This window comes from Paenibacillus sp. PsM32, from assembly GCF_030433815.1.
GTDB lineage: Bacteria > Bacillota > Bacilli > Paenibacillales > Paenibacillaceae > Saccharibacillus > Saccharibacillus kyungheensis.
The window spans coordinates 57672-173014 of the sequence record NZ_JARUWY010000008.1; the positions used below are offsets into that span (position 1 = coordinate 57672).

The window sequence follows — 115343 nt, forward strand, 5'->3', positions numbered from 1 at the left end:
CTTAAGCTTTAGAGGAGGATGGGACATGACCGAATCATTACAATTGGAAATGGGTATTATCAAAATTGCCGATGACGTCGTAGCAAAAGTAGCGGGCATGGCCGCTTTAGAAACGCCAGGTATTGCTGCTATGTCTGGAGGATTATCCGATGGATTTGCCAAACGTCTAAGTGGTAAAAATGTACAAAAAGGAGTTACGGTAGAAGTCGGACAATTGGAAGCTGCAATTGATCTACGTATTATCGTGCTGTATGAAACTCCAATTCATGAAGTATGCCGCATGCTTCAACAAAATGTACGTGAAGCTGTAGAAAATCTAACCGGGCTTAAAGTGGTTGAAGTCAACGTAAAAGTAGAAGGCGTTGCTTTTAAAGACGATATTTTGTAGACATTTTGATCATAAACATACAAAAAGACGACAGAAGTAATCTCTGTCGTCTTTTTTATACTATCGTTTTATTATTTCATTCGCATCGAGATCGATTGACGATTACCGATACGTGAATTGGTTGTTTGTGATTTCTCACTAGCTACACGATTAGTTTCACGAGAAATACTTAACATGATTCCCATACTGGTCATCATCATAATCAATGATGTACCACCATAACTAATAAATGGTAGTGTAACCCCTGTAATTGGAATCGTATTCGTAACACCGCCGATATTAATAAATGCTTGAATCGCAATCAAGCTCATAATACCAACACCGACCAGTGTGCCAAAGATATCAGGGCAACGTAATGCGATAAACAAACCTCGCCAGATAAAATACCCGTACAGTAGTAGAAATAAGCTTGTTCCTATAAATCCGAATTCCTCACCGATTACTGCAAAAATAAAGTCATTGTAAGGGTTAGGAAGGTAATGAAGCTTCTGAATACTTTGTCCAAAACCTGAACCTGTAAATCCACCAACTCCAATAGCAGTTAACGATTGAACAAGGTTGTAAGAACTTCCTTTTTCATCAGCCATCGGATCAAGGAAAGCTTCAATCCGACCTGCTTTGTAGCTACTTTCTGTACCAGTGTTATCATCATGATTAAAAAGAGCACCTATACCTAATACAAGTGACGCTCCAAGAACGAGTAAAAGCACAGAAGCCATAATGTGTTTTACACTAGCACCACCTGCAAAAATAATTAGACCCGCTGTTGCGACCAAAATCATACAAGAACCCAAGTCATTTTGTAAAAAGATCAAGCCAGCGATTAAGCCGACTACGACCATGACTGGAATATAGCCACTACGTAAATCTCTTAATTTGTCTCCTTTTTTGGAGATCAAAGCTGCTAGATACAAAATAACAGCTAATTTAGCAAATTCAGAAGGCTGAAGTGAAAATCCAAAAATATTCAACCAGCTTCGAGCACCATTGAGCTCTTTACCTACCATTAGAACGATAACCAGTAAGGCTAAAGTAATTAGAAAAAAGGGCGCAAACCATTTTTTATATTTACTATAGTGAGCTTTCATAGCGAAAAACATACCTACAAGACCGATAACCGCATATAAAATATGCTTTTTCGTAAAATACAAGGAGTCAAAGTTATAGTTTTTGTTCGTCCATGCAATGCTTGAACTTGCACTAAAGACCATAATAATACCAAAACAGACTAAAATGACGGTCATGATTAACAATTGAAAATCAGGAGCACCTTTTTTAGTGATTTTCTGTGCAGGTTGCTGTATATTACGCACATTAGAACTGGAAGAAGGATTCGCGTTCCGATAGCGATTAGCTGTTGTCTGGTTGTTTAGTGTTCGTGGCGAAGTATGTCTGATTTTATTCATAACGAGTCTCCAAGGATAGAACGGATATGTACAGATCAGAAGTATTCAAGGCAGTTAACCAACTGCTAATTTTCATGCACAAATCCTCCTTTTGTAATAAAAAAATGTATCTATTTTTTGTTTCATATCAAATTATGGTTAAGTTCACTTTTCATGATAGTACGTTTTGTAGGTAGGTGCAAGCTTTACCCATCAGTTTGAACATAGATATTACCATGAATATACTATAATGAAACAGAATCTAGTCATATAAACTATTATTTAACCACCTGAGCAGTATTGAAACGTATAATTATGTGTATAATGAAATAATGAGAATAGCATTGAAAGGATGAAGAGCAGATGGGGAATTACAATTGGGAAGCTTTATTTCCAGATATGGTAGAATGGCGCAGGCATCTTCATCGTCATCCTGAATTATCTTATCAAGAACATCATACAATGAAGTTTATTGCTGATCTATTAATGTCTTTTGGAATTGAGACAACGTCCGGTGTCGGCGATACAGGAGTCATTGGTGTTATCAAAGGAGATTTACCTGGCAAAACAGTTGCGTTACGTGCTGATATTGACGCTTTACCTATTCAAGATGAAAAAGAATGTGAATATGCTTCACAGGTAGATGGTGTTATGCATGCTTGTGGACATGATGGTCATACCGCAGGTTTATTAGCAGTCGCTCGTTATTTTAGTGAACACCGAGCAACGTTAAAAGGTGAAATTCGTCTTATTTTCCAACCGGGTGAAGAAGTATGTCCGGGTGGCGCTCTGAAAATGATTGCCGCAGGTGCTCTTGAAGGTGTAGATGTTATCTATGGTGTGCATTTATGGTCGCCTTTGCCTGTCGGAATATTAGCTAGTGCCGCAGGTCCAATTATGGCTTCTGTTGATGACTTTGTGATTGATATTACAGGAAAAGGTGGTCATGGGGGGATTCCTCATGTGACTGTCGATAGTGTACTTACCGGAGCGCAATTGGTGGTGCAATTACAATCAATTGTGAGTCGTAATGTAAATCCTTTGCAACCTGCTGTGTTGACGATCGGAACTATCAATAGTGGAACAGCTAAAAATGTAATTGCTGAAACTTGCCGAATAACGGGAACAGTACGTACATTTGATGAAGAAACTAGGGCAGTTATCCGTAAACGGTTTGACGAAGTAACCCGTCATGTATGTGCGATGAATGGGGCAGAAGTAGAGATTGATTATATGATGGGTTATCCACCACTGGTGAATCATGCGAGCGAAACAGAACGCTTTTTCGAAGTGGCTACTGAAGTCTTTGGAGCAGATCATGTTGAAGTGACTCCACCGATGATGCCAGCAGAAGATTTTGCTTATTATGTACAAGAAGTGCCAGGATGTTTTATTTTTGTTGGAGTTGGCAATGAAGATAAAGGGATTACGTATCCGCATCATCATCCAAAATTCGATATGGATGAAGCAGGAATGTTAAATGCCGCCAAAATATTAACAGCACTCGCTGAAAATTATTTGCAACAATCTGCGGTAGAAACGTAATCTATTTTGTAACACTGAGTTGTGGGATTATTTGTAATGATGTGAAAAGTATTCAATAAACTATACTTTATAAAAAATTAGGCAACCAAAAAGATTCAGAACGGGTGAACAATACACCCCATTCTGAATCTTTTTTGCTACCAGCTGTTCCTATTTATCTATCATGTTATCACGATCACTCAAGTATCTGTAGAATTCATAATATTCAGATCGATTTTGAGTTGTGCTCCTGAAGCGAATTCAAGCTGTAAGCCTGACTTGCCAACTGCTCGCGATGTTAGAAAACTTTGTGTTAGCGTATACGTATCTCCATTAACTGTATAATCTTTGCCTTCGGTTAGACTACTTAATACATTTCCTTCTGTTCCGATATAACGAATCGTGGATAACGTATCTCCATTCAGATAGACATCCCATGTTACTTGATTCGCAGGATCATTTTGTTTGGACGGATTCAGATCATATGTTGCTGAAGTGATCGAGGTTGTCGGTTGTTGCGGATTTTCAGTACTGTTGTTATTGTATACCTGAATTTCAGTGAGTGTAGGCGTTCCAGTTGCACCAGATTTGACGCTATCAATTAGCAAGCGAAGCTGACTACTTGTAATATGACCAAAATCTTTTAACGAGACATTGGTTCCCAAACCGTTAGTCTGCTTTTCAAAAGTAGTCCATGTATCTGTAGTTTCATCATATTGTTGCAATTCATATTCAAGAATACGTGGATCGGTTCCGCTATCGACATATTCGTCTAAATAGACTTCATCAAAAGCAATAGGTTTACCAAAATTGATGGTAATCTCGATTGGATAGGTGACTTCGTCCGGGCTTGCCCAGCGTGTCGTTGTTTTGCCATCTACCAGATTAGTAGCTTCTAAGCCTTTATTTGGATGAGTATAATTAGCTGAAATCTGCTGATGAAGCGCTAGATTTTCACGTGGTGCAGGTTGCTCATTTTCGATAGGATTGGTATCCACAGGTGATTCAACTTTGGTTCCTATTGGACTTTCTTGAATTCCGATATCGATATTGTCGCCATAGTATAGATGATTGTTAAAGAAATCGGCTTGTCCTGCATGTACATTATAGCGACCAGTATCAATTAATGGTGAAGTTGGTTTGACTTTGAAATTAGCGGCTGAATCAACAATGTTAGCAACGCCATTACCACGTTTGTAATCCGCAGGATCAGCTACAAATTGCGGATCTGCTAGTACAGTATGCGCATCGGCTGGTTGTTGTGCAGACTGTACGCCACCAGCTTCATAGTACGCATTGTTCGAGAAGACAGCTTTATTCAATGCTCCTTCTTTGCGGTACCATTTAGTAGGCGTAGTTGTTGATGTGTTGTAAAATACATTATTTAAGAAATAAACGGTATCTTTAAATACTTCATCATGGAACCAATCCATTTTGGAAGCATCATAGACAAATACATTATTCAGGAAATACGTAGGTGAGTAGTTGGTAGATAGCATATTTTTAACAATAACTCCGTTATCATTTACACTTAAATTGTAGCGTGCAATCGAATTAGAGCTATTCCCCATATAAGCCATCCAACCTGCTGCATTATCATGAGAATAATTATATTGATAGGTCACATTAAAATTGGTAAATTCCAAATCCCACGGGGTACCATCATATTCTCCATACGGCCCGCCATAGACTTCGTTATATTGCATAACTGTATCTGCCCCTGCCCATAAGTACAACCCACAAGAAACGGCATTATAGCGTTGCAAATAGCCATTCACTTCATTGTATTCGACAGTCATATCTTTGGTATTTGCTAGCTGAATCGCGCCTTGACCAATATCTTCAGCATAGTTATGACCGATATACACATCACGACTATACAAATCTCTGTTTTTCACCCATAGCTGTTCCCAACCTTCATGAAATTTACCTGTTTCATCATATTCACCAGAACTAGCATCGCGATCATAAAACCAGTTAAAAGCAAATTCAATCGCATGTAGTTCTGTTTGGTAGAAACGGTTATTTTCGATACGCACATCTTGGAAATAATAAGCACCTTCATCGTAAGATTTATAACTTTTTTCTCCAAATACTTGAAAAACGATGCCACCATAATGAATTTTTTGCCAGTCTGTAGGCCCATCAATATTGTGAATATAATTATCACTGATTCGGAAGTAATCCATAATTTTATCGTTTTCTTCTAGTAAATCAGCATTAATGGAAATAGATATACCATCTCGAACGACTGACTTGGTTTTGGCAGAGACATTAATATCGGTATTGAAATCATCATCGTTGGATAATTCAAGATTATGAATTTCCCAGTATTGCTGATTGCGTAGAACGACAGCACCGGTCAAGCCGACTTTATTTTTATCTTTGACAAAATCTCCATTTATATATTGAAGAGGATTATCCACTTTGCCGTTGGTAGCAATATAAGGTTTGCCCAGTGCTTCATCACCATAACGATCGATCACAATCGGTTTACCGGCTGTTCCCGATCCTTTGGGCCAGAGTTGCTGATTCTGCCAGCTCTCACCAGATTTAAGCAAAATGCGATCTCCTGGCTGAAATGTAGTATTGTTTGCTTTTTGTAACGTTTGCCATGCAGTATCGACAGATTTACCGTCATTGGTATCTTTTCCGTTGGTTGCATCAAGATAATAATCGGTTCCGCCGTATGGATTAGGAGCATTGCCGCTAAGTGCATTTTTAGGTGAGTCTACAGAAGTATTAGCATTCGCAGAGTAAGTAGGGAATAGAGTAAATAATAACGTAAACAATACCAAGCCAATACAAGCTTTTTTAATGTTAGGCATTATAGACCTCCAATTGAATTTACTTTTCCAAACTACAGAATAAGTCAACACAGAATGCTACAACATCATGAATGAAGAAGTGGCTAATACGGTACTGATTTTTGGTTGATCTACTGTAACCGGAAGGGATTGTTGAACGTGTTTTAAATACGTATTCAGTCGATCTTCTAGCAATGTTTGTGTAATCTGCGCTTGATACTGTTTGAAAGCTTCTTCTTTATTGATAGCGGTGTGTTCTAATTGATACAAATCAAAACCTTGCTTTGTCTCGATAAGGATTGGTTTTGAAGCATCATCAGTATTTCTGAGCTTCATAATCAGTTCATTTTGATACGAATTTTGCGAAGTATTGCTATCAGGTGTAATAGTCTCTGCTATTTTTTGAGGTAGTTTGTATTTGTTTTGAATCATAGTAAGACTCATATTTTGTTGTAGGTCTTGTGTGATTTGTTGCAAAGTAGTTGCTTTCTGTTGCTGAGTAGAAGGGATATGAAGCTTAGTTATTTCGTACGTAGTCGCATTAACCGTCCAATCTGCTTGATGAGCATTAAAGTAGGCATAAGCGTCTTTGTTATCAATATAAAGAGGGTCATTTGGAGATTGGCTTAATTTCTTTTTCAGTTCTGTTCGGAGAGAGGTTAGCAAGTGAGAATAATACGATTGTGGTGTAAAAGAAGTTAATCCATATACAATTTCTCCACGTGATATCGCCTCGGTACGACTTTTGTTTTCGGTATTCATTGCTTGAATAATATCTGCATAATCGATATGTTCGATTAAATGCTGCTGTTTGCCAACAATTAATAATGTTTTGTCTTTTACAATTTGAGCTAATGCTTGTTGCTGTAACTGATCCATAGGTGTTGTTCCGTCAACTTTTTTGTACCAATCTTCTTTGCTAAGTGGACGTTGGTATTTGGTTTGAAATTCATTTTGTATTTTAGGACGTAATTGTTGCATATAAAAGGTTAATTCTTGTTGACTGATAGCATGTTCATCGATTGTGGCAACTTCATCATTGGAGTTAAACATATACAGCATAACGGTTAGAAGTGTACCCCCTACGATAAATAAACCTGTGATTAATAACAAAAACGATTTGGTGTTTACTGCTTTTTTGCTCATCATTTATCCCTCCTTTAGTGTTACAAAATGAATGTATGAATAAGTTTATTATACGTTTGCAGTTTAGATTAGAATTTATCTTTATTGCTATGTATTTTAGATTTATTGCTTTAAAATAAATAATATGACTAAATAGTGTGAACATTGGGTTCATAGGATGTAAAGAATTGTTTATAAAGGTGGATGATTTTAGAATGAAGAGGTGATAATGATGAATAGTGGAGGACATTTGTCTACGATCGATGTTCATTCGTATGTCAATGCGGAGTTAATTTATATTAACAAATCGGATACGGATGGAGAAAATTGGGTCACGATGAAGCATTCACACCATTTTGTTGAATTTTTTTATGTGACGAGTGGAAGAGGCGAATTTTTAGTAGAGGATAAGAGATTTGCTATCAAAAAAAATGATGTAATCGTTATTAATCCCAATGTCGAACATACGGAAATTTCAGATACGCATCAGTTGCTTGAATATATTGTTATTGGAATTCATGGCATTTCACTAGTAAATGAAGAAAATCCTTTTTCTTATCTTAAAATAGATGATGTGAACAACAGTATTTTATTTTATGTGCATCAACTCTTTGAAGAATACAATGCCAGACAGTATGCTTATGAAGAAATAGGCAGACATCTGATCCGTATTTTGCTTTATCTTATTTTACGTAAAAAGTCTGTATCATTGCATGTAGAACCTTCCCAAAAAGTAAATCGTGAGATCGCTCTTGTACGCAATTTTATCGATATTCATTTCAAAAAAGATATTACGCTAGATGTATTAGCCAGTGAAGCACATATTAATAAATATTATCTATCTCATGCTTTTAAAAAAACATACGATATATCGCCGCTTAAATATTTGTCTACGGTTAGAATCAATACAGCTAAATTTTTGCTAGAATCTACGAATTATTCGATTTTGGATATCTCCGAAATTGTAGGATTTAAATCGCAATCGTATTTTTCCCAACTATTTAAAAAAGAAATAGGTCTATCTCCGATGGATTATCGCAAAGAATGTTCACCTTTGTTGTAAGGTATTTAGCCGAAAAATCGTTGTTTTATCGCTAAATATAGTGAACTTTATGTATTAAAGATACCATTTTTGGAAAAGCACTTCTAATCTGTTCTCGGCTTATGCTATGATAATAAAGACAACTAAGTTAGAGGGTTGTCCACTTTATATACAGAAACGAGATGAATTTCATGAGCGTAACCGAGATTAGGACGGTCGATATGGCCGAAGTCTTGACAAGCGCCTATGAATTAGGCGATATGATCAACAATTCTATCGAAGTCGCGAATTACCTATATTGGGAAGAGCGTATGCTGGCTCACCCGGAAGTTATAAGCTTGATGCACAAGCTCAACAGCAAAAAAGAATTATTTGAAGAAACACAACGGTTTGGACATTTTCATCCAAACTTCCATGAAGCCAAAGAACAGGTAGAAGCTGTTCAACGAGAAATGGAACAGATAGAAGCGGTATGGCGCTTTAAAGATGCTGAGGAAAAATTGGATCAAATGTTATACGAAATGTCAGAGTTGATAGCACATTCGGTCTCTGAAAGTATTAAAGTTCCAAGTAATAACCCTTTACCGAAAGGAGGCGGATGTGGTAGTGGAGGATCATGTGGATGCAGTTGAGAACGAACAACAAGAAAATGTAACACAGCAACCAGAAGAACAAGAATTAGCATTGCCTTCACGTATGGGCTACATTATCTGGGTTAATGATGTTAAAGCAGCACGTAATCTTGAAAAATATGGCTGTGTTCATTATATTTCACGTCGCATGCATTATGTAGTTATGTATTTGTACACTGAAAAAGCAGAAGAAACACTCAAAAATATCCGTCGTCTTTCTTACGTGCGCAAAGTTGAACGATCTTATCGAAATGAGATCAAAACGGAATATACTAAAGCGGTACCTGATCAGACTCAATTTTACGGTATTTAATCAAGTATTTTGAAATGAGCAGTTCTGACTACCATTTATCAGCGACCTTTAATGGTCGCTTTTTTATATTTTATTGTAGGAAACGGTTTCATTTAACAGCGTTTAAAGGTATGTACTAAGTATTATTTATGATAATTTTGAAGATTTATCATTTATGGGTTAAAGAAACGTTACTCCCTGTCGATATAATATTTAGTGGGACTACAGAACTGTAAGGTTGCAAAGACAAATATTGAATTTAAATCAATTTACTTTAAAAATTAAAGAAATTTAGTGAAATGAGTTAAAAAATGGTAGCTTTTTCGTCTTGTGTAGGGCGAACGATGTATATATCTTAATAGGTATAAATACTTAGACGGAAAGACCCATACAGAATGGGGAGTGAATAGTTAATGAGAGATAAAGTAATGGAACGTTGGAGCACATATGAACCTTTTCACGTAGAACTTGGCGAGAAAAAAGTTGCAGATATCGTAATTACGAATCATGCTATTAGTCGTTATAACGACCGTATCGCTAAGGCTCAGACTAAACCTGAAGAAATTGCTTCATTTATGTGGGAAACGCTTAAACAAAATCGTATTGTATCGTATTATCGCAAAGAAGAAGATGTATATCTAATTGATGAAGACCTTGTTGTTGTTGCTGAATTTGCTGATCTACCAGGTGAATACGATCTTACAGGTAACCCACTGCACAAAATGATTATCGTTACATTTTTGGGTAAAATGTCGGAAACGATTGAGCTTCGCGATCTTAAATCTTACTATTCATGGTTAAGACACTCTCGTCGGATGACTTTGATCAAAAACAGTCGTAAACGCAAATAAGCTTTGTATATCGACAGCAGATGTGCCTAATAGAAAAGAAGACATAGCGTTGTATTAGGAGTTTGCGTAAACATGCAATATTCATAAAACGACTCACATATCTAATCATAATACTTTTGAAAAGAAGCGGCTGTTAAAGCGAGCTTCTTTTTTGTATGCTGATTTGAAAATGGTACAATATATACATAGCAAGGAGGGGGAACGGTAGTGGCATTTAATTTTCATCAATTACACATTTTTTATACAGTTGCCGAGCGTGGCAGTTTCTCAGCGGCGGCGCAAGCTCTTCATATGACGCAACCGGCAGTCACGATGCAAGTGCAGTCTTTAGAAGATCATTTTGGCACCAAATTGTTCAATCGGACGACCAAGCGCATTGAGTTGTCTGAAGCAGGTCATGCGTTAATGCCGTTCGCTTCGCAAGGGATTCATCTGATGCGGGAAACCGATGCAGTCATGTCCAGATTTACCGATAGTCTAGCAGGGCGATTAGTGTTAGGTGCAAGTAATACGATTGGTGAGTACGTATTACCTCGTCTGCTCGGTCCACTGGGTCAGCAATATCCACATATGAAAGTCATGCTCAAAGTGATGAATACCACTCAAATCTTAGATGAAATTAGTCGTAATCAGCTAGATTTTGGATTGATCGAAGCGCCTGTTGAACATCCCGATATGACGATTAAGCCTGTGATGCAAGATGAACTCAAACTCATTGTACCCGGCAACCATCCTCTGGCTGATCAAGAGATTGTGCAATTAACAGATGTGTTGAAGTATCCATTTGTGTTACGTGAAAAAGGCTCTGGAACTCGCCAAGTGATGGAAGAAGAACTAATTAGACATCAAGTCGATCTTTCTCAAATTCAGACAGTGATGGAATTAGGCAGTACAGGAGCAGTAAAATCTGCTGTAGAAGCTGGATTAGGTATTACGATTTTATCACCATCATCGGTTAAGCATGAAGTCACTTTAGGATTACTGAAAGTATTAACTATTGAAAATGTTTCGTTTCAACGGCAATTTTATTCGATTCATCTTAAATCTACATTATTGACTATTCCGGCAGTCACTTTTTTACAATTTGTACAAGAGTATGAGTGGGTGTAAATATAGAAGTGTAATAGATAGGTAGAAGCAATAACATAGGAGTGATTAGATAATGGATAATTCTCAAGAAGAACGTTATGCAGATTTGCATACTCATAGTCAGGCATCAGATGGTATGAATACACCAACGCAAAATATAAAGTTAGCAGTAGAAGCAGGTCTGGGCGCGATCGCTGTAACCGATCATGATACGGTGGCTGGTGTAGCCGAAGCGATAGAAGCAGGCAAGCAGTATGATATTGAAGTGATTGCTGGTGTAGAAATTAGCACTAGAGAAGATAATAAAGATATTCATATTCTCGGTTATTACCTTAATACAGAAGATCCTCAATTACTAGAACGTCTGCAAGGACTACGTGAAGTTCGAGACAATCGTAACGTACAAATTTTGCAAAAGTTACGTGATCTGGGCGTAGAGATTACGATGGATGAAGTCATCCAGCAATTAGGCAGAGAATTAATGCCTGATGAAAGTATCGGTCGTCCGCATATGGCTGATGTGTTGGTAGCGAAAGGATATGCTGTTGATCTAAAAGATGCTTTTAACAAGTATCTAGCCGAAGGAGCGGCTGCATATGTCTCTCCACCACGTATTACAGCTTCTGATGCAGCGGTATGGATTCGTGAAGCCAATGGAGTTCCGGTGATGGCTCATCCGGGTATTTATGGTGATGATGCATTAGTAGAGCGTATTCTGGATAACAGTTCTATAGCAGGCTTAGAAGTGTATCATTCCGATCATTCTCCTGAAGATGAGCAACGATATCTGGAAATAGCCCAACGCCGGGATCTAATAGTTACCGGTGGCTCTGATTATCATGGAGAGCGTCAAGGAAAAGTATTTCATGGCCCATTAGGTGGCAAAAATGTACCGATGTCTACCTTAACTCAATTGCGCCAATTACAGACAGCCATCGAGACAGGGATTACAGCAGAATAATCATCATACAGTAATCACAGTGGAATGATAGCAAAAACATTTGATATAGTTATAAGAAAAACGGCTGGATAATCACCTGTAATAGGTGTGGTCCAGCCGTTCTTTGTTTGATTTCAACATAGGAGCTTATTTAAAGCATACTTTATTGAAGCATACCTATCCTATAGTCAGACGAGCATTACGATCTGATCGTGCTTTCCAAGCTTTTAACTACCTCTTCTTCAGGAGTGATAAACAGCGTAGTCTGTTGTTCGTAAATCACAAATCCCGGCTTGGCTCCACTTGGCTTACGTACATGACGAATAAGAGTGTAATCTACAGGCACACTACTAGACTCTTTAGCCTGACTAAAATAAGCGGCAAGCTGAGCGGCTTCTGCTAATGTAGCTTCGCCAAATTGTTGACTACGGATAACTACATGAGAACCCGGAATATCTTTGGTGTGTAACCATGTATCATTCGAATGAGCTAATTTATTCGTAATGTAATCATTTTGCAAATTATTTTTCCCTACATACATTTCGATACCTTCACTGGAAGTGTAGACATGAAGAGTAGGGCGATTGTCTTTGCGTTTCTTTTTGGCACGTTTATTACGATTACGTACATACCCCTGTTCAGCTAATTCTTCACGAATCTCATCAATATCTTGTAGTGAAGCACTACCTAGCTGTTGGAGTAACGAATCTAAATATTGAATTTCAGCATGTGTTTTGATTAATTGTTGATCAATTACAGCGAGACTATTTTTATATTTGTTATAACGTTTGAAATAGCGCTGTGCATTATCAGACGGTGTTAATTGTGGATCAAGAGTAATCGTTATTGGACGCTGTTCTTCATCATAGAAGTTAATCAATTCGATCTGCTTATCACCACGTTTTAGTTCATGGAGAGAAGCAAATAATAGTTCTCCTTGAATACGGAACTTTTCAGCGCCTTCAGCTTCTTTAATATCTTTTTGCAAGTTATCCAATTTTTTAATATTTTTGCTACGTTCATTTTGGAGAAAACGCAACAGGTCGCTTGTTTTTTGCTTAACCGTATCGCGTTCAGCTTTGTCACCATAATAAGCTTCGATACATTGACTGATCGAATCATAGTGCTTTTCTTCTTCTTGAATCAATGTTAAAGGAACTGCTGAAAACACAATTTTGCCTTGTGCATTGAGACCGCTCACCGGAGCAAATTCCCCTTTGGATACTTGCTCCATTAAGCTGGAAAATGCTTGCCAGATATACGGTACATCTGGATAAAGATTTTCATTTTCTCCATTAGCGCTAATATCAGCTTGTTGAGCACGATAGACAATTTCTTCGGCAATCAATGGGCTTAGACCGCTAAATGTATTCAATAGAAAACGAGCAGGAGGATCGATATTTTCACGATGCTTCTCCATAAATTGTTGTTCACTGGTTTCTAAAGGATTTAATTTGTGCTGATCTGGTGGTTCTACATAGCTAAATCCAGGCATAATCACGCGATAGCTACTGATTGCTGGCGTAATATGATGAATGCCGTCCAGTATCGTATTGGTTGCAGGATCGATCACAATCATATTACTATGACGACCCATAATTTCAATAATCAATCGTTTGAAAGAAACATCGCCTAATTCATCTCGCTGACGTACATTGAAATGAATTACACGTTCCATACCTACCTGTTCAATCGATTCAATAATAGCACCTTCACAATGCTTGCGAAGCAACATACAGAACATAGGTGCTTCTTGTGGATTCATAAAGGATTGCTCGGTAAATTGAACACGTGGATAGGTAGGATTAACGCTTAGAATTAATTTGCGATTCCCGCGCTGTGCACGAATCTGAAAAACAATATCATTACCTGTCGGTTGGTGAATTTTATTAATACGTGCGCCTTGCAGAGATTGAAGCTCATGAACAATCGCACGGGTAACAATGCCATCTAATGCCATATCGAGTATTCTCCTATTCTTACTATCATAATCATCTTCTATCATGCCACAAAGCCATAGCAATTTATAGTGCCATCATGTATGCTTACCCAATAGAACGTGTTTTTCGGAGGAGAGAATCAATATGGAATTTACAAAAATGAATGGTCTGGGCAATGATTTTATCATCGTCTATGGAGAGCCATCCTTACCAGCAAATGTAGCAGAATTAGCGATTAAGCATTGCAATCGTTACTTTGGTATCGGTGCAGATGGATTGGTTTATATTTTGCCGTCTGCGAATGCAGATTTTATGATGAGAATTATTAATTCAGATGGATCAGAAGCAGAACAATGTGGGAATGCAATTCGTTGTGTTGCCAAATATGTGTATGATCGTGGGTTAACGCCTCATACTGAAATCACTATAGAAACGATGGGTGCAGGAGTTCAATCGGTTACTGTGCAAGCTGAAGACGGAATAGCCCATACAGTTCGTGTCGATATGGGAGAGCCTATTTTGGATAGTACGTTAATTCCTGTAGCGATCGAAGGCAATCCAGTAATCAATCAAGAGATAGAAGTGGAAGGTCAGATTTTCCATTTTACAGCGGTATCTATGGGTAATCCTCACTGCGTTATTTATGTAGAAGATGCTGTGAATATCGATCTGAATAAATGGGGACCACTACTTGAAAATCATCCATTATTCCCGCGTAAAGTCAATGTAGAATTTACAACGGTGCAAAGTCGTGATCGAATGGACATGCGTGTATGGGAACGAGGAGCAGGACCGACACTTGCTTGTGGAACAGGAGCTTGTGCGACATTGGTTTCTTCTGTACTGAATGGATATTCTGATCGTACTGGGTATGTCTCGCTTAAAGGTGGAGACTTATATATTGAATGGGATGAGTCCAGTAACAAAGTATATATGACCGGCCCTGCGGCTACTGTATACACTGGAGAAACAACCGAATAATATGCTTGTTACGCGTCTGGTTATATAATTTAACTATACCACCGTTCAGACGTCTTATAGATCGTTTTTATATGATACATTAGAACGTAAATGACATACAGTGGGGTGGACTATACAATGAAGCCAGATTTGCGTTCCAAATGGACAGATCATGTAATTATAGGCGATGGAGCAATGGGAACCTATTTGTACCAATTAGGATTTCCTGTAGGTATTTCTTATGAAGAATTGAATTTGATTCGTCCACATATTATAGAAGATGTACATCGTCAATATGTAGCTGCTGGTGCTCAAATGATCGAAACGAATACATTTTCTGCTAATTATGACCGATTATCTAAATATGGGCTTGAACATAAAGTAGATGAAATTAATCGCGCAGGTGTACGGATCGCCCGGGCAGCAGCTGGTGATCAAGCTTATGTTGTCGGTTCAGTAGGTGCGATTCGCAATGGTAAACGAACCAATATTCCGCGGTCTGAATTACGTCAGCATTTTAGACAACAAGTATCGTCTTTGTTAGAAGAAGGCGTAGACGGAATTTTGTTGGAAACGTTTTTTGAAGTAGAAGAGCTGGCGATTGCTTTACGGCAAGTACGCAAACTGACTGATATTCCGGTGATGTGTCAATTAACGGTAGAAGATGCGATTCGGACGCTGGATGGGTTTGCTTTGCCAGATGCGTTTGCTTTACTGACTGATGCGGGTGCAGATATGGTAGGACTGAATTGTCGTGTAGGCCCTAACGGAACACTTCATGCACTAGAGGCAGTTCAAGGTAAAGTATCTTTGCCATTATCAGTCTACCCTGATGCAGGAGTAGCGGATTATGTAGATGGTGAGTATCGCTATGGAGCAAGTCCGGCTTATTTCGGTCAGCGTAGTATTCGATTTGCCGAATTAGGAGCACGAGTGATCGGCGGATGCTGTGGAACAACACCTGAACATATCGCCGCTATTGCCAGAGCGCTAGAAGGATATGTACCGGAGAAGTTAGACTTTTCCAATGTCCAGACACCGACTCCTCAAATTAGTGTAACGATTGAGAACGCCATTATGGATGAAAGCGATCGTAACGGAGAAGATGTACCGCCGACACTGGTAGACCTGGTGCGTGAACGTCCAACAGTGATTGTAGAACTTGATCCACCTCGTGATCTTGATATTACACGCTTTCTCAAAGGGGCAGCCGCACTTAAAGAAGCTGGAGTAGATGCGCTAACTCTAGCAGATAATTCGCTTGCGGTGACTCGTATGAGTAATATGGCGCTCGGACATATTGTGCAACGTGAAGCAGGGATTCGTCCGTTGATTCATATCGCTTGTCGTGATCGTAATATGATTGGTAGTCAATCTCATATGATGGGATTCGATGCTCTCGGTATTGATCATGTACTGGCTGTGACCGGCGATCCGTCTAAATTTGGTGATTTGCCTGGAGCAAGTTCTGTCTACGATATGACTTCATTTGATATGATCAAAATGATTAAGCAATTGAATGAAGGTATCGCATTCTCAGGCAAACCGCTCAAACAACGTGCCAAATTTGTAGTAGGCGCCGCTTTTAACCCGAATGTCAAACATCTGGATAAAGCAGTTGTTCGTCTGGAAAAGAAAATTGCGGCTGGTGCTGATTATATTATGACTCAGCCTGTCTATAATGTGCAGTTGATCGCTGATATTCGGGAAGCAACCAAGCATTTAGATATTCCTATTTTTATAGGTATTATGCCTCTCGCTAGTGGACGTAATGCAGAATATCTTCATAATGAAGTACCTGGTATTCAATTATCCGATGAAGTACGCGGACGGATGGCAGGGCTGGAAGGCGAAGAAGGCAGAGCCACAGGCGTAATCATCGCCAAAGAATTGCTGGATGTTGCTATGGAACATTTTAACGGAATTTATATTATGACTCCGTTTATGTTTTATGATATGAGTGTACAGCTAACTGAATATATATGGGCAAAAGCAAAGCGCCGTCCAAACCCCTTGTTTCACAATAGATAATCAATTACAATAGGATAACGGATGTGATGCCGATGTCATTCAGTATGACCGGATACGGTCAGTCCGCCGTGCAATTTGGCGGCTACAAAGTCCAGATTGAAGTCAAATCCGTCAACCATCGTTATTGCGAAATTATGATGCGTTTACCACGTGAATGGGGTCAAATGGAGGACAGTCTCAAAAGGCTGATTCAAGATGCGATCAAGCGTGGACGGATAGATGTATTTATGAACAAAGAGCAAGATACAGGGCAAGTTCCGTCTTTGAAGCTCAACCATGCTAACGTTCAGTCTTACTTACAAGCCGGTCAAGAGCTTACAGAGCGTTATGGTGTGAATGGAAATTTGGATATCAATCAATTGCTTGCATTACCAGGAGTCATGACTACCGAGCAACCTTCGGAATTGGCAGATGAAGAAGAACAAGCACAGTGGCAACAGATTCTTGGACAAGGACTACAAGAAGCACTTCAAAATTTACTGCAAATGCGTGCACGAGAAGGGATTCATTTAGCTAACGATTTGCGGGAGCGGCTGAATCTGCTAGAGCAGTATTATCGCAGTATGTGTGAATTGGCGCCTACTGTAGTAGAAGAACATCGCATACGTCTAAAACAGCGATTATCTGAACTTCAGGATGGAAGTTATCATTGGGACGATTCCAGAATTAGCATGGAGATAGCTGTATTTGCAGATCGTTCTAATATTGACGAAGAATTGACGCGTTTGAATAGTCATTTTCAGCAGTGCAAATTATTGCTAGAAAGTAATGATGCAATCGGGCGTAGGCTTGATTTTTTGATTCAAGAAATGAATAGAGAAGTGAATACGATTGGTTCCAAAGCGAATCATCTGGCTCTCGTGAATCATGTCGTCGAGATGAAAGCGGAACTGGAAAAGATCCGTGAACAAGCCGCAAATTTGGAATGAATGCAAGTCAGCGACCTCATTTCGGCGTAAATGAGTCAAATGTATAGGGGGAAAAACCTGAAGATGGCCATCAAACTTATCAATATTGGCTTCGGAAATATTGTATCCGCGAATCGGATTATTTCTATAGTAAGCCCTGAGTCTGCACCAATCAAAAGAATTATTCAGGAAGCACGCGATCGTCATATGCTCATTGATGCCACATATGGTCGTCGTACCCGTGCTGTTATCATTACAGATAGCGATCATGTGATTCTTTCCGCAGTGCAACCGGAAACTGTAGCACATCGCTTATCGACTAAAGATGATGATCACGACGAATAAACAAAAAGAGGCTGTTGATCAATCCACTATGCACCGGACGACGCAACAGCCTAAAATGGAGTGTACCATGTCTAAAGGATTATTATTTGTGTTATCCGGCCCTTCCGGTGTCGGTAAAGGAACGGTATGCAGTGCTCTTCGGACGCGTATGCCTGAATTGATCTATTCTGTATCTGCAACCACACGCCAGCCTCGTGCAGGTGAAGTGGATGGAGTGAACTACTTTTTCAAAAGCCATGAGCAATTTCAAGAAATGATCTTAAACGATCGTTTGTTAGAACATGCAGAATATGTAGGCAACTTTTATGGAACACCACGTGATTTTGTAGAAGATACGCTGAATGCGGGTAACGATATTTTCCTTGAAATCGAAGTGCAAGGTGCTTTGAAAGTCATGGAGAAGTTTCCAGAAGGCGTATTTATATTTTTGACTCCACCTTCGTTTGAAGAATTGGAACAACGTCTGCATGGACGGGGAACCGAAACCGTAGATACGATTATGAATCGAATGACGGTAGCTGCTGACGAGTTGGAATTAATGAAGCATTATGATTACTCTGTAGTCAATGATGAAATTGATCTAGCGTGTATGCGAATCCAGAGTATTATTGTCGCAGAACATTGTAAGATTACAAAATAAGTCCTGTGAAATAAATTTCGCAGAACACGAAGAGGTGTGTGTATCTAATGTTATATCCTTCTATTGATGAAATGATGACTAAAGTCGACAGTAAGTACTCGCTTGTTGTTGCAGCTTCCCGTCGTGCTAGACAACTACGTGAAGGTAGTGTTAGTGAATTGAAAGATGCTCATGCGAGCAAATATGTAGGGATTGCATTAGAAGAAATCTATAACGATATTCTTCGTATCGAACGCAGAACTGAAACAGAGTATGACGACGAAAAATAAGTAACAGGCTACGGTAAAGGGGCCCGCTATAGAAGCTTAATTAAATACGGACCCCTGTGCCACTTGCTAACAACCGAAAGGTTGTTATTTTTTTTGAAAATATACTAAAACGATGGAATAGATTCCCCTTTTACGATAAAAAGCGGTATAATAAAGGGATGAATAATTGCAAAAATTAAACGAAAGCGGGGAAATAGAGATGCTGCAAGGTAAAAAGATTGTGCTGGGGATTACTGGCGGAATCGCTGCTTACAAAGCGGCAGCGTTGTGTAGCGGATTGGTAAAACAAGGGGCAGATGTGCATGTCATTATGACACGTTCTGCTTCCAAATTTATTACCGAACTTACATTACAGACGCTCTCTCGTAACCCGGTTCATATAGATACATTTGACGAACGTGATCCAGAAGTAGTCACCCATATTAACTTGGCTGATCTAGCTGATCTGGTATTAATTGCTCCAGCCACTGCCAATACAATTGCTAAAATGGCACATGGATTAGCAGATGATATGCTGTCTTCCACATTGCTTGCCACAACAGCTCCAATTATGGTCGCACCGGCAATGAATGTGCATATGTATCAGCATCCAGCAGTTGTACAAAATATGAATACACTGGTCAGTCGTGGTGTATTGATGATTGAGCCAGGAAGTGGCATGTTGGCTTGTGGTTATGTCGGCAAAGGGCGTTTGGAAGAACCGGAGACGATTATTAAAGTAGTACAAGATTTTTTTCAAGCTCAAGCACATCGCAATCAGTTACGTCAGATGTTAGCAGGTAAAAAAGTGACCGTTACCGCAGGTGCAACAGTAGAACGGATCGATCCTGTTCGTTTTATTACCAATGATTCCTCTGGCAAAATGGGAATTGCGATTGCCAAAGCTGCTCGCGATATGGGGGCATCGGTACGATTGATTGCAGGAACAGTACAAGTACCTTTACCTGAAGGCATAGAAACAGTGCGTGTTCAATCTGCTCAAGACATGTATGAAGCGGTATTAGGCGAATGGAATCATACTGATATTATGATTCAAACAGCAGCGGTAGCCGATTATCGTCCGCGAACTGTGTACGAGACCAAAATGAAGAAAAAAGACGAAGGACTTACACTAGAATTAGAAAAAACAGTCGATATTCTGGAAAGTCTAGGTCAACGTAAACAGGGGCAATTTTTGATTGGCTTTGCCGCAGAAACGAATGATGTCGCTGAACATGCTATGGGCAAATTAAAACGTAAAAACTGTGATCTATTAGTCGCTAATGATGTCACTGCAGTTGGAGCTGGATTTGGCACAGATACGAATCTTGTTCAGATTTATGATGCACAGGGATTAGTAGTGGATCTGCCGTTAATGAGCAAAGACGAAGTCGCAATCCAATTGCTAGGTATTGTAGCCAAACGGTTGAATGGAGTGTCTACCTTATGACTCTTATTGCTCAGGTGATTGTTGATGTACCTAGCCGGGGCACAGATCGTCCATTTGATTATATAGTGCCAGAATCGATGCGAGGATGGTTAGAAGTAGGAAGTCGTGTAGGTGTTCCTTTTGGCCCGCGTACATTGCAAGGATTCGTGATTGGATTAAGTGGAACATCTGAGACACCAGCAAATAAGCTCAAATCATTACAAGAATTACTGGATCTTGTACCTCCATTGTCCGAAGAATTGGTTGAATTGTCTGAATGGATGAGCGCCAAATATGCGTGTCACCGGATTACTGCACTTCAATCTATGTTACCTGCGGCTTTGAAAGGAAAAGCAGAACGGTATATTCGAGTCGCTGAACGTGAATCTTGGGTGGGAGAAGATTCTCTTTTTGATGCTACAGAGTCATTATTAACCGACGAAGAAGAACAGATTGTCTCTCATATTCAAAAGCAACAAGAAGTGCGGATGGAATTGTTAAGTCGTCGGTTTGGCGAACAAGCGCATATTATCAAATCGTTATTGCAACGTGGCATTTTATTAGAAAGCCGTAGCATACGCGATAAAGTGCAAAAGAAAACAGTCCGAACTGTTTCTTTGCATTTGCCAGAAGATGAGATTCGTACTATTATCGAAGAATTTCCAGCCAAAGCCAAGCGTCAGCAAGAAGTACTGACTTATATTGCAGATACCGGTGGCGATGTACCACTCAAAGAAATTATGACAGTGCTTGGCGTCACAGCCAGTACAGTGAAAGCTCTAGCAGACAAAGGATATATCGCTATTATAGATATGGAAGTGTATCGTGATCCTTATCAAGATCGCAACTTTACACCGAGTACACCATTTACGCTCACAGATGAACAACAGCAAGTATATAACTCGATTATCAGCCGTATTAATAAACGTGAACAAGGCGAATATTTAATTCATGGGATTACAGGTAGTGGGAAAACAGAAGTCTATTTGCAATGTATTCAGCGTGTGATCGAACAAGATCGACAAGCGATTATGCTTGTACCTGAAATTGCACTGACTCCGCAGATGGTTGAGCGTTTTAAAGGTCGTTTTGGTGATCGTGTAGCTGTAATGCATAGCCGATTGTCTAGTGGTGAACGTTATGATGAATGGCGCAAAATTCGTGAAGGTAAATCTCAAGTCGCGATTGGTGCGCGTTCAGCGATCTTTGCTCCTTTTTCCAATCTAGGCTTAATTATTATGGATGAAGAGCATGAGACGTCATATAAGCAAGAAGAAAGTCCCAAGTATCATGCGCGTGATGTAGCGATTCATCGTGCTCACCAGCATAATGCTGTTGTCATTCTAGGTTCAGCTACCCCTTCACTGGAAAGTTATTATGCAGCTCGATCGCAAGCGAATGATGAATTTATGCCAACATTATTGGAAATTCATGGACGGGCACTTGGAAGCGAACTTCCAGCCGTAGAGATTATTGATATGCGTGAAGAGTTAAAAGAAGGCAATCGCTCGATGTTCAGTCGACCTCTTCATCAAGCGATAGAAGATCGGCTGGAGAAAAAGCAACAGATTGTTTTACTGCTTAATCGGCGTGGACATTCTACATTTGTGATGTGTCGTACGTGCGGTTATGTCGCGGAATGTCCGAATTGTGATATCTCGCTCACCTATCATCAGCGTTCTAATAGTCTGCGTTGTCATTATTGTGGTCATGCTGAACCTGCTCCGCAAATATGTCCGGAATGTGGTAGTGAACATATTCGTTATTTTGGCACAGGAACACAGCGTGTCGAAGAAGAATTGGCGAAATTATTTCCCGGTATTCGAGTAGTGCGAATGGATGTTGATACAACCACGCAAAAAGGATCACATGAGAAATTATTAAATCAATTTCGTGATAAAAAAGCAGATTTACTGTTAGGTACGCAAATGGTAGCCAAAGGATTGGATTTTCCAGATGTTACGTTAGTAGGTGTCATTGCAGCCGATTCAGCGCTACATTTACCTGATTTTCGCGCAGCTGAGAAAACGTTCCAACTACTGACTCAAGTAGCAGGACGAGCAGGTCGTCATCATTTACCAGGTGAAGTGATTGTACAGACGTATAATCCAGAGCATTATTCAGTAATTCATGCGAGCCGTCACGATTACGGGTCTTTTGTGCGTGAAGAATTGAAGCATCGTCAGACACTCGGGTATCCACCCTATTGTCGCTTAGCATTGATTACTTTTTCACATGAAAAATTAGCCTTATTAGTACGTATCGCTGAAAATTATACACAGATGATTAAAGATCAAGCTTCTAAATTAGGTTGGTTAGGTAGTCTAGAACGATTTTCAAATGAAGCATTAGATGTATTAGGTCCTGTCGCTTCGCCAATACCACGCTTAAAAAATAGATACCGATTCCAATGTATGATAAAATGGCGTGGAGATATGGACGTTGCCAAGCTTGCTGAGCATGTGGCAGAACAATTGCAAGATAGTGTACGTGATAAAGAGTTATTAATCAGTATTGATGTAGATCCACAAGTATTAATGTAACAAGATCGAATGTACATGTAGAGAGATAATATAAAGGACGGGATAAAGAATGGCTATACGTATTATTGTAACGGAACCGGATGAAGTGCTTCACAAAAAAGCAAAAGAAGTGACCAAAATTACACCGAATGTACAGAAGTTGTTAACCGATATGGCAGACACAATGTACGATGCAGACGGGGTAGGTCTTGCTGCGCCACAAGTCGGTATTTTGAAACGCTTGATCGTAGTAGATGTAGGCGATGATAACGGATTAATCGAACTTATTAATCCTGAAATTATAGAAAGTAACGGCGAGCAACTAGGTTCAGAAGGTTGTCTTAGTATTCCCGGTCTTAACGGTCAAGTTCGTCGTGCTTTGGAAGTGACGGTCAAAGGATTAGATCGCAATGGTGAAGAAGTGACAATTACAGGTCGTGATCTATTAGCACGTGCTTTTCAGCATGAGATCGATCACTTAAACGGTGTACTATTTACCGATATTGCAGAACGTGTCTATGACCGTAAGCTAGACGAGGAAGGGGAATAAGTCTATCGTGAATATTGCATTTATGGGAACACCCGATTTTGCTGTGCATAGCTTAAATGTTCTGATTGAAGAAGGCATGAATGTAGTCTGTGTCGTGACTCAACCGGATCGTCCTCAAGGTCGTAAAAAAGTATTAACACCTACTCCTGTCAAAGCAGCAGCCGTAGAACATGGTATTCCAGTACTTCAACCGCAACGGATGAGAAATCCTGAATCTATCGCTGAACTTGCAGCATATAAGCCAGATTTGATCGTTACGGCGGCTTTTGGTCAGATTTTACCGAAAGCTGTATTAGATCTACCACGCTTAGGTTGTGTAAATATTCATGGATCATTGTTGCCTAAATATCGCGGAGGTGCACCGATTCAGCGTTGTATTATCAATGGTGAAACGGTAACAGGCATTACGCTGATGTATATGGCAGAGGGTTTAGACACAGGAGATATGATCTCGAAGATCGAAGTACCGATTACAGATGAAGATACATCCGGTACTTTATTTGCCAAAATGAGTGAAGCAGGAGCAACGATTCTGCGTCGAGAATTGCCACGACTGCTAGAAGGTAAAGTAGAAGCAGAACCGCAAAATGATGAAGAATCCACCTATGCTCCGAATTTGACTCGTGAAGATGAACAATTGGATTGGTCGAAAACCAGTCGTGAATTATATAATCAAGTTCGTGGTCTTGTGCCGTTCTCCGGTGGATTTACATTATGGAATGGCGAAGTATTCAAAGTATGGAAAATAAGCAAGCCTACGACGGATGCAACGTTAAAAGGGGCAGCACTAGAAGCTGTACCGGGTACAGTTCTGGAATTATTGCCAGAAGGTATTGTTGTTCGTACAGGCGATAGCACAGTTACATTGACAGAGATTCAACCTGCGGGCAAAAAAGCACTACAAGCGTCTGACTTTGTACGTGGCACGTCAATGACTAAAGGTACGGTGCTCGGGTGAATAATCAAAATAATAGTCATAACAACAAATTCAAACGTCAACCGAATGCAGATAGCCCGTTAGCGAATAACACTAAGACCAAGTCTGATCCGAAAAGCAAATCGGTTCGTCCAACTACTGCTCGTGAAGTTGCGCTCGAAGTATTAACAGCAGTGGAAGAAGAGGGTTCTTATAGTAATCTTGTATTGAATCAAATGCTCAATCGTATTCGTCTAGAACGTGCAGATATTGGACTGGCTACAGAGTTAGTTTATGGTACCATTTCACGTCTGAATACGATTGATTATTTTCTTGGTCAATTTGTGGCAAAAGGCTTAAATAAGCTTCAACCGTGGGTACGTAATTTGTTACGGTTTAGCTTTTATCAAATTTATTATCTTGATCGTATTCCTGCTCATGCGGCGGTAAACGAAGCGGTTAATATCGCGAAACGTCGTGGACATCAAGGCATATCAGGTATGGTCAATGGCGTATTACGTAATGTAATTCGTCGCCGGGAAGAATTAGTGATTCCTCAAGATTTGCCACCTGCGAAAAGAATAGCATTGCAACACTCATTCCCTGAATGGATGGTAACACGCTGGATCAAGCAATATGATGAAGCAATCGCTGAACAAATCTGTATTTCAAATAACGAAGCACCATCGGTAAGTATTCGTGTAAATACGCATCGTACTTCTCGTACAGCGATGTTGGAATTGCTGCAAGGTGAAGGATATGATGTAGAAATTTCTCCGTTATCTCCAGATGGTATTCTGGTGCATGGTGGCGGGAATATGGCATTAACATCATGGTATCAAGACGGATTAATTTCAGTACAAGATGAAAGTTCGATGTTAGTCGCAGAAGCAGTACAAGCGAAGTCTGGTATGAATGTACTCGATTGTTGCGCGGCTCCTGGTGGAAAAAGTGTTCATTTGGCAGAGAAAATGAATAACAGTGGTCATATTGTGGCTAACGATATTCATGAACATAAGCGTCAATTGATCGATGATCAAGCAGAACGTCTACAACTCTCTATTATCGAAACGACAGTTGGGGATGCATTAACATTAACAGAGCGCTATCCTGCCGAGTCTTTTGACCGAATATTATTAGATGCTCCATGTTCAGGTCTAGGGGTTATTCGTCGTAAACCTGATCTCAAATGGAATAAAAGTATGGCGGACATCAAAGAAATCGTACAGTTACAACAACAACTGTTGCAGAATATCTCTACGCTACTCAAGCCAGATGGCATTATGGTGTACAGTACATGTACGATTGAACGTAGTGAAAATGAAGCGATTGTAGAATCTTTTTTACATCAAAATAAACAGTTTGAATTGGCTCCGTTTGCACCTGTAAATACGAATCATGCTCAAACAGGGATTCAAATTTTACCGCAAGATTTCCATTCAGATGGATTCTATATTGCTGCACTACGTAAAATCAGTATGTAATCTAGTTTATTCTGATCTTCTAAATAGACACGATAAAAGTGGCTTGTTACTTATGGAGAGTATAGTTATCCTGAGTAAAGCCACTTTTGCTGTGTTTAGGAATAAATGCTAATCTATAATCAACCGATATAAAAAATATAGTAACAAATAGTAACGATATCTTAATGAACAGACCCTTTAGGGTTTGATTGTTTTATGCTAGAATAGTAAGGATGAAATTCAATGTTGACCGTCATATGATCCGTTGTATCAAAAAAATGAAAAGAATTTGAGAATAGGTGTGATAATTGTAATGAAACCTTTTATATATGATTATGCTTTGGAAGATCTACAGAACTGGGCAAAGGAAAATAATGAGCCTGCTTTCCGCGCAGGACAAATTTTTGACTGGCTGTATGTGAAGCGTGTGACTTCGTTTGAGGAAATGACTAACCTTTCCAAGGAACTTCGCGCTAAACTAAACGACCAGTTTTCTTTTGTTATGTTAGATGAGATTACTAAAATGCAATCTAAAGATGGTACGGTTAAATTTTTGTTTGGTCTGCATGATGCTCATGCGATCGAGACCGTTATTATGCGTCACAACTACGGAAATAGTATCTGTGTAACTACACAGGTAGGTTGCCGTATCGGTTGTACATTCTGTGCGTCCACATTGGGTGGCTTGAAACGTAACCTTACAGCAGGTGAGATTGTGGCTCAGGTTGTTCAAGCACAGAAGATTTTGGATGAAACGAATGAGCGTGTAAGCAGTATTGTAATCATGGGTTCAGGTGAGCCGTTTGAAAATTATGAAGCAACAATGACTTTTTTACGGATTATGATTCATGAAAAAGGATTGAATATCGGACAACGTCATATCACTGTTTCTACAAGTGGAATCGTGCCGAATATTTATAAATTTGCAGATGAAGATACACAGATTAACCTAGCGATTTCTATTCATGCACCGAACGATAAATTGCGTTCTAAATTGATGCCGGTTAACCGTCGTTTTCCTTTTGATGATGTGATGGAATCTCTTCGTTATTATTTGAACAAAACCGGTCGCCGGATTACGTTTGAATATGCGTTGATTGGTGGCGTTAATGATCAGCCTGAACATGCAGAAGAATTAGCAGATGTTCTCAAAACTATGATGTGTCATGTCAATTTGATTCCTGTTAACTATGTTCCAGAACGTGATTATGTGCGTACCCCGCGCAAAGATATTTTTGAATTCCAGCGTATTTTATCTGACAAAGGTGTGAATGTAACGATTCGTCGTGAGCAAGGACACGATATCGCTGCTGCTTGTGGACAGTTACGAGCGAAACACATGGAGTCGACTGCGAGGTGATCACATTTGATTAGAACAGCGCAACATAGTGATAGGGGACACGTTCGACAAGTGAATGAAGATTCAGTATGGATCGGTTCTATTCAACAGGAATATACACTAGGTATAGTCGCAGATGGGATGGGTGGACATCGTGCAGGCGATACAGCAAGTCAACTGGCTGTGCAGACCATTATCGGTGATCTGCAAGGGCTAGAAGCTGGCTTATCGCTGGAAGCTTGTCGTGCTGCTTTACATGATGCGATTTTACATGCGAATAATGTTGTTTTTCATACTGCTCAAATGGACGACAGTTACCACAATATGGGAACGACTGTTGTAGCTGTATTGCTACGCGGTGATAGCGGCATTATCGGTCATATCGGTGATAGCCGCGCTTATTTGGTAGGCGAAGAAGAATTACGTCTATTAACGCAAGATCATACACTGGTCAATGAATTGCTCAAAAATCATCAGATTACTCAAGAAGAAGCAGCTGTGCATCCTCGTCGCAATGTGTTAACACGTGCACTGGGTACAGATGCAGAAGTCGTTGTAGAAATAGACGATATTCAGCTTAAAATCGGTGAAGTGCTTTTGCTATGTAGTGATGGATTAACGAATATGATTGGTAATCAACAGATCGAAACGGTTGCTCTGGCAGGTATTGCACTTGAAGAACGTGCGAAGCATCTAGTAGCTCTAGCACTTGAAGCTGGTGGCGAAGATAATATTACTGTTGCCCTATTCGAAATGGATGACTCTACGGTAGAGTTGAGCACGAAGGGGTGGGAACAATGATCGGACATACGCTAGGCGGCCGTTATGAAGTCATCGAGGAAATCGGTGGCGGCGGTATGGCGCTTGTATACAATGCGCGTGATGTGCTGCTTAATCGTCATGTTGCCATCAAAGTTTTGCGCCAGCAATTTGTATATGATGAAGAATTTATTCGCCGTTTTCGTCGGGAAGCTCAATCAGCGGCGTCCTTATCACATCCTAATGTGGTTAGCATCTATGATGTTGGACAAGAAGGCGATATTCACTATATCGTGATGGAATATGTACAAGGTTACAATTTGAATGAAGTGATCAAAGAACGTGCTCCTTTGCCTGTGGATGAAGCGATCCGAATTGCTTCTCAGATTTGCGATGCACTTGATCATGCACATCATAATCAGATTATTCATCGTGATATCAAGCCACATAATATTTTGATCGGTCGTAATGGACGGGTGAAAGTAACTGATTTTGGTATTGCGCGTGCTGTGACTTCTACCACGATTACACAGACAGGTTCTGTTGTCGGTTCAGTGCATTATTTTTCACCTGAACATGCTAAAGGTGTAGCTACTGGTGAAAAGTCTGATCTGTATTCGCTTGGTATTGTGTTGTATCAAATGCTGACTGGGCGACTTCCTTTTCTCGGTGAAAGCCCGATTAGTGTAGCGCTTAAGCATTTACAAGATGAATTCGAAGAACCGCGGTTAATCAATCCGTTGATTCCGCAAAGTGTAGAAAATATCATTTTGAAGTCGATGCGTAAAAGCCCTTCAGAACGATACAATTCTGCTCATGAAATGTTACAAGATCTAGATACGTGTCTGTTACCAGAACGTCGTAGTGAAACGAAAGTATATTTCCCAACAGTAGATGATGAAGAGCAGACACGCGTCATATCAGCGATTCGTCCGACTTCGATTCCTGTAGGAGATGATGATCGTAAGTCAGATCGTGAAATGTCACGATCTTCTGCTCCTGCGAAGCAACAGCGTAAATGGGTAAAACCAACCATCTGGATATCGGCGGTTGTGATTCTGTTGGTATTGATGGGTCTTGCAACAATGTATGTACGTTCTACTCTTGATGTAGCCGAGGTGGCTGTACCCAATATAGTTAACCAAACGCAAGCTAGCGCTGAAAGTATGCTAGAGGCGCAAGGATTAGTTAGAGGTCAAGTAACAAGTGAATACAAAGAAGGACAGCCTGCTGGTATCGTTATCGCCCAGAGTAAAGACGCAGGAACGATGGTCAAACAAGGAGCTTCTATTGATATTACAGTCACCGCTGAAAAAGAATTATCCAAAATGCCTGATCTGAATGCCAAAACGTATGAAGATGCACGTAAATTGTTGCTAGCAGAAGGATTTAAAGAAGATCAGATTACACGTGTCGATGAAAATAACGATAGTGTCGATAGTGGAACTGTATTTGATCAGACACCTGGAGCGAATGCAGATGTGGATCCTGCAACAACAACCGTTACTGTAACTGTAAGTAAAGGAACAGCGACGGCTTCTGTACCGGATCTCACAGGAATGAGTCAGTCTGATGCTCAAGCTAAATTATCTTCAAGTGGATTTACTGTAGGAGATGTAGGACAAGAGACAAGTTATACCGTAGCTAGCGGTAAAGTAACTCGTCAAAATCCGGCTTCTGGTAATTCATTAAGTAAAGGAAGTAAAGTATCGTTCTGGGTGAGTTCTGGATATCCACCGGAAGCATTTGACTTTACGTATTCTGTATCTATTCCACCAGCAACAGCAGGCAAATCTAGTAAAATCAATATTAAATACACCGATGCTACTGGTGAAAATAAAGATTGGGGAACCAAAACAATCAGTTCACGTCAATCTTTAAAAGTGAATATGGTGTTAGGACCTAATCGTGATGGTGCAGTATCGATCTATCGTGATGGCGAATTTATCGATACGTATGCGATTGGATACAATGAAGCGAAGCAAGGCAGTGTACAGGAAACAGTTATCGAACCAGACGCTCCTGTTGAAGTTCCACCGGTTGATAACAGTGGAAATACGGGCACAGGAACAGGAACTGATGATCCTGCTGTAGATCCACCAACAGACGGTCAAGGAACTACACCAACAGATCCAGCGACAGATGGAACTACTCCGACAGATCCGACAACAGAAGAAGGATCAACAGATGGTGGAACGACCAGTACACCGTAATGTAGTGATCATTTATAAAAAAATAACAATTAATGAACAAACAAAAGAAATAAGCTTTATCCATGAGGGGACGGAATCACATGCTACAAGGCTTAATCGTCAAAGCTTTAAGCGGCTATTATTATGTGCAACAACAAGTCGATGATATAGCCTCGGGCGGGGATCACCGGAAAACAGTTCAGTGTCGTGGACGCGGTATTCTTAAGAAAAAAGGAATTGCGCCATTAGTTGGCGATCAAGTACTGTATTCGTTAACAGAAAATGGAGAAGGCACAGTAGAAGAAATATTGCCTAGAAAAACAGAGTTGATTCGTCCACCTGTAGCTAATATTGAGCAAGCTGTGCTCCTTTTTTCGGTCAAAGAACCTGATTTGAGTCTGCATTTATTAGATAAATTTCTTGTTCATGTAGAAGATGCGAATCTAGAACCTTTGATTTGTTTTAGCAAAATGGATCTAATTGATCCAGAAGATACGCAAACGTTGACAGAAGTAGAGCAAGCACGTCAACTATATGAGCAAATTGGTTATAAAGTAATTTTGACCAGTGCTGAAGATGGCTCCGGTACCGCAGCAATTCGTGCCGAATTATCAAATCGACTGAGTATGTTTGCAGGACAATCCGGTGTGGGTAAATCTTCTTTACTGAATGCTATTATTCCGGGAAGTACAATCAATACAAGCGAGATTAGTATGCGTCTAGGACGTGGACGGCATACGACACGCCATGTCGAGCTCATTGAGCTTGATGGTGGCGGTTATGTAGCAGATACTCCGGGATTCAGTCAAATGAACTTTACACAGCTCGGTGTGGACTTAGAAGACTTAGGGTCATGTTTCCGTGAGTTCAATGAATACTCGGATGGTTGTAAGTTCCGTGGATGTACTCATTTGCATGAACCGGGCTGTAAAGTAACCGAAGCTTTGGCTAACGGTGAAATTGCAGAAAGTCGCTATAAGCACTATCAATTATTTTATCAAGAAATGAAAGATGAAAAACGGAGGTATTGAACTATGAATTCTATCAAAATCGCGCCTTCGATCTTGTCAGCTGACTTTGCCAAATTAGGTGCCGAAATCGCAGAAATCGAACGCAGTGGAGCAGACTGGTTACATGTTGATGTTATGGATGGACACTTTGTACCTAACATTACATTTGGTGCTCCTGTATTACAGGCTGTTGCTCCACATACAGGATTATTTGTAGATGTTCATCTTATGATCGAAAATCCAGAGAATTATATCGCTGATTTTGTAAAAGCAGGCGCACATATGATTACGGTGCATGCAGAAGCATGTGTACATTTACATCGTGTCATTCATTTAATCAAAGAACATGGTGTAAAAGCAGGGGTAGCTTTGAATCCTGCAACTCCAGTCTCTGCGATTGCAGAAGTATTGGATGATTTGGATATGGTGCTTGTTATGACAGTGAACCCTGGATTCGGGGGACAAGCGTTTATCCCGCGTATGGTGGATAAAGTAAAACAACTACGTGACTGGGCTAATGCAAAAGGTCATACTGCTTTTCATATCGAAGTGGATGGAGGCATCTCGGCAACAACTGCCAAATTAGTAGTTGATGCAGGTGCAGACGTATTGGTAGCAGGAAGCGCGATATTCGGAGCTCCTGATCGTGCCAAAGCGATTCAAAGTATTCGAGATAGCTTGAATTAAATCATTTGCATTTATCATTAAGATCGATATTGATCTGATACTAAAAAAACCAGTAATCCGTATCGTATAGATATGAATTACTGGTTTTTTGTATCTATAAAGTTAATCTTGTATTGTGATAGTAAAAAGACAAAGAAAACCGAGACATCAAAAAAAGACATCAAAAAAACACCCCTATCGCTAGAGATGCTTTTCATCATTACATATAATACTTAATGTATTAGCCGTAAATTATACGCGAGTCACTTTACCGGATTTCAAAGCACGGGTGCTGACATATACGCGTTTTGGTTTACCGTCTACCAAGATGCGAACTTTTTGAACGTTCACGCCCCAAGTACGACGATTGCGGTTATTAGCGTGAGAAACAGTATTACCACTACCAGGTTTTTTACCTGTTACATAACATTTGCGAGCCATAGTTACACCTCCTATTTCCAAAAAAACTGCATGAAAACAACACTTCTACCATATTAGCATAACGATTTGGCTATAGTCAACAGTGTCAAATACTTTATTTATTTCTATGGTAGGTTATAGTACAATGTAAAATAGTTCGACGTGTATCTTTTTGTCGGCTATTAAAGGGAATGAACTTGATGATTTCAGAAGGCTTGAGAAGAAATCGTCTATTCTTTATACCCTCTCGCCTATTTTTGGTACTTGGTACAAGGACAAGGTTCTAATTTATAGGTATGGTGGTAATGGATAGAGTGGCATCTGTAGAGGCTAGTCTGTTATAGTCCATATGAAATACAAATATTGCTTTTCGACAAACTTAACTACAAATAAAAATGAATATCCTGACCGAAATATGAACCGGCAGGATGTATAGGTATGATGAGGAAGGGGAATTTTCATTGAGTAAGCGTTTTTTAAATGGGACTGATTTCACCGCTATGGTGCTTGCTGGAGCAGAGCGATTGCAACAACATGCAGAACACGTCAATTCCCTCAATGTGTTTCCGGTACCTGATGGAGACACAGGAACGAATATGAATTTGACTATGACTGCGGGTGTAACTGAATTAAAACGTAATCATTCAGCAGTAATAGGCTCCACTGCAACTGTATTATCGAAAGGGTTATTAATGGGCGCACGCGGTAATTCTGGCGTTATATTATCACAATTATTCCGCGGATTTAGTCGTTCTGTAGCTTCTTATGAAGAATTAAATGCTAATCAATTTGCCGCAGCACTTCAAAGCGGAGTAGAATCTGCGTACAAAGCGGTAGTCAAGCCAGTAGAAGGAACAATCTTAACTGTTGCCAAAGAAGCAGCCAAGCATGCGTTATATTATTCACGTCGCACGACTGATATTACCGAGTTGATGGGCGAAGTACTTAAACGTGCTCAAGAAACATTAGCACAGACGCAAGAAATGTTACCAATCCTGAAGCAAGTAGGCGTTGTCGATTCAGGTGGACAAGGATTAGTCTACATCTATGAAGGATTCTACAATTATTTGCAAAACGGTTATGAAGTTAATCAAGATCAAGCAGATATCTATGCAAATATCGGAGAAAGTGTGCCTATACATGGTTCGAGTGTCGCTTTGGATAAAGCAAAAGGATTAGCAACCACTACAGATGCACATCTATCCACTCACGATCATTCTGCTCAATCACGCATCGAAACTGAAGATATCGAGTTTTTGTACGATATGGAGTTTTTTATCAATCGTCAGATCGGTGATATCAAAAATGCTCCTTTTCATGAAGAAGCATTCCGTCAGGAACTTTCAATCAATGGAGATTCGATTATTGTGATTGCAGATGATGAAGTGGTCAAAGTACATGTGCATTCCAAAGCGCCTGGTGAAGTATTGAATCTAGCATTACGTTATGGTGAAATTACACAGATTCATATTTTGAATATGCGTGAGCAACATCGTGATCTATTGTCAGCAGGGTTAGATATTGCTCCATCTCCAGATGTATTTGCGGAAATGCCAACCCAACCTTTAACTGCACAAGAAACAGCGACACCGCCTGCGGAAGAAGTAGCACCTTATGGATTTATAGCGGTATCATCAGGTGATGGTATTTCTGATATTTTCAAAAGTCTAGGTGTAGATGTTATCTTATCCGGTGGACAGACGATGAATCCAAGTACAGAAGACTTTGTGAAAGCGGTCGAAAGTATGTCCGCAGATCATATCTTTATTTTGCCGAATAACTCTAATATTGTACTGGCGGCTCAACAAGCTAAAGACTTATTAGAAGAAACGCATCAGATCACGGTTATTCCAAGTAAAAGTATTCCACAAGGTATAGCGGCTGCGTTTGCTTTTCAAGAAGATGAAGATGTCAGTGTGAATCAGAGCAATATGAATGAAGCTTTGCAACATGTGAAGTCTGGTCAGGTAACCAATGCTGTACGTGATACAGTGATTGAAGATATGAATATCAAAGAAGGACAATATATCGGAATTTATAATTCCAAAATTGTAGCTGCTAGTGATCTGATGCTTACGACCTGTCAGCAACTATTGTCCAAAATGATTGAAGAAGGACAAGAAGTAGTTACTGTACTGGTTGGTAACGATGCAGATGATCAAGACACGACTGCTCTGATGAGCTGGCTTGAAGAGACCTATCCTGATGCAGAGATTGAGATGCATGAAGGTGGTCAACCGGTTTACCATTATTTATTCTCGGTGGAATCTTGAGAATAGGAACGATAGGAGGGAGAAACGATGGCACATACGATAATCGTGACTGATAGTACAGCAGATATTCCAGCTGCTCTAGCAGAACAGTATGGTATACGGATTATCCCGTTAAGTTTGTTTTTCGGTGAAGAAACGTTTGAAGATGGTGTAGATATTCAGGCAAATGAATTTTACCGTCGTCTGGTGTCTGTATCTGTCTTGCCGACTACATCACAACCGGCTCCTGCCAAATTTGCAGAAGCGTACCAATCTATTCATGAGCAGTATCCTGATGCTTCGATCGTATCTATTCATTTATCATCAGGACTTAGCGGTACGTATCAGTCAGCATTAATCGGCAAATCGATGATCGATCAAGATGATCATATTACGATACTGGATTCCAAGTCGGCTTCGTACGGGTTTGGAATGGCTGTAGTGCATGCAGCTAGACTAGCTCAGCAAGGAAAAACAGTCGATGAGATTATAGACGGTGTAGAACATATTTTGAAAAGTCGTTCATTGTACTTTATCGTAGATGATCTGGAAAATCTGCGTAAAGGCGGACGGATTGGACGAGCATCAGCAGTTCTCGGAACATTGCTCAATGTAAAACCGATCTTATCGATCGATGAACAAGGACAAATCTATGCGGTTGAAAAAGTAAGAGGTCAGAAAAAAGCAATGGCACGTATCGTAGAAATGATGCGTCAAGAATTAAAAGTAGATAAAATCAATCTAGCTTTGGGACATACAGCTGATCCACAGTCTACCGAGCCACTGTTAGCGTTGTTCAAAGAACATTATGAGATTGGTGAGCTGGTGCTACCAGACATCGGATCTGTAGTGGGAAGCCATACAGGAGCACGTACACTTGGAATCTTCGCGTGGCCGGATCAGCCATAAACGAGGGATGAACATGAATATCAGTCTAGAACAGATTACAGTTCGGCAAGTGAACGGCGTGAGTGCTCTCAAAGAAGGAGAGCTTCACGCCTTTGGCGTCTATACGATACTTGATTTACTGGAGTATTTTCCTTTTCGATATGAAGATTACCGTCTGCGGTCACTGATAGAAGTGAAAGATGGAGAAAAAATTACGGTACAAGCCAAAATTGTAGGTCTACCTGTATTACAACGATATGGCAAAAAGTCACGTCTAACCTGTAAAATGATGGTCGATGATTGGATGGTAACAGCGACATGGTTTAACCGTCATTATTTAAAAGAACAATTAACATCAGGTCGTGAAATTATACTCACTGGAAAATGGGATCAACGTCGTTCACAGATGACTGTACTTGATTCCGAATTTCCCGATAAAGGTACACAGCGTAGTGGTAGTCTTCAACCGGTCTATTCGGTAGGAGGCAATATTACACAGGGCTGGATGCGCAAAACGATAGGCAAAGCACTCGATCAATATGGCGAAATGATTCCTGAGATTTTGCCACAAGAGATTATGCAACGTTATAAGCTTGTATCACGCAAACAAGCGATTCGTCATTTGCATCAACCGGGTGATACCGATGAAGGTAAGCAAGCACGTCGCCGGATGGTTTATGAAGAGTTATTTCTATTTCAATTAAAATTACAAGCGTATCGCAATATTAACCGTAAGCGAAATGGTGGGATTGTGCATACGACAGATAACGCAACGATTCGGGAATTTGTTCGTAGCTTGCCTTTTGAATTAACCGATGCACAGAAACAGGTTGAATTGGAAATTCTGAAAGATATGCGTGCGCCGTATAGTATGAATCGTCTGCTTCAAGGCGACGTAGGTTCAGGTAAAACCGTCATTGCTGCAATTGCTTTATTTGCAACCGTACGTTCTGGTCATCAAGGCGCATTAATGGTTCCGACCGAGATCCTTGCAGAACAGCATATGCGTTCGCTCCAGCGTATGTTTGAGCCATTTGGGATAACTGTAGGGATGTTAACCAGTAGTGTCACTGGACGCAAGCGGAAGGATCTGCTGGCTTCACTGCAAATGGGGATGATCGATATTTTGGTCGGTACTCATGCTTTGATTCAAGATGAAGTGTATTTTCGCAGTCTAGGGGTGGTTGTCACCGATGAGCAGCATCGCTTTGGTGTTAATCAGCGAAGTATTTTAAGACGTAAAGGTTTTGATCCTGATGTACTAACGATGACAGCTACACCTATTCCGCGGACACTGGCAATTACTGCTTTCGGAGATATGGATGTGTCGACGATTGCCGAACGTCCTAAAGGGCGCAAGCCGATCAATACGTACTGGGTAAAACATAATATGATGGATCGTGTCAAAGGATTTATCGCTCGTGAAATTGATCAAGGACGACAAGCTTATCTAATCTGTCCACTGATTGAAGAATCCGATAAATTGGATGTGCAGAATGCGATTGATCTATATATACAGATGGATCAAGATTTTCCGAATTACAAAGTAGGACTGTTACACGGACGTATGAGTGCAGCAGAAAAAGAAGAAACGATGCGTCATTTCTACAGTAATGATATTCAATTGTTAGTGTCTACAACAGTTGTAGAAGTAGGTGTCGATGTTCCGAATGCGACACTGATGATTATTATGGATGCAGATCGTTTTGGATTATCACAACTTCATCAGCTACGTGGACGTGTCGGTCGGGGAGAACATGCTTCGTTCTGCATATTAATAGCCGATCCCAAATCGGAAACTGGACAAGAACGAATGCGTGCCATGACTGAGACTGAAGATGGATTTGAAGTTTCCCGGCGCGATCTAGAAATTCGAGGACCTGGTGAGTTTTTCGGGACCAAGCAAAGTGGACTGCCAGAGTTCAAAGTAGCGGATATGATGAGCGATTACGAAGTCTTAGAGATTGCTCGTGTAGATGCTGTAAAATTAGTGAGTAATGAATTTTTCTGGACTTCACCAGAATATGCTGCTTTACGGGATTATCTTGAAAAACAGCAAGTTTTTCAAGGCGAGTTAATGGATTAAATCTAGATCATAGCAAAACATCACAAACAAAAGGAGAGTACGATTATCGTGCTCTCCTTTTGAGTATACGTTATAACATACATATGAAAAAAGTGGATAAACAAGCGCTTTGGTAGCAAATTATTTTTTTACACATGTATATCTAATTATAGATTGACTTCCCATAGTCCAGCGCTTTAATATAGATTCAATATACATTTTCCCTATCACTTATATTCTTACATAGCACTGTTAATGATCCTCTGTGCTTGATTTTCAGCCTCTACCATATATTGTTCATATTGAGATTGTGTAATTTGACCAGCAGCTCGTTGTTGCTGCCAGATGATACTTATGTTAGTGATCAACACATCAGCAATTTTCGTTTGTTCCATACCTTGATGCTCGGCGATTTGAGCAATCGTATCTCCATCCTGCAAATGTTGCTTCAGTTCATGATTTGTCATTCCAAGTAGACTGGCTATTTCATCGAATAAGTTGCCCATACTCCATAATGAATGAGTAGATAGCAGACTATTTGGAGCCGATGAAGTGATCGAAATCGATGGTTTATATTGTTCTTGAATAAGCTGTTGCATATCACGCTTTGGAGTCTGATTATCGGATAACGGAGTAGCAATAGTACGTTCCAGTCGACTAGGAATGATTTTGCTAATCGTTGATGCATGAGCTTGTGGACTAATGATTACTGTTCCACTGATAGCTAGCGCCATCGCTATCGAACTGGTCGCTACGATTTTTTTCATATCCATTCAGGCTCTCCACCTTTCTCAATTGATGCTTTACGTTGAGGATACCGACTTAGCATAATCGATGTAGATGAGAATACTCTTAAAAGTAAATTAAAATACGCTAAGAATATTTCACCGAATGTGAAGTATAAAAAGATTCCTTTTTTTATACTCTTACTTTCATTAAGTAAAGTTGCAACGCATTCAAACGGCATTGTAGTTTGAATGATGCAGTTCAGTTTACTGAACATATACAGCTTAAGACTAGAGATGAGAGGGGTTACACGTCAATGAATTTGAAGCAGAAATGGATTTTACCTCTAAGTATGGTAATGATAATGTTGACAGCAGTAGGGTGTAGCAGTAATGCAAATGAAGGTGCTTCTTCAGGAGATGCAGGTAGCACAGATAGCAAATCGTACAAAATTGGTATCTCGCAAATTGTAGAGCATCCGTCTTTGGATGAGACACGTGAAGGATTTCTAGCAGCTTTAAAAGATGCAGGGATAGTAGAAGGTCAAAATTTAACAGTTGATTATAAAAATGCACAAGGTGATTCTACCAATAACTTATCTATTGCACAGACATTATCGCAAAGTGACAATGATCTGGTATTGGCGATTGCTACTCCTTCAGCGCAAGCAGTAGTAAGTCAGGTGAAAGATACACCGGTTTTATTTGCAGCAGTTACTGATCCATTAAGCGCCAAAATCGTAAGTGATCTACAAAAGCCGGGTGGAAATGTATCTGGAGCATCGGATACCAACCCAGAAGCGATCACAGAATTAGCTGACTTTATCGGTACAGAATTGCCTGATATCAAAACAATTGGTCTGGTCATCAATGAAGGTGAACCGAATGCTGTTATTATGGCACAGCGTGCAGAAGAAGCTTTCAAAAAACATGGTATTACATTAATTAAAGCAGCAGTAACAAACACGTCTGAAGTTCAACAAGCAGCACAATCGTTAGTCGGTCGTGCAGATGCTTTTTATATTACGCTGGATAATTCAGTCGTAAGTGCTGTTGATACAATTATTCAATTAGCGAATGAGAACAAAATGCCTTTCTTTTCAAGTGATCGGGATACTGTAGAAAAAGGCGCTTTTGCTACAGTAGGCTTTAAATATTATGATCATGGTTATCAAGTAGGGCAAATGGCTGTCGATGTATTGAAAAATGGCAAAAATGTAGGTGACTTACCTGTAGCGATGCAAGAAAAATTAGATTTGATCTTAAATCTCAAAGCCGCAGAAGCTCAAGGAATCAAAGTGACCGATGAAATGAAAGCCAAAGTGAAAGATCCAGAGAATAATTTGATTCAATAAAAAGATAAAACAGTGATATTAGATGCTAACACAATAAAATAAAGCTATAAGATCACATCGTATGGCCCTATTGCACCAGTCGTCAAAAGCAAATAAGATCATGCAAAATGGGATGAGCTTCTTTGGAGTTCATCCTATTTTGGTACATGATGTTGGATAAGATAAGCGTAACCAACAGCGATTAGCAATAGGCAGCATGAAGAAGAAAGGGGCGAGCTTATTTTATGGACTTAGTTTTGAAAATAGGCGAGGGATCGCTACAACTAGGGTTGTTGTATGCGTTGCTCGCATTAGGAGTATATATTACATTTCGTATTTTGGATTTTCCTGATTTGACGGTAGATGGAAGTTTTACAACAGGTAGTGCAATTACAGCTGTTATGATTGTGCATGGATATTCCCCATGGCTTGCCTGTTTGGGTGCTTTTGCAGGAGGGCTGGCAGCAGGAGCATGTACAGGCTTACTGCATACGAAAGGCAAAATTAATGGATTGTTATCCGGAATTTTAATGATGATTGCATTGTATTCGATTAACTTGCGGATTTTGGGAAGTCCTAACGTATCTATTTTTGGGAATGCAATGGTATTTGATCATATTTCTCCGATTGCACTAATGTTGATAATTGTGATCGTATGCAAATTGTTATTAGATGCTTTTTTGCGTACCGATATGGGATTAGCATTGCGAGCGACTGGCGACAATAAGCAGATGATTCGTAGTCTGGGAGCGAATACAGACACTACTACTATTATTGGTGTGAGTCTGTCCAATGGTCTGGTTGCTTTATCAGGTGCTTTTGTTGCTCAGACGTCTACCTTTGCAGATGCAACTTCAGGAATCGGGATGATTGTGATCGGACTTGCTTCTGTTATTATAGGCGAAGCGATATTCGGTGCCAAAACAGTATTTAGAGCTACTTTAGCTGTTATTTTAGGTTCGATTGTGTACCGGATTGTGGTTACAGCCGCTCTACGAATTGAATGGTTTGAAGCATCTGATCTCAAATTAATCACTGCGGTTATCGTTATTATTGCGCTTGTATTCCCGGCTATTCGCAGTAAAGTGAAGCAAAAAGGATTAGCTAAAAAGCGTTCTGCAGAATTACTAAGCAATATCCAGACCACTCCTTATTCCAAACCAACCGGAGGTGAACAGTAATGCTACATATCGAAAATGTATCTAAATTGTTCAACCCTGGTACAGTCGATGAAAAAATTGCTTTAATAGGAATTCAGCTTCATTTGAACCCTGGGGATTTTGTAACGGTCATTGGTAGTAATGGTGCTGGTAAATCAACTCTGATGAATATTATTTCCGGGGTAATAAAACCAGATACAGGTCTGGTGAAGATCGAAGGGCAATCTGTAGGGCATTTAGCAGAATATCAGCGTAGTCGCTGGATCGGACGTGTCTTTCAAGATCCTATGGCTGGAACCGCTCCTCATATGTCGATTGAAGAAAATCTAGCAATGGCTTATCGTCGTGGCAAAAATCGTGGCTTTGCTTTTGGAGTGACTTCTGCAAGACGTAATCTATTTAAGCAGGAATTATCACGTCTGGGGATTGGACTGGAAAATCGATTACGCGCCAAAGTAGGGATGTTATCCGGTGGAGAACGTCAGGCGCTCAGTCTATTGATGGCAACATTTACCCGTCCACAGATTCTGCTACTTGATGAACATACAGCAGCGCTTGATCCTGCACGTGCAGATTTGATTACTTCACTTACCAAAGAAATTGTACGTGATATGAATCTAACCACACTGATGGTGACTCATAATATGGAGCAAGCTATCCGTCTTGGTAATCGTCTGATTATGATGGATAAAGGTAAAATTATTTTGGATATTGATGAAGAACGCAAAAAGGATCTTACGATCGAACGACTAATGTCTGAATTCGAACAGATTAGCGGAACTAAAATGGCAGATGATCGTGTTGTGCTTGGTTAACTGTACTCTCTAATATATTTCAATCTAAACCCAATGATTCTGTGATTAGCAGAGTGATTGGGTTTATTTTGAAAGGTGTCACAATCCATAGTCAAAAAATAGTGTACACTAGAAAAGATGTAGTAAATGAACATATGATCTAGCTTATACTTTGTGAAATTGATATTGGAGGAACAGATGCTTACCCATAACGTGACTGTGATTATTTTATTACAACTGTTTGAACGAGCAGCTTTGCTGTTGATCTGTTTATACTTTTTGACGCGTTTATCTCATTTTAGACAGATTTTCCAGAAAGATATTTTATTTAAAAAAGATTTATTGATTATTTCGATTATTTTTAGCGGTTTTGCTGTATTTGGAACTTATACTGGTATTAATGTCGAAGGATCACTGGTCAATGTACGTATTATCGCTGTAATGGCAGGTGGTATCCTTTTTGGTTGGCCTGTAGGTATCGTGACCGGGGTAGTGTCAGGGCTTCATCGTTATTTGATCGATATTGATGGAGTGACTTCGTTACCCTGCCTTATTACCAGTATTATTGCTGGGATTGTCTCAGGTTATATTCACAAAAAAATAAAACGCAATCGACGCTGGATTGTCGGAATTATCGCAGGTATGTTTTGTGAAGCGTTAACCATGTTTTTGATTCTAGTGATGGCAGAACCTGCTCAATTGGGTAGAGAAATTGTATCGATTATTGCTTTGCCGATGATCCTTGGTCAGGTGAGTGTAGGGTTAATTGTGTTATTTGTACAAGGAGTCGAAGGGGAAAAGGAAAATATAGCAGCAAGGCAAGCCAAATTAGCACTTGATATTGCGAACAAAACGCTTCCTTATTTCCGATCGATAAACAGTGAATCTTTACGCAAAATATGCGGTATTATCAAAGAAGATATTCAAGCAGATGCGGTAGCTATAACCGATACGAAGCTGATCTTAGCTTATGTAGGGCTTGGTGAAGATCATTATAATATTGGGCATGAAATTATAACCGATGCGACCAAGCAGACGATTCGCAGTGGTGAGATTATGATCAGTAACAACGATGCAGAAGGTAAAGTGCCTAATATCCAATCGTTAATTATTATTCCTTTAACCGAAAAAGGAGTCGTCACCGGTGCGCTCAAAATCTATTATCGTAAAGCTCATAAAATCACGTATTCTTTACAAACTTTAGCTGTCGGTCTGTCACAGATTATTTCAACATTGATGGAAGTATCCCGAATTGAACAGATGAAAGAAATGGCAAATAAAGCAGAGATTAAAGCGTTACAGACCAGTATTAATCCTCATTTTCTGTTTAATGCGCTAAATGCGATTGCTTCCTCTATTCGTATTGATCCGAATTATGCACGCGAGATGATTATTAACCTTTCCGGTTATCTTCGTCATAGTTTGGAATGGAGTGACCAATTAATCGATATTAACAAAGAACTGGGTCAAGTAGTGAATTATGTAGAGATCGAAAAAGCACGATTCGGTAATAAATTGACTGTAATCTATGACGTGGATGAAGAAGTAGAAGTGAAAATTCCTAGTCTTATTATTCAGCCATTAGTTGAAAATGCGATAGTTCATGGCATTTTGAAAGGGAAAGGTTCCGGTACAGTGACCTTATCTGTAAAAGATCATGGTGATCAAGTGCTGATTAGTGTTGAAGATACAGGAGCAGGTATCGATCAAGAAATTATTCAAAATGTCTATAATGGTAAAATGCCTGAAAATCGAATCGGATTGTCTAATGTACATCAACGGGTTAAATTAATCTATGGTGAAGGATTACAGATTCAGCGTCTGGAACGAGGCACACGTATTCAGTTTAAAGTGAAAAAGGAGCTATCATGAAAGCAATCGTAGTGGAAGATGAATTTCTGGCAAGACAAGAATTAGAATATTATATTCGCACGTATAGTCAGATCGAGATTGTAGGTAGTTTTGACGATGGAATGGATGTATTGAAATATGTACAGGATCATGAAGTCGATGCTATTTTTTTAGATATTAATATCCCTTCGTTAGACGGGGTGTTTTTGGCACATACGATTAGCAAATTTTCACGTAAGCCTTATATTATTTTTATTACAGCATACAAAGAACATGCGGCAGAAGCTTTTGAAATTGAAGCTTTTGATTATATTTTGAAGCCGTATAGTGAATCACGTATGACTTCGATGCTACGCAAGTTAGAAAGTACGTATGAACGTGATCATGGTGCACAGCCGATATTTTCACAGCCGATCGACAAAGAACCAGCTGATCATTCTTCAGAAGATTATGATGCGCATAAAGCACAACCATTGTTGGGACAATCAACAACAGCAAGTACCACTCATGTGCCGCATCATTCTCATGTGCTTCAAGGCAAAATCAGCTTATGGAAAAATGATAAAATTCAGGTAATCCCTGTAGATGATGTCTATTATGCATCTGCTAGTGAGAAAGTAACGAATGTATTTACCAAGCGAGCTGAATATACAGTGACATCTAGCATTTCAGAATTTCAAAATACGTTGCCAGACGAATATTTTTTCCGTTGTCATCGTTCATATATCGTTAATATTACCAAAATCCGTGAAATTGTACCGTGGTTTAATAACACTTATTTACTGCGTTTACATGATCTGGATTATGAAGTTCCTGTGAGCCGAAGTAAGGTCAAAGAGTTCAGGCAGATCATGAGTATCTAAAGGCATTTCATTCCGTATATACTGCATTTCATTCCTTTTTTGGAATGTGACATTAAAGGTAGGGTTATAATTTGGTCATAGGAAACAGAGAATTCTCCGAACCATATAACACTACAATTTGCGGTCCTTACGGAAAGGAACATCAATCATGAAAAACGTATCCAATCAAGCAGGCACAACTAACTTACAATCTACCAAACCTCCAGTCAATCGTTGGTTGATTGCACTCGGTACAATTATTGTACAAATGGGTCTGGGGACGATTTATACATGGAGTCTTTTTAACCAGCCTCTTGTTGATAAATTCGGTTGGGGTCTAAGTTCAGTAGCGATTACATTTTCGATTACCAGTTTTGCATTAGCATTTTCCACTTTATTTGCTGGGAAATTACAAGAAAAATGGGGTATCCGTCGTTTGATCGGTATAGCAGGTATTGTACTTGGTCTAGGCTTAATGCTTAGTTCGCAAGTTTCCTCTTTACCTTTACTGTATATGTTAGCAGGGGTGATCGTCGGATTTGCTGATGGTACAGCATATATCACTTCACTTTCTAATTTGATCAAATGGTTCCCGGAACGTAAAGGATTGATCTCGGGGATATCTGTCGGCGCATATGGAACAGGAAGTCTTATTTTCAAATACATTAATGGTGCATTTATCGGTTCTGTCGGTGTATCAGCAACGTTCTTATACTGGGGCATTATCGTATTGTTAATGATTGTGATCGGTTCTCGTCTGATTCGTGAAGCGAATGTATATGGTGCAACTGCTCCACAAGCTAAAGGTGCAGAACAACGTGTAGGGAATAGTCAGCCATCCGCAATCAAACCAACAACAGTTGTTGCTCATGATTACACAGTAAAAGAAATGCTCAAAACAAAACAAGTATACTTACTATTTATTATGTTCTTTACAGCTTGTATGAGTGGGTTATACTTAATCGGCATTGTCAAAGATATCGGTGTACAATTAGCAGGCTTGGATCTAGCTACAGCCGCAAATGCCGTTGCTATGATCGCTATTTTCAACACAGCAGGACGTATTATTTTGGGAGCTTTGTCTGATAAAGTAGGACGTATGAAAGTCATCTGCGGTACATTTATCGTAACAGCCGCTGCGGTTGCAGTCCTTAGCTTTATCCCGCTAACCTATAGTATTTTCTTTGCCGCAGTAGCTGCGATTGCTTTCTGCTTCGGTGGTAATATCACTGTATTCCCTGCAATTGTTAGTGATTTCTTTGGACTCAAAAACCACAGTAAAAACTATGGTATCGTATATCAAGGTTTCGGTATTGGTGCTTTGGCAGGTTCGTTTATCGCCGCTTGGATGGGTGGATTCAAACCTACATTTATCGTTATCGGTATGTTGTGTATCGTGTCCTTCTTGATTGCACTATGGATCAAACCTCCAGTAGCTGGTGCAAGCGAAGAAAAACAAACAGCAGACGAGAAAAAATGGACTGCCAAACCTCATACAGCACGTAGTTAATTATTCTAAAAGCGAATACGTACAAAGTTCATTCATAATCTAACTATATTATAAAAATCAACAGCTTCTCTTACACACTAAGGGAAGCTGTTTCTATATTACTTTTTCTTACATTTTTTAGCAAAATGATTCGTTTGTAGGTGGATATCGTTATACTTTAAGTAAGACTAACTCTATCCCATGATGTAAAGGAGGAGGTATTCGTATGAAAGATATTCGTTTATGTACCAAACCTAATCTACTTTTTCTTCATATATTGGAAGCGTTATCAAATTTACCGTATATAGCTAAGCTAGACATCAAACAAGATACCAATGAATATGCGACAGCAGAATATTTTACATTTGTGATGGAAGACCAGTCGACACTTGTTCATTTAATTAACGATCAATCTACCAGCATTCCATATTTGTTGATTTCAGGACCTGCTTGCCAACAATTAGCTTATGATTTATATCAAAGTGGACTTGTATATTCAAGTAAAGATATTGTATATCGCTGTCTGCATGATCAACATGTCGATCAGAAAATTGATGCGATTTGTCGTCTTGGTATTGCTTCTTACGGAGAATCGTCTGCTGAAGTATTGCACATTTTTGAATTATATCTTCGTGATCCGGATGTACGTGTACGTCAATCGGCTGTATTTGCTACCAGCTTTATCGGATGGCAAGAGTTCGAGAAGATGTTAGTCTATACGGCTAGTCATGACCCTGATTCGCGAGTTGCTGAAATTGCAGAAAGTGCTATTCAGATTATGCGTGATAGTGATTGGCTATCTGAACGTGCGTAGCCGATGTAAGATGAAGCTTAATTTGGGTATGCTGGAGTAACGTTGATAACGTTTATAAAATGGGAGATACTATAAATAAATGTTGATATTAGTCAGCAAAACAGCAAATATTCTGGGATTATGCAAAAAAACCAGAGTATTTGCTGAAATAAGTGAAATTTGTCAGAGAAATTGCTCACATTTGTTAAGTTTCATGCTAAAATGTCTGTGTAGACAGCCATATCTATGACTGTTATCCATATTCTTCACCGGCAGGGCGCATACATGGGGGAACCGCTATGCTGTGGGAAGGTGCGAAGGGGTGTAGAATGAATAAAATAATAGTCAATCCGGCCCTTGCCCGAAACCATACACTTGCGAATACATATCAGATTCGCAGGACATTATCGGTTAGTGAACTATCTATCGTCTATGTAGCAAGGCATATCGAGCAGGGTACACTTCATGTGGTAAAAGAATTTTTTCCAAGTGCAGTGGTACAACGTAAAAGAGATCGTCGAAATATTGATTGTCATGAACCAGGTCTGGGTTCTAAATATAGAGAAATGCTGGAAACGTTTCGATCTGAAGCTGAGATTCTAAGTCAGATTGATCATCAAGGGATTGTGCGTTATGTGCAGTATTTTGAAGAAAATGGTACGGCTTATTTAGTGACAGAGTATTGCAAAGGTATGACATTGGATCAATTTATTGAAGAACATCCTACAGAAATCACTAACGACTTTTTGTTAGAACGGCTTGGTCTGGTTATTCGTGCTTTGGAATACATACACAGTCTCGGTTATATTCATCGTGATATTCGCCCAAGTAATATTTTGATTGGGGAAGATGGACAGACCAAGCTGCTTGATTTTGGTTCGGCTGTACGTTATCAAGAAAAGACGCATACGATCCTTACGACAGCAGGATACTCACCGATTGAATTTTATTCGGGTCGTTCGGTGCAAGGCCCTGTATCTGATATTTATAGTTTAGCGGCTACGATGTATTTTTGCTGTCAGGGCAAAGCACCTATCGATGTGCCGAAGCGTTTGTTCCATGATACGTTAGAACCTTTGCGTGACATGACCAAAGTTTCTCCTATTTTAACAAGAGTGATTCATTGGGGACTCGCTGTATCCGCAGACAAACGTTGTGCTTCTCTCAAATGGTTCAAAGTCGCAATGCGTGCTGAACGTCTATGGGAGCGCAAATTCATTTTAATGAATGGTAAAAAGAAGCTGGCTAATCACCAGAAGCCAACTATTAAAAAGTAAAAATGTGTAAAGCCTGCATATGTATATGATGCAGGCTTTTTTGTATATTGGTATAACCAATGTAATAAAAAGTGAAAATCTATTTTAGTCTAGTTCTTATATAATAATAACCAATCCAAAGAGAACCAGTATACAAGATTGTTAAACTAACGATTTAACCGAGAAGAGTACAATCTATTGAAAATGATAAACAATTTAAAATACAGTTGGAAATGTAGATTCGATTTGAAGTTGAACGTAAGCATTAAATATTAGAATTATAGAACAAGATAAGGTGAGCCTATAGCTGTCTATATCATTACTCACTTTTAAAATGAATAATTTAAATCACCAAAAAATTCAAAATATGGAGTGTGCTTTATTCGGATATTGAACATTTTTAGTAAACAATCATCTATAGAACAAGTGAATAGAACCAAAAGTAAAAGAAAGGTAAATGGAAATACTCTGCTTTTCCTAGATACATACTAGATACATATACAAAGAAATATATCAAAAATATCCTTATTATTCTTTATATAACAACACAAACTATACACTTTTAATTATCATTATATGATGTATATTAGACATATGAAATACAACCACATGAAACTATTTCAAATGGTTGTATTTATAAGATAGTGCAGTATTGCTTGCAATAAAATATTGTATACCACCTATTTTTTCATTTCAGCAATAATAACCGATGTTATGTAGTGCTTAATATATAAGGAAATAACATAATCTATCATTGGCAAATGAAAAAATAATTTTTGATGAGTATTATGTGAAATTAATCACAAGGAGAGTGTGGATCATGTCAAAAGTAATAACAGCAGCTCAAGCAGCAGCATTGATCAAAGATGGAGATACCGTAGCAGCAAGTGGTTTTGGATTATCTTGTTGGGCAGAAGAGATAGGGATTGCTATTAAAGATCGTTTTAATGAAACAGGAGCACCACGTAATTTAACTATTATGCATGCAAGTGCTGTCGGCAACCGTAAAGAAAAAGGAATGAGTCATTTAGGCATCGAGGGATTAATTAAACGTTGGATCGGTGGTATAGCTATCGCGTCTCCTCAAATGGCGAAATTAATCGAAGATAATAAATGTGAAGCTTATAATTTGCCACAAGGCGTGATTACTCAACTGTACCGAGAAATTGCAGCCAAACGTCCAGGAGTCATTACCAAAATTGGGCTAGGTACCTTTGTTGATCCACGGATCGAAGGGGCTAAAATGTCTGCTTGTACAACAGAAGATATTGTTAAAGTCATTGAATTTGAAGGCGAAGAATGGTTATTTTACAAAACGTTTCCGATTCAAATAGCGTTGATCCGCGGGACAGTAGCTGATGAACGTGGCAACTTAACGATGGAAAAAGAAGGTCTATTGATGGAAGTGTTACCTATTGCTCAAGCTGTACGAAATTCAGGCGGGATTGTTATTGCCCAAGTAGAAAGTCTAGCCAAAACAGGAACACTCAATCCCAAGCATGTCAAAGTACCGGGTATTCTTATCGATCATATTGTGATTGCTAAACCTGAAAACCATTTTCAGACAGAAGTCACACAATATAATCCTGGTTTCTCTGGTGAATTGAAAGTACCTTTGCAATCTGTTGATCCTCTACCACTAGATGAACGTAAAATTATTGCTAGACGTTGTGCAATGGAACTACAACCGAATACGATTTTGAATTTGGGTGTAGGTATTCCAGCGAATGTAGCTACTGTGGCTTTGGAAGAAGCAGTGAATGATCAACTTACGTTGACTACAGAAGCAGGTTCAATCGGTGGTGTACCGGGATCAGGTGGTAATTTCGGTCATGCTTATAACAGTGAAGCAATTATTGATCATCATGCACAGTTCGATTTTTATGATGGTGGTGGGATTGATCTATCTGTATTAGGTCTTGCTCAATCGGATGAGCAGGGCAATGTGAATGTGAGCAAATTTGGTACACGTGTCGCCGGTTGTGGTGGATTTATTAATATTTCTCAGTCGGCCAAAAACTTAATCTTTTGCGGTAGTTTTACAGCGGGGGGTCTACAGATCAGCGTCGCAAATGGTCAGTTAAATATTGTTCAAGAAGGCAAAGCTCAAAAATTTATTAAACAAGTTCAACAAATTACGTTCAGCGGTCAATATGCATCCACTACAGAGCAAAACGTTTTATATGTTACTGAACGTGCAGTTTTTCAATTGATTAAAGGCAAAATGACATTAATTGAAATTGCGCCTGGTATTGATTTGCAACGTGATGTATTAGACCAAATGGGATTCAAACCAGATATTTCTGCTCAATTAAAATTAATGGATACAGGTCTTTTTCAAGAAACATGGGGCGAACTGAAAGAAATTATTGCGACAAAAGAAAAAGCAAAACAATTAGAAGCAGTAGAAGTTTAAACGATTACTATAACTGAAGATTGAAAGGAAGCTGAATATATGGATCTTACATTAAATCGGTGGCGAATCTTAATCTTATCTACACTAATTAATTTATGTGTAGGTGCTATCTATGCGTTTAGTGTATTTGCTGGACCTTTGCAAGAAGCTCACGGATGGTCAAGAGCAGTCGTAATGATGGCTTTTACAATTAATGGTGCTATTTCTCCTATTCCTATGATTCTTGGAGGAAAGTTAGTCGATCGTGGTGGAGCTAAGCTAGCGATTTTATTAGGTGGATCGATGTTTGGCATCGGATTTTTCTTAACAGGATTGAGTAATACTCCCTGGATGTTATACCTTTCATATGGTGTCCTGACAGGGCTTGGTCAAGGGATTGCTTACTCCGGTACTATAGGTAACACGATTAAGTTATTTCCAGACAAAAAAGGGCTTGCCGCCGGAATTGTCACCGCAGGGTATGGAGGCGGAACTATTATTGCTGCACCAATCGCAGGTTATTTGATTCAAAGTAGTGGTGTAGCATCTGCATTTAATACGATGGGTCTTGTCTATTTAATTATTATTATAGGTTGCGGATTATTTATTAAAGTAGCTCCGGCTGGTTATCAACCTGTCGGTTGGACACCACCATCAACTATCCATAATACACCGAATAGTGGTCAAAGTCTGAGATGGACAGAGATGGTTCGTCAACCTAAATTCTATATTATTGCGGTATTATTTATGATCGGAGCACTATCCGGTATGATGGTGGCTTCGAATGCTTCGGCTATCGGTCAAAGTATGTTTAGCTTGACTGCTGTTGCCGCCGCGTATTATGTAAGTCTATATTCATTAAGTAATTGTCTTGGACGGGTATTCTGGGGCGCTGTATCAGATCGCTTAGGACGTTATAATGCACTGATCTGTATCTATGGTGTTATTGCTGCCATGCTTTTATTGATTGCAATGACAACGTCGACTGTCGGATTTGCTGTTGCTCTTATCGGTATCGGTCTTTGCTTTGGAGGAACGATGGGAGTATTTCCTTCCCTTGTTGCTGAGAAGTTCGGTATGAAATATTATGGCATTAATTATGGAATCACATTTATCGGGTATTCTATGGCAGCTTTTTTTGGACCAAGAATTGCGGCTCAAGTAGCAGATACGCATAACGGTGATTTTACACAAGCTTTTTATATCGCTTTGGCGATTAGCTTGTTCGGTATTTTACTAGCCTTATTCTTTAAATGGTATGAAAATCGAAATCGTACCGTTACTCTTAAAAATAAAGCTGCTTAATCGAGTGTATTCAAAATCATTTATTACGATATAAGGAGGAGTTAGACATGAGTATTACAACATTACTAGGTATCCAATATCCTATTTTTCAAGGTGCTATGGCACAGATTGCATTAGCTCCATTAGCAGCAGCAGTATCGAACGCAGGGGGATTAGGCATTTTAGCTTCAGGTGGATTTACAGCTGAACGATTACGTGAAGAAATTCACAAATGTAAACAGCTAACAAACAAACCGTTCGGTGTAAATATTATGCTAATGGCAGAAAATCGGGATGAATTAGCACAAGTTATTATTGATGAGAAGATTAAAGTAGTGACTACAGGTGCTGGTTCACCTAAAAATTATATTCCTATGTGGAAAGCAGCAGGAATTATCGTCATTCCAGTGGTACCTTCAGTAGCAATTGCTCGTAAAATGCAAGAGCTTGGTGCAGATGCTATTGTGGCAGAAGGCACCGAAGCAGGGGGACATGTAGGGGAAACGACTACAATGTCCTTGATCCCACAAGTGGTTGATAGTGTAACAATCCCTGTGATTGCCGCAGGTGGCATTGCGGATGGACGTGGTGTGGCGGCAGCTTTTGCACTTGGAGCACAAGGTGTGCAAGTAGGTACTCGCTTCTTAGCGACTACAGAATGCCCAACCCATGAGAATTTCAAATTAGCTGTTGTTCATGCTAAAGATACCGATACATTAGTGACAGGACGTACGCAAGGTGCACCTGTACGTAGCATCAAAAACAAAATGACATTAGAATATATTAAATTAGAACAAGAACATGCTTCACGAGATCAATTAGAAGAATTAGCATTAGGCTCGCTACGCAAAGCAGTACTGGAAGGCGATACTGAAAATGGATCAGTTATGGCAGGACAAATTGCAGGATTGGTTAAAGAGATCACGAGTGTAGAGCAAGTTGTTCATTCGATGTTTGCTGAAGCCAAATTAGCTTGTGATTGTATAGCAGCAAGTTCATTAGCTGTAGCTATTCCTGTTGAAGCTTAACTACTATTTTATATTCGAAAAAAAGGTCTTATAGCTCTAGCTATAAGGTCTTTTTTTGCATTTTAAAAAAAGCTTCACTATAATCGATAAGAGATACACAAGAAAATGAAAAATGAACTTTAAAGTGATTTGCATCTAGTCATATATTCTGAACTTTAAGGGAGACAACATAGAGGATGGCACAGTCTATAGGATTTTTTATTAGTAATATTGGCCGTAAATTCAGACAAACAGCTACCAACCGATTTGAAGAATTTGAAATTACAGCAGAGCAATCAGCAGTATTGAATCAATTAACAGAAAAACAAGGTATTAATCAAAAAGAGTTAGCAAGTCTGCTTGATAAACCTTCTGCAAATGTAACTCGTTTAATTGATCAATTGGAAAAGAAACATCTAGTGGAGCGAAAAGAAAGCCCTACCGATCGAAGAGCTTATTTTACATATATCACAGAACAGGGAAAAGAAATGCAACAAAATCTTAAACCTGTGAACGAATCGCTTCATGCTGATATTTTGTCAGGAGTTACCGAAGAAGAACTAGCCTCTTTCCGAAAAGTGTTAAATATTATTAACGAAAACATTAATAAATCACCTTGGAACCATTTTTAACGTACATTATACAATACTTCTTTATATTTTACACAAGCAAGCTGTTTAGCATTGCTGTTCCTGTGGTATAATTAATTTAGCTTTAGAATCTATTAACGAAAGGATCAGGATACCATGGGTCCCCGAAGGATACTTCCCCAAAGGACGGTTTGGAAACGTTATGATCTCTCTTATACTTAGCTCTTCCGTAGAGAACAAGTCACTATAGACCAACTCGAACGGAAGAGGGAATCATGTATGCGAAGGACAAAGTCCTCCAAGTTTGCCTCACGTAAGAGTCGGTCGATATCGATCAAACTTACGAGAAATAGAGGGAGCTTGTATGAGGAGAAAACAAATGGATAAAACAGTATTAATGCAGATTGCCATAATACTGCTTGGAACTTTGATTTTAGCGTTTGCTTATTATCACATTAATGTTCAGAATCAATTATCAGAAGGCGGATTTGTAGGATTAGCCTTATTAGGAAAATATGCATTTGGATGGTCGCCGGCTTGGACAGCTTTACTGCTGGATATACCAGTGATATTACTTGCATGGCGGTTAAAAGGCCGCCGATTTATGTTATTTACACTGATTGGAGCACTATCGTTTTCACTATTTTACTCATTATTTGAGCAATTATCGTTGTTTGTGGTGGACCTGCACGGTAACCTGCTAGCAGCCGCTGTATTATCTGGGTTGTTAACCGGTCTAGGAGCAGGAATCGTTCTACGATATGGTGGGGCGACCGGAGGCGATGATGTGTTGTCCAAATTGATCAGTGATTGGAGCGGTTGGAAAATCGGTAATGTATTTTTTGCAAGTGATGCGATTGTATTGTTAATCTGTCTGTTCTATTTACCGCTTAAAGAAACCATATATACCGTTTTGGCGGTATGGATTGCAGGTAAAGTGATCACATGGACGATGACAACAACATGGCAAGTACGTCACTTATTGCCGATCAAACGTACATCTACATTAGCTGTATCTGTAAGTAAAGTAGCTGTCAAACCAATAACATCTACTCCGCAATCACTACAAATCAATCATAAAAGTATCAAAGTATAAAATAAAAGCCGTCAGGTAGATCATTAAGATCAACCGAACGGCTTTTTTTGTTATATCGTTTTGGTGCTAGCTCTTTTTTCAACAAGATAATAACTAAGAATCGATCCTAAAATGCCAACTACAGCTACAGCACCACCGATCAGCGGTACATAAGGTAATCCAAGATGTGTAATCACTACACCACCGAGAAAAGCACCACCTGCATTGCCCAAATTCAGTGCAGAGTGACTGGAAGTCGCTGCAAGTCTTGGCGCTTCATGAGCCAGATTCATAATGCGAATCTGGATACCGGGCATAATCCCGAATGCGGCTGCACCCCAGAGAAAAACAAATACTAACGTTAAAATCTGATTGTGAAGTACGCTTGATAGAATAACCAATAAGATCACAAGAATAGTAAACGTTGCAATCAGAGAAGGCATTAGCTTCCAATCTGCTAACCTACCGCCTATAATATTACCTAACGTTACACCTACACCGAACATCACCAGAATCCATGTTACACTATGTTCTTGAAATCCGCTCACATCTGTGAGTAAAGGGGTAATGTATGTAAAGACAGTAAACATACTACCACAGCCAAAAGCACCGGTAAATAAAATAAGTAGCACTTGTGGATTGATTAGACTACGGAATTCTTTGGCAAGACTCGAAGGTCCAGACTGCTCAATCTTCGGAATTAAGAAAAAGATACCGATTAGTGAGATCATACCCATAATCGTAATCGCACCGAATGAAGAACGCCAGCCCAAATATTGTCCGATAAATGTTCCAAAAGGAACCCCGATAATGTTGGCGATCGTAAGCCCGGCAAGAACCATAGAGACGGCACTAGCTCTTTTCTCCGGTCGTACCAGTCTAGCCGCTATAAGTGAGCTTGCTCCCAAAAAAGTACCATGTGCTAGAGCAGTCACTAGTCTTGAAGCCATTAATAATCCATAGTTAGGAGCAATCACAGCTAGTGCATTACCCAGTATAAAAATAATCATTAACAAACATAGTAATTGCTTCTGCGGAATACGATGGGTTAATACAGTTAAGACAGGTGCTCCTACAGCTACGCCAAGTGCATAGCTCGTAATCAATTGCCCTGCTTGTGGAATCGTGACATGAAGGTCGTTAGCTACATTAGGTAGCAGTCCCATAATGACGAATTCAGTCATACCAATAGCAAAAGCACCAGCAGTCAGGCAGAACAGAGCTGCTGGAAAGCGGTCATTTTGAGGTGAAACTTGTTCTTTTGTTACAGATGGTTGCATACATGATCTCCTATTTTCTGAAATGAACTATTTTTCTCTAAAATGCTTGTACAATTTTCTGTATGTACATAGTAACATTTAAAATTCAAAGTGAGTATACACTTACTCAAAATTCATACTAAAGGAGCTTGGCGATGTTAACATCCAAACAAGAAGTACAATTAAGTAAATATATGAGTCTGATTTTGCGTCATACGCCTGAAGAATATGGAATCCTGTTAGATGCTCGTGATGGTTCGTGTACATTGGAAGAGTTAGTCCATGTGTTACGCGAGCAAAAAGGATGGAGCGAGATTACAGAAGATGATATTCGTCAGGTAGTCGCACAATCTGACAAGCAACGCTTTGAAATCAATGAAGATCGTATCAAAGCTAGATATGGTCATAGTCATACTCAGGTGCAATATGAACAAGGTACACCGCCTGAAATCTTATATCATGGTACACATGAGAAAGCATTACCACTCATATTAGAGCAAGGGCTTCTGTCTATGAATCGCCAGTATGTGCATTTATCAGCGAGTACACATTTTGCCGAATTAGCAGGTAAGCGTAGAGGCAAATTAGTCCTTTTACAAGTCGATACTGTGCGCGCGATAGAAGCAGGGGTGACTTTTTATTTTGCAGGGCATGAAGTCTGGTTGTCCGATCATATTCCTGCTCATTGTTTAACTCAGGTATAAAGATGCACCTATAATAGATATAGTCAGCATATGAACAAAGATATAACTCTTATCAATCATGGGTACAACACATATGCATATGACACGCAAATCAAAGAGGAGCGATAATGAGTCGCTCCCTTGTTGGTTTTTTTACTTTTAGCAAATACAGATCCATTATACAGATAAGTACTTAATTATGAGTCTGACAGCTATCAATAACTTATCAATGTACTTTCAATAGATAAGATTATGGTCAAATTACATAGCATATCAGAGTACAATTGACGAACATCAATGATTTAAGCTTGAAGATCAAAAGTTTCTGCTAACAAACGATACGATTTCAAGCGAGCTTCGGTATTATGAATAGCAGAGACCACAAGTAATTCATCTGTCTGATAGTCTTTAGCAAACTGTAGCATTTTTTCTTTGACCTGATCAGGTGTACCGACAACACGGAAGCGGCGTGTATCTTGAATATGTGCTTTTTCTGAATCGGTATAAGGGTATTGTGCTGCTGTTTTGGCAGATGGTAAATAAGGCATTGGATTGTTCTGACGTAGCATTAAGAAATACAGATCATTGCTACGCATATGGTATTCTGCTTCTTCCTCTGTGTCTGCACAAGAAACAGTAATCGCTGCAAGTGATTTTGGAGTGTTAGACATCAGTGAAGGTTTGAAGTTCTCTTTATAATGAGCAACTGCATCTTCACCACCGGCTGTCCCGAAAAATTGAGCAAATGCATACGAAGCGCCTGTCATTGCAGCCAGATCAGCAGTTCCACCACTCGAACCGAGTAACCACAATTCAGGAGCTGTCTCGATACTAGGTTCAGCTATCAATCCGGGGAACCGATGATCCGCAGGTAGAGCATCATTCATATAAGCAATGAGATCAACAATTTGTTGTGGATAGCGATCAGATGCATGCATCGATGGAAGTTTACCTTCTTGAAGTGCGCGTGTAGCCAGTGGCATACCACCAGGTGCACGACCAACACCGAGATCGATACGGTTAGGATAAAGTGCTTCTAATAGACGGAAATTTTCTGCTACTTTGTAAGCACTATAGTGAGGTAGCATAATACCGCCTGAACCGACACGAATTCGTGATGTCAATGCGGCTACATGAGCGATTAATACTTCAGGGCTGGAATGAGCCAGACTTGGAGAAGCATGATGTTCTGACATCCAGAATCTGGAGAAGCCTAATCGATCTGCTTCTTGCGCTAATTTTAATGTATTGGCCAAAGCATCTTTGGCATCTTCGCCTTCGTTAATATGGGATTGATCCAGTACGCCTAATTTCAACATATATAGTCACCTCTGTTTGGGATAAAATGTGATCATCGTAACTTTTCGATACTATGTTACTTTAATAGTGTAACCTAAATCATTCATCTTGTCCCATTACACACAAAAAATCCACAAAAGGAGGGGAATCCTTCTGTGGATATTGAATGCTATTTATTTAGAAATTAATCTACTCTAAATTAGCGTGATTGGTAAACATAGCTGCTGAATCTCCGCCACGATGTTCCATTAAGCGAAGCATCAATCCATCGAAAAATAATAATACAGTCTGTTCGAACAATGAACCCATCGGTTGAACAGTCTCATATTGATTATGATCGGCTGGATCTTTAGGAGAACCCGGCAATTTGACAGTTAGAGCAGACTTCTGACCGATTGTTGATTCAGGAAAAATGGTAACCGCAGCAATAGTCACTTCCGCTTTTTGCGCTTTTTCAGCCATTAGGACAAGACCTTGTGTTTCTCCAGAACCGGAAGCGATGATTAACAAATCACCTTTTCCAGCACGTGGAGTAACGGTCTCACCGACAACATACGCATCAAGACCCAATTGCATCAAGCGCATAGCGAATGCTTTTGCCATTAGACCGGAACGTCCAGCACCAGCTACAAAGATTTGACGTGCTGTCAAAATCTGTTGTACCAATGCTTCTGCTTCGACTTCAGGAATTGCTGCAAGTGTACGTTCTAATTCTTGAATAATACGATCAAAATGTGTAGAGATTCCTGCTTGGTTACTCATCAAATTAACCTTTAGTGATCAAGTCGCGAATTTGAGAAGCTACGCCAGCTTTATCGTCTTGACCAGTAATTCCGCCACCAACGATGATTAGATCAGGGTTAGCTTTGATTGCTTCTGGCAATGTTTCTAATTTGATACCGCCAGCGATTGCTGTTTTAGAGTTTTTAACTACACTTTTGATAGTCGCTAAATCTTCAAACGGATTTTGACCTGCTGCTTGACCGTCATAACCTGTGTGTACACAGATATAGTCTACGCCTAGCTCGTCCAATTCTTTAGCACGAGTTGCGATATCTTTGACATTGATCATATCTACCAATACTTTGCTACCTTGTTTTTTAGCTTCGTCTACGCACCCTTTGATAGTTAGGTCATTACTTGCACCTAGAACAGTTACGATATCTGCACCAGCTTCAGAAGCCTTCATCACTTCATAACCACCAGCATCCATGATTTTAAGGTCAGCAAGTACTTTCAAGTTAGGGAAAGCATCTTTCATTGCTTTTACAGCATGAAGACCTTCGTTAATTACGATTGGTGTACCAATTTCTACGATATCGATAAAAGGTTCTACTTCTTTTACAAGTGCAATCCCATCAGGGATGTTAACCAAGTCTAATGCTAATTGAAGTTCCATAATATATAATTCCTCCTAGTTGTATGTTTCGTTCGGTATAATGACTCGTTCGATGATTACTATCATGCTACATAGCGTAGACAGCTATCATCGACGTATTGCTAGTATAAAGTAAAAGGTGCTCTTTATGTAAGTACGCACTTTTTATTTACATAGTGTCTAAAAGTATACTGTGAACCTTTTTTCAGTTATAATGAAGGTAACGTAAAAAGGTAAATCCGTATAAAAAACAATCCTTTAGCATATGTTATTAGCCGAATTGGAGGAATCTCAATCATGCGTGAACGTATATTTAATTGTGAAAAAGAATTAACTTTATCTGTGATCGGTGGTAAATGGAAAATGTTAATTTTGTGGCATCTGGGTAAAAGCGGAACAAAACGGTTTGGTGAACTTAAAGCATTGATCCCCGGCATTACACAACGGATGTTAGTCAGTCAATTACGTGAACTGGAAGAAGATCTTATTGTGCATCGTGAAGTCTATCCAGTCGTTCCACCCAAAGTGGAATATTCATTAACCGAAATGGGCGAAACTTTAATGCCTATTCTGGATGCGATGTATAACTGGGGCAAACACTATATGGATGTGGCTGAGATCAAGCCTGTCGAGATCAAGCCAGCTTCTTGGAATTAAATTTATATCAAAAACATTTGGGCGAGCATGAATTCGTAAATAATGACGATGAATGCTCGCTTTTTTGACGTATAGTCATTGTTTTTTCTAATCAGAAACTAAAGATTCAATTACAATTTGAACACATACAGAATAAATAGTATGTAATTGGGGTATACATAGTAAAGACCGAATCTTTTTTTGCCTATAGGAGGATACTAAAATGAATATCGCAATTATTGGAGCTAATGGACAGATTGGTAAAATCTTAACTACTCAATTAGCAGCAAATCAACATAAAGTCAGTGCCGTTATCCGCAAACCGGAACAAGCGGAAGCATTAGAAAAAGTAGGTGCTCAAGCTGTACTTGCAGACTTGGAAGGATCAGTAGAAGATCTAACCAAAGTGCTTCAAGGAGCAGATGCAGTTGTTTTTGCAGCAGGTTCTGGTGGTAGCACAGGTGCAGACAAAACGTTATTGATTGATCTAGATGGAGCAGTCAAAAGTATGGAAGCTGCTGAGAAAGCAGGCATTTCACGCTTTGTGCTAGTGAGCGCATTGTATGCAGAAGATCGTACGCAATGGCCAGACGATATGAAAACTTATTATGTCGCTAAACATTATGCGGATAAAATGCTAGAAGCCAGTTCACTTGATTATACAATTATCCGTCCGGGTGGATTGTTGAACGATAGTGGTACAGGTAAAGTGAAATTGGTTGAACATTTAGGAGAAAAAGGCAGTATCCCACGCGAAGATGTCGCTTCAGTGATCGCATCCATTTTAGATCAATCCAGTACGTATCGTCGTTCATTCGATCTTGTGTCTGGTGATGATGCTATTGAAGAAGCGATTCAGTCTGTATAGACATTGATTGAATATGGAATAAGTATTGAAGCTATTTTATAAATGAATGAAAAAGAGGCACAGACGATGTATTAGTCTGTGCCTCTTTTCTTGTGATTTCGTTGTTGTTCATCAATGTATATTTTGAAAATTGGTTATGCAGAAGATACTATTTGTCTGACTTAGGATGATCTTTATCCCATTCTTCTGCTTTGGCAGTTGCAATCGCGATTGCTCGACCTTCTTCATAACCTTCATCTAGTAAAGCATTCGCGATTTCAATCGCTTTATGACGTACACGAGTATCTAAATTTTTCATAGATGGGGGATAATCTCCGTTAGTCCACGGCATTATAAACACTCCTTATCAGTAAAATAGAATAAAAGACAACGATTACTAATTATTCAACCACCTAAAAGGATGAATAAGAAGGATTCCATGTAGTTCATTTACCCGTCTATGCTTAGACGAAACGGTAGCCGGGCATAATAAAAGGCTCTCACCTTAGCGGTAAGAGCCTTAATTGATGAATCTAGTATTATTATGCTTCTTGGAACATTGCTTTGTACTCGCTGTATCCTTCAGCTTCTAGATCTTCTTTAGGAACAAAGCGTAGAGCAGCCGAGTTAATGCAATAACGCAATCCATTAGGACCCGGGCCATCATCGAACAAGTGACCTAGATGAGAGTCTGCTTCACGACTACGTACTTCAGTACGAACCATAAAGTGGCTCAAATCCATATTTTCTTTCACTTGATAATCTCGAATTGGACGGGTAAAGCTTGGCCATCCGCAACCGGAATCATATTTGTCGAGTGAGCTGAATAATGGCTCGCCAGAAACGATATCGACATAGATACCTTCCCCATGATGATCCCAGAACTCATTTTTAAAAGCAGGTTCTGTACCATTTTTTTGAGTAACATGGTATTGGATTTCGGATAGTTTGTTTTTTAGATCACTTTTATCAAGTTTGGTAGACCAGTGTTCGTTGATAAAAGCGTCCCGACCAGAACCTTTACGATAGCGTTTGTAATGTCCTGTATTTTTTTTGTGATAATCTTGGTGATATTCTTCTGCTTCATAAAAAGTCTGAGCAGGCTCGATCGGTGTTACGATCGGTTTGTCAAAGCGTCCACTAGCAGCTACTTCTTGTTTGGAGATTTCTGCTAACTCACGTTGCTCATCTGTATGATAATAGATCGTTGTGCGGTAAGAAGAACCACGATCGTAGAACTGTCCACCTGCATCAGTAGGATCTATTTGTTGCCAGTATAATTCTAACAATTTAGTATAAGGAAAGATTTCTGGATCATATACGATTTGTACAGCTTCTGCATGTCCTGTTGTTTCGGTACATACTTCTTTGTACGTCGGATTCTCTGTATGTCCACCTGTATATCCGGAGCGAATACTGATGATGCCTGGTAGTTCTTCAAAAGGGGATACCATGCACCAGAAACATCCGCCTGCAAAAGTAGCCTTTTCATATTGTGAGTTGCTCATTTATCGTTCACTCCATTTCTTTGAATAAATAATTAAAATTTAAATGATACATAATATATCTTACACTATATAAAACCCAAAAAAACAGTGTATTCAAACATTAGATACGTATAAACTGTTCATTTGGATGACATCTATTTATAAATAAAGGGACAAAAACCGCTGACATGTTGGCATGTGAGCGGTCTATAATCATATTTTGGTTTTTATAAGATATCCGGTTGGCCGATCAGATGGATCAATCTTATTTTTGTGGAATAGTCAATTGGTATCCAGCAGGTAAAAGATTGTTAGCAGCAATCAATTCATCTACAGTTACACCGTATTGAGCAGCGATTTCAGTCAAGCTAGCACCTTGTGGAACAATAACAGTTGTTGCATTTTTAGTTGGTGTTACTGCTGGAGTTGTTGGTTCAGTTGGTGTTTCTTTAGCTGTTCCAAACATAGCTTCTACTTGTTGAGATACTGCTGTTTGGTAAGCTAGGTTATCTGCACGTTGTTCTGCTTTGTCTTTTGCTTTTTGGTGATTACTTGTATCAGCAGCAGCCGATACTTGGCTTGCTCCCATAGGTGCAACAAGAGCAACAGCTCCCAGGCTAGTAGCTAAAGCAGTAGACAATAAGACTTTTTTAAATGTTGTGTTCATGATATTTTCTCCTCTGTAATTACATAATTTTTTATAACTTACTTTCATTTAGTAACTTTATGATATAAATATACCACCATGATTCGACAATTGCAATAGATGATGTATATTTTTTTGACGTTATTTTTAAAATATTTGTTCTGTCATGTTGTATACTCTTATTATAAGCTTTGCGATTAAATTCACATGAGTTATAGCTTAAAACCATATGAAATTTCAAAATAAATACAAAAAAAGATAAAATTTAAAAATCGCTTTTATCTTTTTGATATTGCTTCTATAGTAGAAGTAGTGCTGAGATAGATACATATACTTGTGATCGAAGGAGATTAGATGATGACAGAACACGAGAATAAACATATAAAACGCAAACGGATCGCTTTGATCGGGATAGGGGATATTGCTCGTAAAGTGTATTTACCATTGCTGATAAATCGTGTAGATATAGAAGTCGTAGGAATTATCAGTCATTCAGAGCAGACTGTACGCCAGACGATGGATACATTTCGACTGACAAAAGGAAGTACTGACATTGAAGATATTCAAAAGTGGAAACTGGATGCGGTATTTGTACATAGCCCAACTTCGACGCATTATGATATTGTAATGAAATGTCTGCAATATGGATTGCCTGTATATGTGGATAAACCGTTATCTTATAATATAGAAGAAGCACGCCAGATGACCTCAACAGCAGAGCAAAAAGATTTGTTGCTTGCGGTTGGATTTAATCGTCGTTTTGCTCCATTATATATGAATGCTTATGCCTGGCTAGCTGAAGCAGGCGGGTTTGAATTGTGCGAAGTGGTCAAACATCGTACCCGTTTACAAAGTGTACCTGCTAAAGAAACGGTATATGATGATCTGATCCACATGTTGGATTTATTAATGTGGTTGGGTAATGACACGTATACGGTTATGGCACATCAGCTTCGTCAGCAAGGAAATGGCAACGGTCCGATGCTTCATGCTTCTGGCATGTTGTCGTTAGGTAATGGACGATACGGAAGCTATACGATGGCTCGCAGTGCAGGAATAGATATGGAAAGATTAATTTTGCATGGTGGCGGACGTTCTGCCGAAGTGATGAATATGGATAGTGCTTATTTATATGAAAAAGATATGTTACCTCAACAGCAACAATTTGGTAGCTGGGAGACGATATGGGAACGGCGCGGATTTATGGGAGTGGTTGATCATTTTCTAGATCGTTTATCAACGCCTGAACAATGCAGTATACGCGCAGATCTGGTATTGGAATCACATATTTTAGCAGATCGATTAACGTCTGATTTATAAACAAAAGAAATAGTTCACCTCGAAAGGATGCAATATGATGGATGATTATGATTACGACAACCTAACAAGCAAAGAGCAACAGAAATTAAGAGAAGAGCAGATTGTACAAAGCTATCGTCAAGATGAAGATATGATGATTTTGGTATTTGCTCAGTGGTGTGTAAATCGTGGATTTGATGCTAAAGAATTGTACCAGACCGCTTATCCAGATCAGGTAGATAATCCACGTCTACAACAAGGCATTAATTTGACAGTGCCCAAAGAAGAAGCAGGCGATATTCCTGATGACACATTATTCGGTGTATTGTCGATGTATGGAAATGAAGATCTTGCTCTGGTTATTAGCGAAGCGATAGATACAAGAGCAGCTACAGAGCGTCGATTGGCTTCACAAGAAGGCGAAGAAGAGTAGAATAACCATGTATACAAAGCTTTTGTTATTTCCTGAAAATTAAAGGAAATGACAGAAGCTTTTATTTATTTTTGCAAATTTGAAAATTTTAACTTGGCATATTACACTGAATATGATTTAATAATAACTATTACGATTTGAAAAAAATGTAGAAAATTGTAGAATGATATATAATAGTGTCATATAGGGGTTATACTAGTATATAATTGGAGGAGAAATAACATGATGAAAGCAACTGGTATTGTAAGAAAAGTAGACGAATTAGGACGGGTCGTTATTCCAATCGAATTGCGCCGTGTAATGAATATTGATGTAAAAGATGGTTTAGAGATTTTTGTCGATAGCGATCGTATTATTTTGAAAAAATATGAGCCTTCTTGCATTTTCACAGGCGATTCAGAAGACCTTATCTATTTTAAAGGTAAAATGATTAGCCGTAGTGCTATTGAAGAATTGATGGAAGCTTACCGTACTCAACGTTAAGATTCAATATTCACTGTAACACAGTCATAATAAATGATAAAAAACCTGAGGCGGTACACCAGCATAACGTTGGTTCGCCTCAGGTTTCTTTTTGATAGTTAGGATGAGATAGTGTAAGTCACTTGCATAATAGAATGTTCATTTGCTTGAACTTGCTGAGGTTCAGCAGGTTGAATCAGCTGAATATGTTCGATACCATCGGGCACAATAACAGGTGTGATTACAGAGAGATTAGAAGATTGGATCATAGCGATATCAAATTCAATCAACAATTGCCCTGCTTGAATAGAATCACCTGATTTTACATGTAAAGTAAATGCTTGTCCTTTCAAAGACACTGTATCCAATCCAATATGAATCAATAATTGTACACCACTAGCATGTTCAACAATAATAGCATGTTTACTTTTATCCATCACATGCGCCACCGTTCCATCGAAAGGCGCGTATAATTTACCTTCGTTCGGTTCAATCGCTATACCTTCACCCATATGCTTACCGGCAAAAGCAGGATCAGGCACATGTTCTAACGGAACCAGTGTTCCACTAATCGGAGCTATAATATTCAATACAGCGGTATCAGTCGGAACGTCACTAACTGCATTAGAACTAGCAGAAGCAGAAGTTGTATTATTGATAGCAGATGAGCTTGATTCAATAGAAGAAGTGGATGGTTCTGCATAATCAATAGAATCAACAACAACGGAATCTGTAGCGGTGATCACTACTTTATCTTTGTATCCGAACAACCATGTGAGTGTAAATGCGATCGCAATCGCTACTACGTTACATAAGATATACAGTGGAAGTTGACTGTTCAAGTAAAGCAAAGTTCCTGGAATAACAGTAATCGCCATTCCTGATCCTGCTAAATGGAACAAAGAAGCCATAAAACCACCAATACCGCCACCGATTAATCCCATAATAAATGGCTTCATATAACGTAAGTTAACTCCAAAAATAGCCGGTTCAGTAATCCCTAGAAAAGCAGATAAAGAAGAAGGAAGCGCTAATGCTTTGAGCTTATTGTCTTTAGTTTTGAGACCTACCGCTAGACATGCGCCACCTTGAGCGGCCATCGCACAGGTGATAATAGCATTAAACGGATTGACACCTGTTCGTTCTAACAATTGAATTTCTAAAAAGTTGAAAATATGATGAACACCAGTTACCACAATAATTTGATGCAAAGAACCGATCAATAGCCCTGCAATTCCATAAGGCATATCCAATACATAAATAGTCGCATTCAATACTACAGATTCCAGTGAGTGGAAAATAGGACCAATTGCAAATAGTCCAAGCGTAATCATAATTAATAACGTTAGAAATGGTGTTAAAATCAGATCAATCGCTTCAGGAATCCGCTTACGCAATGCTTTTTCTAACTTCGCTCCAATCAGACCAATAACAAATGCTGGCAATACAGAACCCTGATAACCGACAACAGGAATAAAGCCGAACAATGTTAACGGATGCGCAGATCCATCGGCGACAGAATAAGCATTAGGGAGCGCAGGATTTACTAACATCAGACCGAGTACAATCCCTAATACTGGACTTCCACCAAACACACGGAATGCAGACCATGCTACAAGCGCTGGTAAAAAAGCAAAGGCTGTATCGGTTAAAACTTGTGTAAATAATAGAAAGTTAGCTGAGATATGATCAGGTGTCATACCGAAAAGAGCCAGAATCTGAGGTTGTGTTAACAATCCTCGTAATCCCATAAATAAACCTGTAGCTACAAGAACAGGAATAATAGGAACAAATACATCACCAAATGTACGAATCGAGCGTTGAAAAAAGTTCCCTGCATTTTTACTTTGACTTTTGATATCGTCTTTGGAAGTACTTTCTACGCCTAAGTTTTCAACTTCTTCAAATATACGATTTACTGTACCGGTACCAAATATAATCTGGTACTGACCTGAATTGAAAAAAGCACCTTTTACTTTATCTATGTTTTCGGTACGTTCTTGATCGATAAGCTCTTTGTTATGTACCATAATTCGCAAGCGAGTAGCACAATGAGCAAATGAGGCGATATTGTCTTTACCTCCGACAGCTTCGATGACCTGTTGAGCAATTTTTTGATTTTCAGACATGATTATTGTTCCTCCTTAGCTAACAAATCCCATTGTGTAACATCAAAGCATGCGCTTCCATCTTCCGCAAATAATGATATCCCTGTGCTATCAGGTTGAGGGAAGATACGAGCTGTTAATACTTTACGACCATCATTAGCGAAAATTTCAATCGAAGATGTATCTACAAATAGATGCAGTGTTACTGTGCCTTCATTTAGAGATAAGCTACAACTTCGTGTTGTTCCATATTCAAGCGCTAGAGGTTGACCGGATAATGAGCGATCTAAAGTTAATTTTTCAAGTTCCGGTTGATAATACAGAACGGTTTTTTCATTGTTGCCTACGCGTAACTCTATGCCTATTCGGGTAGCTTGAATATCACTGATCTGAACAAGCATTTCATACTGTACGCCTTGCATAGAAGATAGCAGGTGGTATTGGTTATCCACTGTATGATTAACATGATAACGTTGTCCACGTAGCTGAGTAAGCTCTTGAACAGGACGTTGTCGTAGTTCCCCGTGTTCGATCGTCAATTCACGTGGCAATGTGAGACAGTGCGCCCATCCTTGATGATCTGTAGGATAATCAATCTCTGGCATACCTAGCCAACCAACTAACAATCTACGTCCATCCGGTGCAAGTGTCGTCTGTGGAGCATAGAAATCGAATCCATGATCTAACTCGTAAAAGTCTCCATGATCAAATTCGCATGTGTTGAGATCCAAAGGAGCACCAATCATATAACCAGACTGATAAATATTTTGAAATGAATCTGCAAACGGTTCTATTCCTTGCGGTGAAAATAACAATATTCCTTGTTGATTGAGTTCAAAGTAATCCGGACACTCCCACATATAACCGAATGAAGGTAGGGATGTCTGTAATTCTCCTTGAAATGTCCATGTCTGTAGATCAGGCGAACGATACATAACCGCACACCCGGTATGATTGACTCGTTGAGCGCCAATGACACAGTAGTAATATTCTCCATCTTGCCAGACTTTCGGATCACGAAAATGATCACTATATCCATCAGGTACATGCTCAATCACAGGGGGGAGCTTTGAGATATGACCCTGTGTGTTCATTACAGCCATACATTGAAATGGATAACGCTTCCAATCCTTGTTACGCGTATTACCTGTATACATCAGATATAACAGATTGTCTTTTTCTATAGCGCTTCCAGAATAAGCTCCATGAGAATCATATATAGTATCAGGAGCAATCCCGATTCCTTGATTACGCCAATGAACCAGATCAGTAGAAGAAGTGTGATACCAGTATTTGATACCATGTTGTGTTCCTAATGGAAACCATTGATAGAAAAGATGATATTCTCCGTTAAAAAAGCAAAATCCATTCGGATCATTGAGTAGTCCAGCTTCAGGTTGAATATGAAAAGTCTGACGCCACGGGCTTTGATCGGCTAATACCTTCAGTGCTTCCCATTCTCCAACATCAGCTTGATCTAAGGTGCGATACAACTGTGTTCGACTCATTTTCATAAATTATTCTCCATCGCTATTGATATATTCTTTTTGCGGAACCGGTTCCAATTTGAATTAAAAAAATACACCGGAACCGGTTCCAATGTATTATAAGTCGGTATTTAACGATTGTCAACGCTTTCTCGGACAATAAGTTCGCAAGTTGAAATCGTTGTTTTTTGAACAGAATCTCCATGAATCATCTGAATAAGGTTGGTAGCGGCTAACTGTCCGGCTTCTTTGTAGTGAAATTTGACTGTTGTCAAAGCAGGATGCATAATCTCTGTAATATCATAGTCACCGAACCCTGTGATCGATAAAGTAGTCGGAATATCAATCTGTCTGGAGAGGGCTGCTTTGAATACACCGATCGCTATATTATCAGTAGCAGCGACAACAATAGAAGGGTTCCATTGATCTAGCAGATGATTAGCAGCGATGACTGCTTGATCCATTCGAAAGCCTGATTCATAATAACGGATATCATAATCAGTTGTGTGTTCAAAAGCTTGCTGGAATCCTAGTTTACGCTGGATACCTACTGCATCATCTTGTTCAGTCACCCCTAGATAAGCGATCTGGCGATGCCCTTTAGATAATACATATTTGCCTAACATATAACCAGCCTGACGATCATCATGAATAACACTATGTAACAGCGCATCATCTTGACCAATAAGTACAACAGGGATATTGCATTTCGCAATAGCCTGGCGATGTTCATCTGTAATTTTGGTTGCCATAAACAGCAATCCCGAAATCTTTTGACGGGAAAATTCATAGATCGCTTCGATCTCACGAGCTGTTTCTTGATTAGCATTAGCAAGTAACATCTGGTACTGTTCTTGGCGCAAAGTATCATCAATACCTATTAACATTTGAGATACAGCAAAGGAATCTAGTCGCGGTACAATAATCCCGATAATACTTGTTTTTTTGGCTTTTAAGCTGCGAGCAAATGTATTAGGGACATAGTTATATTGTTTAATAATGCGTTCGATTTTTTCTCTTGTTTCGTCACTGACCGAGCCGCCATTCAGATAGCGTGATACTGTACTTTTGGCAACACCGGCAGCTTGAGCAATATCGATAATCGTTTTCATAGCTGTAAGCTCCTTATAAAGATCCAAAATATTGAAATAGTTCATAAAAACATGATAGAACAAATGCTGGACTGATTTATCAAGCAATGAAATGATCTATCAAGTGATGAAATAATCTACAATGTGTATTCTGTTTATTATACATGAAAAAAGAGAGGTTCTTTAGATCAAAGAATCTCTCTACCTATAGATGATTCGTCCGTAAAATCTTGGCGTAACTGCTACCTATTTAAGTGATATGTTCACGCTTTGAGATCCGAAATTCTTTGGGTGACATGCCAAAGCGAGAACGGAATACCCGGTGGAAGTACGTATAATTTGCAAACCCGGAAGATTCAGCAACTTCTTCCAGTGGCATTGGACTAAATACGATTCGCTCTTGTGCCATATTCAGCCGAACATCAAGTGCATATTGCATAATCGTTGTATCAAATGCTTCTTTGAACAAGTGGACAGCCCGCGAAACACTAATTCCTACATACATCGCTACATCATCTAATTTGAACGCAGTAGACGCATTTTCCTCAATATAATTTTTGATTTGATACGCTAAATAGGTTTTTGGACCACTGCTAGGCTGTTCGGATAAATAACGATCGATCGATAAGCACAGAATTTTCATATAATAAGACAAAATCTCAGGATAAGGATCATCGATCCGTCTTTTTTCCATCGAAATCTGACGTAATAAATCAACGATATTATCACTAAGCGGAATTTTTATTTTAGCAGGTCGCTCTGTACGCTTCCACCATTTGTCTGCCCATTCACCACCGAAAAAGATATGATAGTCGCCGCTTTCTACCATAGGTAAGCCTGCCGCATTAGGCGTATAATCAATTTTTAGCTCATACGGTTCATCAGGTGCATACAGATGTAGATCACCTACTTCGACTTCATCCATACCTCCTTTGTAACGGAGCAAACAGTTTCCTTCGGTTTGAAAACGGAATAAGTAACTTTTGACACCTTCAGGCTCATTCATATAAAAAGGTTTTCGATGAAACGAATAACCTGCGGTGTAAACTTTACAAATTTCTCCACTTAATTCCATTAAAAATCCTCTTTTCAGCAACAAATTTAAAATTTGACCAAATAGTTCATGTTTTAATCATATTATTCATTTTAATTGAAACCAAATAGTAATACTATTGTAACGAGCTTATAAAACATCAAGATTACATCATCAACAAAAAAGGACAATGGTATGTATAAGTCCATCATACATAAAGGGTTTATCATAGCATTGCTAGATTGTCGTTATGCAGGGCAATCCTAGATATACTTATCACCAGAGGAAAAGCTTTTCTGCACCTAGAAAAACAGATGCCCAAAGGAGGATCACCTGTGGAACGAATGAAAGCTGGCTTAATCGGATGCGGTAACATCAGTGAGATCTATTTAGAAAATTTACAATCAAGTCCAGTTGTTGAAGTGGTAGCATGCGCAGATATGGTGATTGAGAAGGCTCAAGCAAGAGCTTCACAATTTAACATTGCAAACGCATTCACCCCGGAGGAATTATTTCAACAGGAAGATATTGAATTAATTATCAACCTGACGATTCCTGCGGCACATGCTTCAGTCAATCTGGCGGCACTAGCAGCAGGCAAACATGTCTATGCTGAAAAGCCATTTGCAGTATCGCTAGAAGATGGTCAACGTACCCTGTTACGAGCCAAAGAAGTAGGTCGCCGCGTAGGCAGTGCACCGGATACATTTCTCGGCTCAGGCATAGAAACAGCGCGCAAAGCGATCGACGATGGATTGATCGGTCGACCGATTGCAGCTTCTGCTTTTATGATGAGTGGTGGACCTGAATCCTGGCATCCTGATCCTGAATTTTTCTATGCGCCAGGTGGGGGACCAATGTTCGATATGGGACCTTACTATTTGACAGCATTAACAAGCTTGCTAGGATCGATGACTAGAATTAGCTCATCAGCCGGTATACAGATTCCTGATCGTCATGTTCATAGCGGTCCCAAAGAAGGTACGCCATTACGTGTACAGACACCTACACATCTGGCAGGAACGATCGATTTCGAAAACAGTGCAATCGTTACCATGATCACCAGTTTTGATATTAAAGGAGGCTCTCAACTGCCTCGGATGGAAATCTACGGTACAGAAGGTACATTAGATATTCCAGATCCTAACTTTTTTGATGGTGATGTTCGCTTGAGACGTGCAGGTTCAGAAGAGTTTGAGATTGTGCCTCCTGTATTTGAAGGAACTCGTAATGAACGTGGTAAAGGTCTGAACGAAATGGTAACAGCGATTCGCAACAATCAGCCTCACCGCGCAAGTGGTGAACTAGCATACCATGTACTTGAAGCGATGCATGCATTCCAACGCTCTTCATTAGAAGGCAAGCATGTGATTATCAAAAGTCGTGCAGGGTACAGACAAGGTAACAGCTATTAAATATCATCATCCTATACAACTATCATAAATTGTGGGAGTGAATGGAGCAATGGTTAAAGTTGGACTGCAATTATACACAGTACGAGACGATTTAGAAAAAGATTTTGAAGGTACAATTTCTAAAGTTGCATCGCTCGGATATCAAGGTGTTGAATTTGCCGGATTTTACGGACGTACTGCTAGTCAAATTAACGAATTACTCAAAAAACACAACCTTGAAGTTGTGGGTTCTCATACCCAATATACAGAATTATTACAAGATGCACAGTCTTTAATCGATTATAACAAAGAAATTGGCAATCGTTATATTATTGTACCATTCTTGTCTGAAGAGCACCGTAGTAACTGGCCAGAAGTTTTTGCTAATCTACGTAAGCTTGGAGAACTGTGCAATCAAAACGATGTAGTGTTGTTATATCACAACCATGAATTTGAATTTACTGAAAAATTAGGGGAACATACTGTATTTGATGCAATGTATACTGAAGTGCCTGCATCACTATTGCAAGTTGAATTAGATAGTTGCTGGGTACAGTATGGTGGATATGATCCTATTGAATATATTCAAAAATACGCTGGACGCTTACCGATTGTTCACTGGAAAGATTTCAAACGCACGGATAAAGGTGCACAGACGGTTGAACTTGGTGAAGGTGAAGTGCCTGTTGCAGCGATAGCCGATGCTACTGAAAAAGCAGGAGCAGAGTGGTTAGTCGTAGAGCAAGATTCATGCCTACAACCGCCTTTGCAAAGTATCGAGCAAAGCATCAACTGGGTAAAATCATACGGTGCTAAAGGTGGAAAAGTAAGCGTGTAATCTAACTCTTACTGTTCAATCCTAATAATTGTACTAAAATGGATATAAATCGCAATTTAGGTGAACTTTATGACATGTTTCGACGTATTATTTAATAATAGAGCATTTACACTATTCTCAACTGTCTGATAGGACAAATACAGAACTCACCGTTCGCTCTATTGATTAGATTCAAGTGATAAGTTCACCAGATTGCATTCATAAAATTAACGAATGAAGCTGGAGGATGGACAAATGAAATTAGGCGTATTTATGGTATTGCTCAACAATATGAGCTTTGAAGAAGCATTGGATTATGTAGCTGAAAAAGGCGTTAAAATGGTAGAGCTTGGTTCTGGCGGTAATCCAGGTAATGTTCACTGTAAGCCTGACGAATTACTTGCAGATGAAGGTAAGCTTAGAGCATTCAAGCAAGCGATCGATTCTCGTGGTTTAACGATTAGTGCATTAAGCTGTCATGGTAACCCTTTGCATCCGCAAAAAGCGATTGCCAAAGAATCCCATGAAGACTTTATCAAATCCGTTCAACTGGCACAGAAGTTAGATGTAGCGGTTGTAAATACATTCTCCGGTTGTCCGGGTGATAGTGATGATGCGAAATACCCGAACTGGCCTGTAGCACCGTGGCCGAATGATTTCCAGGATCTTATGAAATGGCAATGGGAAGAAAAAGTCATTCCATACTGGACAGAGAATGGTAAATTCGCTGCTGATCATAATGTAAAAGTTGGTTTGGAACTGCATGGTGGTTTCTCTGTGCATACTCCAGGTACACTATTACGCTTGCGTGAAGCTGCTGGTGAAGTGATCGGAGCGAACCTTGATCCGAGTCATATGTGGTGGCAAGGTATTGATCCGGTACAAGCGATTAAAATTTTAGGAAAAAATAATGCAATTCATCACTTTCATGCTAAAGATACGCTGGTAGATACCGATAATGTTAATATGCACGGCGTAACAGATATGCAAGACTACACCAAAATGCAAGATCGTGCATGGCAGTTCCGTACAGTAGGCTTTGGTCATGATAACAAAACATGGGCTGATATTATCAGCACGTTACGTCTAGTTGGATACGATTATGTTGTAAGTATAGAGCACGAAGATGGTCTAATGTCAGTAAATGAAGGTTTCACAAAAGCTGTCCATAACTTGAAGCAGGTTTTGATTGAGGAAGAACTTGGTGAGATGTGGTGGGTCTAATATAGAGGAGGAAGTTTTTTATGATTAATGTAACGGTCTGGAATGAGTTTGTACATGAGAAAATCCGTGATGATGTCAAAGCAGTATATCCTGATGGGATTCATACTGTTCTGGCGGATGGGCTATCGAAGGAAGGCTTTGCCTGCCGTACAGCTACACTCGATCAGCCGGAACATGGTTTGACAGAGTCTGTGTTGAATTCTACCGATGTGATGTTATGGTGGGGACATACAGCTCACGAATTAGTAGATGATGATATTGCAGAAGCGGTAGCAAGAAGAGTCAATGAAGGTATGGGATTAATCGTTCTTCATTCAGGGCATTTCTCCAAACCATTTAAACAATTAATGGGAACCAGTTGTGATCTAAAATGGCGTGTAGCCGATGAGCAAGAAATTCTATGGTGTGTGAATCCTACGCATCCTATCGCTCAAGGTGTTAACCCTTCAATCACATTGGATAAAGAAGAAATGTATGGTGAATTTTTCGATATTCCTGCTCCTGATGAATTGGTATACTTGAGCAACTTTGAAGGCGGAGAAGTATTCCGTAGCGGTTGTACGTATCGTCGTGGACATGGTAAAGTCTTTTACTTCCGTCCAGGTCATGAGACGTATCCAACGTATTACAATCAGGATATTATGCACATTATCTCTAACGCTGTACGCTGGGCGTATCCTGCAATAAATACACGTCCTGAATTCGGTCGCACAGAACCTACACGTGCACTTGGTAGTAAAGTAATGGCGTAACAGCTATACCAAACAAACTGAGTTCCAGACAGTATTAATCATAGAAAATAAATCTTTCAAAAGTGCGCGTGTATGGTTAATAGCCTACAGGCGTACTTTTTTTGGGATTTTATCCAGCAAGATCGCTATTATACACTGATGAAAGCACTCTACCATGTAGATTAGTGATAGAAAGGAGTGCATAGATGTCTAAAGCACAAAGAGAATCACAGATTGGCAATGTTCCGTTATCGCCAACACGAATTAGCGAATGTTTGGAGCGAGTAGCCGGACATCGGTTAGAAGGATTTTTAGGTGGTTATGGTAAATTTCCGGGTGGATTAATGATGGTAGGAGAAGCACCGGGAGCGAATGAGATTGAAAAAGGGATTCCTTTTTGTGGACAAGCAGGTAAAGTGTTAGACGGTTACTTTGATGCTTTGAATATTACAAGAAATGATCTATATATTACAAGTGCTGTACGTAGTCGTCCATATAAAGACAAAATGATTCAAGGTAAACATACAGCCGAACGATCAAGCCGATCGAATCGTACGCCGACTTCGTATGAAGTATTTGCGTTTGCACCTATTTTGGATACTGAGATTGAAACGGTACAACCGCAAATTATTATTACGCTTGGCAATATTGCTTTGCAACGATTACTAGGCAAAGGATACCAAGTCTCTCAGGTTCATGGTCAAGCACGGCGCAGTCATATTCAGCAAGTCGATGCCGATCATATGGATCAGGGATATCATTGGTCAGAACAGGAATACTGGATTTTTCCTATGTATCATCCTGCGGCAGTATTGTATAATAGATCATTGACAACTATTATTGCAGAAGATCTGGTCATTTTGCGAGAATTGATCGATTTAACGCTACAATCATAATATAATGTTGAAAGATTGAGCTTTAATCTGTAATTATGTAATGTTTTCGTTCTCTTTTCAGGTAAAATATGCTAAAATATATGTACTAACTAATCGTAAGTTAACATCGTAATATGATGAAATACGAGCTTATGACTATCCGATCCCGTGTTTCGGAACAATTGAAGAGGTGAGAGAACATGGAGCAACACCAGTTGGGATTATGTCCCCGTTTTGAGACCGCGTTTTCATTTTTAGGAAAAAGATGGAATGGTCTAATTATTCAATCATTAATGAGTGGTCCTAAACGTTTTAAAGATATTTCTAATCTGATTCCGATGATGAGCGACAAAATGCTATCTGAACGAATGAAAGATCTAGAAAGCAGTGGAATTCTGATTCGTCAGGTATATCCAGAGACTCCTGTTCGAATCGAATATGAGTTAACAGACAAAGGTCGTGCACTTAAGCCGGTTATGGAGCAGATTCAGAACTGGGCAGAGCATTGGGTAGAATAGTACGCTATGAATGAATCAAAAAAAGCTTTCCGCTATGAGTAACACACGGAAAGCTTTTTTGGTATCTTTAGTTGTCTAAACAGGTAAGTGTATAGAAGATACTGAATATTCATTAGATTCTGCATATTTCTTTAGGGCATAATTCACAGTGACATACTTCTTGTAAAGCTTCAAGGTCATGGATAATGATCATACCGTGTTCATATTCGATACTTTCTTTTTTACGTAGATCGCTAAGCATCCGGTTTACACTTTCACGAGTAGCACCAATCATATTCGATAAGTCTGTATGCGTGATTTTTTTGTTAATCAAAATAGAACCTTTATCATTGTAATCTTCACCATACGTATTGCTTAAACGAATCAATGTAGAGCAGAGTGCACCTGGTTTACCATATAACATCAAGTCACGCACTTTAGTCTGAGTCAGACGGTGATGCGTTCCCATCCATTTCATAAAGTCGATTGCAAAGTCGCAATACTGACAGATCATTAATTCTAATTCTTTATGTTCGATCACAGCAACTTCTGTATCTTCTATTGCTTCTGCTGTAAATCCAAGGCGTGTACCAGAGAATGGGTCAGCTTGACCGATCATATCTCCTGCTTGATACATATATAGAATCAATTCTTTACCTTCATCGGTTGATTTCGTTAATTTAACGCGTCCACTTTTAAGGAAATATAATTTATCGGATAAATCGCCTTCCCAGAATAAATGAGATCCTGCTGCGATACTACGTTCTGTAGAATGGTTAAGTAATCGTTCCTGATTAATTTCCGAAAAGCATGCTGTATTATGACGTGGTTGAGTTTCTTCTAAAGACTTGTTCATTATTATTCGCCCCTTTATTTCAATTATACGTGAAATTAATCATAATGCATAACATTTTAGGAAAAAAATTGGAAATTAAATGATTAGTTAAATTCTACATTATATAGTAACAATAATGACTTACAAATGAAGAAAAGCTTCTTCATACTTTGTGATTAATTTCACTATTATCATACATCTTTTTATATTAAAATGCAAAAGGAAAAAATGAAATAGAATAAATTTAAAAAATAAAAATTGATTGTGAAAAATATCACATTATGATTTATGTCTCTATGCTATGATCAGTGCGTAGACAAAAGCAATACACATTCTGAGGAGGATGAGAGAAATGGCTGTAAAAAATGATGCTAGTCGCAACGTGGAATTGAGTGCACAGGAAGAAATTCAAAAATTAATTGATAAAGCTAACAAAGCGCACGCTGCATTTATGAATATGAATCAAGAACAAATTGATAACATCGTACAAGCAATGGCGTTAGCTGGTCTGGATCAACATATGTATCTTGCTAAACTGGCTGTTGAAGAAACAGGTAGAGGTGTATATGAAGATAAAATTATCAAAAACATGTTTGCTACTGAATATATATACCACAGCATCAAAAATGATAAAACAGTCGGTGTTATTGAAGACAATGATTATGAAAGCTTCCAAAAAATCGCTGAACCTGTCGGAATCATCATGGGGATTACACCTGTAACGAATCCAACATCAACAACGATGTTCAAATCATTAATTTCAATTAAAACACGTAACCCTATCATTTTCGGCTTCCATCCATCTGCACAGAATTGTAGTAAAGAAGCAGCTCGCATTTTGCTTGAAGCGGCTGTAAAACATGGTGCACCTGCAGATTGTATCCAGTGGATTGATGCTCCTTCAATGGACAAAACAAACGCTTTGATGAACCATCCTGATGTAGCCATGATCTTAGCTACTGGTGGTGGCGCAATGGTTAAAGCAGCATATAGCTGTGGTAAACCTGCACTTGGCGTAGGTCCTGGTAACGTTCCTGCTTTTATCGAGAAAAGTGCTGATCTACAACAAGCTGTTAATGACTTAATTCTTTCCAAATCGTTTGATAATGGTATGATCTGTGCTTCTGAACAGGCTGTAGTTATTGAAGAACCTGTCTATGAAAAAGTGAAAAAATTAATGATCGATAACGGTTGCTACTTTGTAACAAAAGAAGAAGCAGGCAAATTAACAAACGGTGCAATGAATACAGATAAATGTGCAGTGAATCCTTCTATTGTAGGACAATCTGCTGTAAAAATTGCTGAACTTTGTGGAATTACTGTTCCAGCAGACACCAAAATATTGGTTGCTGAACTGGAAGGTGTCGGTACTAAATTCCCATTATCTGCTGAAAAATTAAGCCCTGTGTTGGCTTGCTATAGAGTTAAAAATGCGGATCAAGGGATTGAACGTGCTGCACAAATCGTAGAATTTGGCGGTATGGGTCACTCTTCAGCTATCCATTCTAATAATGATGAAGTTATTCAAAAATTCGCTAACCGTCTACAAACTGGACGTATTATCGTGAACTCTCCTTCTACACACGGAGCTATCGGTGACCTTTACAATACTAACTTACCATCTCTAACACTAGGCTGTGGATCTTATGGTCGTAACTCTACTTCTTCTAATGTAAGTGCAGTGAATCTGATTAATGTGAAAAGGGTGGCTCGTCGTACTGTGAATATGCAATGGTTCAAAATACCTTCTAAAGTTTATTTTGAAAAAGGTGCAACTCAATACCTTGCTAAAATGCCTGATATTAGCCGTGTTGTGATCGTAACAGATGCGATGATGGTACAACTTGGTTATGTAGAAAAAGTACAACATTACTTGCGTCAACGTCAGACTCCAGTGGTTGTTGAAGTATTCTCTGATGTAGAACCAGATCCATCTACAGCTACAGTTGAACGTGGTCGTCAAATGATGGAACGTTTCCAACCTGACTGCATTATCGCTCTTGGTGGTGGATCACCTATGGATGCTGCTAAAGGCATGTGGATGTTCTACGAATACCCTGATACTGAATTTGATAACTTAAAACAAAAATTCATGGATATCCGCAAACGGATTTACAAATACCCACATTTGGGACAAAAAGCACAATTCGTAGCTATTCCTACAACTTCGGGTACAGGTTCTGAAGTAACATCGTTCGCGGTTATTACAGATAAAGAAAAAGGCAACACTAAATATCCTTTGGCTGATTATGAGTTAACACCAGACGTAGCGATTATCGATCCTGAATTTGTATACTCTTTACCTCGCGTAGCTGTAGCTGATACAGGTATGGACGTATTGACTCATGCGATTGAAGCTTATGTATCTGTAATGGCAAGTGACTTTACCGATGGACTAGCAATCAAAGCGATTCAATTGGTATTCCAATATCTAGAACAGTCTGCTCTAACAGGCGACAAACTGGCTCGTGAAAAAATGCATAATGCTTCTACGATTGCAGGTATGGCATTTGCGAATGCATTCTTAGGTATTAACCATAGCTTGGCACACAAATGGGGTGGACAATACCATACAGCACATGGTCGTACCAATGCGATCTTGTTGCCACACGTTATCCGCTACAATGCAAAAAAACCAACTAAATTCGCATCGTTCCCTAAATATTCTCACTTTATCGCTCACGAACGTTATGCTGAAATTGCACGCATCCTAGGATTGCCAGCACGTACAACTGAAGAGGGCGTAAACAGCTTGATCAATGCTATTCGTGACTTGAACCGTAAATTAGGTATTCCAGAAACATTTGAAGCTTTGGGCTTTGATGCAAAAGACTTTGAATCTCGTGTCGATTACCTTGCTGACCGTGCATTTGAAGATCAATGTACAACAGCGAATCCTAAATTACCTTTAGTGACTGAACTAGCTGATGTATACCGCAACGCATTCTACGGTAGATTTGAATAAGTATACTTTTGAAATAGTAATCATGTAGATTGAAAAAAGGATCACTCCACAAATGCTTTTATAGCAGAGTCGTTGGAGATGATCCTTTTTTTCTTCTTATTTAAATGGTATCTCTAAAAATAGACTCTCAAGATACGCTATTGAAAATAAAAAATAAAGCAAATATGGAAATTCATCTCATACAAAAGAACGATCTCCTAGTTTGCGATATGAGCAGAACTAATGAGAGTCGTTCTTTTATTCGTAGAGAGGAGTGATGCAATGTCCAACATTATTCTATAGTGCGTAGATAGAATAATACAGAAATAGTGTGATATATTTCGTTGTTAGAAGTCGTATATTCCGGTATTATGCTACAGTTATTTGTTGCAAAATCTTATGTATATTTTTGTATTAGTAGATTGATGTTACTGTGTTTACAGCATAATTAGTTGCTCGCTTATGCTGTAAAAGGATTTCTGAATATCTGTAATAGTTATTTTTGAAAACTGTTATAGATACAGAATGTGATAAAAATCATAATAAAAATGCGATTTTGTGATAAATGTCACATACTCTGCTTATGAATTACATCATAATAAAGACATAGCCGGAGGGAGAAAATAACAGCTTCCGGTATCGTACAGGCGAGACAAGCATTAGCTTAAACGCTTTTGTGATTTTATTCACAATAATGGAGGGATTATCAATGTCAGTTATCGAAAGAAATGTACAGGATAATTTAAAAAAAGATGCATGGCGCAATTTCAAATCAGGTAAATGGGCAAAACATGTAGATACTCGTGATTTTATTGAGCAAAACATTAGCGCATATCAAGGAAACGAAACATTCCTAGCTGGCCCTACTTCAAATACAAAAGACTTGTGGGATATTATTTCTAAACTATCTAAAGAAGAGATCGAACGTGGCGGAGTATGGGATGTAGATGCTGCAACACCTTCTACTATCACTTCACATGGTCCTGGATACTTGGACAAAGACAAAGAACAAATCGTCGGTGTTCAAACAGATGCTCCTTTCCGTCGTTCGCTTCAACCGTTCGGTGGTATCAAAATGATGATCGATGCTTGTAAAGCGTATGGCTTTGAAGTACCAGAACAAATCATTGATATCTTCACTAATATTCGTAAAACGCATAACCAGGGTGTATTTGATGCTTATACTTCCGATATGAGAGCAGCACGTAAAGCAGGTATCATTACAGGTTTGCCAGATGCTTACGGTCGTGGACGTATTATCGGTGACTATCGCCGCGTAGCATTGTACGGTGTAGACTTCTTGATCAACGAAAGAAAACAAGATTTGAATGACATGGAAGTTGATGTAATTGATGAAGAAGTTATTCGTCTTCGTGAAGAAGTATCTGAACAAATTCGTGCTCTAGGCGAATTGAAAAAAATGGCTGAAATGCATGGCTTCGATATTTCCAAACCTGCACAAACAGCTAAAGAAGCGTTCCAATGGGTATACTTCGGTTACCTTGCAGCAATCAAAGAACAAAATGGTGCAGCGATGTCTCTAGGACGTGTATCTTCTTTCCTTGATATCTATATCGAACGTGATGTAAAAGAAGGCACATTAACAGAACAACAAGCTCAAGAATTGGTAGACCATTTTGTAATGAAATTGCGTATCGTTAAATTCTTGCGTACTCCAGACTACAACGAATTGTTCAGTGGTGACCCTACTTGGGTTACAGAATCTATCGGTGGTATGGCTGTAGACGGCAAAACATTAGTAACTAAAAACAGCTTCCGTTTCTTGCATACATTATACAACTTGGGACCTGCACCAGAACCTAACTTGACTGTATTGTGGTCAGAACAATTGCCAGAAGCTTTCAAAAAATTCTGTGCTAAAGTTTCAATCGAAACAAGTTCTATCCAATACGAAAACGATGATCTTATGCGTCCGATCTATGGCGATGATTACGGTATTGCTTGCTGTGTATCCGCTATGCGTATCGGTAAACAAATGCAGTTCTTCGGTGCTCGTGCTAACCTTGCCAAAGCATTATTATATGCAATCAACGGTGGACGTGACGAGAAATCAGGCGTTCAAGTAGGACCTGAATATCCTGCAATTACTTCTGAAGTGCTTGAATATGACGAAGTCATGAAACGCTTCAAAGCAATGATGGAATGGTTAGGCAAATTGTACATGAACACATTGAACGTTATCCATTACATGCATGACAAATATAGCTACGAACGTATCGAAATGGCATTACATGATCGTGATATCTTACGTACAATGGCTTGTGGTATTGCTGGTCTATCTGTAGCAGCTGACTCATTGAGTGCTATCAAATATGCAAAAGTAACACCTATCCGTGACGAACGTGGTATTGCTGTAGACTTCAAAATTGAAGGCGAATATCCTTGCTACGGTAATAACGATGATAAAGTCGATCAAATTGCTGTTGAATTGGTAGAAACATTTATGGGTATGATTCGCAAAAACAAAGCATACCGTGGTGCAACACCAACACAATCAGTACTAACAATCACTTCTAACGTAGTGTACGGTAAAAAAACAGGTACAACACCAGATGGACGTAAAGCTGGCGAACCATTCGCACCAGGTGCTAACCCTATGCACGGAAGAGATACAAAAGGTGCACTTGCTTCTCTAAGTTCTGTTGCTAAATTACCATACGAAGATAGCTTAGATGGTATTTCTAACACATTCTCTATCGTACCAAAAGCATTAGGTAAAGAAGAAGAAATCCGTAAATCAAACCTTGTATCTATGCTAGACGGATACTTTGGTAGCAACGCTCATCACTTGAACGTGAACGTGTTTGCTCGTGAACAACTACTAGACGCTATGGAACACCCAGAAAACTACCCACAATTAACAATCCGTGTATCTGGATATGCTGTTAACTTTGTGAAATTGACTCGTGAACAACAAATGGATGTCATCAACCGCACATTCCACGGATCAATGTAATACAAATTTTTTAAAATAATAAAGCAATAAAACTAACCAAAGTAATCAAAGCTTTTAACTGCTAACCAACAATGAATGATATAAGTTATATCTGAAAATGTAACTCCATCTGCTGAGTGAAGGCTATAGAATTATTTTGAAGAAGCGAAGCGTTCGCCTTTAAGATTCGGATATCGACTGCGAAAGCAGTTCATTCCAGATATCCGATCTTAACAGCGATCGTAAAAATAATCTATTGACGTAACGGAGCATACTAGAGCGATACATTTTCACATAACTTATATACATCAACTCAGACGAAAGGGGTGATTGATCATGGTAAAAGGCCGTGTTCACTCGCTAGAAACGTTCGGTACCGTCGATGGCCCGGGCATACGATTTGTACTATTTATGCAGGGTTGTCTGATGAAATGCCAATACTGTCATAACCCTGATACATGGAACTTGGACGGAGGTAAAGTGATGGAGCTAGAAGAAGTGCTAGCTGAAATCGAACCTTACTTGAGTTACTACCGTTCTTCTGGTGGAGGATTGACTGTATCCGGCGGCGAACCAACGTTACAAGCTCCTTTTGTTAGAGAATTGTTCAAAGCAGTCAAAGAACGTTGGAATCTCAGTACAACACTCGATAGTAATGGATTCAACGAACCTGGTAAAATCCATGAACTGCTTGAAGTCACAGACCTAGTCATGCTAGATATTAAGCATATTAACAATGAAAAGCACAAAAAATTGACTGGTGTATCGAATGAACGCACTCTACACACTGCACAATGGCTGTCTGACAATGGACGCAAAATGTGGATACGCCATGTATTTGTACCGGGAATTAATGATGCTGAAGAAGATTTGATCGCTTTAGGCGAATTTATCGGTACATTAAAAGGAGTAGAGAAGTTCGAAATTTTACCTTATCATCAGATGGGCATCTACAAATGGGAAGCGCTGGGACGCATCTATCCGCTGGATGGGGTTCCTTCGCCAACCGAAGCTGAAGTAGATCGTGCGTATCGTCTGATCGAACAAGGTCGTCGTCAAGTCTCTTGTGTCTAATCCTCCTCTTTATGAAAATAGATAGAATAACAACCATAGTCAGTAAAAAGGGTATACGAACGTGAAACCAGAAGTCCTTTCCAGTGTAATCAGGGAAAGGGCTTTTTGGTATGTCTTTTTGGTATGTATAGGTATGTCATATATTTCGCTAGCTATACAGTATCCTTACTTAAAAAAATTCCCCAAAACCCAAACTTTATCCGCTTGTTGCCTTAGATATAGTTATCTATACTTAAATAAGGATCTAGCTAGTCATTTCATGCTCGGATAAAGACATTTTTTCAAAATAGGCTCAAGCTTAAGGGGGATACATATGAACACTATTCAATTATCAGACCTGACCTTAGACCAGAAAATCGGACAATTATTTGTATGCGGATTTCATACAAATGTACCGAATGAACATATTACTGAATTGATAGAGAAATATCATGTAGGTGGAGTGATTTATTTTCGCCGTAATATAGGAAAAGCTCGTCAGATTACAGACCTTTCAGCAGGATTGCAACAGATTGCTCACAGGCAAGGCTTACCTCCATTATTGATAGCAATCGATCAAGAAGGAGGAATGGTCAGCCGAATTGACCAAGACGAGATGAGCCTGATTCCAGGCAATATGACATTAGGAGCTGTAAATGATGTAAGTCTGACTTCTGCGGCTTCAGCGATAAGTGCACGCGAACTACGCACACTTGGAATTAATGTTAATTTTGCCCCATGTGTAGATGTAAATAATAACCCGCGTAATCCGGTTATTGGTGTACGTTCCTATTCAGAGAAACCAGAAGTGGTAGCGACTCATGGAGCAGCTGCCATTCAAGCGATTCAACAAGAACAGGTAGCCGCTACAGCCAAGCATTTTCCCGGGCATGGAGATACAGAAGTCGATTCTCATTACGGCTTGGCTTCGGTGCCTCATGACAAGGCTCGTTTGGAACAGATAGAATTACTTCCTTTCCGAGCGGCTATACAAGCAGGGGTAGATATGATTATGTCTGCACATGTGATTTTTCCAGCGTTTGAACCAGAGTCAATTCCAGCAACTTTATCACGTAAAGTATTGACTGATCTGCTTCGGACTGAAATGGGTTTTGACGGATTAATCGTAACCGATTGTCTGGAAATGCATGCGATTGCGAAGCATTTTCCGATTCCACAGGCAACAGTGATGGCGGCGCAAGCAGGAGCCGATCTATTACTGGTTAGTCATACACTAGAGCATCAGATCGCTGCGATTGAAGCAATCAAAGAAGCTGTTCAACAAGGTCATCTATCTGAAGTACAAATTGATGCTTCGGTAGAACGTATACTTGCGCTCAAAGCCAAACATCAAATGAACGCAGAACCTTACCCGATAGAAGAGTGGACAGAGCGTTTAGAGCCGTCAACGATCGAACCGATTTTACGTGATATTGCAGAACGAAGTATTACACTTGTCAAAGATGAAGGGCAATTGCCTTTACAAAAAAACGATCAGGTATTAGTGATCTGGCCACAGGTAACACGTCTAACAGAAGTCGATGAACCAACAGGGCATGATATCAGCTTTGCTCAAGCGCTTCGTAGTTATGGCATTAATGCTACGCAGATTATTATCGATTCTAGACCAGAACCAGAAGAGATTCAGCACGTGTTAGAGCAAGCCGTTCATTATCCTAAAGTGATTTTTGCTGCGTATACATCATCAGGACTGTTACCTCTTGGACAGGCAGAACTAGCTCGTCAGTTATCTTTGCTACCAGATACAGCATTGATCGTAGCTTCTGTACGTAATCCTTATGATATAAATGATCTACCTGAGATCAAGACGTATATATGTAGTTATGAAAATCGAAAGTATGCTGTAGAAGCATTAGCCGCTGTAATCGCAGGAGTGAAGTCGGCACTTGGCAAGTTACCCGTTAGCTTAAACGATCAATATCAGATTCAATTATAGAACGTGATATCGTTTATTTTGTGCCTAGGATATGGTTCTATCTATAGCTGATAGGTAATATCTATCGCTAAAATAGGTTATTGGATTTATTTGTGGTAAAGTATAACTAATGACGTTTTCTGAGCACATCATGTAGTCAAAAACAGTCTATTCATCGCTGATGGATAAGGCTGTTTTTTATGTGATTTTTCGTTGTAATAGATGTGGCTGAAGTGTGAACAGATACGCATGTTGTAAGGTTTCTTCAACAACAGAGAAACTTTTTAACGTTTGGTGCGTCTTATTAATGTGCCAATTCGGGGGAAAGACCAATGTTTTTAGATGTACAAGACAGTAAATTGCTATGAGAAGGAGCCTAATAATGAAATTCAAGAAGACGTTACTAATTGCATTACTCGCTGTAGCTCAGACTGTTGCGACTGTTCCAGGAGCACAAGTTCACGCTGCTGAAGGCGATGTGGATAGCAGTATCGTACAAGATGTATACAATGATACTCAAGGTGCTGTAGGAGACGATACTACAGTAACTGATCCTAATGCAGTTACAGATCCTAACGCAGTGACTGATCCGACGACAGATCCTGCTGGTACAGTACCCACTGTTCCGACAACACCACCTACTACAGTTACACCTCCAGTAACTACACCGACAACACCTACTGTGGTGACTGATGTGTATTCTGCTGGACCTAACAAAGTGATTTTTATGATGAACTCTAACCAGATTTATCAAGATGGTAAATTATACTTTTCAGATCAACCTATGGCTGTGAAAAGTGGAGTATCTTACGTATCGGTTCGCGCACTTGTGACCCGTGTCGGTCTGAAGCTTACATACGATGCTAAGACCAAAGAAACCATTATGCAAAAAGATGGTAAAGAATTACGCTTCAAAACAGACAGTAAGTACTACACTGTAAATGGTGTGAGCACTTTGATGAAAGGCCCAGCTTTTCAACAAAAAAATGTATTTATGGTTCCTTTGACTTCGATCACTCAAGCATTAAATATTCCTTATACTGTACAAGGTAAATTAGTGGTATTAGATCTAGTTGTCAAACCAACAGCTTCCTTTACTGTTTCACCTACTGCTATTTATGCAGGTCAAACATTGGTAACATACAAAACAAAATCTACCACTTCTGATGGCAGTCCTATCGCTAATGAGACATGGACAGGACGCGAAGACATTTTTGCAGAAGCAGGTCCTCATGTGATCACGTATTCTGTAATGGATTCATCCGGTCAATGGAGTGATCCGTACACAGTTACGATCAACGTACTTCCTCCTAACCAACCGCCAGTAGCGATGTTTAATACGAACCAAGAAACATATCGCATGGGTGAATTGGTAACTTATACGGATATGAGTACAGATGATGAAAATGCAATTAACCCAGATTTAACAAAATGGGATAATAAGCAATTAGCATTCTTTACACCAGGTCCACAGACGATTACATTAACAGTAACCGATAAACATGGTGCAACAGGCACATATAGCAAAACGATCAATATAACAGATCAAACATTGTATACAGCAGAAGATTTCTATCCGCTATTTACACCAACTGGAGATTCTTTCGACTTTAACGGTTCATTGATTCCAACATGGGCAACAGTAACAAATGCTCAAGTCACTGATGATCCAAGTCGTCTGATTCGTAGTAACAGCCCTGAGCGTGTTTTAACTAAAGGTATCGTATATCAAGAATCTGCTACAGGTGCAACACGCTTTATGGTGCATCATTTGAATGAAACAGGTAGTAGCAAAAAAATGTACGTGGTAGCAACGAACCCGAACGCTACACCAGCTACACTTAACATTCAAGCTGTTGGTTTTGGAGGACCTAATCCTTATGCTACAGCAGTAGGTAAAGTTTCTGTAAAACGTTACTTTGAATCCATGCAAAGTGGAGCAGATGCTCAATCTGTTGTTCTACAACCAGGACAAAGCCAAGTTATCTTTAATCAACTAAGTGCTACTGCAATGAAGAACGATACCGTTATTTCATTATTCGGCGATCTAGTAAGTGATTCTAACGTACAATACACAGTGATGATGATTGATGAAAATCAAGATCCTATCGCTGCACTTGCTACAGAACCTAAATTGGACCGCGATGGTATTCATAACCGTGGTACGTATGACAATGCTGTACGTAATATTCATGTAGCTGACTTGATCGGTAACACAACAGTTCGTATGCCTATCGGAGACAATAATAGTGACCCTAACTTAATGGGTACAGATCCATTGTCAATGACTGAAGCTTCTAACGCAGGTAACTTCGGTGTGTTATACAAAATCAAGTTAGATATGGTTGCACCTAACACAATGATTTCCTTTAATGCTCGTGGTGGTCGTTACTCTGGTTACATGTATGTAAATGGAGCAATCACAGCAATCAAAAATAGCGGTGCTGCAACAACAGCAAATGATAATGTTGTGCTTTATCGTACAGGAACATTAGATACCGAAGCAGTAGAATTGTGGTTTACAGCAGCGCCTGGTAGTAACTTGCCAGTCAACTTGTTATTCACACAATTGCCAGCTAAAAAACAATAATCGTTTTATCAAAAAGCCCGGGTCAGTTTTTACTGATTCGGGCTTTTTTGCTTGTTCTGATACAATCATTAACTTTTACTAGAATCAATTGACGATTGTGTTCAAATAAGGCATGATGGAGAAATGTGTAATGATGTTCCGATACGCTTCAATTAGTAACGCAATCGCCATAAACTTTTGACGAATAATTAAGCATCGCACACCGTTATGTTGTATAATAGTTATTATTACGAATAATACAATAATTCATGTAAACGATAAAAGATAGATTAGGACAGGAGGAATAACTCATGCTGTCGACAGAACAAATCATCGATACGATGTCAGCACAAGGGTTGCGGATTACAGATCAACGTCGCACATTAGCACGTTTATTTGCAGAAGCTCCCGGTTATCTGACCGCTAAAGATGTATATGACTATATGGGTAAAAAGTACAGTGGGCTTAGCTTTGATACGGTCTATCGCAATTTGCGTGTGATGCAGGAGCTAGGTGTATTAGAACAGATTGTTTTTGAAGATGGTGTGAAATTTAAAAGTCATTGCAGTCAAGATCATCATCACCATCATATGATCTGCTTACAATGTGAAAAAACGTATCCGATTGCTTTTTGCCCGATGGATATGACAGATATGCCTGAACAATTTGAAGTGGTCAAACACAAATTTGAAGTGTTCGGATATTGTAAAGATTGTCGTCAAGAAATGGGTGCTGGAGATGGCAAAGAAGGTCCCACTCTACATCTCAAACCATCCAAATTGATGTCTCATGAATATGATACTCATGAGCATGCAGGTAAAAGCCAGTGAAGCGCAAATTGAGTCGTCGTGCGGTTCAGGCGCCGATCCATGCGTATCGCAAATTCATTTCACCACTCAAACCACCAACATGTCGTTTTTATCCGACTTGTTCTCAGTATGCTTTAGAAGCGATTGATATTCATGGTGTCGTCAAAGGTGTAGGATTAGCTGCCAGACGGATAGGGAAATGTCATCCTTTTCATCCAGGAGGATTCGACCCTGTACCGCCTGCCAAATCGAAGGATACATCTTCTTCAGTCACTAATCAGGAACAGCAAAATGCTTGACAGGTGATTTGGAAGTTCGGTATATTCATAACATCAAATATTATTTCCTGTGAATGGATAAGTAGATGAAAAATGCACCAGTACAGAGAGCCGGAGTAGCTGGGAACCGGTATGGTTAGCGTCATCGAATATGGTCCGGGAGGAACTGTAGTCAAGCATATGTCACGTATACATATGTAAGGCTTCAGCGTGAACCAGCGTTAATGGGCAGTCTGCGAAAGACTGAAAGAGTCTACTTCTGTAAAGGAGTAGAGAATTTGGGTGGTAACGCGTGAGTCTATGCTCTCGTCCCATATAGGGGCGGGGGCTTTTTTGCGTCCAGATATGGAAATGAGAATATAGCAATTTCAACATATTTAAGGAGGAATTATAATGTCAGCCAAACCTACTTTTTATTTGACAACACCAATCTATTACCCGAGCGACAAATTGCATATCGGTCATGCATATACAACTGTAGCCGGTGATGCGATGGCTCGTTACAAACGCCTAAGAGGATACGATGTTCGTTATCTTACAGGAACAGATGAGCATGGACAAAAGATCGAACGTAAAGCGTTAGAAAAAGGACAGACTCCACAACAATTTATTGATGGTGTAGTAGAAGGAATCAAAAAATTGTGGGATCAATTAGATATTTCGTATGACGATTTTATCCGTACGACTGAAGAGCGCCATAAAGTTGTAGTTCAAGAAATTTTTGATCGTTTGCTCAAACAAGGTGATATTTATAAAGGTGAATACGAAGGCTGGTATAGTATTCCGGATGAAACGTATTATACAGAGACGCAAATTGTCGATATTGAGCGTAATGCAGATGGCGAGATTATTGGTGGAAAAAGTCCGGATAGTGGACATCCTGTAGAATTAGTTAAAGAAGAATCTTATTTCTTCCGTATGAGCAAATATGCAGATCGTCTATTAAAATACTATCAAGATAATCCTGAATTTATTCAACCTGAATCCCGTAAAAATGAAATGATCAACAACTTTATCAAGCCGGGACTTGAAGATTTGGCAGTTTCCCGTACTACGTTTGAGTGGGGCGTACAAGTTAAAGGAGATCCTAAGCATATTGTGTATGTATGGATCGATGCACTTTCTAACTACATTACAGCATTAGGCTATGGAACAGATAATCCAGAATTATTCAACAAGTTCTGGCCAGCAGATATTCATCTGGTAGGTAAAGAAATCGTTCGTTTCCATACAATCTATTGGCCGATTATGTTGATGGCGCTAGATCTACCATTACCTAAAAAAGTATTTGGACATGGTTGGTTATTGATGAAAGACGGTAAAATGTCCAAGTCCAAAGGCAATGTGGTTGATCCGGTAACTTTAATCAATCGTTATGGTCTAGACTCTCTGCGTTACTATTTGCTACGTGAAGTACCTTTTGGTTCTGATGGTACATTTACACCGGAGAGCTTTGTCGATCGTGTCAATTCAGATTTGGCGAATGATCTAGGTAACTTGCTTAATCGTTCGGTAGCTATGGTCGATAAGTATTGTAGTGGTACTATTCCTGCTTATCCAGGTCGTCTACTTGAAGTGGATGGAACATTAGAAGATATCGCTGCACAAACGATCGAGAAAGTAGAAAATGCGTTTGAAAACCTTGAATTTTCTGTAGCTCTAACAGCGATCAGTCAGTTGATTAGTCGTACTAACAAATATATTGATGAGACACAACCGTGGGTACTTGCCAAAGACGAAGCTAATCAACCGCAATTGGATTCGGTGATGTATCATCTTGTAGAGACATTGCGTATCGTTTCTGTATTATTGCAACCATTCTTAACACGTGCACCGAAAAAAATCTGGGAACAACTTGGCATTACAGAAGGCGAACTTACCGCTTGGGAAAGTATTCGTACGTATGGTCAGATTCCAGTAGGTACGACTGTTGTTAAAGGTGACCCTATTTTCCCTCGTCTAGATAGCAAAGAAGAAGTAGCTTATATCGTAGAAGCGATGGGTGGCGTATTAACAGCTGCAACTGAAACTACACCATCAACTACACCAGCTTCTGCACCTGTAGAAGTAGAAGAGTCACAAGCGCCTGAGATCAGTATTGACGACTTTGCCAAAGTTGAACTGCGCGTAGCTCAAGTGATCTCTGCTGAACCAGTTAAAAAGGCAGACAAACTGCTTAAATTACAATTGGATCTAGGTACAGAGCAACGTCAGGTTGTATCTGGTATTGCGAAGTTCTATACACCGGAAGAATTAGTAGGACGCAAAGTCATCTGCGTCACTAATCTTAAGCCTGTCAAATTACGCGGAGAAGAATCTAAAGGTATGATTTTAGCGGCTTCTCATGGCGATCAATTGACACTAGTTACAGTTCCAGACGGTATGCCGAACGGTGCGATTGTGAAGTAAAAGTATTTTCAAAAGATAAGTAAAGACCTTCCGTGGAACAGCATATATGGTGTACACATGGAAGGTTCTTTCTATCGTTTGAATCGCGTGCAAAACTTGCCAACTCATGCGAATTAAATGTATGATTATTGAATCAATATTTGCTAAATGAATACAGTACGTAGTGAAAAAGGGGGAGCAAGATGCCAACGCCCAGTATGGAGGATTATTTAGAGCGCATTTATAAATTAATCGATCAAAAGGGATATGCGCGTGTCTCGGATATTGCAGAAGGGTTAGAAGTACATCCTTCGTCCGTTACAAAGATGATCCAAAAATTAGATAAAGATGAATATTTGATTTATGAGAAGTACCGGGGATTAGTGCTGACAAGCAAAGGGAAAAAGATGGGCAAACGCCTTGTAGAGCGCCATCAATTACTCGAAGATTTCCTGAATGTTATCGGTGTTAACCCGGATTATATATACAAAGATGTAGAAGGTATAGAGCATCACCTGAGTTGGAATTCGATCACTCAAATTGAAACATTGCTAGAATATTTCCGTCGTGATCCGTCACGTGTGGAAGCGCTACAGAATCTACAAAAAGAGCTGATTAGCGACTCGTAAGGCAGGCATCTGTCGATCACTTGGCAGATGTCTTTTATTTTGTTCGCAACTTTGGTAACTGTCAGTCGTCTAATGTTATAAGCACCAAGCAACGATTTACTGGAGGTTTGAATTTATGAAAATGGTTCGTTTTATCGCTGTATTTTTAGTCATGTTGATGATTGTCCCTTCGATCAGTAGTACACTTCACGCCGCAGATTCGGATATTAAGATCATGCTAGATGGAGAACAGATACAAGGGGATGCTGCTCCTTACATAACCAGCAAGAGCAATGTAACGATGGTTCCTTTGCGCTTAGTGAGTGAAAATTTAAAAGCCAAAATCGTCTGGAATCAATCGACAAGTACTGTTACGATTACCAGCGATAAGCAAGTGCTGGTACTGACTTCCGGTCAGAATACGGCTACGATCAATAATAAATCGGTTAGCTTAGATGCTTCGGTTGAAATGAAAAACGGTCGTGTGATGGTTCCGCTACGTTTTATCGGGGAAGGTCTCGGTCTTGATGTTAATTGGGATCAAGCCAACCAAACGGTAAATCTAGCAACAAGTAGCTATCAAGGTACAGGTAGTAAAAATAACAGTAGCAAGCCTTCTACACCACCTACTACCAATACAGGAACAACAGATAATAGTAATAGTGGAAAAGCTCCAACGAGCACCGTAGCCAAAGATGGGCTTCGTGGTGCATGGATCTCTACTGTCTACAATCTAGACTGGCCGGCTACATCCGGTGCAACCAAGCAAAAGCAAGAATTTTCAAAATTGTTAGATGATCTACAAGGTATGGGGATTAATGCAGTATTCGTACAGGTTCGTCCTGCTGGAGATGCATTGTACAAATCTTCACTGATGCCATGGTCAAAATATCTAACCGGAACACAGGGCAAAGATCCTGGATATGATCCATTAGAGTATATGGTTGCTGAAGCTCATAAGCGTGGTATGGAATTCCATGCATGGTTTAACCCGTTCCGCGCAACAACCGATGCGAATACAAGCAAATTGGCAAGCAACAATGTAGTACTCAAACATCCTGACTGGGTGATTAAGTTCGATAATAAATATTATTTGAACCCGGGAATTCCAGCTGCTCGTCAATCGGTTATTGATACAGTGATGGAAGTTGTGAATAACTATGATATTGATGGTGTACATTTGGATGATTATTTCTATCCATATTCAGAAACCGCTTCGAACAAGTTCGGCGATGATAGCACCTATGCTAGTTACAACAGTGGTAAGTTCAAAACAAAAGCGGATTGGCGTCGTGGAAATATTAACAGTTTTGTTCAACAACTAAATACATCGATTCACAATTCCAAACCTGCTGTGAAGTTCGGAATCAGTCCATTCGGTGTATGGCGTAACAAATCTTCAGATATTACAGGTTCAGATACCAAAGCAGGCGTAACAGCTTACGATACAACGTATGCAGATACCCGCACATGGATCAAAAATGGTTGGATCGACTATATTGCTCCGCAAGTATACTGGAGCATGACACTTCCTGTAGCTCGTTATGATAAAGTAGTAGACTGGTGGGCAAATGAAACCAAAAATACAGGTGTCGATCTGTATATCGGTCAGGCGCTTTACAAAATCAGTACACCAGAAATTGGCTGGAACAGTTCTAATGAAATCATTAACCAGCTCAAATACAATGAGAAATACAGCAATATCAAAGGTAGTATTTTCTTCAGTGCTAAAGATTTGAAAAAGAATCCGCAAGGCGTATTAGCAAAATTACGTTCATACTGGGGATTATAAGATAGTATAAGATTACAAAAAAGGGATTTTATCAGCCGGATACTGAGGCGATAGAATCCCTTTTCTATGATTAAAAAAGTAACATCGATAAATATAGAACATTAAAATCTGAGAACATAATACCTAGATAACAAACAAAAAGCATGATCTATTCCTTTGTAAGAAGGAACAGTCATACTTTTTTTATAGATATAAATAGCTTTATGATAATAATTGCTATAGTGAACGGATCTGGATTCTATTCATTAATCTAGTGAAATTTTGGAGCTTCATCATCATCTTTTCCTTTATTGCCTTGAATCACTTGAAAAGGATAGCTCTTTTTCGGTTTGGATGAATGACTGCTGGATGGTCTAGCAGAAGTTGTTTTGTAGCTATTTTTCTGTGATCCATTCATTTTAGCCATGGTGCGTGCAGAAGGTTTGACTTTGGGGCCATTGTAACTTCGACCAGACATACCAGAAGTAGAACGCAGAACCAAAAACAATACAACAATTAAGATGATCGGTACAATAAGATTCGCCCAATTATATGTTGCAGGAGAAGCCACCATTTGGAATATTTCAAGAAACAGCCCGACCGCACCCAGTAACATAGCTACTCCAAAAACAATCAGTTGAACAGGTGATTTTCTCATTTTTATCATCCTTTCACAGGGTCAGGCGAAGAAGTGGTAACAGCAGAATGAACATGCTGTTGTTCAAGAGCAGCATCTAATTCACGCATGCGGTTGAATGAAGCAATAGAGACTTCAATTTGATCCAGTGTCGGTTCTTTTGTTGTTAACAACTGTAACCACAATCCGGGATATCCCAAATAGCGTAATACAGGTACTTCACGCAAGCTATTTGTAAATTTCAAAAATTCAAACGACACACCAATCACGACAGGCAACAAAACGATACGTTGGATAATACGCTCAGTTAGACTATCCCAACTGAATAGTGCGTAGATAATCACTCCGATAATAACGGTTAATATAATAAAACTGCTTCCGCAGCGATAATGCAGACGACTATACTTTTGCACATTTTCCGGTGTTAATTCTTCACCATGTTCATAAGCTGTAATAACTTTGTGTTCAGCACCATGATATTGAAACAGTCGCTTAATCATAGGTGTCTGTGAGATCGCCCAGAGGTAGATCAACAGCAGAACAATTTTGATAACTCCTTCAAGCAACGTATGCAGTGCATGATTGTCAAAAGCTTTTCCAAATAATAAACTTTCGACAAACACAGGAACCAGTGTAAAAACAAGCTTACCTACGATTAAAGAAAGAATACCGACTACTGCCACACCAAGCATCATACTAAGACTCATTTTCGATTCTTCTTTTTGCTTCTGCTCTGCGTATTCTTCAGGGCTCATCTGATCTTCGGAATAAGCATCAGCAGCATAATTCAGATGTTTGGAGCCTTTGGCACTTGAATCAATCAAACTTATAATTCCTCGCAACAATGGAATGCGGCGTAATGTTTTGACCCATGACTTATCCTGTCTAGGTACTTCTAAAAAGGTGATCTCACCATCTTTACGTCTTACAGCGGTCACATTCACATTTTTTCCACCGAACATAACGCCTTCTATTACTGCTTGGCCGCCATAGCTCGGAGGAGCAGATTGTTTTGACAAGTACAGTCACCCTTCCGTAGTTCGACATTATCGTGACTCACGAAATGCCTGATCAAGCTTATCTGTTCATTGATCATAGATAGAAATAAGCTTATCCTTTAATTGTAGCGGATTTAGCTGATTTTTACCAGAATACACTATGAGAAAGCCTAGAGAGAACAGATAAGATATTGTACTGCCTATTCTCAAAATTGCAATTCGTATGGTAAAATAATTTTTGGCTATTTCTCAGTTTACATTTGTCCAAAATGATCACAATACGACGATACAAAGAACCAAGCGAAAGTAAGATATTTTGCTTTGCAAAGATTATTTTTGATTTCACTAGAAGACGTCGTATTTTATTCTAAAACGCTGAAGGGGAGAGATGTAATTGAGTACACAACGTTTAAATAAGTTACGTCAAGCAATGCAAGAGCAACAATTAGAGGCATTGTTAATTACAAGTAGTGTGAATCGCAGATATTTGACAGGGTTTACAGGTTCTGCGGGTTATGTGTTAGTGACTGCACAGGAAGCTTACTTATTGACTGATTTCCGTTATATGACTCAAGCGCCAGAACAAGCCACAGCTTTTTCAGTTGTTGAACATTCGGCAAATGTAGTCGATACGATGAAAGAATTGTTGTCCAAAGGCAATATCAGTAAGCTTGGATTTGAACAAGATTTGGTGCCTTATAGCAGATATGCAATGTACAGCAAACATTTAGCACCAGTGGAGCTGGTTCCTGTATCCGGCATCATGGAAGAGATTCGTAATTTCAAAGACGCTGAAGAAATTGCTATTATCGAAAAAGCGACTGATATCGCAGATCGCACATTTAGCCATATCCTGAACTACATCAAACCAGGTGTAACAGAGCAAGAAATCGAACTTGAAATGGAATCCTTTATGCGTCGTCAAGGAGCAACAGGGACTTCATTTGAGACGATTGTCGCTTCAGGTGAACGTTCTGCTTTGCCTCATGGCGTAGCAAGCGAAAAAGTAATCGGTGAAAATGAATTTGTTACTTTAGACTTTGGTGCAATTTATCAAGGATATGTATCTGATCTAACCCGTACTGTATTTGTAGGTATACCAACTGAAAAGCATCTTGAAATTTACAATATCGTACTAGAAGCACAACTGAATACGCTTAAACACTTAAAACCAGGTATGAGCGGTAGAGATGCAGATGCACTGGCACGTGATGTTATTGCTTCTCATGGTTACGGTGAAGCATTTGGACATAGCACAGGTCATGGTATCGGTATGGAAGTGCATGAAGAGCCTCGCTTGTCTAAAATGAGCGATACGGTATTATCTCCGGGTATGGTCGTAACCGTAGAACCGGGCATTTATATTCCAGGGTTTGGCGGCGTGCGTATTGAAGATGATGTATTAATCACAGAAGATGGTATTCGAGTATTAACTCATTCCACCAAAGAACTTACGATTTTACCGGTATAACGAAAAGATTGTTCTGTCATGCAGGATGATGACTATCTTTTGCCGAATAAAATACCTGTATATGATGATATAGTATCCGATTGTTATGGGGTATAGTACAATATATAGGCTTCATAGAATTATGCAAGAGACCAGCTTTACCACATCTGAGGAGGCGTTATTTTGATTTCAGTAAATGATTTTAAAACAGGTTTGACCGTAGAAGTAGAAGGTAATATTTATTCCGTTTTGGAATTCCAACACGTAAAACCAGGTAAAGGCGCAGCATTCGTGCGTTCTAAATTGAGAAACTTGCGTAACGGTAACGTAGTAGAACGTACTTTCCGTGCAGGTGAAACGATTGCTCGTGCTCAAATCGAGAACCGTGGAGTTCAATACTTGTATGCAAGTGGTGACGAGCATGCATTTATGGATAACGAAACTTACGATCAATTCGAATTGAACTCCAAGCAATTGGAATGGGAATTGAAATTCTTGAAAGAAAACATGACAGTTAATATCGTTAGCTATCAAGGTGAAATTCTTGGAATTAACTTGCCAACAAGCGTAGAGTTAGCTGTTACAGAAACAGAGCCAGGAATCAAAGGTAACACTGCAACAGGCGCAACTAAAAATGCAAAATTAGAAACTGGACACACTGTTCAAGTTCCTATGTTTATCAACGAAGGTGACGTTCTAATCATCGATACTCGTGAAGGTAAATACGTTTCTCGCGCGTAGTTAAAAGGAATAAATAAGTTAAATATGTCTAAATAGTGAAGGATGAATAGTATGATGCTATTCATCCTTTTTTTTGTTCAATAAAAATACAAAATTATTAATAAATCCAATATATATACACAGAATAGAAAGAAATATATTACAAAATACGACAAAATAATTTATTAATTATCAATATAATACATATTATTAAGAATAAAAATATTCTTGTAAATTCATAACATAATTAGGAAGGAAGTTTAAAATTGAAAAAAATGGAATGTAAACGAAAATTAATAAACAAAGAGGATACATCAATTTTTGGAAGTATTCGTATAACAACAGCTTGCATAGTTATAATTTCATCCTTGATTACATTTTCTCCTTCTGTAGAAGCGGCAAACAATAAAAGTTATAAGTATGATTCCAGTGGTCGTCTATTATCAATAACAGTATCTAATTATCAAATTGTATTTAGTTATGATAAAAACGGAAACTTATTAAAAAGAGCTATTAAACCTATAAAATGACAGATATTTTCTAAATAAAAATTAAAGAAAGAAAATAAAATCAAAGATATTCAAAGGGGAAAATAAATAATGCAGATAATTTTAAAAAAACTATTAATTAGTTTGATTTTATTAAGTATTTTTAGTAATTCTTTTAGAATTGGGAGTAATACATCTCTGCTTGCAGCATCTAATCCTTCTTCTCAAATAGCCTTTCCTTCTATTCATAATATCTCGCCACCAGATGTAACTCGTATTCCAGAAGATTTTAAGCCAACTAAAATAGAACCTCTAAAAGCTATTAATCTAGATCAAGTAATAGATAATGTGTATAAAGATAATCTATCAACTGATTCTTCTCTGATGCGCTCTTTTGGTGTATCAACAAAAATGATAACAGAGGAAGAAAATAATATGGATGGTTTCTCAAAAATAGAGATTCCAGAAATTCCAGATTCAGCATTGACTAATCAACAAGTAGAAGATCTCATCTTGCATGGTGCTACAGAATGGGATGTATACCAAATACATAAACTAATGCAGTTAAATGCTATCGATCCATTGAATGTATGGATAATGAAACAAGAAAGTGGCTTAACTTGGGAAGAATGGTTGCTAAGTAAGCAGGCTGATCAACAAGGTTTAAAAGGAGCATCTTCAGTTACAGAAGATGTTTATGTACCAATAGATCATGAATTTGAAAATACAACAGTATCTACTGATACATATTCTGGAAACGGACTTTCTAGCTCATTACGAAGTATGCGTTCAATGACAGCAACTCAATCTTTAAATGGGCAAGTAGATAATGTACTCCGTGGATTAGTAATGCTACAGCAAGTGAATCAAACTGCCAAAGAACAGTATTCTGATCGTGAAGGAACAAACGAAATTATAGACCCTGCAACAGGTGCGTTAACATGGAAATCAAATATATTAAATTATTCTGGAAGAGATGGTTTAGATTTAGATTTGAGTTTAATGTATCAGTCGAATCAAGCGTATGCCTTTTTAACAGCAAAAGGTAAATTCCCTGTGGCACATTATCCAGGAGATGGTGGAGAGCCAATTATTACTTATCCAAGTGATGCAGGAAACATTTTGTGGAAAACGGACAATTATAATCTTTCTCGTTATAATATTGGATTAGGGTGGTCATTTCAATTTCCTTCTGTGCAACATGATTCAGGTTATAGTTACTATCATGATGGGCATGGAGCTGTATATCAAATTGATTTCAAAGCAACCAAAGGTTTAGAAACAACCACTCATTTAAAGAATTATTCAGGCAAGACAATGAAATTTATGCAAGACAATAATGGGACATTCAATAACGGACAAGTATCTTCTGCTTATTATTTAGAATATGCCGATAAAAAACGTGAGTATTTTGCAGCAGATGGATTACTGATTGGAATCGTCGATCGATTTGATAATAAAATCATCTTTGAGCATAGTGAAAAATATACTTATGATGGTAATGCTAAATTAATTTCTTATATTACTGATTCATTAGGTAGAAAATTGTATTTCCAATATTTTTATAATGGAGCTAAAACTACAACTATAGTCTATTCAATAACTCAAGGAGAAGAAACAAGAGTTGAATTAGTCATAAGGACTGATTCTCCATATTTAAATTATAAAGAACAAACTGTAGGGTTTGCGCCAATGTTAAGCGAAATAGCAACTGCACGACTTAATTCTTCTTCTGGAGAATATGATGTTTTGGAAGAAATAAGGTTTAACTACAATTCTAAAACGGCGCGTTTTAATTATGGCGAAAAAAATTACCATCCAAATATGGGGGTTAATGTTTATAATTTATTGACAGAAATTGAATACCCCAAATCGTATAGCTATTATGAATACAATAATCAAGTGATTCGAAATTTAGGTCATAATGGAATGACCGACGATTTTACAGTAACCACTCGATCAGATGAATATAAAAAACAAGATGAAAGTAAACATACTCAACTTTTAAATCATATTAATTATACCTATTTAGGTGAATATACAGGTTATCCTGATGTTAGACATCCTGAACAATTACCTGAGAGTTACCGATATGGATCTACAGCTACAAGCCAAAGTAGTACAGCTAGAAATGGGAATAAAACTATTACTACTTTTAATGGTAAAGGAGCTAAAATTTCAACTGAGCATATAGCTAGCAATGGAGAACGAAAAATAGAAAATATATTATCATATCATCCTGATTTTAAATTTAGTCCCTTAAAAATATCGACAACTACTCAAGACAGTGTAGGTAGCCATAAACTATTCGTTGAAAATATGTATGACGGGCTTGGTAATATTACTCAGACGACATTACCTTTAACAGAAAATCAATTAAATGATGTTAATTTCAAAAGAACTCATTCAACCACATATAGCTATGAACCTAATTATAATTTATTAGCAACCAAGACCTCTTATCAACAAGAAAATCAACCTTTAATAGAAAAATATTATTATAATTCCCAAGGAAGATTGCAATCAACAACAGATGCTAACGATCAGACCACAACATATACTTATGAAATGGTGCCAGGTCAAGAAAAAATTATTAGTAGAATAATAGAAGAACATCCGATCAGAGAAGGTTTGAAAAGTAAAATAATAATAGATTATGGAAGCGAAACGTCATACACGTATCCTTCTAAAATAACAGAATATTTCAAATCAAGTACTAATGGAGAAACCAAGCAAACTCAAAAAAGTTGGACATATCGATTAAAAACAGGACAAATTTTAACAGAGAAAGATACCGAAGGAAAAGAAACATCAAATACGTACGATATATGGGATCGTCTAATTTCAACTAAATATCCGGCGATTACAAATAATGATGGCGAAAAGTATAGTCAAGAAACTAAAATGACCTATCATCAAGTATATGCAAAAATGGATTTACAACAGTCTCCTATTGCAGCTACTCAGATAAATACAGAAACAGAGTATACTCAGCAATCTAATGGAGTACAATCTGCATTTTCGCCTATTATTGAAATATATAATGGATGGGGACAACCTATTTCTCAATCTGCGGTGGATTTTAGAAAAGGATTCCCTGATAATATTGGATTTTTAGATGTCCAGAATTATGATTACAATGATCAACAGCAACCTATTCAAACTAAAAAATTTGTATATTGGTATAACAAAAATGGAACAGTATATGAGGAAGCGTACCCTTCTATTTTACAAAATAAACTCGCTTACGATGTATGGGGAGAGCTTAAAGAAACAATAGACACCAAAGGGAATATTACATCAGTGGAAACTGAGCCTTCTCAATATAAAGAAACACTATCTTTTATGGATGCCAATAGAGATAAATTAAATGTAGTAGAGCAGAATTATGATCAGTGGGGGAATTTATTAACAACCAAAACTTTTAAAAATGTACAAGTAAAGAACGAAGTAATACAAGAATCATATACGTATGATATTACAGGTAATGTAATAAGTTATACTGATCCTAAAAAAAATCAGAATAATGAGGGAGTTACACAAAGATTTACTTATGATCGTTTAAATCGTTTAACCAGTTTGAAAGATGCTCTTAATCAAACAGCAACTTATCGTTATGATGGAAATGATCAGTTAATTCATGTGAGTTTAAATGATACTAAAGGGACTCCAACACAAACCATCTATAATAAAGATTATAATGAATCTTCGTTATTGTTAAGCAAAACAGATCCAGAAAATGAAAGTACTCAAAATCAGTATGATCATTTAGGTAGATTACAATCAACTAAAGATCGAAATGGTGCGAGTACAAAGTATACGTATGATGAACAGAATCAAATAAAAACATACCAAAAAATAATGAGTTCTCCTAAAAAACAAACAGTTAATTATTATCATACTTTTGGTAAAGATAATATTTTAACAAGCGAATCTAGTTTGGAGATGAGTGGTGCTTCACAGATACGTCAAATTACAACAATAGATACATCTCAGAGAGTCACCCAACGCCAAGATTTTAACACTAATAATGATTACTTTAGTGTCTCTAAATTTTCTTATGATGTATGGGGAAGACAAGGATCAAGAACATTGTTTTATGGCGGTGGTGAGAATGGCTTTACGTCTGCTCTACAACAGAACAACAAATATGATAATCATGAACAATTAATAGAAGTAAGTACAGGAAAGAACAATGATTACAAGGTGACATATGCGTACCGACCACAAGGAATGTTGGAATCTATTACTCATAGACCACTCGTAACAGGTAAAATACTAAAAGCAAATTATACGTATAATACGCTAAATCAATTAACAGCTATGACGAACAATTTGGATAAGGATGAACTCTCAGCCTCTCTTTACGATTATGATAGTAATGGCAATATTGTTAAAAGTATAGAACGTCGTAAGGGACAAGATACAACTGAAAAAAGATATGAATATGATAAATTAAATAGATTGATTGAAGTATATTCAGGTAATATTTTGCTTTCGCGATACACATATGATTTGCGTGGTAATCGCTTAACACTAGAAAATAATCAAGAAGAAAAATTATCTGAAATTAATTATGGCTATAATGCTTTAGATCAATTGGATCAGTATAAGGAAGGAACCACATCTACAACATTTCATTATCTTCCGAGTGGAATACGGTATGAAAAAAATGTAAGCGAGAAAGATAATCAAGGAAGAATAAACACCAAAAAACATCATTATGTAAGTAACGATGAAGGAAAAGTTGTTTTTGAAGCCATGGATCAGAAATTCAACGAATATATTCGAGGAGATCGAGTATTACTGAAATTTAGCAAATCTAATTTATATAATAGTCAGTATTCAACTCCTCATTATTACTTGTACAATGGACATGGGGATGTTATTGGTTTACTGGATGGTTATGGTACACAAGTGAACACGTATGACTATGACGAATTTGGAAATACTGTAGCTGAAAAAGAGAAGACGTGGAATCCATTCAAATATGCAGGAGAGTATCAGGATAACGAGAGTGGATTGTATTATCTGAATGCTCGGTATTATGATCCAAGCATGGGAAGGTTCTTGAATGAGGATACCTATGAAGGAGATATATACGATCTTCTCACATTAAATGTATTCACATATGTTATTAATAATCCGTTGATTTATACAGATCCTACAGGTAATCATCATCGTGCAGATGGAGGAGCAGTTAGTGGTGGCGGAAGAGCTAGTGTTCCAAAATGGATGACATGGGGTGCGGACAAACCTACTATAAAATCGAATACTTCTTTGTCTGCAGCTAAGAGAGTGAATATTAGCCCTAGTTCCAGAGCAAAAATTTCTAACTCATCTTTCTCTAAACAAGTCTCACAACAAGTCAAAGATGCTATGACTGTAAAAAATGGAACTCTGGCCTTCAAAAATTTTGATCTTGCAAATGCTTATGTTAAACCAAAACACCTTTCCAATTCTGGAAATGGTGGTAAGTTCATTGAAACTACAAAAAGAGAAGCAGAAGAAACTTTGAGAAAAGCGATGCGTAGAGGTGTCATTGATCAAGTAAAAGACAATGGTCTGACAAGTCAAGGTAAACAATCTTACGAAATAATAATTGATGCAGGTAAAGTGGTAGGAACAAAAGGGCAGGAAAGAATAAAAATTGTTATTTCTGAAGATGGCGGAATGTTGAGCGCTTATCCTGTAAGATAAAAAGCAGAGGAGTGGAAAGATGATTGATGTAATGGAACGTTTTTTAGAGGATGAAATATCTTCCCAAGAACTATATGAAGAGATATATTCATTTATTGATTCTTTTCATATTAGAAATGGTGAATTTGAAGCTAATTATTATATAATAAAAAAAATGGATCAATACAATTTTTTTATATATGCAGAGAATATATTCCCTGATAATCACAGAGAGATACCTTACAGTTTATCTATTTATAAAAATGATTTAATAAAAAGTATTAATCGTTATGCTCAATTGAATGGTTTTACTTTGATGGGTAATTTAGATAGTTGAGTGAGTAATGTTTTATATTTAATGAAATGGAATTTTTACTATCAGAACTGGATGAACAAATAGGATAGTTTCGATTTTATTGCTGATGTCAATTCTGTTACCATACTGGAGTTGGCATCAAAATCTATCTCGTTGCGTCGAATTTTTCTAGTATTATCCTGATTGACAGAGATTTCTTTATAGACAAATAGTATAGGCGTGAAGAGATATGAGTGCTAAACTAATGCCGCAGGTGATACAAAATGAAATGGACGAAGAGAGAGATCAAACGCGTATTTGAGGATTTAGGTTTTGAACGTATTTTTATCAAAGAAGCTACTGTATTTAAATCAGAAAAAGTACATTGCAAGCTTACTTTTAGTGAAAATGAGGTATGAAAAACAAAAAATCAATTTCTTTATACTAAACCTAGTACTCCTGGAATTTTGGATGCAGAAATAGATGATCAAGAAATACATTTATGGTTTACACAAGAATCTTGGGAAGATCCTTGGCTCAAAATGAGAAACCAATTTGATCAAATTTCTTTAGAAAAATTAATCATTGAAATTGTTGAAATTTTCTTGTGCGGTCATCCAAACTATAAAAGATTTTTAGGACTTTTAGGCTCAAATTCAACAAGTCGTATACACAATCAACAAACGATATATAGTTTGGTGGATATTAACATTAACAGAAAAAATAATGATATTAAAGAAATCGAACTGCATATAGATACAGAAGAATTATTCATTTGTAAGCTAAAATTATATATAAATGCACCAATGGATTTCTTTGAAATTCAACAACAGAAATATTTAGTTGAACAAGAAATTGTAATGGAAGTTAAAAATAATAAATTAATAATTTTTTTGAATGATTCAGTTATTGAAGTTATTATCAATTGATTTATCTTAATTTACGGGTAGTACTTAACGCGTTCTCGTATTATACTGTTAAAGACTAAGCATGTTCATGCATTATTATGTATGAAACGCCTAAATACGCTGTTCAATCCGGGTAAAATATTGTAGAGATAATATACCCGTATCAAGTAGGGAGTGAAGAAGTCTTGGCTTTGTATGTCATGAAATTCGGCGGTAGTTCCGTCGGGGATACCGAGCGCATGCAACGTGTAGCAAAGCGCATTATTGAGAAGCAAGATGAAGGACACGACTGTGTAGTCGTTGTTTCGGCAATGGGAGATACTACAGATGATTTGATTGATCAGGCACGTCTGCTCAATCCGAATCCGCCTGCTCGTGAAATGGATATGTTGATGACGACAGGTGAACAGATCTCGATGGCGATGTTATCGATGGCGATTCAGCATCTAGGTAGAGAAGCCGTATCGTTTACCGGTTGGCAAGCAGGTTTTGAGACAGAAGCGGAACATGGCAAGGCACGCATACGTAATATTCAGCCTGAACGTGTACTTAAAGCGATCGGAGCAGGTAAAATCGTGATCGTAGCGGGATTTCAGGGAATTACAGCAGAAGGCGAGATTACAACATTTGGACGCGGAGGATCAGATACAACAGCAGTTGCACTTGCAGCAGCTATTAATGCCGATACTTGTGAAATTTACACCGATGTTGATGGTATTTATTCCACTGATCCACGTATTGTGAAATGTGCTCGCAAACTACAAGAGATATCTTATGACGAAATGCTAGAACTGGCGAATTTAGGGGCAGCGGTACTTCATCCACGTGCTGTAGAATATGCCAAGCATAACAATGTACGCCTCGTTGTGCGCTCTAGCTTTAACTATAATGAAGGAACCGTTGTGAAGGAGGAGACAACTATGGAACAGGGAGCAGTCGTTAACGGCATTGCTTATGACAAAAATGTAGCACGTCTTACAATCCGTGGCGTTGCTGATCTACCGGGAGTACTTGCGAAAATGTTTGGAGAACTCGCAACTGCCAAAATAGACGTTGACCTTATCGTACAGAGCGGTGTGTTAGATGGCAAAGCAGACTTTTCCTATACAGTAAGTCTAGCAGATCGTGAACGTGCACTTGCAGTTATGGAAAGCTTGCGTAGCGAACTTCCTTTCAGTGAAGTCACTTCTGAAATTGATCTAGTCAAAGTATCGATCGTGGGTGCAGGTATGGTCAGTCATCCGGGTGTAGCTGCGCAAATGTTTGCTGCCATCTCTGCACAGGGAGTTAGTATTAAGATGGTAAGTACATCTGAGATCAAAGTATCCTGCGTAATCGAAGCAAGTCGCTTGCAAGATGTAGTGGCTGCACTTCATACAGCATATGGTCTGGATACCGAAGAACAAGCATTTGTAGGCGGCCCTCAAGACCGTCGTTAAATCAATTGTATTGCGATACAACTGCATAATAAAGCATAACATTTATAAAATTTGAAAGAGATTATTCCGATGCAAGGCTAACCTGGATGCAATGCTGTTTATAAGGGAGGAAGCTGTATGAATCATTATTCCGTTCCAATTATAGCGAGCCAAGACCTTGATAAGAGTGAAGCTTTCTATAGACGATTAGGATTTGATGTACTCCATGATTATGGTCATTACCGTATTCTGTCTGATAGACGCGGTTGGCATCTGCATTTGAATTATGTACCAGATTGGCCCAAAACGGTCGAAGACAATCCTTTCGGTTTATATTTGTATGTGGAAAATGTAGATGAGATAGCTGCACAGGTAAGTGATTTGATTATCGAAAAAGGAACACCTTGCGTAAAGCCCTGGGGAGTATATGAATTTGCAGTGAGTGATCCTAGTGGTCTGCTTGTCCGCATCGGTCGAATAATTCCGCAAGATGAAGAGTAGAGCATTGGTTAATCTTCCAATCGCAAAATTGAAAATCAATAAGGAGTTGTCTACCAGATAATTGGTAGATGGATTCTTTATTAAAAAGGCGTGAACAAAGATGTTCACGCCTTTTTAATGAATGTGCTATAATACATAGCGTTATGTGTAACTTTCCGTGTACAACGGGCAATGAAGCTAAAGGAGTGAAAAATAGATGTTTAACTTAAATGAAATTAAAGAATTGATTCAATTGGTAGACGAGACATCTGTACAAGAAGTAGAAATCGAAAATGAAGGATCACGTTTAGTGATTCGTAAGCCAAGCAAAGCTGAGACTGTGTATGTACAACAAGCGGCAAGTGCACCAGTAGCTACACCTCAAGCGGTGCAAGCGCCTGTAACAGCACCAACATCTGCTACCCCAGCGGCAGCACCGACTACTCCGGAAGTAGACCCTTCTTTACATACCATTGTATCGCCTATGGTTGGAACGTTCTATCGTTCTTCTTCACCAGAAGCGGCTCCTTTTGTAAGCACGGGTGATCAAGTCAACGATAAATCGACTGTATGTATTATCGAAGCGATGAAGCTGATGAATGAGCTTGAAGCAGAGACTAAAGGAACAATCGTAGAGATTTTGGCAGAAAACGGACAGCTTGTTGAATACGGACAGCCATTATTCTTAGTAAAACCGGAATAAGCAAGACATTGCTTTTGCCAAATCCCGGAGGAGGAAACGTAAAATGAAATTTCATAAAATACTGATAGCGAATCGTGGAGAAATTGCGGTTCGTATTATCCGTGCTTGTCGCGAATTAGGCATAGCTACTGTAGCTGTCTATTCTGAAGCAGATCGCGAATCATTGCACGTACGGTTGGCTGATGAAGCATACTGCATCGGGCCGACTTTATCCAAAGATAGCTATCTAAACTTAACCAACTTAATGAGTGTTGCGACATTGACTGAATGTGATGCTGTTCACCCGGGTTATGGTTTCTTAGCTGAAAATGCAGATTTCGCAGAGATCTGTGAATCTTGCAATATTACGTTTATCGGACCATCACCAGATGCGATTACACGTATGGGTGATAAGTCTGAAGCGAAGCGTACAATGATTGCCGCAGGCGTACCGGTTATTCCGGGTTCTGACGGAATCGTAGAAGATATGGACGAAGCGATCGTGATCGCACGTGAGATTGGTTACCCTGTCATTATCAAAGCTACCGCAGGTGGTGGAGGTAAAGGGATTCGCCTTGCAGAAGACGAAGAATCACTAATCAAACAAATCACAGCTGCTCAACAAGAAGCGCAAAAAGCGTTTGGTAATGGTGGCGTTTATTTAGAAAAATATTTAACGTCGATGAAGCATGTGGAAGTGCAGATTATTGCAGACAAACATGGTAATGCGGTTCATTTAGGTGAACGTGATTGCTCGGTACAACGTCGTCGTCAAAAATTGGTTGAAGAAGCACCTTGTCCTGTACTATCTCCTGAATTGCGCGAAGAAATGGGAGCGGCTGCTGTACGTGCTGCTGTTGCTGTTAATTATTCAGGTGCAGGTACACTGGAATTCTTGCTTGGAGAAGATGGACAATTTTACTTTATGGAAATGAATACTCGTATTCAAGTTGAACATCCAGTTACTGAAATGGTAACGGGAATAGATTTGATTCAGGAAATGATTTCTGTAGCAGAAGGTAATCCACTTTCTTTCCGTCAAGATGAAGTAGTGATCAACGGATGGTCTATGGAATGTCGTATCAATGCCGAAGATCCTGAACGTAACTTTATGCCAAGTCCAGGTAAGATTGATTTCTATTTACCACCAGGTGGTCCGGGTGTACGTGTAGATAGTGGCGCATATCCAGGATATACGATCAGTCCTTACTATGATTCCATGATCGCGAAGTTGATTGTCTGGGCTCCAACTCGTGAGCAAGCTATTGCCAAAATGAAACGTGCTTTAGATGAATTTGCGATTGAAGGTATTTATACTACAATTCCTTTCCATATGCGTCTATTGAATCATGAGACATTTGTACGTGGCGATTTTGACATCAAGTTCCTTGAGGAAAACGAAGTTTAAGTTTGTTTGTCAATGAATCATTCACATGTTATATTTAGTTTACTTAGCAGGAGGTGTATAGATAAATATGAGTACGTTACCGACTGAATTTGAGCGGACAGATATAGGTGAGATTCAGATTGCTCCCGAGGTCATTGAAGTGATCGCAGGTCTAGCGACAATTGAAGTAAAAGGTGTAGCAGGCATGAGTGGCGGCTTTGCCGGTGGTATTGCTGAATTGCTCGGTCGCAAAAATCTTTCCCGTGGTGTAAAAGTAGAAGTAGGACAACGTGAAGCAGCTGTAGATGTCTCTGTGATTGTTCATTATGGACATCGTCTACCTGAAGTGGCAGCTGAGATTCAGCGTAATGTCAAACGTTCTATTGAAACGATGACTGGTCTAACTGTAGTTGAAGTAAATGTACAGATTCATGATGTGCATTTAGAGACGACAGAGAAGAGCAGAAGCGAAGAAGTAGAATTTTCACAGCGGGTCAAATAAGTACGAAAAGCAATCATAAACCCCCGACGTAACAGTCAGGGGTTTACTATGTTTACTATAATGTAAAGGGGCTGCACACTCTTGGCTAAAATTATAGACAGACTGCTTTTATTTATTTACAGTCTGAGCATTGGAATCTTGTCTGTGCTTGCAATCCTTTTACTAAGTGGCAAAGTGCCTGTAGAATTGAATGATCGTAACGAACAAAATCTGTATATTACGATTGTGATTGTAGCTGTAATCTTATTTTTGCTAAGTATCCGCTTTTTCTATCTATCTGTGCGTTCAGAGCGTGGACATCATCATTCGGTGCATCAACGTACAGAATTTGGGGATATTCAGATTTCACTGGAAACGGTAGAAAATATGTGCCTCAAAGTAGCAGAGCGTTCGCGTGGTGTACGTGATGTCAAAACACGTGTGCGGGTGATCGAATCGGGTCTTGAAATTATGATTAGAGCGATCGTAGACGGAGAAAGTTCTATTCCAGAACTGACGGAAAATATGCAAAAATCGGTTCATGATCAAGTCGAAGAAATTACAGGTATTCCGGTATCCTCGGTATCGGTGTTTATAGCGAATATCGTTCAATCTCCTGCATTCAAAAGCAGAGTGGAGTAGAAGGGAGTTCTCCTTATGATATGGAAAGCGATCTGGGAAACTCACGGAGGACGGATAACAGGTGTAGCCGCAGGTCTTTTGTTCGGAGTATTATATGTGGTAGTTGGTTTTTGGGATATGTTGTTCTTTGCACTGTTAGTGTTCATAGGCTATAGCGTCGGCAAGCATAAAGATATGCGATTAGGCTCTGTCATTCCCTGGGAACGGGTGAATGCGTGGATATCGGATCGCTGGCGCCCGTTTAAATGAACCTGTCATACCTCATTCCCGGACTACGTATTGGATCATAAATTATACAGCCGGGCATGATGTACGACAGGTTTTTTGGTATGCTAGAAGATATGAACTTGAAAGATCGATAGATGCGAATAGGTTGTCGTGAGTACAATAAATGAATTGAAAATAATAAGGTACACAGGATAGTAGGCTGAATGTAGATGTAGCTGCTTATCCATACCGGGAGGAACCCAAGAATGAAAAGAAGATTAGCACGTGAGATCGTTGTACAAAGTCTGTACCAAATGGAAATGAACGATGTAAAAGCAGAAGAAGCGATCGAAATGTTGCTGGAAGAAGCAGCACAAGAAAACGAATCTGAAGTTGAAATTCGTGATGAAGCCAAATTAAAAGCATATGTACTTGATATCGTAAACGGTACATTTACGAACAAAGAAGCGATCGATCACCTATTGGAAGAGTATTTGAAAGGCTGGCAGATCAGCCGTCTATCTCGTGTAGACAGCCAGATTTTGCGTCAAGCCGTCTATGAAATGGTATTCCATAATGATGTACCTGCCAAAGTCGCTGTCAATGAAGCGATCGAATTGTCCAAGCATTTTGGTACAGAAGAATCCGGTAAATTCGTTAACGGTGTACTGGGTAAAATGATTCAAGATCTGGATAAATTAAAAGAAGCACGCACAGAAGCAGAATAATCATTTTTTAGAGTAAAAGATCATCAGACATCAACGATAAACGTCAAGCAGTTGAACGATAAAACTTAATTTTCCGAACAGGTAAAGGAGCGATTATCATGACAGCAACAATTATCAATGGTAAACAAATAGCAGAAGACATTCGTGAAGGTATCCGTCAAGAAATGGAACAATTGAAAACAACAGGTTTCCAACCAGGGCTCGCTGTTGTACTGGTAGGGGAAGACCCTGCTTCACAAGTATATGTGCGCCATAAAGAAAAAGCTTGTCATGATCTTGGCTATTACTCTGAAGTACACCGTCTACCATCTACAACTTCGCAAGAAGAATTGTTAGCGATGGTCGATCGATTGAATAAGCAAGAAAATATTAACGGCATTTTAGTACAGCTTCCATTGCCAGAGCAGATTGAAGAAAAAGCAATCATCAATGCGATTTCTCCAGAAAAAGATGTCGATGGTTTTCACCCGATCAGCGTAGGAAATCTGGTTATTGGTGACGATAGCCTATTGCCTTGTACACCTGCGGGCGTAATTGAATTAATCAAGCGTGCAGGCGTTGAGATTTCGGGTAAACATGCTGTAGTCATTGGACGCAGTAATATTGTAGGTAAACCAGTATCTCTGTTATTACAACGTGAAAATGCAACAGTAACGATGTGTCACTCCCGGACAAGCAATATGAAAGAATTAGCTAAACAAGCAGACATTCTGGTGGTAGCGATCGGAAAAGCTAACTTTGTTGATGCTAGTTATATTAAGCCCGGTGCTGTCGTTATTGATGTAGGGGTGAATCGTCTGGATAACGGTAAGCTTGCAGGCGATGTTGATTTTGAAAGTGCGAAGCAAGTATCCGGTCCGATTACTCCTGTACCCGGCGGTGTAGGCCCAATGACGATTACGATGTTAATGCAGAACACTCTGGTCGCTGCGAAACGTGCTCACGGCTTGAAGTAAGGAAGGCGGCTGATGGTATGCAGCAGCAAAAAGTCTATTCAATCAAAGAAATAAACAAATATATTCGGATGAAAATGGAATCCGATCCATTGTTGTCCGAGGTGTGGTTACGCGGTGAAATTTCGAATTTCACCCATCATTCCAGTGGACATATGTATTTTACGTTAAAAGATGAAAGCAGTCGTATCAAAACGATTATGTTTGCTTCTCACAATCAGCGTCTTCCTTTTATACCTAAAGAAGGCGCTAGAGTGATGGCAAAAGGCAATATCTCTGTATTTGAAAGGGACGGACAGTATCAATTTTATGTGACGCAAATGCAACCGGATGGCATAGGAAGTCTATATCTTGCCTATGAACAGCTCAAGCAGAAGTTGGAGCATGAAGGGCTTTTTGATTCTACACGTAAGCGTCCATTACCTCTGTATCCCAAAGTGATCGGTGTGATTACTTCCGGTACAGGAGCAGCAGTGCGAGATATTTTAACAACGATTCGTAGACGATATCCGATCGTTAAGATTGAAGTCTACCCTGTACTGGTGCAAGGAAAAGGGGCAGGAGCTTCTGTCGTCAAAGCGATCCAAAATTTCAATCGTATGCAAGAAGCAGATGTATTGATTGTCGGTCGTGGTGGTGGATCACTGGAAGAATTATGGGCGTTCAATGAAGAAATCGTGGCACGTGCTATCGCTTCTTCAACGATTCCTATTATTTCTGCAGTCGGTCATGAGACTGACTTTACGATTGCTGACTTTGTAGCCGATCTTCGTGCTGCAACGCCTACAGCGGCGGCAGAGCTAGCTGTACCGAATATCAATGAACTACGCGCTCAAGTAGAACAACGGCGTAGACAACTCAAGCAAGGGCTGTTACGTCTATCTCAGCGTCAACGTGAACGACTAGAACGTCTACGTCGTGCACCTGTATTGTTACATCCGCAACGTCATCTGGTTCAACATATGACGAGATTAGATATGTTAGAAAGACGGTTAAGTAGCAGTCTACAGCGTCGTGCTCATATTCAGCGTGATCGTCTGGGACGATTCAACCAGCGCTTAGCTCGTCATAATCCGCAAGAACAATTGATTTATGCTCGTCGTCGTACAGACGTAGCACGTCAACAACTGGAACTTCGTATGAGCAGTATTTTACGGCAAAAGCAACAAAAGTTAGGCTTCGGTATGAAGCAATTGGATGCGCTTAGTCCGCTTAAAGTGATGGCTAGAGGGTACAGTCTGGTGTATGACGAACAAGAACAATTGGTCAAATCTGTACAGCAGGTGCAACAAGGCGATGCTATTATCGTCAATGTAGAAGATGGACAATTGAATTGTCAGGTGACAGAGATCAAGGAGGCGGCAACCGATGGCAAAAGCTGAAAAAGAAAAAGAGTTAAACTTCGAAGAAGCAATGGATCGTCTGGAAGAAATCGTCTCCGAACTGGAAAATGGAGATGTTCCATTGGAAAAAGCAATCGACCTTTTTCAACAAGGAATGAAATTATCTCAAGTCTGCGGTTCGAAATTAGAGCAAGTAGAACGCAAAATCGAAATGATCGTAGAGGAAGATGGCGAACTGCGTAAAAAGACGTTTGATACATCAGAAAGCGGTGGCAGTATTGACTAATCGTCCGGATCTACAAACATATATGCAAGAGATTGCTACTTATGTGGGCGATCAACTGAAATTCGTTTTACCGATTGAGTGGAGTGTACCGGTCAATCTACAAGAATCGATGCAATATTCATTAATGGCAGGTGGCAAAAGACTGCGTCCATTATTCGTGATTGCAGCTGCCGAAGCTTTGGGCGGAAGCCGTCAAGCAGCTCTTCCTGTAGCTTGTGCTGTAGAAATGGTGCATACGTATTCACTTGTTCATGATGATCTACCAGCAATGGATAATGACGATTATCGTCGTGGTAAATTGACGAATCATAAAGTATACGGAGAAGCGATGGCGATTTTAGCGGGTGATGCGCTGTTAACGCAAGCATTTTACACCGTAACCGAAGCAGCCAAAGCCGGTGTGCCTGCTGAAGCAGTATTAGCGATTATTAGCGATATGTCTGAATATGCAGGACCGCGCGGGATGGTAGGCGGTCAGGTGGCTGATATGGAAGGCGAGCAAGGCATGACCGAAATTGCTCAACTGGAATATATTCATTTGCACAAAACAGCCGATCTATTTATGTTCTCTTTGACTGCTGGCGCACGTACAGCGGGTGCAACTGAAGAACAGCTAGATGCCTTGCGACGCTTCGGTTCTGACCTTGGTCTAGCGTTTCAAATTCAGGATGATATTCTGGATGTGATTGGAGACGAGGCATTACTGGGTAAAAAGACACAAAGCGATATTAAAGCTCAAAAAGTAACGTATCCTTACTTTATAGGACTCGAAGCTTCTCAAGCTGAGGTAGAACGCTTAACGGAAAGTGCGAAGCAAGCATTAGCAGAAGCTAATCTAGCAGATTCACAACGACTAGCCGAAATTGCAGATTATTTGATGAAAAGAGATCATTAATCGCAAGGTATGATCATTTTTGTTCGTCTATACGTATATAGGATAGACATTCATTATTCAGATACATCCATTTAGGCATTTTCGAAAAAAATGGAATGTTGTGATATAGTGAATAATAATATAAAAGATAGATGAAAAGTTAGGCAAGGTAAACATTATAATTTTAAAACCAATTGGATGTAGATAAGCATTCAACAAGGAAAGCGGGGAAATGGTGTGCTGCTTCCACAGATTCATCAACCAAGTGATCTTAAAGATCTAACAACAGAGCAATTAGCCGATTTAGCAGGTGAGATTCGTCAATTTCTGATCGAAAAATTGTCAGCAACTGGCGGGCACCTTGCTTCTAATCTGGGTGTAGTGGAGCTCACCCTGGCACTTCATTATTTGTACGATAGTCCAAAAGACAAAATGATTTTTGATGTTGGACATCAAGCGTATGTGCATAAAGTATTGACAGGACGGATGGATCGTTTTGATACATTGCGTAAATATAAAGGATTGTGCGGATTTGTCAAACGGAATGAAAGTGAACATGACGTATGGGAAGCCGGACATAGCAGTACTTCTTTATCTGCCGCTATGGGTATGGCACTTGCACGTGATTTCAAAAAAGAAGA

The 115343-nt window shown here is 39.1% G+C and carries 102 protein-coding genes and 1 other annotated feature (1 of these 103 only partly in view); of the genes, 82 read left to right on the top strand and 20 right to left on the bottom strand.

What is annotated here, in order from left to right; all coding sequences use genetic code 11:
- Window positions 1–25 precede the first annotated feature (25 nt).
- Entirely contained in the window at window positions 26–388 is a 363-nt protein-coding gene (locus tag QCD85_RS15695) for an Asp23/Gls24 family envelope stress response protein (protein ID WP_204823353.1), read from the top strand.
- Window positions 389–459: 71 nt separating this feature from the next.
- Here the strand turns inward: QCD85_RS15695 and ftsW are convergent, their stop codons facing one another.
- Window positions 460–1794 (bottom strand): putative lipid II flippase FtsW, encoded by a 1335-nt coding sequence (gene ftsW / locus QCD85_RS15700; RefSeq protein ID WP_273613024.1) that lies wholly within the window; start codon window positions 1792–1794, stop codon window positions 460–462.
- Between the two features lie 342 nt (window positions 1795–2136).
- Here ftsW and QCD85_RS15705 point away from each other — a divergent pair, with 342 nt between their 5' ends.
- A complete protein-coding gene (locus QCD85_RS15705; protein WP_273613023.1) occupies window positions 2137–3318 on the top strand; it encodes a M20 metallopeptidase family protein in 1182 nt (393 codons plus the stop codon).
- A gap of 179 nt (window positions 3319–3497) precedes the next feature.
- Here QCD85_RS15705 and QCD85_RS15710 read toward each other — a convergent pair whose 3' ends face one another.
- Entirely contained in the window at window positions 3498–6125 is a 2628-nt protein-coding gene (locus QCD85_RS15710; protein WP_301263181.1) for a X2-like carbohydrate binding domain-containing protein, read from the bottom strand.
- A 57-nt stretch (window positions 6126–6182) separates the two neighbouring features.
- Window positions 6183–7250 carry a SurA N-terminal domain-containing protein gene (locus QCD85_RS15715; RefSeq protein ID WP_301263182.1) on the bottom strand — a complete coding sequence of 356 codons (1068 nt, stop codon included), beginning with the start codon at window positions 7248–7250 and terminating at the stop codon, window positions 6183–6185.
- Window positions 7251–7461: 211 nt separating this feature from the next.
- Between QCD85_RS15715 and QCD85_RS15720 the strand changes: the two genes are divergently transcribed.
- The 6 genes from QCD85_RS15720 (at window position 7462) to QCD85_RS15745 (ending at window position 12096) form a co-directional block, all read left to right on the top strand.
- Window positions 7462–8292 carry a helix-turn-helix transcriptional regulator gene (locus QCD85_RS15720; protein WP_274172315.1) on the top strand — a complete coding sequence of 277 codons (831 nt, stop codon included), beginning with the start codon at window positions 7462–7464 and terminating at the stop codon, window positions 8290–8292.
- A 170-nt stretch (window positions 8293–8462) separates the two neighbouring features.
- Window positions 8463–8903 (top strand): YlbF family regulator, encoded by a 441-nt coding sequence (locus QCD85_RS15725; protein ID WP_273613019.1) that lies wholly within the window; start codon window positions 8463–8465, stop codon window positions 8901–8903.
- Window positions 8904–8967: 64 nt separating this feature from the next.
- Window positions 8968–9216 (top strand): YlbG family protein, encoded by a 249-nt coding sequence (locus tag QCD85_RS15730; protein ID WP_069329121.1) that lies wholly within the window; start codon window positions 8968–8970, stop codon window positions 9214–9216.
- Between the two features lie 392 nt (window positions 9217–9608).
- On the top strand, window positions 9609–10046 hold the full coding sequence (locus QCD85_RS15735; RefSeq protein WP_273613018.1) for a hypothetical protein: 438 nt from the start codon (window positions 9609–9611) through the stop codon (window positions 10044–10046).
- Between the two features lie 207 nt (window positions 10047–10253).
- Window positions 10254–11156 (top strand): selenium metabolism-associated LysR family transcriptional regulator, encoded by a 903-nt coding sequence (locus QCD85_RS15740; RefSeq protein ID WP_273613017.1) that lies wholly within the window; start codon window positions 10254–10256, stop codon window positions 11154–11156.
- A gap of 52 nt (window positions 11157–11208) precedes the next feature.
- Window positions 11209–12096: a PHP domain-containing protein gene (locus QCD85_RS15745; RefSeq protein ID WP_301263183.1), complete on the top strand. Its 888-nt coding sequence runs from the start codon at window positions 11209–11211 to the stop codon at window positions 12094–12096.
- A gap of 178 nt (window positions 12097–12274) precedes the next feature.
- On the opposite strand, the gene QCD85_RS15750 is transcribed toward QCD85_RS15745, so the two are convergent.
- Window positions 12275–14035, bottom strand: a complete 1761-nt coding sequence (locus QCD85_RS15750; protein WP_301263184.1) for an Rqc2 family fibronectin-binding protein — start codon at window positions 14033–14035, stop codon at window positions 12275–12277.
- 124 nt (window positions 14036–14159) lie between these two features.
- Between QCD85_RS15750 and dapF the strand changes: the two genes are divergently transcribed.
- From dapF to rpe, 16 genes are all read left to right on the top strand, one after another.
- Window positions 14160–14996 (top strand): diaminopimelate epimerase, encoded by an 837-nt coding sequence (gene dapF, locus QCD85_RS15755; protein WP_301263185.1) that lies wholly within the window; start codon window positions 14160–14162, stop codon window positions 14994–14996.
- A 117-nt stretch (window positions 14997–15113) separates the two neighbouring features.
- Window positions 15114–17006 carry a bifunctional homocysteine S-methyltransferase/methylenetetrahydrofolate reductase gene (locus tag QCD85_RS15760; RefSeq protein WP_274172319.1) on the top strand — a complete coding sequence of 631 codons (1893 nt, stop codon included), beginning with the start codon at window positions 15114–15116 and terminating at the stop codon, window positions 17004–17006.
- A gap of 32 nt (window positions 17007–17038) precedes the next feature.
- The gene (locus QCD85_RS15765; protein WP_273616331.1) at window positions 17039–17935 is read left to right on the top strand and encodes a YicC/YloC family endoribonuclease; all 897 of its coding nucleotides are present in this window, start codon (window positions 17039–17041) and stop codon (window positions 17933–17935) included.
- Window positions 17936–17998: 63 nt separating this feature from the next.
- Window positions 17999–18259 carry an extracellular matrix/biofilm regulator RemA gene (gene remA / locus QCD85_RS15770; protein ID WP_020615370.1) on the top strand — a complete coding sequence of 87 codons (261 nt, stop codon included), beginning with the start codon at window positions 17999–18001 and terminating at the stop codon, window positions 18257–18259.
- A 67-nt stretch (window positions 18260–18326) separates the two neighbouring features.
- The gene (gmk, locus tag QCD85_RS15775; protein WP_273613012.1) at window positions 18327–18899 is read left to right on the top strand and encodes a guanylate kinase; all 573 of its coding nucleotides are present in this window, start codon (window positions 18327–18329) and stop codon (window positions 18897–18899) included.
- A 47-nt stretch (window positions 18900–18946) separates the two neighbouring features.
- On the top strand, window positions 18947–19168 hold the full coding sequence (gene rpoZ, locus QCD85_RS15780) for a DNA-directed RNA polymerase subunit omega (protein ID WP_204823367.1): 222 nt from the start codon (window positions 18947–18949) through the stop codon (window positions 19166–19168).
- Between the two features lie 199 nt (window positions 19169–19367).
- On the top strand, window positions 19368–20597 hold the full coding sequence (gene coaBC, locus QCD85_RS15785; RefSeq protein ID WP_301263186.1) for a bifunctional phosphopantothenoylcysteine decarboxylase/phosphopantothenate--cysteine ligase CoaBC: 1230 nt from the start codon (window positions 19368–19370) through the stop codon (window positions 20595–20597).
- Complete coding sequence (gene priA / locus QCD85_RS15790) at window positions 20594–23119, top strand: primosomal protein N' (protein WP_274172321.1); 2526 nt, start codon at window positions 20594–20596, stop codon at window positions 23117–23119. Before coaBC ends, priA begins: the two co-directional genes overlap by 4 nt.
- 49 nt (window positions 23120–23168) lie before the next feature.
- The gene (def, locus tag QCD85_RS15795) at window positions 23169–23648 is read left to right on the top strand and encodes a peptide deformylase (protein ID WP_274172322.1); all 480 of its coding nucleotides are present in this window, start codon (window positions 23169–23171) and stop codon (window positions 23646–23648) included.
- Between the two features lie 7 nt (window positions 23649–23655).
- The gene (gene fmt / locus QCD85_RS15800; protein WP_301263187.1) at window positions 23656–24606 is read left to right on the top strand and encodes a methionyl-tRNA formyltransferase; all 951 of its coding nucleotides are present in this window, start codon (window positions 23656–23658) and stop codon (window positions 24604–24606) included.
- The gene (rsmB, locus tag QCD85_RS15805; RefSeq protein ID WP_301263188.1) at window positions 24603–26048 is read left to right on the top strand and encodes a 16S rRNA (cytosine(967)-C(5))-methyltransferase RsmB; all 1446 of its coding nucleotides are present in this window, start codon (window positions 24603–24605) and stop codon (window positions 26046–26048) included. Before fmt ends, rsmB begins: the two co-directional genes overlap by 4 nt.
- 292 nt (window positions 26049–26340) lie before the next feature.
- A complete protein-coding gene (gene rlmN, locus QCD85_RS15810; RefSeq protein WP_273613006.1) occupies window positions 26341–27387 on the top strand; it encodes a 23S rRNA (adenine(2503)-C(2))-methyltransferase RlmN in 1047 nt (348 codons plus the stop codon).
- 6 nt (window positions 27388–27393) lie between these two features.
- Window positions 27394–28167, top strand: a complete 774-nt coding sequence (locus QCD85_RS15815; RefSeq protein ID WP_301263189.1) for a Stp1/IreP family PP2C-type Ser/Thr phosphatase — start codon at window positions 27394–27396, stop codon at window positions 28165–28167.
- A complete protein-coding gene (pknB, locus tag QCD85_RS15820; RefSeq protein ID WP_301263190.1) occupies window positions 28164–30338 on the top strand; it encodes a Stk1 family PASTA domain-containing Ser/Thr kinase in 2175 nt (724 codons plus the stop codon). Before QCD85_RS15815 ends, pknB begins: the two co-directional genes overlap by 4 nt.
- A gap of 80 nt (window positions 30339–30418) precedes the next feature.
- On the top strand, window positions 30419–31348 hold the full coding sequence (gene rsgA / locus QCD85_RS15825) for a ribosome small subunit-dependent GTPase A (protein ID WP_273613003.1): 930 nt from the start codon (window positions 30419–30421) through the stop codon (window positions 31346–31348).
- Between the two features lie 3 nt (window positions 31349–31351).
- On the top strand, window positions 31352–32014 hold the full coding sequence (rpe, locus tag QCD85_RS15830) for a ribulose-phosphate 3-epimerase (protein WP_274172326.1): 663 nt from the start codon (window positions 31352–31354) through the stop codon (window positions 32012–32014).
- A 231-nt stretch (window positions 32015–32245) separates the two neighbouring features.
- Here rpe and rpmB read toward each other — a convergent pair whose 3' ends face one another.
- Entirely contained in the window at window positions 32246–32434 is a 189-nt protein-coding gene (gene rpmB / locus QCD85_RS15835) for a 50S ribosomal protein L28 (protein WP_069329046.1), read from the bottom strand.
- 440 nt (window positions 32435–32874) lie between these two features.
- Here rpmB and QCD85_RS15840 point away from each other — a divergent pair, with 440 nt between their 5' ends.
- From QCD85_RS15840 to recG, 3 genes are read left to right on the top strand one after another with little or no spacing between them, the layout of a single operon-like run.
- Window positions 32875–34686, top strand: coding sequence for a DAK2 domain-containing protein (locus tag QCD85_RS15840; protein ID WP_301263191.1), 1812 nt, complete (start codon window positions 32875–32877; stop codon window positions 34684–34686).
- Window positions 34687–34713: 27 nt separating this feature from the next.
- Window positions 34714–35574, top strand: coding sequence for a DegV family protein (locus tag QCD85_RS15845; RefSeq protein WP_301263192.1), 861 nt, complete (start codon window positions 34714–34716; stop codon window positions 35572–35574).
- A 13-nt stretch (window positions 35575–35587) separates the two neighbouring features.
- Window positions 35588–37639: an ATP-dependent DNA helicase RecG gene (recG, locus tag QCD85_RS15850; RefSeq protein ID WP_273616330.1), complete on the top strand. Its 2052-nt coding sequence runs from the start codon at window positions 35588–35590 to the stop codon at window positions 37637–37639.
- A 218-nt stretch (window positions 37640–37857) separates the two neighbouring features.
- Here the strand turns inward: recG and QCD85_RS15855 are convergent, their stop codons facing one another.
- Window positions 37858–38391: a hypothetical protein gene (locus QCD85_RS15855; RefSeq protein WP_301263193.1), complete on the bottom strand. Its 534-nt coding sequence runs from the start codon at window positions 38389–38391 to the stop codon at window positions 37858–37860.
- Between the two features lie 269 nt (window positions 38392–38660).
- Between QCD85_RS15855 and QCD85_RS15860 the strand changes: the two genes are divergently transcribed.
- The 13 genes from QCD85_RS15860 (at window position 38661) to QCD85_RS15920 (ending at window position 54234) form a co-directional block, all read left to right on the top strand.
- A complete protein-coding gene (locus QCD85_RS15860; RefSeq protein WP_301263194.1) occupies window positions 38661–39698 on the top strand; it encodes an ABC transporter substrate-binding protein in 1038 nt (345 codons plus the stop codon).
- A gap of 224 nt (window positions 39699–39922) precedes the next feature.
- On the top strand, window positions 39923–40858 hold the full coding sequence (locus QCD85_RS15865; RefSeq protein WP_301263195.1) for an ABC transporter permease: 936 nt from the start codon (window positions 39923–39925) through the stop codon (window positions 40856–40858).
- Window positions 40858–41652, top strand: a complete 795-nt coding sequence (locus QCD85_RS15870) for an ABC transporter ATP-binding protein (RefSeq protein WP_274172331.1) — start codon at window positions 40858–40860, stop codon at window positions 41650–41652. Before QCD85_RS15865 ends, QCD85_RS15870 begins: the two co-directional genes overlap by 1 nt.
- A 177-nt stretch (window positions 41653–41829) precedes the next feature.
- Window positions 41830–43503 (top strand): sensor histidine kinase, encoded by a 1674-nt coding sequence (locus QCD85_RS15875; RefSeq protein WP_301263196.1) that lies wholly within the window; start codon window positions 41830–41832, stop codon window positions 43501–43503.
- Window positions 43500–44345 carry a LytR/AlgR family response regulator transcription factor gene (locus QCD85_RS15880; protein WP_273612994.1) on the top strand — a complete coding sequence of 282 codons (846 nt, stop codon included), beginning with the start codon at window positions 43500–43502 and terminating at the stop codon, window positions 44343–44345. The genes QCD85_RS15875 and QCD85_RS15880 overlap by 4 nt, the downstream gene beginning before the upstream one ends.
- A 148-nt stretch (window positions 44346–44493) precedes the next feature.
- Entirely contained in the window at window positions 44494–45834 is a 1341-nt protein-coding gene (locus QCD85_RS15885; protein ID WP_301263197.1) for an L-lactate MFS transporter, read from the top strand.
- A 205-nt stretch (window positions 45835–46039) separates the two neighbouring features.
- Window positions 46040–46627 carry a hypothetical protein gene (locus tag QCD85_RS15890; RefSeq protein WP_301263198.1) on the top strand — a complete coding sequence of 196 codons (588 nt, stop codon included), beginning with the start codon at window positions 46040–46042 and terminating at the stop codon, window positions 46625–46627.
- 308 nt (window positions 46628–46935) lie between these two features.
- Window positions 46936–47883: a serine/threonine protein kinase gene (locus QCD85_RS15895; RefSeq protein ID WP_273612991.1), complete on the top strand. Its 948-nt coding sequence runs from the start codon at window positions 46936–46938 to the stop codon at window positions 47881–47883.
- Between the two features lie 799 nt (window positions 47884–48682).
- Window positions 48683–50278: an acyl CoA:acetate/3-ketoacid CoA transferase gene (locus tag QCD85_RS15900; RefSeq protein ID WP_301263199.1), complete on the top strand. Its 1596-nt coding sequence runs from the start codon at window positions 48683–48685 to the stop codon at window positions 50276–50278.
- Window positions 50279–50317: 39 nt separating this feature from the next.
- Window positions 50318–51562 (top strand): L-lactate MFS transporter, encoded by a 1245-nt coding sequence (locus QCD85_RS15905; RefSeq protein ID WP_301263200.1) that lies wholly within the window; start codon window positions 50318–50320, stop codon window positions 51560–51562.
- 47 nt (window positions 51563–51609) lie between these two features.
- On the top strand, window positions 51610–52569 hold the full coding sequence (locus tag QCD85_RS15910; RefSeq protein ID WP_301263201.1) for a DUF561 domain-containing protein: 960 nt from the start codon (window positions 51610–51612) through the stop codon (window positions 52567–52569).
- Between the two features lie 176 nt (window positions 52570–52745).
- A complete protein-coding gene (locus tag QCD85_RS15915; protein ID WP_273612987.1) occupies window positions 52746–53180 on the top strand; it encodes a MarR family winged helix-turn-helix transcriptional regulator in 435 nt (144 codons plus the stop codon).
- Between the two features lie 337 nt (window positions 53181–53517).
- Window positions 53518–54234, top strand: coding sequence for a YitT family protein (locus tag QCD85_RS15920; RefSeq protein ID WP_441005629.1), 717 nt, complete (start codon window positions 53518–53520; stop codon window positions 54232–54234).
- A 50-nt stretch (window positions 54235–54284) separates the two neighbouring features.
- On the opposite strand, the gene QCD85_RS15925 is transcribed toward QCD85_RS15920, so the two are convergent.
- The gene (locus QCD85_RS15925; protein ID WP_273612985.1) at window positions 54285–55493 is read right to left on the bottom strand and encodes an MFS transporter; all 1209 of its coding nucleotides are present in this window, start codon (window positions 55491–55493) and stop codon (window positions 54285–54287) included.
- A gap of 134 nt (window positions 55494–55627) precedes the next feature.
- Here QCD85_RS15925 and QCD85_RS15930 point away from each other — a divergent pair, with 134 nt between their 5' ends.
- Window positions 55628–56176 (top strand): RNA 2'-phosphotransferase, encoded by a 549-nt coding sequence (locus QCD85_RS15930; RefSeq protein WP_301263203.1) that lies wholly within the window; start codon window positions 55628–55630, stop codon window positions 56174–56176.
- A 281-nt stretch (window positions 56177–56457) separates the two neighbouring features.
- On the opposite strand, the gene QCD85_RS15935 is transcribed toward QCD85_RS15930, so the two are convergent.
- The 3 genes from QCD85_RS15935 to hxlA form a co-directional block, all read right to left on the bottom strand.
- Window positions 56458–57474, bottom strand: a complete 1017-nt coding sequence (locus QCD85_RS15935; RefSeq protein WP_301263204.1) for an LLM class flavin-dependent oxidoreductase — start codon at window positions 57472–57474, stop codon at window positions 56458–56460.
- Window positions 57475–57643: 169 nt separating this feature from the next.
- Window positions 57644–58216: a 6-phospho-3-hexuloisomerase gene (hxlB, locus tag QCD85_RS15940; protein ID WP_273612982.1), complete on the bottom strand. Its 573-nt coding sequence runs from the start codon at window positions 58214–58216 to the stop codon at window positions 57644–57646.
- A 4-nt stretch (window positions 58217–58220) separates the two neighbouring features.
- Entirely contained in the window at window positions 58221–58853 is a 633-nt protein-coding gene (gene hxlA / locus QCD85_RS15945) for a 3-hexulose-6-phosphate synthase (protein WP_273612981.1), read from the bottom strand.
- 267 nt (window positions 58854–59120) lie between these two features.
- Between hxlA and QCD85_RS15950 the strand changes: the two genes are divergently transcribed.
- Together QCD85_RS15950 and QCD85_RS15955 are read left to right on the top strand one after the other, a co-directional pair.
- The gene (locus tag QCD85_RS15950) at window positions 59121–59489 is read left to right on the top strand and encodes a winged helix-turn-helix transcriptional regulator (RefSeq protein ID WP_274172899.1); all 369 of its coding nucleotides are present in this window, start codon (window positions 59121–59123) and stop codon (window positions 59487–59489) included.
- 202 nt (window positions 59490–59691) lie between these two features.
- Window positions 59692–60336, top strand: coding sequence for an SDR family oxidoreductase (locus tag QCD85_RS15955; protein WP_273612980.1), 645 nt, complete (start codon window positions 59692–59694; stop codon window positions 60334–60336).
- Between the two features lie 148 nt (window positions 60337–60484).
- Here the strand turns inward: QCD85_RS15955 and QCD85_RS15960 are convergent, their stop codons facing one another.
- The 3 genes from QCD85_RS15960 to QCD85_RS15970 form a co-directional block, all read right to left on the bottom strand.
- Complete coding sequence (locus QCD85_RS15960) at window positions 60485–60667, bottom strand: hypothetical protein (protein WP_301263205.1); 183 nt, start codon at window positions 60665–60667, stop codon at window positions 60485–60487.
- Between the two features lie 190 nt (window positions 60668–60857).
- Window positions 60858–61823, bottom strand: coding sequence for a peptide-methionine (S)-S-oxide reductase MsrA (gene msrA / locus QCD85_RS15965; protein WP_274172341.1), 966 nt, complete (start codon window positions 61821–61823; stop codon window positions 60858–60860).
- A gap of 244 nt (window positions 61824–62067) precedes the next feature.
- Window positions 62068–62469, bottom strand: a complete 402-nt coding sequence (locus QCD85_RS15970) for a LysM peptidoglycan-binding domain-containing protein (protein ID WP_273612976.1) — start codon at window positions 62467–62469, stop codon at window positions 62068–62070.
- A gap of 336 nt (window positions 62470–62805) precedes the next feature.
- On the opposite strand from QCD85_RS15970, the gene QCD85_RS15975 reads away from it, so the two are divergent.
- The 3 genes from QCD85_RS15975 to QCD85_RS15985 all read left to right on the top strand — a co-directional run bounded on the left by QCD85_RS15975 (window position 62806) and on the right by QCD85_RS15985 (window position 64663).
- Window positions 62806–63768: a Gfo/Idh/MocA family protein gene (locus QCD85_RS15975; protein WP_367317653.1), complete on the top strand. Its 963-nt coding sequence runs from the start codon at window positions 62806–62808 to the stop codon at window positions 63766–63768.
- A 37-nt stretch (window positions 63769–63805) separates the two neighbouring features.
- Window positions 63806–64180 carry a hypothetical protein gene (locus QCD85_RS15980; RefSeq protein WP_273612974.1) on the top strand — a complete coding sequence of 125 codons (375 nt, stop codon included), beginning with the start codon at window positions 63806–63808 and terminating at the stop codon, window positions 64178–64180.
- Between the two features lie 222 nt (window positions 64181–64402).
- Complete coding sequence (locus tag QCD85_RS15985; protein ID WP_273612973.1) at window positions 64403–64663, top strand: AbrB/MazE/SpoVT family DNA-binding domain-containing protein; 261 nt, start codon at window positions 64403–64405, stop codon at window positions 64661–64663.
- A gap of 98 nt (window positions 64664–64761) precedes the next feature.
- On the opposite strand, the gene QCD85_RS15990 is transcribed toward QCD85_RS15985, so the two are convergent.
- The 4 genes from QCD85_RS15990 to QCD85_RS16005 form a co-directional block, all read right to left on the bottom strand.
- Window positions 64762–66771 carry a sucrose-specific PTS transporter subunit IIBC gene (locus tag QCD85_RS15990; protein ID WP_301263207.1) on the bottom strand — a complete coding sequence of 670 codons (2010 nt, stop codon included), beginning with the start codon at window positions 66769–66771 and terminating at the stop codon, window positions 64762–64764.
- A gap of 2 nt (window positions 66772–66773) precedes the next feature.
- Complete coding sequence (locus tag QCD85_RS15995) at window positions 66774–68264, bottom strand: glycoside hydrolase family 32 protein (RefSeq protein WP_301263208.1); 1491 nt, start codon at window positions 68262–68264, stop codon at window positions 66774–66776.
- Window positions 68265–68368: 104 nt separating this feature from the next.
- Window positions 68369–69349 carry a LacI family DNA-binding transcriptional regulator gene (locus tag QCD85_RS16000; RefSeq protein ID WP_301263209.1) on the bottom strand — a complete coding sequence of 327 codons (981 nt, stop codon included), beginning with the start codon at window positions 69347–69349 and terminating at the stop codon, window positions 68369–68371.
- Window positions 69350–69578: 229 nt separating this feature from the next.
- Complete coding sequence (locus QCD85_RS16005) at window positions 69579–70403, bottom strand: AraC family transcriptional regulator (protein WP_273612969.1); 825 nt, start codon at window positions 70401–70403, stop codon at window positions 69579–69581.
- A 293-nt stretch (window positions 70404–70696) separates the two neighbouring features.
- Between QCD85_RS16005 and QCD85_RS16010 the strand changes: the two genes are divergently transcribed.
- From QCD85_RS16010 to QCD85_RS16035, 6 genes are all read left to right on the top strand, one after another.
- Complete coding sequence (locus tag QCD85_RS16010) at window positions 70697–71776, top strand: Gfo/Idh/MocA family protein (RefSeq protein WP_273612968.1); 1080 nt, start codon at window positions 70697–70699, stop codon at window positions 71774–71776.
- Between the two features lie 49 nt (window positions 71777–71825).
- Window positions 71826–72593, top strand: coding sequence for a sugar phosphate isomerase/epimerase family protein (locus QCD85_RS16015; protein ID WP_301263210.1), 768 nt, complete (start codon window positions 71826–71828; stop codon window positions 72591–72593).
- Window positions 72594–72827: 234 nt separating this feature from the next.
- Window positions 72828–73796, top strand: coding sequence for a sugar phosphate isomerase/epimerase family protein (locus QCD85_RS16020; protein ID WP_273612966.1), 969 nt, complete (start codon window positions 72828–72830; stop codon window positions 73794–73796).
- A gap of 20 nt (window positions 73797–73816) precedes the next feature.
- Complete coding sequence (locus tag QCD85_RS16025) at window positions 73817–74548, top strand: ThuA domain-containing protein (protein ID WP_273612965.1); 732 nt, start codon at window positions 73817–73819, stop codon at window positions 74546–74548.
- Window positions 74549–74733: 185 nt separating this feature from the next.
- The gene (locus QCD85_RS16030) at window positions 74734–75423 is read left to right on the top strand and encodes a uracil-DNA glycosylase (RefSeq protein ID WP_301263211.1); all 690 of its coding nucleotides are present in this window, start codon (window positions 74734–74736) and stop codon (window positions 75421–75423) included.
- A 179-nt stretch (window positions 75424–75602) separates the two neighbouring features.
- A complete protein-coding gene (locus QCD85_RS16035) occupies window positions 75603–75920 on the top strand; it encodes a winged helix-turn-helix transcriptional regulator (RefSeq protein ID WP_273612963.1) in 318 nt (105 codons plus the stop codon).
- A 112-nt stretch (window positions 75921–76032) separates the two neighbouring features.
- Here QCD85_RS16035 and QCD85_RS16040 read toward each other — a convergent pair whose 3' ends face one another.
- Window positions 76033–76755 (bottom strand): Crp/Fnr family transcriptional regulator, encoded by a 723-nt coding sequence (locus QCD85_RS16040; RefSeq protein WP_301263212.1) that lies wholly within the window; start codon window positions 76753–76755, stop codon window positions 76033–76035.
- Window positions 76756–77086: 331 nt separating this feature from the next.
- Here QCD85_RS16040 and adhE point away from each other — a divergent pair, with 331 nt between their 5' ends.
- The 10 genes from adhE (at window position 77087) to QCD85_RS16090 (ending at window position 94067) form a co-directional block, all read left to right on the top strand.
- Window positions 77087–79699, top strand: a complete 2613-nt coding sequence (gene adhE, locus QCD85_RS16045) for a bifunctional acetaldehyde-CoA/alcohol dehydrogenase (protein ID WP_273612961.1) — start codon at window positions 77087–77089, stop codon at window positions 79697–79699.
- 688 nt (window positions 79700–80387) lie between these two features.
- Window positions 80388–82655 (top strand): formate C-acetyltransferase, encoded by a 2268-nt coding sequence (pflB, locus tag QCD85_RS16050; protein WP_273612960.1) that lies wholly within the window; start codon window positions 80388–80390, stop codon window positions 82653–82655.
- A 315-nt stretch (window positions 82656–82970) separates the two neighbouring features.
- A complete protein-coding gene (gene pflA, locus QCD85_RS16055; protein WP_273612959.1) occupies window positions 82971–83708 on the top strand; it encodes a pyruvate formate-lyase-activating protein in 738 nt (245 codons plus the stop codon).
- 313 nt (window positions 83709–84021) lie between these two features.
- On the top strand, window positions 84022–85644 hold the full coding sequence (gene nagZ / locus QCD85_RS16060; RefSeq protein WP_301263213.1) for a beta-N-acetylhexosaminidase: 1623 nt from the start codon (window positions 84022–84024) through the stop codon (window positions 85642–85644).
- Between the two features lie 361 nt (window positions 85645–86005).
- Window positions 86006–88213, top strand: a complete 2208-nt coding sequence (locus tag QCD85_RS16065) for a stalk domain-containing protein (RefSeq protein ID WP_301263214.1) — start codon at window positions 86006–86008, stop codon at window positions 88211–88213.
- A 290-nt stretch (window positions 88214–88503) separates the two neighbouring features.
- Window positions 88504–89022 (top strand): Fur family transcriptional regulator, encoded by a 519-nt coding sequence (locus tag QCD85_RS16070; protein WP_301263215.1) that lies wholly within the window; start codon window positions 88504–88506, stop codon window positions 89020–89022.
- Complete coding sequence (gene yidD / locus QCD85_RS16075) at window positions 89019–89300, top strand: membrane protein insertion efficiency factor YidD (RefSeq protein ID WP_301263216.1); 282 nt, start codon at window positions 89019–89021, stop codon at window positions 89298–89300. The genes QCD85_RS16070 and yidD overlap by 4 nt, the downstream gene beginning before the upstream one ends.
- A gap of 40 nt (window positions 89301–89340) precedes the next feature.
- Window positions 89341–89596, top strand: a binding site (T-box leader).
- Between the two features lie 76 nt (window positions 89597–89672).
- Entirely contained in the window at window positions 89673–91688 is a 2016-nt protein-coding gene (gene metG / locus QCD85_RS16080) for a methionine--tRNA ligase (protein ID WP_301263217.1), read from the top strand.
- 182 nt (window positions 91689–91870) lie between these two features.
- Complete coding sequence (mntR, locus tag QCD85_RS16085; RefSeq protein ID WP_069329089.1) at window positions 91871–92296, top strand: transcriptional regulator MntR; 426 nt, start codon at window positions 91871–91873, stop codon at window positions 92294–92296.
- A gap of 115 nt (window positions 92297–92411) precedes the next feature.
- On the top strand, window positions 92412–94067 hold the full coding sequence (locus tag QCD85_RS16090; protein ID WP_301263218.1) for a family 10 glycosylhydrolase: 1656 nt from the start codon (window positions 92412–92414) through the stop codon (window positions 94065–94067).
- A 250-nt stretch (window positions 94068–94317) separates the two neighbouring features.
- Here QCD85_RS16090 and QCD85_RS16095 read toward each other — a convergent pair whose 3' ends face one another.
- Complete coding sequence (locus tag QCD85_RS16095) at window positions 94318–94704, bottom strand: hypothetical protein (RefSeq protein WP_273612952.1); 387 nt, start codon at window positions 94702–94704, stop codon at window positions 94318–94320.
- 5 nt (window positions 94705–94709) lie between these two features.
- A complete protein-coding gene (locus QCD85_RS16100; RefSeq protein ID WP_274172352.1) occupies window positions 94710–95702 on the bottom strand; it encodes a DUF1385 domain-containing protein in 993 nt (330 codons plus the stop codon).
- 373 nt (window positions 95703–96075) lie between these two features.
- Here QCD85_RS16100 and QCD85_RS16105 point away from each other — a divergent pair, with 373 nt between their 5' ends.
- The 20 genes from QCD85_RS16105 to dxs all read left to right on the top strand — a co-directional run.
- Window positions 96076–97152: a M24 family metallopeptidase gene (locus QCD85_RS16105; protein ID WP_301263219.1), complete on the top strand. Its 1077-nt coding sequence runs from the start codon at window positions 96076–96078 to the stop codon at window positions 97150–97152.
- A gap of 162 nt (window positions 97153–97314) precedes the next feature.
- Window positions 97315–97872, top strand: coding sequence for an elongation factor P (gene efp / locus QCD85_RS16110; protein ID WP_069329094.1), 558 nt, complete (start codon window positions 97315–97317; stop codon window positions 97870–97872).
- 245 nt (window positions 97873–98117) lie between these two features.
- A complete protein-coding gene (locus QCD85_RS16115; protein ID WP_301263220.1) occupies window positions 98118–98381 on the top strand; it encodes an RHS repeat domain-containing protein in 264 nt (87 codons plus the stop codon).
- A gap of 69 nt (window positions 98382–98450) precedes the next feature.
- The gene (locus tag QCD85_RS16120; protein ID WP_301263221.1) at window positions 98451–104039 is read left to right on the top strand and encodes an RHS repeat domain-containing protein; all 5589 of its coding nucleotides are present in this window, start codon (window positions 98451–98453) and stop codon (window positions 104037–104039) included.
- A 19-nt stretch (window positions 104040–104058) separates the two neighbouring features.
- Window positions 104059–104355: a hypothetical protein gene (locus tag QCD85_RS16125; RefSeq protein WP_301263222.1), complete on the top strand. Its 297-nt coding sequence runs from the start codon at window positions 104059–104061 to the stop codon at window positions 104353–104355.
- Window positions 104356–104597: 242 nt separating this feature from the next.
- The gene (locus QCD85_RS16130) at window positions 104598–104732 is read left to right on the top strand and encodes a hypothetical protein (RefSeq protein ID WP_301263223.1); all 135 of its coding nucleotides are present in this window, start codon (window positions 104598–104600) and stop codon (window positions 104730–104732) included.
- A gap of 48 nt (window positions 104733–104780) precedes the next feature.
- On the top strand, window positions 104781–105242 hold the full coding sequence (locus QCD85_RS16135; RefSeq protein ID WP_301263224.1) for a hypothetical protein: 462 nt from the start codon (window positions 104781–104783) through the stop codon (window positions 105240–105242).
- Window positions 105243–105406: 164 nt separating this feature from the next.
- Entirely contained in the window at window positions 105407–106660 is a 1254-nt protein-coding gene (locus tag QCD85_RS16140; protein WP_273612948.1) for an aspartate kinase, read from the top strand.
- Window positions 106661–106777: 117 nt separating this feature from the next.
- A complete protein-coding gene (locus QCD85_RS16145) occupies window positions 106778–107140 on the top strand; it encodes a VOC family protein (RefSeq protein ID WP_273612947.1) in 363 nt (120 codons plus the stop codon).
- Between the two features lie 196 nt (window positions 107141–107336).
- Window positions 107337–107822: an acetyl-CoA carboxylase biotin carboxyl carrier protein gene (accB, locus tag QCD85_RS16150; RefSeq protein WP_273612946.1), complete on the top strand. Its 486-nt coding sequence runs from the start codon at window positions 107337–107339 to the stop codon at window positions 107820–107822.
- A gap of 43 nt (window positions 107823–107865) precedes the next feature.
- The gene (gene accC / locus QCD85_RS16155) at window positions 107866–109209 is read left to right on the top strand and encodes an acetyl-CoA carboxylase biotin carboxylase subunit (RefSeq protein WP_204823426.1); all 1344 of its coding nucleotides are present in this window, start codon (window positions 107866–107868) and stop codon (window positions 109207–109209) included.
- Between the two features lie 67 nt (window positions 109210–109276).
- Window positions 109277–109690, top strand: a complete 414-nt coding sequence (locus QCD85_RS16160) for an Asp23/Gls24 family envelope stress response protein (RefSeq protein ID WP_204823427.1) — start codon at window positions 109277–109279, stop codon at window positions 109688–109690.
- 81 nt (window positions 109691–109771) lie between these two features.
- Complete coding sequence (amaP, locus tag QCD85_RS16165) at window positions 109772–110311, top strand: alkaline shock response membrane anchor protein AmaP (RefSeq protein ID WP_273612945.1); 540 nt, start codon at window positions 109772–109774, stop codon at window positions 110309–110311.
- Window positions 110312–110326: 15 nt separating this feature from the next.
- Window positions 110327–110560: a DUF2273 domain-containing protein gene (locus QCD85_RS16170; RefSeq protein ID WP_204823429.1), complete on the top strand. Its 234-nt coding sequence runs from the start codon at window positions 110327–110329 to the stop codon at window positions 110558–110560.
- A 224-nt stretch (window positions 110561–110784) separates the two neighbouring features.
- A complete protein-coding gene (nusB, locus tag QCD85_RS16175; protein ID WP_273612944.1) occupies window positions 110785–111246 on the top strand; it encodes a transcription antitermination factor NusB in 462 nt (153 codons plus the stop codon).
- 98 nt (window positions 111247–111344) lie between these two features.
- The gene (folD, locus tag QCD85_RS16180; protein ID WP_273612943.1) at window positions 111345–112202 is read left to right on the top strand and encodes a bifunctional methylenetetrahydrofolate dehydrogenase/methenyltetrahydrofolate cyclohydrolase FolD; all 858 of its coding nucleotides are present in this window, start codon (window positions 111345–111347) and stop codon (window positions 112200–112202) included.
- A gap of 17 nt (window positions 112203–112219) precedes the next feature.
- Window positions 112220–113581, top strand: coding sequence for an exodeoxyribonuclease VII large subunit (xseA, locus tag QCD85_RS16185; RefSeq protein WP_274172355.1), 1362 nt, complete (start codon window positions 112220–112222; stop codon window positions 113579–113581).
- Window positions 113568–113828 carry an exodeoxyribonuclease VII small subunit gene (xseB, locus tag QCD85_RS16190; protein WP_301263225.1) on the top strand — a complete coding sequence of 87 codons (261 nt, stop codon included), beginning with the start codon at window positions 113568–113570 and terminating at the stop codon, window positions 113826–113828. The genes xseA and xseB overlap by 14 nt, the downstream gene beginning before the upstream one ends.
- Window positions 113821–114723 (top strand): polyprenyl synthetase family protein, encoded by a 903-nt coding sequence (locus tag QCD85_RS16195; RefSeq protein ID WP_373461974.1) that lies wholly within the window; start codon window positions 113821–113823, stop codon window positions 114721–114723. Before xseB ends, QCD85_RS16195 begins: the two co-directional genes overlap by 8 nt.
- 216 nt (window positions 114724–114939) lie before the next feature.
- Window positions 114940–115343, top strand: the beginning of a protein-coding gene (dxs, locus tag QCD85_RS16200; RefSeq protein ID WP_273612940.1) for a 1-deoxy-D-xylulose-5-phosphate synthase. The gene runs 1501 nt beyond the window's last position; the window shows 404 of its 1905 coding nt (coding positions 1–404); the start codon lies at window positions 114940–114942; its stop codon lies beyond the right edge, outside the window.

Coding starts and splice junctions, on each gene's coding strand:
- xseA (WP_274172355.1), top strand. CDS start 112,220: ATGCAGCAGCAAAAAGTCTATTCAATCAAAGAAATAAACAAATATATT.
- QCD85_RS15890 (WP_301263198.1), top strand. CDS start 46,040: ATGAAAGATATTCGTTTATGTACCAAACCTAATCTACTTTTTCTTCAT.
- QCD85_RS16095 (WP_273612952.1), bottom strand. CDS start 94,704: ATGAGAAAATCACCTGTTCAACTGATTGTTTTTGGAGTAGCTATGTTA.
- accC (WP_204823426.1), top strand. CDS start 107,866: ATGAAATTTCATAAAATACTGATAGCGAATCGTGGAGAAATTGCGGTT.
- def (WP_274172322.1), top strand. CDS start 23,169: ATGGCTATACGTATTATTGTAACGGAACCGGATGAAGTGCTTCACAAA.
- QCD85_RS15860 (WP_301263194.1), top strand. CDS start 38,661: ATGAATTTGAAGCAGAAATGGATTTTACCTCTAAGTATGGTAATGATA.
- QCD85_RS16035 (WP_273612963.1), top strand. CDS start 75,603: ATGGAGCAACACCAGTTGGGATTATGTCCCCGTTTTGAGACCGCGTTT.
- QCD85_RS15990 (WP_301263207.1), bottom strand. CDS start 66,771: ATGTCTGAAAATCAAAAAATTGCTCAACAGGTCATCGAAGCTGTCGGA.
- QCD85_RS15875 (WP_301263196.1), top strand. CDS start 41,830: ATGCTTACCCATAACGTGACTGTGATTATTTTATTACAACTGTTTGAA.
- QCD85_RS15845 (WP_301263192.1), top strand. CDS start 34,714: ATGGCACATACGATAATCGTGACTGATAGTACAGCAGATATTCCAGCT.
- gmk (WP_273613012.1), top strand. CDS start 18,327: ATGTCTAAAGGATTATTATTTGTGTTATCCGGCCCTTCCGGTGTCGGT.
- pknB (WP_301263190.1), top strand. CDS start 28,164: ATGATCGGACATACGCTAGGCGGCCGTTATGAAGTCATCGAGGAAATC.
- priA (WP_274172321.1), top strand. CDS start 20,594: ATGACTCTTATTGCTCAGGTGATTGTTGATGTACCTAGCCGGGGCACA.
- QCD85_RS15995 (WP_301263208.1), bottom strand. CDS start 68,264: ATGAAAATGAGTCGAACACAGTTGTATCGCACCTTAGATCAAGCTGAT.
- QCD85_RS15975 (WP_367317653.1), top strand. CDS start 62,806: ATGACAGAACACGAGAATAAACATATAAAACGCAAACGGATCGCTTTG.
- ftsW (WP_273613024.1), bottom strand. CDS start 1,794: ATGAATAAAATCAGACATACTTCGCCACGAACACTAAACAACCAGACA.
- QCD85_RS15730 (WP_069329121.1), top strand. CDS start 8,968: ATGGGCTACATTATCTGGGTTAATGATGTTAAAGCAGCACGTAATCTT.
- hxlB (WP_273612982.1), bottom strand. CDS start 58,216: ATGAGTAACCAAGCAGGAATCTCTACACATTTTGATCGTATTATTCAA.
- QCD85_RS16070 (WP_301263215.1), top strand. CDS start 88,504: ATGCTGTCGACAGAACAAATCATCGATACGATGTCAGCACAAGGGTTG.
- recG (WP_273616330.1), top strand. CDS start 35,588: ATGAATATCAGTCTAGAACAGATTACAGTTCGGCAAGTGAACGGCGTG.
- pflA (WP_273612959.1), top strand. CDS start 82,971: ATGGTAAAAGGCCGTGTTCACTCGCTAGAAACGTTCGGTACCGTCGAT.
- QCD85_RS16000 (WP_301263209.1), bottom strand. CDS start 69,349: ATGAAAACGATTATCGATATTGCTCAAGCTGCCGGTGTTGCCAAAAGT.
- QCD85_RS15745 (WP_301263183.1), top strand. CDS start 11,209: ATGGATAATTCTCAAGAAGAACGTTATGCAGATTTGCATACTCATAGT.
- QCD85_RS15885 (WP_301263197.1), top strand. CDS start 44,494: ATGAAAAACGTATCCAATCAAGCAGGCACAACTAACTTACAATCTACC.
- QCD85_RS16120 (WP_301263221.1), top strand. CDS start 98,451: ATGCAGATAATTTTAAAAAAACTATTAATTAGTTTGATTTTATTAAGT.
- mntR (WP_069329089.1), top strand. CDS start 91,871: ATGCCAACGCCCAGTATGGAGGATTATTTAGAGCGCATTTATAAATTA.
- QCD85_RS15985 (WP_273612973.1), top strand. CDS start 64,403: ATGATGAAAGCAACTGGTATTGTAAGAAAAGTAGACGAATTAGGACGG.
- QCD85_RS16030 (WP_301263211.1), top strand. CDS start 74,734: ATGTCTAAAGCACAAAGAGAATCACAGATTGGCAATGTTCCGTTATCG.
- QCD85_RS15925 (WP_273612985.1), bottom strand. CDS start 55,493: ATGCAACCATCTGTAACAAAAGAACAAGTTTCACCTCAAAATGACCGC.
- QCD85_RS15970 (WP_273612976.1), bottom strand. CDS start 62,469: ATGAACACAACATTTAAAAAAGTCTTATTGTCTACTGCTTTAGCTACT.
- rpe (WP_274172326.1), top strand. CDS start 31,352: ATGAATTCTATCAAAATCGCGCCTTCGATCTTGTCAGCTGACTTTGCC.
- folD (WP_273612943.1), top strand. CDS start 111,345: ATGACAGCAACAATTATCAATGGTAAACAAATAGCAGAAGACATTCGT.
- nagZ (WP_301263213.1), top strand. CDS start 84,022: ATGAACACTATTCAATTATCAGACCTGACCTTAGACCAGAAAATCGGA.
- QCD85_RS15720 (WP_274172315.1), top strand. CDS start 7,462: ATGAATAGTGGAGGACATTTGTCTACGATCGATGTTCATTCGTATGTC.
- nusB (WP_273612944.1), top strand. CDS start 110,785: ATGAAAAGAAGATTAGCACGTGAGATCGTTGTACAAAGTCTGTACCAA.
- pflB (WP_273612960.1), top strand. CDS start 80,388: ATGTCAGTTATCGAAAGAAATGTACAGGATAATTTAAAAAAAGATGCA.
- QCD85_RS16125 (WP_301263222.1), top strand. CDS start 104,059: ATGATTGATGTAATGGAACGTTTTTTAGAGGATGAAATATCTTCCCAA.
- QCD85_RS15930 (WP_301263203.1), top strand. CDS start 55,628: ATGTTAACATCCAAACAAGAAGTACAATTAAGTAAATATATGAGTCTG.
- QCD85_RS15905 (WP_301263200.1), top strand. CDS start 50,318: ATGGATCTTACATTAAATCGGTGGCGAATCTTAATCTTATCTACACTA.
- QCD85_RS15935 (WP_301263204.1), bottom strand. CDS start 57,474: ATGTTGAAATTAGGCGTACTGGATCAATCCCATATTAACGAAGGCGAA.
- QCD85_RS16005 (WP_273612969.1), bottom strand. CDS start 70,403: ATGGAATTAAGTGGAGAAATTTGTAAAGTTTACACCGCAGGTTATTCG.
- QCD85_RS15915 (WP_273612987.1), top strand. CDS start 52,746: ATGGCACAGTCTATAGGATTTTTTATTAGTAATATTGGCCGTAAATTC.
- QCD85_RS15735 (WP_273613018.1), top strand. CDS start 9,609: ATGAGAGATAAAGTAATGGAACGTTGGAGCACATATGAACCTTTTCAC.
- QCD85_RS15710 (WP_301263181.1), bottom strand. CDS start 6,125: ATGCCTAACATTAAAAAAGCTTGTATTGGCTTGGTATTGTTTACGTTA.
- QCD85_RS16065 (WP_301263214.1), top strand. CDS start 86,006: ATGAAATTCAAGAAGACGTTACTAATTGCATTACTCGCTGTAGCTCAG.
- QCD85_RS15760 (WP_274172319.1), top strand. CDS start 15,114: ATGAAGCCAGATTTGCGTTCCAAATGGACAGATCATGTAATTATAGGC.
- QCD85_RS15955 (WP_273612980.1), top strand. CDS start 59,692: ATGAATATCGCAATTATTGGAGCTAATGGACAGATTGGTAAAATCTTA.
- QCD85_RS15880 (WP_273612994.1), top strand. CDS start 43,500: ATGAAAGCAATCGTAGTGGAAGATGAATTTCTGGCAAGACAAGAATTA.
- QCD85_RS15855 (WP_301263193.1), bottom strand. CDS start 38,391: ATGGATATGAAAAAAATCGTAGCGACCAGTTCGATAGCGATGGCGCTA.
- coaBC (WP_301263186.1), top strand. CDS start 19,368: ATGCTGCAAGGTAAAAAGATTGTGCTGGGGATTACTGGCGGAATCGCT.
- xseB (WP_301263225.1), top strand. CDS start 113,568: ATGGCAAAAGCTGAAAAAGAAAAAGAGTTAAACTTCGAAGAAGCAATG.
- QCD85_RS15705 (WP_273613023.1), top strand. CDS start 2,137: ATGGGGAATTACAATTGGGAAGCTTTATTTCCAGATATGGTAGAATGG.
- accB (WP_273612946.1), top strand. CDS start 107,337: ATGTTTAACTTAAATGAAATTAAAGAATTGATTCAATTGGTAGACGAG.
- QCD85_RS15910 (WP_301263201.1), top strand. CDS start 51,610: ATGAGTATTACAACATTACTAGGTATCCAATATCCTATTTTTCAAGGT.
- hxlA (WP_273612981.1), bottom strand. CDS start 58,853: ATGGAACTTCAATTAGCATTAGACTTGGTTAACATCCCTGATGGGATT.
- QCD85_RS15695 (WP_204823353.1), top strand. CDS start 26: ATGACCGAATCATTACAATTGGAAATGGGTATTATCAAAATTGCCGAT.
- QCD85_RS15865 (WP_301263195.1), top strand. CDS start 39,923: ATGGACTTAGTTTTGAAAATAGGCGAGGGATCGCTACAACTAGGGTTG.
- rpmB (WP_069329046.1), bottom strand. CDS start 32,434: ATGGCTCGCAAATGTTATGTAACAGGTAAAAAACCTGGTAGTGGTAAT.
- QCD85_RS16170 (WP_204823429.1), top strand. CDS start 110,327: ATGATATGGAAAGCGATCTGGGAAACTCACGGAGGACGGATAACAGGT.
- QCD85_RS15765 (WP_273616331.1), top strand. CDS start 17,039: ATGTCATTCAGTATGACCGGATACGGTCAGTCCGCCGTGCAATTTGGC.
- QCD85_RS16090 (WP_301263218.1), top strand. CDS start 92,412: ATGAAAATGGTTCGTTTTATCGCTGTATTTTTAGTCATGTTGATGATT.
- dapF (WP_301263185.1), top strand. CDS start 14,160: ATGGAATTTACAAAAATGAATGGTCTGGGCAATGATTTTATCATCGTC.
- metG (WP_301263217.1), top strand. CDS start 89,673: ATGTCAGCCAAACCTACTTTTTATTTGACAACACCAATCTATTACCCG.
- QCD85_RS15895 (WP_273612991.1), top strand. CDS start 46,936: ATGAATAAAATAATAGTCAATCCGGCCCTTGCCCGAAACCATACACTT.
- QCD85_RS16160 (WP_204823427.1), top strand. CDS start 109,277: ATGAGTACGTTACCGACTGAATTTGAGCGGACAGATATAGGTGAGATT.
- QCD85_RS16130 (WP_301263223.1), top strand. CDS start 104,598: ATGAAATGGACGAAGAGAGAGATCAAACGCGTATTTGAGGATTTAGGT.
- QCD85_RS16145 (WP_273612947.1), top strand. CDS start 106,778: ATGAATCATTATTCCGTTCCAATTATAGCGAGCCAAGACCTTGATAAG.
- QCD85_RS15750 (WP_301263184.1), bottom strand. CDS start 14,035: ATGGCATTAGATGGCATTGTTACCCGTGCGATTGTTCATGAGCTTCAA.
- QCD85_RS16040 (WP_301263212.1), bottom strand. CDS start 76,755: ATGAACAAGTCTTTAGAAGAAACTCAACCACGTCATAATACAGCATGC.
- QCD85_RS15900 (WP_301263199.1), top strand. CDS start 48,683: ATGTCAAAAGTAATAACAGCAGCTCAAGCAGCAGCATTGATCAAAGAT.
- QCD85_RS15725 (WP_273613019.1), top strand. CDS start 8,463: ATGAGCGTAACCGAGATTAGGACGGTCGATATGGCCGAAGTCTTGACA.
- rsgA (WP_273613003.1), top strand. CDS start 30,419: ATGCTACAAGGCTTAATCGTCAAAGCTTTAAGCGGCTATTATTATGTG.
- QCD85_RS15715 (WP_301263182.1), bottom strand. CDS start 7,250: ATGAGCAAAAAAGCAGTAAACACCAAATCGTTTTTGTTATTAATCACA.
- QCD85_RS16015 (WP_301263210.1), top strand. CDS start 71,826: ATGGTTAAAGTTGGACTGCAATTATACACAGTACGAGACGATTTAGAA.
- QCD85_RS16020 (WP_273612966.1), top strand. CDS start 72,828: ATGAAATTAGGCGTATTTATGGTATTGCTCAACAATATGAGCTTTGAA.
- QCD85_RS15980 (WP_273612974.1), top strand. CDS start 63,806: ATGGATGATTATGATTACGACAACCTAACAAGCAAAGAGCAACAGAAA.
- msrA (WP_274172341.1), bottom strand. CDS start 61,823: ATGAGCAACTCACAATATGAAAAGGCTACTTTTGCAGGCGGATGTTTC.
- remA (WP_020615370.1), top strand. CDS start 17,999: ATGGCCATCAAACTTATCAATATTGGCTTCGGAAATATTGTATCCGCG.
- QCD85_RS15960 (WP_301263205.1), bottom strand. CDS start 60,667: ATGCCGTGGACTAACGGAGATTATCCCCCATCTATGAAAAATTTAGAT.
- rlmN (WP_273613006.1), top strand. CDS start 26,341: ATGAAACCTTTTATATATGATTATGCTTTGGAAGATCTACAGAACTGG.
- QCD85_RS15920 (WP_441005629.1), top strand. CDS start 53,518: ATGGATAAAACAGTATTAATGCAGATTGCCATAATACTGCTTGGAACT.
- QCD85_RS15870 (WP_274172331.1), top strand. CDS start 40,858: ATGCTACATATCGAAAATGTATCTAAATTGTTCAACCCTGGTACAGTC.
- QCD85_RS16025 (WP_273612965.1), top strand. CDS start 73,817: ATGATTAATGTAACGGTCTGGAATGAGTTTGTACATGAGAAAATCCGT.
- rpoZ (WP_204823367.1), top strand. CDS start 18,947: ATGTTATATCCTTCTATTGATGAAATGATGACTAAAGTCGACAGTAAG.
- adhE (WP_273612961.1), top strand. CDS start 77,087: ATGGCTGTAAAAAATGATGCTAGTCGCAACGTGGAATTGAGTGCACAG.